The following is a 114476-nucleotide window of genomic DNA, read 5'->3' on the forward strand; positions in this document are numbered from 1 at the left end:
TTTCTGCCAAATATTCTTCCTTAGTGAGGACATAATGAACTCTCGTCACCATTCGCCCTTCTTCATGCAAGTCTAGCATCGCGTAGGGCTCCTCGTGAGAATATTTCATCCCTGCTTTGGCCATCACCCGTCCAGAAGCTGGGTTGTCCTTATCATGAACAGCAATGAGCTTGTTCATCCCTAACTCTTCAAAAGCCAGGCCAATGACTGCCTTGGTAGCCTCTGTCGCTAGTCCCTGGTTCCAATAATTTTTATTCAGAACATAGCCGATACTCCCCTTTTTCAGACAAAGATCTAAATTTAGTAAATCAATCGTCCCGATAAATTTTCTATTCTCTTTCAGCTCGATCCCCCATCTTCCAAGTGGGCTCGCTAGGTAAAAGAGGGCAATGTTATTACGCGTTTCTTCCAGACTTTGATTGGTTGGAAACGTATAGCGCGTAACGGTTTCATCAGAAGCGTACTCAAACATAGCCGGTGCATCTTCAAGAGTGACCGGACGCAAGCGCAAACGCTCCGTCTCTGTTTCACGATAAGCTGCTAACTTCACATATAGATTTTCCATTTGACTCTCCTTCTTTAGGGTTTAGTTTAGCAGATAACATAAAAGAAGGCAAGCTCAAATTTTTCTTGCATTTTTACCCACTTTTCTATACAATAAAATCAATTAAAACAATCGGATAAGGAGTAAAAAGGTCATTGAGTCAAGAGAGCCATCTCACACCAATGGCCTTTTTACACCTAAATCCAAGCAAGGAGAAATAATCATGTTAATTGGTATTCCAAAAGAAATTAAAAACAACGAAAATCGGGTCGGTTTGACACCTGCAGGCGTACAAAGCTTGGTGAAGAAAGGACATCAAGTGTTGGTGGAAACAAATGCTGGACTTGGTTCTGGCTTTGTCGATGAAGATTACGCCAAACAAGGAGCGACTATTGTAGCAACTGCTGCAGAAGCTTGGGCCGCTGAGATGGTGGTCAAAGTCAAAGAACCTCTCGCTGAAGAATACGGCTTCCTTCGCGAAGACCTCTTGCTCTTCACTTACTTGCATATGGCTGCTGCTCCAGAATTAGCGGACGCTATGGTCTCAGCTAAAACAACAGGGGTGGCCTACGAAACGGTGCGTGACCTTGATGGACAATTGCCTCTCTTGGTGCCAATGAGTGAGGTTGCTGGACGGATGGCCGTGCAAATCGGTGCTCACTTCCTGACCAAACAAGAAGGTGGATCAGGCGTCCTCCTAGGTGGGGTGCCAGGTGTTCCCAAAGGGAAAGTCACCATCATCGGAGGCGGGGTCGTTGGAACCCACGCAGCTCGTATCGCCCTTGGACTCGGTGCCCAAGTGACCATCTTAGATATCAGCGCCAAACGTCTGGCTGTTCTGGAAGATGTCTTTGGTCATCAAATCCAAACCCTTATGTCCAACCCATTTAATATTGAGGCCAGCGTCCGTGATGCCGATGTTGTCATCGGTGCTGTCTTGATTCCTGGTGCTAAAGCTCCTAAATTAGTGACAGACGATATGGTTAAACAAATGCGTCCCGGTTCAGTCATCGTCGATGTGGCCGTTGACCAAGGTGGGGTTATCGAAACAGCAGACCGTGTCACAACGCATACGGAGCCAGTTTACGAAAAACATGGCGTGCTCCATTATGCCGTTGCCAATATCCCAGGGGCTGTCGCTCGTACCTCTACTATCGCCCTTACCAATGTGACCCTTCCTTATGTCGAATCCCTAGCTGACAATGGCTTCCACAAGGCAATTGCCCTCGACGAAGGCCTGCGCCAAGGGGTCACCACTTACCAAGGCCATATCACAAGCCAACCTGTTGCTACTGGTTTAGAGCGCGACTTCACCCCAATCGATGAATTGGTTTAATTTCTAACATAAAAAAGGCAAAGATCTGATGATCTTTGCCTTTTCTTTTATTCTTCTTCTTCCACATCCGGTTTTTCTTTGAGGACTGGATTTGGAATGGGCTCATAGGCCCGAATAATCTCTGCTACTACTGGATGGCGAACGACATCCTTGGCAGAGAAATGCACAAAGTCAATTTGAGAAATGTTCTTCAATTTCTCCTGAGCATCAATCAAGCCTGATTTGACATTTCGAGGAAGGTCAATCTGGCTAGTATCCCCATTGACAATCATCTTAGAGTTAAAACCAAGACGGGTCAAAAACATCTTCATCTGCATGATGGTGGTATTTTGCGCTTCATCGAGGATGACAAAGGCATCGTCCAAGGTCCGCCCCCGCATATAAGCCAAAGGCGCAATCTCGATAATCTCCCGCTCCATCATCCGAGTTGTTTGGTCTTTCCCTAAAATCTGGTAAAGAGCATCATAGACCGGACGTAGATAAGGGTCTACTTTTTCTTTAAGATCCCCTGGTAGGAAACCAAGGCTCTCTCCAGCTTCTACAGCAGGACGCGTCAAAATGATCCGCTTGACCTGACCACGCTTGAGGGCAGTCACTGCCAAGGTCACGGCTAGGAAGGTTTTCCCAGTCCCCGCTGGTCCAATCCCAAAGGTGACATCATGGTTCTTGACACTATCGACATAGATCTTTTGACCAAGCGTTTTAACCCGAATGGGCTTGCCGTAACTATCCTTGATAATCTCTTCTTCATAAAGAGCGATGAACTTATCCAATTCCCCATTTCTCACCATGGTAATGGCGGTCACCACATCTGGCGTTCCGATGGTCATGCCGCGGTTGACGAGGACCAAGAGAGCCTGAATGACCTGACGAACCTGCTCGCAGCTTTCTTCTTCCCCAATGATTTGGACGATTTCTGTCCGGGCATGAATGGTCACCCCAAATTCTTGCTCCATCAAACGGAGATGGCGTTCGTTGGATCCAAACAAATGAAAGAGATCGTCTGGATGCGTTAATGTAATTTCAACTGAATGTTCTTGCAAATAAAGAACCTCTCTACCTGTGTTTTTCTATTATTATAACAAAGAGGCCGAGAAAAAACCATCCTCGACCTGTCCTTTTCTAGTGGGCTTGGTATTCTTCCCAAATCGCATCAAAATCGCCAAGATTAAAGGAAAAGCTGGCATGCTCTTCTAAATAGCGACTGACCTCGTCGAAGTCATCTGTATGCTTGGGAAAAGCAGACTCGTGAAAAGCAAGATCTGCTAGAATGGCCTTAGGAGCATTGCTTTTAGGATTGCGCTCCGTCATCAGCCAAGTATAAAATGATTTTCGCATAAGCCTCCTCTTAGATCAACTCTGTTCCAAACTGGTCTTGCTTGATTTTTTTGGCCTTCATCAAACCACCCAAAGATTTTTTGAACTGGCCTTTTGAAATCCCAAAAGTTGCCTTGATCTCTTCTGGAGATGACTTATCATTCAAGGTCATAAAGCCTCCATTAGCTTCCAAATAGGTCAAAATCATTTGGGCATCGTTTTCCAACATTTCAAAAGAGCGTGGCTTCAAAGATAGATTCAAGGTCCGGTCCACCTCCCGAAATCCGATGACGCGAGCATTTACGACCTCTCCCAAACGAGGTTCTGCATAGCGCTCACTTGGGTGGATAAAGCCCAGCATATTGTTCTCTGGAAGGTAAACAAAGGTTCCAGACAATTTCAAGCGGTAGACAATGGCTGGCCAGTTTTGGTTTTGCATATTGTTGTAGGCTGGACGAGCCAAACGCTGGAAATCTTCCTGGTAGGCTAAGATCCCCCAAATCCGATCTTTCTTATCGACTTCTAAACGAATATAGAGACGATCGCCCTTTTTAGGCCATAGATCTTTGATCTCCGGTAGGATATCTAGTGAGACAACAATCTGCTTATCTGGAAGCCCTGTGTCCACAAAGACTCCCAAATCCTTGCGCACTTCCGTGACCGTTCCCCAGCCAAAGCTTTCTTGAGTTGCAGTGACTTCAAGTGTCGTGAGTCGGAGCTTTTGCTTCATATCCGTATAGGCAAAGCCCTTGACACTTTCTCCGACTTTGTGTGGGCCTTCTGCTTTATCAAGCGCGTAGGTCTGGCCATCTTTTTGAACAAAATAGAAGTGATCATTTTCATCGATGACCATTCCCATGATGTAGCTTGCTAGATTCGTATTCATGTTTCCTTCTTTCCTCTTGCCTCTTCACAAGAATAATGGAAATAAAACCCAGCCAGCAGTGCCAACTGAGTCTTTCTTTCCTGTAATGGTTGGGATGGATTAAACTTCCATCAATTCTTTTTCTTTGTGCGCTGTCATTTCATCTACATGCTTAACAGCATCATCCGTAACTTTTTGGATCTCTTTTTCAAGACCTTTCAATTCATCTTCTGTGATCTCTTTTGCTTTTTCTTGTTTCTTCGCTTCATCCATAGCATCACGACGGATGTTACGGATCGCTACTTTAGCATTTTCACCCACTTTTTTCACTTCTTTTGCCAATTCACGACGAGTTTCTTCAGTCAAAGCTGGGATAACCAAGCGGATAACAGATCCATCGTTGGCTGGAGTGATACCAAGGTCAGAAGCATTGATGCTGTGCTCGATGTCTTTCAAAGATGATTTATCAAATGGTGTGATCAACAAGACACGCGCTTCTGGAATGGTGATAGATGCCAATTGGTTCAATGGTGTCTCTACTCCGTAGTATTCTACGAAAATACGATCCAAAAGACTTGCATTTGCACGTCCAGCACGGATGCTACCAAATTCACGTCCCAAACTTTGGTGAGACTGGGTCATTCTTTCTTTTGCTTTTTCTACGATTGGGTTTGCCATAATCTTCCTCTATTTTCTATTATTTTTCTACGTTATTTGATACGGTTGTACCGATATTTTCACCAAAGACAACGCGTTTGATATTGCCTGGTTCATTCATATTAAAGACAACCAAATCAATGTCGTTGTCCATGGAGAGAGTAGAGGCTGTTGAGTCCATGATGCGAAGACCTTTGTTGATCACATCACGGTGAGTCAATTCCTCAAATTTCACAGCTGAAGCATCTTTTTTCGGATCGGCATTGTAAACACCATCGACCCCATTTTTGGCCATGAGAATGGCATCTGCTTCAATCTCAGCTGCACGAAGGGCTGCGGTCGTATCTGTTGAGAAGTAAGGAGAACCGATCCCTGCACCAAAGATCACGATCCGATCTTTTTCAAGGTGACGAAGGGCACGACCACGGATATATGGTTCTGCAACTTGTTGCATAGCAATCGCAGTTTGAACACGGGTATCCACGCCAACTTGTTGAAGCGAATCAGCCATCACAAGGGCGTTCATGACAGTCCCAAGCATCCCTGTGTAGTCTGCTTGGACACGATCCATCCCTGCTTCTGCAGCAGGTTCTCCACGCCAAAGGTTTCCCCCTCCAATCACCAAGGCAATTTCAATTCCAAGTTCGTGAACTTCCTTGATTTCTTGAGCCATATTTTGGACAGTTTTGATATCGATTCCGACACCACGTTCGCCAGCAAGGGCTTCACCAGATAGCTTGATTAAGATACGTTTATACTTAGGTTCTACCATTTTCTCTCTCCTTTTTTGATCTGTATTATTTTACCATAAATTACGTTTTTTATATAGTCATATCCATCAAAATTTTCTTTTTTCCATCCGATTAGTTTTACCAACTGTAGCAAATAAAAATGGAGTACAAAAAAAGCTACCCGAAGGCAGCTTTTTATATCAATTAAAGTGAGTTAACGTCCACTTTGATACCAGGACCTTGAGTTGTAGTCAAAGTCAAGCTAGTTACGTAAGTACCTTTAGCTGTAGCTGGTTTTGCTTTTTGGATTGTGTCGTTGAAAGCTTTAAAGTTTTCAACCAATTTAGTATCATCGAATGAAACTTTACCGATGATCGCTTGAACAATACCTGCTTTATCAGCACGGTAAGTGATTTTACCACCTTTAGACTCTTCAACTGCTTTCGCAACATCCATTGTTACTGTACCAGTTTTAGGGTTTGGCATCAAGTTACGTGGTCCAAGGACACGTCCAAGACGTCCAACAAGAGCCATCATATCAGGTGTAGCGATAACAACGTCGAAGTCCAACCAACCATCGTTGATTTTCGCAACAAGGTCATCTTCACCTACGAAGTCTGCACCAGCAGCTTTTGCTTCTTCAGCTTTTGCACCACGTGCAAATACAAGTACGCGAGCTGTTTTACCAGTTCCGTTTGGCAATACCATTGCACCACGGATTTGTTGGTCAGCTTTTTTCACGTCGATGTTCAAGTTGTAAGCAACTTCTACAGTTGCGTCAAATTTTGCAAAGTTAGTTTCTTTTGCAAGAGCTACAGCTTCTTCTACGCTGTATACTTTTGTGCTGTCGATTTTTTCAAGAGCAGCACGAAGTTGTTTGCTTTTTTTAGCCATTTTATCTTTCTCCTTGTAATGTGGTCATATCGATTTTCATCTCCCACGTCACTCGTCATTTGATCAAGTGTATTGCGGGCAAATAGGATTGTTACAATTAGTCAGTAACAGTGAATCCCATAGAACGAGCAGTACCTTCGATCATACGCATTGCAGACTCAATGTTTGCAGCGTTCAAATCTGGCATCTTAGTTTCAGCGATTTGTTGTACTTGTGCACGAGTTACAGTTGCAACTTTCGTTTTGTTCGGTGTACCTGAACCTTTTTCAACACCTGCAGCTTTTTTCAAAAGAACAGCAGCTGGTGGTGTTTTTGTAACGAAATCGAATGATTTATCTTCATAAACAGTGATAACAACTGGGATGATCATACCAGCTTGATCAGCTGTACGAGCGTTAAACTCTTTAGTGAATCCCATGATGTTGATACCTGCTTGACCAAGCGCTGGACCAACCGGTGGAGCTGGAGTAGCTTTACCAGCAGGGATTTGCAATTTTACAAGTTTTTCGACTTTTTTAGCCATTTCTTAAATCCTCCTTTGTGGTTTTGGCGGTAATTACAGATTTTTACCTCCCACAAGTATGCTTTGTGCATACCTTTCTATTATACACGATTTCTCTTTTTTTGCAAGAAAAAATTAAAATATAGTAAACTTTTTTTTCGTTTTATGATAGAATGAAGCTATGTTAATCAAAGTTGCTTCTGTATTATTTATTTTTTTAACGCTGATTCTGAGCGGCATCATTGTTCACCTCTTTAAACTCCAAAAAAGAGGATGGCGATCCACCGATATTGCCTTTCCTTTATTTGCTTTGGAGTACTACCTGATTTCAGACAGCGCCTTTTACCACAGCCTCTTACCACTGCTGGCCTTGAGTCTTTCGCTTTTGGCCTTGGGGCTAACGGTTTATTTCTTAAAAAAGAAAAAGTGTTTTTATTATCCGAAATTTATCAAATACTTCTGGCGCGCTGGATTTCTAGTTACCTTCTTGCTCTATCTGATCTTAACCGCTAGTTTGTTTATCTAATGCCAAAAGGAGGCTGGGACAAAAGTCCTAGCCTCTTAATTGTTTTTGGATTATCGATCAAGACGCAGTGGTTGAGTTGTCTCTACCACGCTGATTTCATCAGCTTTTACAGCCCTACTCAACTGTGCGGAGGTGGGACGACGAAATCGAATTCTAACGAATTACCGATTTCTGTCCTACTCTCTTTTTTTTATTTCTTCCGATAAAAGAACCATCCCACTAGTTTCTTGAAGACTTGAATCAAGATGAGAGCAAGAACCGCCATGATGGCGCAGATAACCAGTGTTTGAAGTCTCAAGGGGCTCATGTTAAAGAATCTACCTAGGATACTACTTGAAACCAGGAAGGCTAGGATATTTCCTAGAAGAACCAGTCTCTTGTAGTGATTGAGAGGCTGGGATTCTTGGTAGATGATGGTAAAGCCTACGAAGGCCATCAAGCAGATGGCTGCACTCGAGAGTTCTTCCGACCTCATGCCAAATGTAGAAGACAGCAAGACCAGACTGAAGATCAGTATAAAATCCGTCAAGGCCGCAGGTAGCGCATTTTTAAAGACCGTTTCGATAAAGCGTCCTTTGATGCGCTCGCTATTGGGCTCAAGCGCTAGAAAGAATCCTGGAATCCCAATCGTAAAACCACTGATCAAAGACATCTGAGACGGCATGATGGGATAGGTAAAAGCTAAGAGCGTCACTGAGATAGCCAACAAAATAGAAAAGATATTCTTGATCAAAAAGAGACTGGCTGATCGTTGAATATTATTGACCACCCGCCGACCTTCTGCCACGATGGACGGCATCTTTCCAAAGTCGGAATCCAGTAAAACCACTTGCGCCATCTTTTTGGTTGCATCATTTCCAGATTCCATCGCAATACTACAATCCGCTGTTTTGAGGGCCAGAATATCGTTAACGCCATCTCCGGTCATGGCGACTTTATGCCCCTTTGCCTGCAAGCTTTCTACAAGGCTTTTCTTTTGCTCTGGTGTCACTCGTCCAAAGACCGTATATTGGCTCGCCGCTTGGTGCAAGTCTTCTTCCGTCAATAAGGTTCTAGCATCGATTAGACCCTCTGCTCCTTCAATGCCTGCTTTTTGTGCAATAGCTGAGACTGTTGCTGGGTTGTCCCCTGAAATGACCTTAATGGTCACTCCTTGTTGTTTGAAGTAGGCGAAGGTTTCTTTGGCATTTTTTCTCAAAGGATTGGAGAGAACAATCCAGGCCACCAAGTCTACAGGAGCCTCTAAAGTCTCTCCCAGTTGTTCTCCCCGATATTTCCCAAAGGCCAAGACCCGATTACCTGCCTGCGTAGCTTGGGCGATCTCTTTTTCAACCTCAGAGAAGCCTTCTCTTAAGACAAATTCTGGAGCGCCTAATACATAGATACCCGATTCAAAGGCAATGGCCCCATACTTTTTTTTAGACGTAAAGGGTAGTATTTCAAGACTCTTCCAAGGCTGGCTGACTGGCGTCTTGTGAAATTTTCGGATCGCATCCATGGTATCGTTTTGATCCATACTAGCTTCTACATACTGAGCTAGAGCTTCCAAGTCGTGAACGTCTTTAACTGGACGAATCTCTGTCACTTCCATACCAGGCTCTGTAATGGTCCCTGTCTTATCGACACAAAGGACATCCACGCGCGATAGGGTCTCAATCCCCTTCATGCTATTGAGCAGGACCTTTTCCTTGGCCAATCTGACAGCACCCAGAGCCAGCGCCAAGGTCATCAAGAGATACAAGCCTTCCGGAATCATCCCGATCAAGGCCCCGACTGTTGAAGTCACACTGAGCTTGAGGCTATCACCTAAGCTGATATAGCTGCGAAGAAAAAGGAGCGAACCTAGCGGAATGATAAGGAGACCAATGATCCCCACAATACGATTAACCGCATGGACCATGTCAGACTCCTCATGAGACTTGACTTGCTTAGCTTCCAGGCTCAATTGGTTGATGTAGGAGTCATTCCCAACTTTTTCCAGTCTCGCTAAACCTTGACCAGCGATCACAAAACTTCCTGACATGAGTGCGTCTTGCGCTCCTTTTTTGACCTCATCGGCTTCACCGGTCAATTGCGACTCATCGACTTTTAGCTCGCCCTCCAGCAAGACCCCATCCGCATAGATCTGATCTCCAGCTTGAAAGCGAACCAGATCGCCCTCCACCAGCTGATCGATAGGTAGGGCAAATTCATTTCCTTCGCGAAGAACGATCGCCTCACTCATATGTAGAAATTGCATCTGACGCAAGATCCGTCTAGAGCGGACTTCCTGCACAATTCCTACCAGGGAGTTGACCACGACGACCGGGACAAACAAGAGATTGTTCCAAGACTTCACTGCTACCAGCAAGACCGCTAAGACCAGGAAAATCAGATTAAAGTAAGTAAAGACATTGTCTCGAATGATCTGCCCAATACTTTTTTCTGTCTTAATCGTGACCTTATTATGCTTGCCCTCTTGGATCTTTTTTGCTACTTCTTCCTGACTGAGTCCTTCTAATCTAACCATTACTTTCCTCACTCATGTATTTCCAAGGGCAATCCTTCTGGATCGAAGAAAAATGCCATCTTCTTGCCATCAAAATCATCATAGCGAAGGCCTGTATTCTCAATACCTAGCTGATCCAATCTAGCTAGATACGCCTCTACATCTTCCACTTTAAAGGCCAGATGTCGTAGTCCCGCATGCTCGGGCAAGGGGAGCTTTGGCCGTTCTGGGGCCGTCGGTTTGATAAAGAGTTCTAACGTCAGCTCACCCTGGCGGAGATTGATCAAGATATCTCCGCGTTCAGGACGGTCATATTCACTGACAATCGCAAAGCCCAACTGGTCCACATAGAAATGCAACATGGCATCGCGATCCCGTCCAATGATAGCAATATGATGAATCATGTCTAACTTCATCTGGTCCTACTTTCTATTTCCTATAAAAAGAAAAGGGAGTGGGACAAGCGCCCTTTTTCCCTATCCTTATGATTGTTGCAATACTTTCCGAGGCTTGGTTCCTTCAGCAGGTCCAATCACACCGGCTGCTTCCAACTCTTCCATGAGGCGAGTCGCTCGGTTAAAGCCAACTGACAAGCGGCGCTGAATCATCGAAGCACTGGCTTTTTGAGTTTCAACCACGAGCGCCTTGGCCTCTTCAAAGAGAGGATCGCCTTCATCAGAGCCACCCATGCTTCCGTCAAAGTCCGACTCCGATACTTCGCCTGGATCAAAAGCATCATCATAATCGGCTTCTGCCTGATCCTTGACAAAGTTGACAATCCGCTCCACATCGTCATCTGAGATAAAGGAGCCTTGTAGACGAATCGGGTGGTTTTCATCGATTGGTTTAAAGAGCATGTCTCCGCGACCGAGTAGTTTCTCTGCCCCATTTTCATCCAAGATGGTCCGTGAGTCGGTCCCAGATGATACCGCAAAAGCGACACGGGAAGGCACATTGGCCTTGATCAAACCTGAGATAACGTCAACCGATGGCCGTTGGGTCGCAAGGATCATGTGGATCCCAGCCGCACGCGCCTTTTGTCCAAGGCGAATAATGGCATCTTCCACTTCTTTACTTGCGACCATCATCAAGTCTGCCAACTCATCGACAATGACCACGATCAATGGAAGGGGCACTTGCTTCATCTCAGACTGGGCATTGTACTCAGCCACCTTGGCATTAAAGCCAGCAATATTTCTAGCGCCTACTTTTGAGAAGAGCTCGTAGCGATTTTCCATCTCATCAACGACCTTCTGCAGAGCTCGACTGGCCTTGCGTGGATTGGTTACCACTGGAATCAAGAGATGAGGAATATCATTGTAGACAGAAAGCTCCACCATCTTAGGATCGACCATCATAAATTTGACTTCGTCTGGACGAGCCTTCATCAAGATACTCGAAATAATCCCATTGACCGCTACTGACTTACCAGATCCGGTAGACCCCGCTACCAAGAGATGGGGCATCCGAGCCAAATCAAAGGTCCGAGCTGAGCCATCAACAGCCTTCCCAAGAGGAATCTCAAGGAGTTTGGCAGGATCAGTTTTGGACTGCTCCCACAATTCACGGAAGGAAACGGTCGCAATCTCTGAGTTGGGCACTTCAATCCCGACCAGAGACTTCCCTGGAATCGGCGCTTCAATCCGCACATCCTTGGCTGCTAGGGCCAAGGCTAAATCATCTGCTAGGTTGGAGATGCGGTTGACCCGCACACCGACAGCTGGCTTGACTTCATACTTGGTAACAGAAGGACCAATTTCCGCCCGTTCCACTGTCGCCTTGATATTAAAGCTTGCAAAGGTTTCTTCCAAAATGCGGATATTTTGGCGAACGATATTTTTCTCTTTGGATTGATTTTTGGGCTTATCAGGCGCAAAGAGATCAATCGTTGGGAGTTTGTACTGAAGGAGTTCCTTAGGTGTGAAGTCCACCTGAACTTCCTCCCCATCGTCTTCGAATTCTTCGGCTACCGGAAGCTCTTCGTATGCTTCAGGCTCTTCCGGCCATTCTTCATCTGGCAGGTATATTTCTGGTGTTGCTGGTGCAACAATCTCAGCTTCTGGAAAGGGCTCTGTGAACGGCTCTTCCGCCAATACCTCTCCTGTTTCAGGATCTACAGGGTGCCCTTCCATTGAAAGGGGAGTTGGAAGAACAGCTCTTGCTTCTTCTTGCTCTCTTTCAGCTGCAGCAGCTTCCTCGGCAGCTCTTGCTTCTTTTTCAAGGAATTTCTGTTCGCGACGCTCTTTACGTTTTTCCATAGAAGCATGGAAGGCTTCGGACCCCTTTTCAAACAAATCATAGATGGAGTAAGGGCTCATCAAGAGGATCCCCAACCCAATAAAGAGCAGACCGATAAAATAAGAGCCAATATTTGAAAACAGGAAGGAAATCGGAGCATAAAGAAGGGCACCGATCATACCACCACCAGCAAAACTCTCCACCCGCAGATGAATCAAGTCTGCCATGATTCTTGAAAAAGTGACCTTGATTCCATTATTGTCTAAATGAAGGGAGGATACAAAGAAGGCCTGAAATATCAAGAGAACCCCAGCAAAGAAGCTTAGGAATCCTGAGATCACCCCTTCGTGTTTGTCCAACCATTTAAAGGCATAAAGGTAGAAAAAGGTCGCTAAAATAGCCAAATAGGCTAAACTTCCAACAAAGAGTCGGATCAAGTTGTAGGCCAAAACCCCTACTGCTCCCAACTTCAAGGCCGCAAAGACTGAAACCAGACTAATCAGTATGGTCACAATCATGCGGTGAATCGCTTTTTTTCTTTCTAATTCTGCTTTGGACAGTCGTCTTGTCGACCGTGTTTTTTTTGATTGATTATTGTTTGCCATAACCTTTATTATATCACATTTCCAAGCTAGTTCTCTAGTAAAATCACTTTCACAAATTTGTAGCAGAAAGCAGAAAAACAGCACCGAGTGGGCACTGTTCTTTAGAGCTGTTTAGAACGATATTCAATGATGTTCAAATTCCAAAATGGATCTTACTCAGATTTTTTATCCTCCGGTGTGATGGTATCTAGAACTTGGTCGACTTTTTGCTCTCTTTCCAATTCGTTATCCATTTGAATGATATCAATTTGATCTTGTACATTTGTTTGTTGGACTTGTGGTTTGAATGACGAAGCAAATCCTACTCCAATCACCAATAGACTCGCTCCAAGGACGCAAAGCCTTTTGACATGCCAAGCCATCGGCAAGGGAATGTTTGCTCGAATCCCTGATTTCTTAACCCAATCCGGATGGTCTCGCATCACACGATTTGCTGCCATCAGAGGCATAAGGTAGCCAAAGAGCGCAACGACCGTGGTCAAACCAATAACTCGAAAACGATTCTGATTGGAAGGAGAAACATGGTTCACTTCCATCAGGACCATCCCCGTAATCACCAAAATAATGACCAACAATAGTCCCAAAGATCTCCAAAGACCTTCTCTACGGTAGCATTTCAATTCATCAAACGACATCTCGTTAAAATTCTTATTCATTATTTAATAACTCCTTGTGTTTTTTCAGGTATTTAATTCCATACCATTCTTCCAGCGATTTTCCTTCGAACTCTCGATACTCTTCTGAATACTTGTTTCGGTAATAACCATACAGTGAATATGGTAACATCATCACTACTATCATACCCAGCATAATAATATTTCCAAAAAATATCATTCCTATAAATGATATGGTTCCTAAAAAATCAGCTTTCACTTCTCCAACTTGGGGGAAAAGAAATTTTAGAGCTAACCAACCTACTATAATTATCCCACCTAGTCCAGTAATGACTTCTATAAACTTTTTCTGTCTAGCAGTTACACTAGGATCCTGCACTCCATAAAGACGAGTTTTTAGCGATTTCATTCTAGATTGGATAATCATAAACAATATGATTCCGGTAAGAACATAGAATAAAACCAACCCCAAAATCGTAAGGTATCTACCTATGATGGTGATAAAAAACAAATTCAGAGCAAGCACCATCCAAATCAGATACAGATTCGAATTCAAGATACTAGTATAAGGAATCTTTGCATCATATTTTCTACGCAGATTTTTTCTGCAAGCAAGAAACCACAAAAACCAGCACAAGAAAAACAGCCAAAGTGGATAGAAATTGATCCCCCAGGTTTCAAATGGTGTATCAGGATCAGGATGGTGAATTTCCGACTCCATTAATGCAGAAAATCCAAACATGAACAGCATCCCCATAAATGAAAATAGTTTCCTCGCAATACTAAATGGCTTTGTGTAGATTTTGCGACTATTTGTGTCCTTGACCATATAATCGATAAAGCCATCGTGACGCAAACGACGGCTTTCATAAAAATTAGCCTTAAAGATTGATTTCTTCATTCTTACCTTCCAAAAACTCCTTGTGTTTGTTCAGGCTCTTTCAATTAATCTCTATTTCGATTAGAGGATTTACAGATGACTGCCCTCATCCTCCAAGTATTGTTTAGCCTTTCGAACGATATAGAGTGACTCATCTTCTGAAATCAACTTACGAAAAAGCTCTTTCGCTCTATCCTTATCACCTTTAAGAGTAGCATTCAAGGCTTGGTAGTAGATAATTTCCAACTGTTGATACTTGAAGTCATTGCTTAAGTCTTCGAAATAGTCATTGCTTTGGTGGGCAATGGTTAAATCATAAAAAGCGAGACAGACCTTTTTAGTTTTTTCAGCTAAAGTCGGGTCTGTGATGGTCAATCCATTTAACTGAGCCTCTAGCTCTTCTCTAGTCAAATCAGGATCTGTGAGAACAGTAGATCGCATGAGATAACTCTCAAAAAAGTTCTTATATTTCTGCGGATAATCCGTCTGACTGATTGCTTCTCTAGCTTCCTTTATAACAGTATCAAAATCTCCCATCATAAACGAATAGGCAACCGATGTCAGCTTAATATCTATCTGTAAAATGGGCTTTTTCACATTCTTGTTCAACTGAAGGTATTGCTGCCAAAAAGCTAAATCTAAGTCTACATGGAGCAAGGTGTTGCACTTGTTGGTATAGCTCTTCTTGAGCAATTGGATGAATAAAAACAAGCCTGCAAGGACCAATAAGAGCGCAGCAGTCTGAAGAAGAGTATCTCTGACCACGAACCCAATACAAATAATGAGAAGCATTGCCAACAAGCCAGCAGATCTAATATAGAGTCTATAGTTTTTTCGTAGAGTTTTATAATCCAATTTGTAGCCTCCTATTCATGATACGGTTTTTGAGGGAATTCGTTCATTTTCCAACAAATTAACATATCTCCCATCATACCGAATTTTCCATCTATACGCAACTTCCTTCTTAATTAGTGATTTAGTCCAAAAAGAAAACACCCTCAAGGGTGACGAATGCTAAAAAATTAAGGAAAATATTTCTTTTCCAAAATTTTTAAATAGTGTGTTTTCTTGAATTGGCCAGATAATGTTAACACAACAAAGAGATACCACATCAAAAAACTTATAAACAATAACAGAAAGCTTCCGAAGGTAAGATATAAGATGGATAATCCTAAGGTGATGAGTCCAAAAACAAGAATCAGCAAATAGGTTTTCAATCCATTCGACTTCTGTACTTGAAAATAATGCTCAGGTATTTCATAAGGAATGACATTCACTGTATACGTCTGCCTTCTGCGTTTCAATTGCCATATAGCGATGACAAGCATCAATCCAAACGATAGCACTAGTGGGATGAGTCCATGAAAGGATACTCGATCTGTTAACAGATAAATGCCATAAAAAAGAACGCTACTCGGGGTAAAGATAATGGGAAATGGAACACTTTTTCCGACATATAGTTTATTTTCTTTAGGATGATAAAATACTGTTTTTTTGAGATTCCCTTGATCTACTCCGAATTCGACCAAATCGCGTAAAGGGAATTGTTGTCGATCCTTCGACGCTAACACAATCTGTTCAAAATCCACTTCCGTAGTTTCCTGCTCAAGAGTCTTATTTGCTTCTACCTGGGCTTGAAGATGCTCTTGGTAATACTTCAGTAATTCCTTATTTCTCTGTTTGGTACCAAGGAATTTAAGTGTAACTGAACAATCAGAAGTCCCGTGCCCTATGACGTTTCCTTCCACATAAATTGGATAATTGGTGATTCCTCGAGACGTATTCTTTTCTCCCATACGGACCACAATGGTGAATGGGTCTAGGCGATAGCGCTTGAAATTGCGATCGACCACTATTTCTGAGTTCCTAATCTCTATTCTTCCCATCGATGAAAAAGCAATCCAGCCAACTGTCACTAGAAGAAAACAAGCAGCCAATAAGGCTGTTAGGTTTTCAAAAAAATTATCTTCAATCAGTAATTGTATGACAGCGATGAGCATCGACACTGCCAAAAAGGTCAAAAAATACAGTGAACTTCTCGAGTAAATATAAAATTTACGTGGTTGTTTCATTTATGATATTCTTCCTCTATAAAAAATCTATTTCACAACTCTAAAAGCACTTTCCATCATACCGAATTATCTATCTATATGCAAACTCCTTCTTAATTAGTGATTTATCAAATGTTATCAATCTTGAAACAACCTTAGAAAATAGAGAATCCCGTCCAGATTTGAAAGTATCGCAAAATTAAGGTACAATAGAGAAAGACAACTATGTTGGAAAGGAAGAATATGAAAAAATTAATCGCACTACTATTATTTTCCGGCTTGGCTTTGACAGCTTGTTCGTCCAATAAGACAGACGCTAGCTCTTCAAGTGCAAGCAAAGAAAAGACAGAGCAGACAGCAACTTCTAGCTCTAGTGAAAAAGATCAAAAGAAAATTGAAGAAGAACAAAAGAAATTAGAACAACTGCGCAAAGATTTTAACGATGCCATGACCAATGAAAATGCCGTCTTCCCACAACTCTCAAATGAAGTGGCTGAAGACGAAGCAGAGGTTAAAATCACTACGACTGAAGGCGATATCACTGTGAAGCTTTTCCCTAAATATGCGCCCCTTGCAGTTGAAAACTTCTTGACCCACGCAAAAGAAGGCTACTACAATGGCTTGCTTTTCCACCGTGTTATTAACAACTTTATGATCCAAACTGGGGATCCTAAGGGAGATGGTACTGGTGGCGAATCCATCTGGAAGGGCAAAGACAAATCCAAAGATTCAGGTACTGGTTTTGAGAATGAGTATTCTCCATACCTTTACAACCTTCGTGGAGCCCTTGCCATGGCCAATTCTGGTCCAAATACCAATGGTAGTCAATTCTATATCAACCAAAATAAGGATGATATTTCAAGTAAACTCCCAACTGACCGCTTCCCAGCTAAGATCATCGATGCTTATAAAAATGGTGGAAATCCAACCCTCGATGGTGGTAACTACACTGTCTTTGGCCAAGTGATCGATGGCATGGATGTGGTCGATAAAATCGCCTCTGCCGAAACCGATGATAAGGACAAACCAAAAACAGATATCAAGATCGAGAAAATCGAGATCTTAAAAGACTACAATTTCAAGAAATAATGAAAAGAGAACCAAACGGTTCTCTTTTTCTATCAAATGTAAATTTTTCTTAGAAACTTTCCTTAGGTGAGTACGGACGTCAGCGAACTTCTGCGAAGTTCCATGACTAATTATTGAGCCTAAGGTCTCAATAATTCCGTGTGCCTGAAACAAATCTGTTTCAGGCACTTTTCTCACTGCGGAATGTTTCGGTCATTACTTGACTAAATTTAAAAATAGAATCATTTAGATTTTTTGAATTACTTGTGCCGCCTTATGTAAACAACAAAATTTCTTCATTCTAAAAAGCGAGACAAGTTTCTCTTTTTGTCTTTAAGTCAATTCATTAAAGTCCCAGATTTGGTCCATCCAGCCTTCATAGAAGTCTGGCTCGTGGCAAACCATGAGAATCGATCCCTTGTATTCTTTCAGAGCCCGTTTCAATTCATCTTTGGCATCCACATCCAAGTGGTTGGTCGGCTCGTCTAGTACCAAGACATTGTTTTCACGATTCATCAAGAGACAGAAGCGTACCTTGGCTTGCTCCCCACCGGATAACACCTGAATTTGGCTCTCGATATGCTTGGTGGTCAAGCCACAGCGGGCAAGAGCTGCACGGACTTCTGCTTGGTTGAGAGCCGGAAAGGCATTCCAAACTGCTTCAAGCGGTGTCTGGCGATTGCCACCTTCGACCTCTTGCTCGAAGTAACCAAGCTCTAGGTAATCTCCCCGCTCGACTTCTCCAGCGATTGGTGGGATGATTCCTAACAAGCTCTTCAAGAGAGTGGTTTTTCCGATCCCGTTGGCCCCGATGATGGCCACCTTTTGATTGCGTTCAAAGGTTAAGTTCAAAGGCTTGGTCAAAGGACGGTCATAGCCAATCTGAAGATCCTTGGCCTGGAAGATAAAGCGGCCAGGAGTCCGGGCATTTTTAAATTCAAAGGATGGCTTTGGTTTCTCACTTTGCAACTCAATGAGTTCCATTTTGTCCAGCTTCTTCTGACGAGACATGGCCATATTCCGTGTAGCCACACGCGCCTTATTACGGGCTACGAAATCTTTCAAATCAGCAATCTCTTTTTGCTGGCGCTCATAAGCCGCTTCCAATTGCGATTTCTTCATTTCATAGACTTCAAGGAATTGGTAGTAGTCTCCTGAATAGCGGGTTAACTGCTGATTTTCCACATGGTAGACGATATTGATCACATCATTCAAGAAAGGAATGTCGTGGGAAATGAGGACAAAGGCATTTTCATAATTCTGCAAATAGCGTTTGAGCCAATCGATGTGCTCTGCATCCAAGTAGTTGGTCGGCTCGTCCAAGAGAAGGATATCTGGTTTTTCAAGGAGCAATTTAGCCAAAAGGACCTTGGTCCGTTGCCCACCTGACAAGGAGGTCACATCCGTCTCCATCCCAAAATCCATGACCCCAAGAGCACGCGCCACTTCATCGATCTTGGCATCCAAGGTATAAAAATCACGACTTTCTAGACGCTCTTGGAGTTCCCCAACCTCTTCCATCAAAGCATCAACATCAGCTCCCTCTTCTGCCATGGCCATATATAGGTCATTGATCCGAGCTTCAGCTGTGAACAACTCATCAAAAGCCGTCCGCAAGACATCGCGCACCGTTTGTCCTTCTTTTAGGACAGCGTGTTGGTCCAGGTAACCAGCAGTCACATACTTAGACCACTCGACCATTCCTTCGTCTGGCTGCATCTTACCGGTCACGATGCTCATGAAGGTCGATTTCCCCTCACCATTGGCCCCGACAAGACCAATATGCTCTCCCTTTAGCAAACGGAAAGACACATCCTCAAAAATCGCCCGGTCCCCAAAACCGTGGCTTAAATTTTTCACTTCTAAAATACTCATGCTTGACTCTCTTTCATTGATTTCACTCGTATGATTATATCATCTTCACTGCAAAATGAAAAGGGAGCCCAACTCCCTTTAGAATATATATAAATAAATTATAAGTAAGATAGGTTACGCGATTTTGTCAAGAAATCAAAATAAGTTCTAACTTATGAATTTCATAAAGAATATACCGAAACTTTCCGCCGTGAGAAAAGCGCTTGAACTATTAAATTTCAAGCGCTCGGGAGTTTTGAGACCTCAGGCTCAAAACTAAGTCATGGAACTTCGTAGAAGTTCGCTGACGTCCGTACTCACCTAAGGAAAGCTTCTGGCATACTTTTATTATAGATCTGAAGAAAATCCAACTCCCTTTTCATTTACAAATCTAAGTCTGCGTATGGTTTCCGGTAGCCCACTTGAACCACTTTTCCGTCTTTGACAAGTAGGGGGCGCTTGATCAGCATACCGTCGCTAGCCAAAAGATCCGCTGCTTCTTCTATTGTCAGTTGATCTACCTTATCTTTCAAGCCGAGTTCCCGGTATTTCATCCCGCTGGTATTAAAGAAAGATTTGATCGGTAGGCCAGATGCTGCTATCCAGTCCTGTAATTCTTGACTAGTCGGTGTTTCGGTTACAATATTTTGGCTCTGAAACTCACATTGGAGACCGTCCAATTCTGATTTAGCCTTTCGACAAGTCGAACATTTTGGGTATTCAATAAAGGTATACATCGATTTTATTTCTCCTTCCAGGTAATTCCTTCGTGTTGTAAGAGCCAGCGTTTGCGATCGAGTCCAGACGCATAGCCCGTCAGTTGTCCATCTTTTCCCATCACGCGGTGGCAAGGGACTAAGATCGTCAAGGGATTGCGTCCAACAGCCTGTCCCACGGCCTGGGCTGAACCACAAGAAAGATCCTGGGCAAGCTGGCCATAGGTCTTGGTCTCACCATATGGGATCTCTCGCAATAACCGCCACACCCGCTCTTGAAAGGCTGTCCCTTGCGGTGCTAGTGGAAAGCTGATAGCGATTGGATCCCCAGCAAAATAGTGGTCCAACCACTCCGTCACCTTCTCATGGTAGGGATGGATCTGTTCCAGCGCCCCATAGGGATCAGGCGCCTCCTCTTTCGGATCATAAAAATCAAGCTCTACAAGGCCTTCTTCACTGACAATGATCGAAAGAAGCCCCATAGGGCTTTCATAAAATTGTTTAAGATAGAGAATCATTATAGGCTGCTTCTGCTCTTTGGTCCCAGCGGTCCTCTTCTGAGACAACTTGGAATAGACTCGTTTCTGCTTTTCGTTTGATCTTTTGATAAGCCAGACGGACGCCATCAATAGGGACCTTCCCACAATAATGGTAGCCCAATTTTTCAAGCAAATGTTGCATGACTAGATTATCCGGGTGCGTATCGCAACGGAAATCCGGCCCTTTTTCTCCTTCGATTAAACCTTGAAGGAAGGTCTGAGCCACCCCTTTGCCAGCAGCTTCTTTGGCTACAGCGACGCGGTGAAAAGTGACATACATATAGTTGTCATGCTCCCACTTGCCATCGTAAATCTCATTATAGGCCGCTTCATTTCCCTTGTAGACAGCTGCATAGGCGACGACTTCCTGATCTTCAACGGCCACATAGCCACGACTTTCTAGAATATCCTCAAAAATGATCTCTTCATCTGGATAGCCATCCTGCCACTGGTCGACCTGTCTTTGAGCCAGGCTTTCCTTGGCATCTTGGATGATTTCCATAATTCGCTTGATCTCGTTGGGATAAGCCATTCTAATTTCCATCCTGCTTCCAACCTTTCCTAGTCTTGATGGTAACGAGCATAGAGCTCACTCTTTTGCAGGCCGTATTGTTTGGCGACCTGTTTAATTGCTTGATTTTTCTTCATGCCCTCTTGGACCAAGGTATCGATCTCTTGGATCAAGTCGACCTCTTCTAGGTCTAGCTCTTCTTCCTTGGCTCCTTCGACAATCAAGAGGCACTCCCCTTTGAGAGGATTTTCTTCAAGAAATGCGACTAACTCAGAAATACTGCCGCGAGTATATTCCTCATAGATCTTGGTTAATTCACGAACCAATACGACAGGACGATCCCCATAGACAGCCAACATATTCTCTAGGGTTGCCTTCACTCGATGGGGAGACTCATAAAAGATCTGTGTCTCCGGATAGGCCACTTTTTCTTGGAAAAAGGCCTTTTGTTGCCCCTCTTTGCGAGGCAGAAATCCATAAAAAATATGAGGTTGAGGGGCTAGGCCACTGGCAATCAAACCCGTAATCCCTGCACTCGGACCAGGAACAGCTACGACAGGAATCTCGCGTTCAATCGCTGCCTTGACCAAATCATGACCAGGATCAGAAATACTAGGAAGTCCTGCATCTGAGACTTGCGCCACATCCTTTCCGGATTCTAAATGGGCGATCAGATCTGGAATTTTCTCCATGGCATTATGCTCATGAAAGCTAGTCTGGGGTGTCGCAATCTCAAAATGCTTGAGCAAGAGGCCTGTATTTCTAGTATCCTCAGCTGCGATCAAGTCCACATCCTTTAGGGTCTGGACCATGCGGTAACTCATATCCTCCCGGTTACCGATCGGTGTTGGGACCAAGTAAAGCACCCCAGTTTTCTTTTCCCCTTTAAAACTTCGTTGGATCTGCATGCTTACTCCCTAAATAACAACTCGTCACAAAACATACACTCTTCATCGTTCTCACGGCGTTGACCATAGGAATAAGTGCAGATATGAAAACCATCGTTGTAAATACGTTGCAAATTTTCACGGCCGTGGTGTTGGGACTTTGCAGATGAGGTCTTCTCAACTTCCCCCAAACGCTCTCTCAATTTATCATTTTCTAAGCGAAGAGCTGTATTTTCTTCGATGACTTGTTTCAAATTTTTCTTGATGGCTTCGACTTCAGCCAAGGTGACCAACAAATTCTGAGAAAAGCCGTCTAAAGCATCAAATAATTCTTTTTTATTCATTCTGACTCCTTAACTTTCTAAGCTCAAAACCATATATTCTAGAGCATTTTGAAAAGAAACATTGGCCTTCCACATCCTGCGAGCAAGACCCAATTTCTCAAGCAACTGCTGGGATCTACTCAAGCGCAACTGCTCTTCTAAAGCCAACTCCATCAAACGAAAGGCCTGGCTTTGTTTTTCCTTATCATCTGCTAGGCTCACTAAGCGGGTCACTTCCAAATAAGCACGATTCAAATTAGATTGACAACGTTCGATGAACTGATCACAAACTTTTGCCAGTTCAAAAAACGTAGCATTCTTTTTTTGCTGCTCTGCCTCTTCGAGACTAAAACTAAAACGAGCTACTAGACTTGCTTGCGATTTAATCAAGCCTTCTTTTTCTAGCAGTTCGGTTAGGTAGGCTTGCTTTTTAGGAAAATGGACCTGCTGGGCCCGACTCTTGATAGTCGGTAAGATCAAGTTTTCATCAGATGTCAACAAGAAGAGATAGATCTCACTCTGGGGCTCTTCCATGACTTTTAAGAGAGAGTTGGCCGCATTGGTATGCATCTTATCCGCATCTTGGACGATAAAGACCTGCCGACTGCCTTCAAATCCTGATTGAGAAAAGTCTTGAACGAGCGAGCGAATGCGGTCAGTCTTAATGATTTGGTTGACTGGACGCACGATCTTTACGTCTGAGAATTCTTCTTCTTCAATCAAGCGGCAGGAACGGCATTTGCCACAAGGCCAGACTCCCTGCAAATCTTCGCAAAATTGACTTTGAGCTAGCAAGAGGGCCATCTCAAAACTGGCAAAAGAACCCGTAAAGAGATAAGCATGACTGAGCTGTTTGTGTTCCAAGATCTGGGTGAAGCGCTCCACCAATTCTGGCTGGAGCTGTTGGATCTCTTCTAGCTTCATTTCAATATCCCCAAGCGATTTTCTAAAACAGCCAAGACATCCGCAAAGACTGCTTCAAAGGATTGACTGGCATCGATTTTCACAATGCGCTCTGGTTCCTTTTCGTACAAGGCCAAATAACCTTGTCTGACTTTTTGGTGAAGCTCCAAACCTTCCAAATCCAAACGATTGACTTCCCGCTCTTGGTTTTTGGCAATTCGGGCGAGCCCTTCTTCAACATCCAGATCAAAGTAAAGGGTGAGATCTGGTTTAAGACCATCTGTCGCGAATTGATTGAGCCACTCGATATCTTCCACACTCAGACCGCGACCATACCCTTGATAAGCGACCGAGCTATCAATAAAGCGGTCCATCAAGACAATCTTCCCAGCTGCAAGGGCTGGCAAGACACGTTCCACCAAATGCTGCCGGCGACTAGCAATATAAAGCAACAACTCGGTCTTGGCATCCATACGAGTATGGTCTGGATCTAAAATGACTTGGCGGATCTTTTCTGCAATGTCTACACCGCCTGGTTCACGGGTTGTAATAAAAGGAATTCCTTTTTCTTCAAGTAGAGGCAAAACGGCTTCTAGGACCGATGATTTCCCCGCTCCTTCTGGACCTTCAAATGAAATTAATGTACCGTTTACCATAGTATCCTCTTTCTAGTTTTCTTCTTTTTATTTTACCAAAAATAAGGGTAAAAATCTTGTATTTTAGGAGAGAAAATTTTTCAAAGTCATTTTCATTTTTTCACTTTTTTGTTACAATGTTCTTATAAAGTTTTAGGAGACAACCTATCATGTTTAAATTTAAAGATATTCTGGCTATCATCTTGGGGGCCGGCATTTTTTCGTTTGGGATCTATTTTTTAGTCATTCCTTTTCACTTCTATGAAGGAGGAGCGACAGGGATTACCTTGATCACCTATTACCTCTTCAAAATCCCCGTATCCATCATGAACTTGCTAATCAATATCCCTCTTTTCATTCTGGCTTGGAAACTGCTGGGCAAGAAATCTCTTTACCTGAGCTTACTGGGGACTTTCTCGGTTTCCGCTTGGATGGCGATTTTTGAAGCCATACCCCTCAGCCACCGCTACCATCACTTTATCTTTACAGCCTTTAAAGGAGATATTCTGCTTGCCTGTATCGCCTCAGGGGTTGTCCTTGGTTTAGGTCTAGGGATTATCTTCAATGCCGGTGGAACTACTGGAGGAACAGATATCCTCGCTCGCATCTTTAACAAATACACTTCCCTCAGTATGGGAAAACTCATGTTGATTGTAGATGCCATTGTTCTGATAACTGTTGTCGTTGTCTTCCAAGATGTCCGTACGGCTATGTATACCCTCTTCTTTATCCTGATTGACACCCTTGTGATCGACTTGATTGGAGAAGGTGGTTTTGCTGGAAAAGGCTTCCTTATCGTCACCTCTAAACCAGAAGAAATTGCCCAAAAAGTATCCGACGATCTGGGTCGCGGGATTACCTTTATCCGCGGGATGGGCTATTACAGCCGTAAGGACTTAGATATCGTCTACTGTGTCGTTTCACGGAATGAGATGAAACAAATGAAAGACATCATCAATCAGATCGATCCATTCGCCTTCATCACCATTTCTGAAGCCCATGAAATTCTCGGCGAAGGCTTCACTTTAGATAAAGAAAAACAACCCATTAACCGTTAATAGAAAAATCAGACTGGATTGTCATCCAGCCTGATTTTTTATTAAATTGCTTTTGCGGTTGTTCGAGTGATTTCATCAACTTTCAAACCGTTGGCTTCAAATTTACTACGGATTCCTTCTAGATCTGTCACCCCATCAATTTGAACTTCGATAACGACACGATCGTCTTTGGTTGGGATATTGACTGTATTGGCGATGTTATACCCCTCTTCTACAATCAAGTGAATGATTTGTTCTAAAACGCCAACCTTATCTTCAGTCACAAAGCGAACACGAACTCCTTCTTCTCCATAGCCCGATACTTCAAGGAAGGCACGGAAAATATCACGGTCTGTGATGACACCGGATACTTGGTCATTGTCCACGACTGGAAGAATTCCCACCTTGTTCTTATACATGAGGTAGGTCGCATCTTCTAAGCTCGCAAATTTAGAGACGGTAATGACATCGCGAAGCATGACATCTTTAACCTTGGTCTTGTTCAACAGATAGTTCATCTCGAAAATAGACAAGCTTGTTGCTTTAGATGGACTTGCTTCTGCAATCGTACCTTCTGTCACCAAACCAACCAATTTATCATTTTCAATGACTGGCAAACGGTGCAAACCTTGTTCGCGCATCAAATCTGCCGCGTGGGCAATTGTAGTATCTGGACTAATGTAAACCACTTTACGTGTCATAAAATCTTTAACAGCCATAACAAGTTCTCCTATGCTTTTATTAGTTTTATTATACTTGATTTTAAGAATGATTTCAAACGCTTTCAGCAGTTTTCTCTTGTTTTCAAAATTTAGAAAAATCAAACACACCTACCTTTTTATTCAACATTTAAATCTTGCAAACTAATCTTAGTCACTAGTAGCCGATTTATTAGAAAATAAGGAAAGTACAAATACCACAATGGATAATAATAAGAATACACCCCAAGCAAACTGAGAGTTCCACATGGATAAACTTGTAAACAAAATAGTTGCTAATGGCATTGATAATACTGATATAACCTTAAAAAAACTACTAGTTTGTGCAAGAATATCCGGTGGAAGTTTTGCCATTAAGAGACTATTTAATTTGGGATTTACCTTACTACTAAGATACATTATGAATGCCAACACACTAAAAGAAATTATTTCCAAACCATTTATCCAACCACATATTCCTATTACTATTAATAATCCACTATCTATTTGAAGTATTTTAATAAGTGAAAGTTTAGAAAAATAATCATTAGGGGTCATTCCACCAATTAGGGCTGAAACAAATAATATTGTTTGAAGTAAAAACACCGACTGAGCAAAAGATAAACCAAAGGGAGTTATTTCTGTAAATTTCAAATTGTACATTATTAAAATAGCACTGCCTAGCGAATTTAATCCTAAAATTGAAAAAATCATTAGACCAAAACGTACTTTCTGTTGATATTTAAATATACTTTTACTATTTTTGTAAAGGTTCTTAAGTTGTGAGATAAACCCATTTTCTGGTGAATAATTAACTTCTGGATGTGTCAATTGTCTTTGGATTTTAAGCAATACCATCGACGATAATAAGAAACTTATAGCATTTATCGTAGCTAAAAAGAAGAAATTATTATGAGAAATCGTTAGTAACCAAACTCCCAAAGTTTGACCAGAAATCAAAGTTATTTGACTAATTACTTGATCAAAAGAGTACGCTTCCATCAGGTCTTCTTCGGGAATGTGTGACTGAAACATAGGTAATACTAGGCCTCTTCTGTACTCTGCAATACAATCTGATAGGATGTTAATGAAACATACAATTGAGAAAACTAGCCATGAATTTTCTTTCGATAAGAACGCAACCATAATAAATAATACTGCTTGTATATATCCTAATAATAGCAACCACAATTTCTTATTCTTTGTTTTATCAGCTTGCATTGCAATAAAAAGAGCAAGAATCGTTGGAATATATTGTATAAAACTCGCTACACCAACCGCCAATTTACTATTCGCCATACTTGCTGCAAAAACTACAAAAACAAGATTATAAATAGTTGATCCTAAATCATCGAAGAAACTAGACAAGACCAGATTCCTAAAAAAAATATTTCTTAAAAAAACTTTCATCTGCTATACCTTTCTAGTAGAAACTTGATAGACATAACTTCATTCAAATAAAAAATATTTTTAAGTTTTTCAGAATTACTTTTTCTTTTATATGAATTAACAAAATATCGAAGTATTTAATTGTTATATCTAAATATAGTTTACTACTAAATTTTAAATATTTAACAGAGTTTCAAATATGAAATATCCTGTCTCATACATCTGATCTTTTGCCTAATTTATATGTATCCCAAACTGGTCCAATTTTACCTCTAAAATATTAATCAGTTGACTATCACCAACAACTCGAAGAGACTCTATAAATTGTTTAATTTCCTTTTTAGAATTTTTTGACTTTAAGTAACCATTTACTAATTTTAAAAATTTTAACAACATGATTTCTAGCATATCATATGGGAAAAGAAGCTTTTCTAGCTCGAGTATAAACAATGGAACTTGAGTATCAATTTTTCTTAAAATTAATTCGCCAATTAAATTTATGTACGTTAATTTTAAAGAACTTAAATTGTGTTTAAGAAAATTATAGTCTTTAGTCCTTTCCGCAAGCTGTTCTCCAAAAAATATTAGATCTTCATCTGAAATTAAAGTCATTGTATTTCCAAATACATATAATTCAAACCATGTCCAAGATTCAATTGAAAATAGATAATCTACCAATACTTTTCTATCTTCTATATTTATTTCATAGTTTTGATCTAATGAATGAATCGCATTTTCAATAATAAATGACTGAATTCTTTGATATTGATCCGTCTCTTCACTCTGTAATACTTCAGTTAATAGATACTCTAATCCTTTAATATCCTGTTTCAAAAATAAAGTGGATATCTTCTTACCTAAAATAATATCTTTAGGTAATTCATAATTATTTAATTTATGGCCAAACTCTTCAAAAGTCATGTGGATTGATTCTATCGCTATTAATAATTTATCAGCACTTAACATCGTTTGCCCATTTTCAAATTTAGACAATTGTGCTATGCTTAATCCTTTTCTAGCAACATCCTTTTGTTTTAATCCTCTGGCAATTCTTAGTTCCTTATATAATTCACCCAATTGAATTTTTCGATCTATATGCATAACTTATAATCCATTTCAGTCATTAGTAATTACGTTTATTTTACCAAATTAATAAAGGAAATTATATATTTTAAATTATTTTACTAAGAAAAAATCTTAGCCAGTAAAAATGAAAAAAGAAAGGTCTTCAGGACCTTTCTTTCGAACATATTCAAACTGTTTTTCCTATAAAATGAGATTAATGTTTCTTCATAATAGAAATTATGCTATTTTTTGAATCATTTGGGAGTATAATGAAACTTTCCGCCGTGAGAAAAGTGCTTGAAACAAGATTGTTTCAAGCACTCGGGAGTTTTGAGACCTTAGGCTCAAAACTAAGTCATGGAACTTCTTCGAAGTTCGCTGACGTCCGTACTCACCTAAGGAAAGTTTCTAAATTTTCTTTATCATCAATCCAAAGAAAGGTTTAGCTAACTTTTCTTTTCAAACAAACTTTAGAAATCTTATCCACCAAGGTAGGCCTTGCGGACTTCTTCTGAGGCTAAGAGTTCTTTTCCTGTTCCGGTAAGAACGACTTTCCCTGTTTCCAAAACATAACCGCGGTCTGCGATGGCAAGGGCCTTATTGGCATTTTGCTCGATCAAGAGAACAGTTGTCCCTTGTTTTTGGATATCTTGGATGATATCAAAGATTTCTTGGATAAAGATTGGAGCCAATCCCATAGAAGGTTCATCCAGAAGCAAGAGTTTTGGCGTCGACATAAGTGCACGACCCATTGCAAGCATTTGTTGTTCCCCACCAGATAGGGTGGCTGCATCTTGGTTCTTCCGTTCTTCCAAACGTGGGAAACGGGAGAAGACTTTCTTCAAGTTAGCTTGATTTTCTTCTCGATCTTTCTTCAAGAAAGCTCCCATCTCCAAGTTTTCCATAACAGTTAAGCCCGGAAAGACGTGGCGGCCTTCTGGAACTTGAGAAAGTCCTGCTGCTACAATCTTTTGAGCCGGAACCTTTTGAATCTCCTGACCCAAAAATTCGATTTTCCCAGCACTTGGACGCACCAAACCGGAAATGGTACGAAGAATAGATGTTTTCCCAGCACCGTTAGCACCGATAAGAGAAACAACTTCTCCTTCATTGACCTCGAAACTGACATCACGGACAGCCTGGATCATGCCATAGTGTACAGAAAGATTTTCAACTTTTAACATAGACATTAGGCTTCACCTCCTAGATAGGCTTCGATTACGCGTTTGTTGGTCTTGATTTCATCTGGCGTACCATGGGCAATCAAGCGACCATATTCCAATACATAAATCCGTTCCGTTACTTCCATAACCAAACTCATATCGTGCTCGATCAGCATGATCGTAATATTAAATTCTTTTTGAATGCGACGGATCAATTGGGTTAATTCTGCTGTTTCTTGAGGGTTCATCCCTGCAGCAGGTTCATCCAAGAAGAGGATTTTTGGCTCTGTCGCAAGGGCACGAACGATCTCCAAGTGACGTTGTTGTCCGTAAGCTAAATTTTTGGCCAAGGTATCTGCTTCTTTTTCCAAACCAAAAATCGCTAACAATTCAAGGGCTTTCTCTTTCAAAGCTTCTTCATTCTTGTAATAGCTTGGCAAGCGGAAAAGACTCGCAAAGACATGTGGTTTGTGGTGATTGGCAAAGGCAATCAAAACATTGTCCAAAACGCTCAAATCTTTAAAGAGACGAATATTTTGGAAAGTCCGTCCCAGACCACCTGCAGCGATTTTATAAGGTGCTTTACCATTTAGTAGCTGACCATCTAAGGTAATGGTCCCTTCACTTGGTTCATATACCCCTGTTAGGAGGTTGAAGAGGGTTGTTTTCCCGGCACCGTTGGGTCCGATCAAACCAACCAATTCCCCTTCATTGAGTTCCATGGTCACATCCCCAACGGCTGTCAAACCACCAAAGTTTTTTGTTAAATCTTTTACTTCAAGAAGTGCCATTAGTTAGCCTCCTTTTTTGAGAGTAGTTTTTTCAAGCTGAATTCCCATGTTCCAAGAAGACCACCTGGACGGAAGATCATCACGAGAATCAAAGCCAATGAGTAAATGATCATACGGACACTTGAGAAGTCTTGAAGCACCATGTTCAAGATACCCAGGACGATGGCTGCCACAACTGTTCCTGACATTGATCCCAAACCACCAAACACGACAATGATCAAGACATTAATGGTATTGGTGAAAGAGTAATCTTTAGGAACAACAGAGCCGATAAAGCCGGCTTGGAGAGATCCAGCAATCGCCGCTGTGATCGCGCCAAATACAAAGGCGATGACTTTGACTTTGGTCGTATTGATCCCAACAGATTCTGCTGCGATTTCATCTTCACGAACAGAAAGGGTAGAGCGTCCAATTGGACTACGTAAGAAGTTAATCGTAAAGATCGTTGTAATGACAACAAAGAGGTAAACCAATTGCCAAGTTGTAAAGGCTGGCAAACCAAGGATCCCAGCAGCACCATTGGTGAGGGTACCACCATTGACGATCAAGATCCGGATGATTTCAGAAACCCCAAGTGTCGCAATCGCGAGGTAGTCCCCTTTCAAACGAAGGGTTGGAACCCCAACGATCAAGGCAACGACACCAGCAATCAAAGCACCTAAAACCATCGCGCCAAAGAAAGCACCATAGGTTGGTGATTTGGAACCGAGAATAGCTGCAGAGTAGGCACCAATCGCCATAAATCCGGCATGGCCGAGTGAGAATTGACCTGAGAAACCAACGATGAGGTTCAAGCCAACTGCAAGGATAATATTAATTCCGATTTGTTCTAAAATTTGGATATAGAAGAGGTTGAGCACACCCGCTGCAACCAAGACTTGGATCAAGGCAAAACCTGCGACCAAAAGACCAAGCCAGACTAAATTCACTTTTAAATTTTGTTTCATGGCTTACACCTTCTCTTTCACATTTTTACCGAGGATACCTGCTGGACGGATGAGCAAGATTACAATCAAGATGGCATACACAATGGCATCACGGAAGTCTGAAAGACCGATCGCTGTAGCGAAGGTTTCCAACAAACCGATAACAAATCCACCTAGGGCAGCACCTGGAATGATTCCGATTCCTCCAAGAACGGCTGCGACAAAGGCTTTGATCCCTGGTGTCATCCCCATCAAAGGCTCGATCGAGTTGTAATACAAACCAATCAAGACACCACCAGCACCTGCCAAGGCTGATCCCAAAGCAAAGGTAAAGCTGATCGTACGGTTTACGTTAATCCCCATCAATTGAGCGGCATCACTATCCACAGATACAGCCCGCATGGCTTTCCCCATCTTTGTTTTTTGAATAATAAATTGAAGAGCGACCATCAAGAAAACAGACACTCCCAAGATCATCAACTGAATGTTGGAGATTGAAATAGGACCGAAGTTGTAACGAACCGTTTTAATCACTTGCGGGAAAGAACGGGTATTGGCCCCTACAAAGAAGACCATCCCATATTCGAGCAAGAAGGAAACCCCGATGGCTGTGATCAAGGCTGCAATCCGAGTCGAATGACGAAGCGGACGATAAGCCAGGTATTCAATTACAACCCCTAAAATAGCCGTCCCAACCATGGCTAGGAGCAAGGCTACAAAGAAGTTCACTTTCCACGAGTTCAATAAGAAATATCCCATAAAGGCACCTACCATGTAGATATCTCCATGGGCAAAGTTGATCAATTTGATAATTCCATACACCATGGTATAACCAAGGGCCAAGAGTGCATAGACGCTTCCCAAGATTAGACCGTTCACTAATTGCTGGAGCATTTGAACCATCCTTTCTAACAATAAAGAGCGAGGCCAGGAATTTTCATTCTCCCAGCCTCTTGTACAAACAACAAATGATAATTATGGTTTAACAGACTCAACTGATTTGACTTTACCATCTTTCAAGCCAATCATAAGAGCTGATTTAACCGGGTTGTGGTTCTTGTCAATTGACATTGTACCAGTCACACCTTCCAAGTCTTTCAACTTCGCAAGGTTATCTTTCAATTCGACAGAGTTCTTAGCACCTTTAGATGCTTCTGCAACCATGTAAACTGAATCATAAGCCAAAGCTGCGAACATTGAAGGTTCTTCATTGTATTTCGCTTTGTAAGCTTCTACGAATTTCTTGGCTTTATCAGTCATTTCACCTTCAGTAGAGAATCCAGCTACGTAGTAGATGTCTGTAGCTGCAGCAGGTGTTGCTTGTTCAACGAACTTAGCATCGCTAAATCCATCCCCACCAATGATTGGTTGTTTGATTCCCATACCACGCGCTTGGTTTACGATCTTACCAGTTTCTGTGTAGTAACCTGGAAGAACAATCGCATCGAAGTCTTTATCTTTGATTTTTGTAAGAGCAGCTTGGAAGTCTGTATCCTTAGATTGGAAGGTTTCTGTTGCTACGATTTCACCTTTGTAAGATTTCTTGAAGGCTTCAGCAATCCCTTTCGCATAGTCAGATGAGTTATCGTAGTAAAGAACGACTTTCTTCGCTTTCAAGTTATCCGTTGTGTATTTGGCAATGATTTTTCCTTGGAAGCTATCGATGAAGGTTGCACGGAAAAGGTAATCTTGACCTTTTGTCAAATCATCTTGAGTTGCAGATGGTGTAACCAATGGAACACCTGCTTTACCAGCATTGGCAACCGCTGCTGCAGTAGCACCTGAAGTTGCAGGTCCTACAAGAGCGTTCACTTTTGATTGAGTGACAAGGTTTGTAGTGACTGTAGCTGCTTCAGCTGTTTCAGATTTGTTATCTTTATCTGTGACAACGATCTTCTTACCGTCAGCTCCACCCTTAGCGTTGATTTCATCAACGGCCAATTGAGCACCTTTTTGTTCAGCGCTACCGTAGGCTGCTACTTCACCAGTTTTTTCAAAGTTAAAACCGACTTTTAGTTCTTTGCCGATTTCGTTACCAGTTGTGTTTGAACCTGAAGTAGAAACTTCACCACAAGCAGCAAGAAGAGCGACACTTGCAATGGTTAAAAATGAAAGAGCAAATTTTTTCTTCATTTGTAATGATCTCCTTAAATGAATCTTAAAATAAATACATTAAGAATATACCGAATTATCTGACAATTGTCAATAAAAAAAACGCAATCCATCAAATGATTGCGTTTTCTAAACTTCTGTTACCACAGATGGGGTCTCCAATCGTTGCAAACTCCCCACAAAATCTGTATCTAAATCTTTGAGATGGCAAGGCAAGACTTTTTTGACATAACGTTCTTTCTTTAAGTCTTCCATGACTTGATCCGCCTTGTCACTGTCCACATACAATTGGACATAACGGCATTTCTTAGAATGGTACAAGACATCTCCGACTGATTGTAATTTTTTCCCGTCGCGATTGTAATACAATTTAACAATTAAGCCTGTTCTTTCTTGTTTCTCAAACATGGTCAATCCCTTTCTCGTTCTGTTACTAGTATATCAAATTTCAAGAAAAAGAACTACTCTTTTATGAGAGCAAAAAAGAGAGTGGGACAGAAATCGGTAATTCGTTAGAATTCGATTTCGTCGTCCCACCTCCGCACAGTTGAGTAGGGCTGTAAAAGCTGATGAAATCAGCGAAGTAGAGCCCACTCAACCACTGCGTTTTGCTCGACAATCCAAAAATAATTGAGAGGCTAGGACTTTTGTCCCAGCCTCTTGACGGGCCTTCCCACAGGATGGTTTAGCCCAATTTATTATTGGCCATGATTTCATCAATAAAGCCATATTCAAGTGTTTCTTGTGCGCTCATCCAATTATCACGTTCCGCATCAGCATGCACTTTTTCAATGGATTGACCTGAATTTTCCGCAAGGATTTTTTCCAAGTTATTCCGTGTTTTGAGCAAGTGTTCTGCTGCAATCGCCATATCGGTTTGTTGGGTACCACCACCAGTACCACCCATTGGTTGGTGAATCATGTACTCGGCGTTTGGCAACATGAAGCGTTTGCCCTTCGCACCGCTTGAAGCGATAATTGTTCCCATAGAAGCTGCCATCCCCATGACAATGGTTTGGACATCTGACTTGATAAAGTTCATGGTATCTACGATGGCAAGACCTGCAGAGACAGAGCCTCCTGGTGTATTGATATACATATAGATATCTTTTGTATTATCTTGGGCATCCAAGAAGAGCAATTGAGCGATAATGGAGTTAGCCATTTGGTCCTCAACGGGTCCTGTTACCATGATAATTCGATCTTTCAACAGACGGGAATAAATATCGTAAGAACGTTCTCCACGACTGGTTTGTTCAATAACTACTGGAATCATCTATTCTTCTCCTTTAGTATCCATTCATTCTCACGATTCGTGAGGTTCAAAGTATATGTGCTATTATAAACCAATGGTCAAAAAAGGTCAAATCTTAAGCACCTTTCGGACGAATCATGAATGGTTTCTTATTTGGTACCGAATAAACGGTCACCCGCATCTCCAAGACCAGGAACAATGTAGCCATGTTCATTCAAATGATCATCGAGGGCTGCTGTAAAGATATCAACATCTGGGTGAGCTTCTTGAAGAGCTTTCACCCCTTCTGGCGCTGATACCAAGCAGACAAATTTGATATGGCTAGCGCCACGTTTTTTCAAGGAATCAATCGCTAGAATAGCGGATCCACCCGTAGCAAGCATCGGGTCTACTACAAAGATACGACGTTGATCAATATCTTCTGGCAATTTCACCAAGTATTCAACTGGTTTCAAGGTTTCTTCATCACGGTACATCCCGATATGGCCAACCTTAGCAGCTGGTACCAAACTCAAGAGACCATCAACCATCCCAATCCCTGCACGAAGAATTGGGACAATAGCCAATTTCTTACCTGCGATTTGTTTTTGAACGGTTTTGGTAATAGGAGTTTCAATTTCAACATCCTCAAGAGGCAATTCACGCAACACTTCGTAGCCCATCAACATAGCAATCTCATCTACCAATTCACGAAAGGCCTTCGTAGAGGTATCTGTACGACGAAGAATAGACAATTTGTGTTGAATCAGTGGATGTGTAATAACTTCTAATTTTCCCATTTTGAGATCCTTCTTTCTAAGCTGTTATTATTCAAAAAAGAGCTATGATAAAAGTGGAGTCAAGCTCTACTCTTTCTTTCAGTCCCTCTTTGATACTCACAGCACATGGAAATCTTCATTTCCAACTTTACATTCTTCTTATTATACCAAATTTTACAAAAAAAAGAGAGCCCTTACACTTAATTTTTTAAGTTCGGACTCACTCTTTCTATCAATCAATTACAACCATTCTTTGTATTTCTTAATATAGATACGTTTGACAACCGTCACACTCAGCATATAGAGGACGATAATCGCAAACAATAGAACAAAGTACAATCCATTTAGTTGGCTCAACTTCAAGATAGAAGCCAAAGGACTATATGGAAGGGAGGTTACAAAGAAGGCTGCTGCTAAGGTCGTCACCACGACTGAGAAGGCTGGACGACTTTGGATAAATGGCAGTTTTGGTGAACGCAACATATGAATAACCATGGTTTGAGACCACATAGATTCGATAAACCATCCGGTTTGAAACACCATGATAAAGGCTGCTGCATCTGTTGCTCCATGGTTGTAGCCATGACCTAAAATCATAGGAACAACAAGGAAGTAAAGAAGCATGTAGGTAATAATATCAAATACAGATGAAATTGGACCAATCCAGGCCATAAAGCGCATGATAGAGTTTGCTTCCCAGATACGAGGTTTCTTGAGGAATTCCTTGTCGACATTGTCAAAAGGAAGGGCGATACAAGAAAGATCATAGATAAGATTGAGCACAATCAAATGAACAGGAGCCATTGGAAGGAAAGGCAAAAAGATGCTGGCGAAGAGCAGAGAGAAGATGTTCCCGAAGTTAGAAGAGACCGTCATCTTGATGTACTTGGTCATATTGGCATAGACCTTGCGGCCTTCAACCAAACCTTTTTCAAGGACCATCAAATCCTTATCCAGAAGGATGACATCTGCCGTTTCCTTGGCGATATCCACAGCGGTATCCACGGAGATCCCAACGTCTGAGACCTTCATGGATGGAGCATCGTTGATCCCATCTCCCATGTAACCAACCTTGTGGCCATTATTCTTGAGGCAGAGGATGATCCGCGCTTTTTGATCTGGTGATAGTTTGGCAAAGACCGTTGTTGTTTCCACAACTTCTGCTAACTCTTGGTCTGTCATCGTATCGATTTCGCTTCCCAAAAGAATCCGCTCGACATCTAGTCCTACTTTTTCACAGACAGCTTGGGTGACCTTTTCATTGTCCCCAGTTAAGATCTTGGTGGTTACCCCATATTCTGCAAGAGCTTTGATTGCTGGAGCTGCAGAAGGTTTTGGTGGATCAAGAAAGGCAAGGTAACCGGTTAGGATCATGTCTCGTTCATCTTCAACACTAAAGATGTCATTTTCGTCCAAGTCGGTTTTGTAGCTGACGCCCAAAACACGAAGACCTTGTTCATTTAATTGAGCAACTTCAGCGAGGACCTCTTGACGGACTTCATCTGTCAGGCGTTTAATCTCCCCCTTGTACTCAACATAAGTCGATACAGAAAGCATTTCTTCCAAGGCACCCTTGGTCACCATGCTGACCACACCGTCTTCGTCTTTGACAATGACACTCATGCGACGACGTTCAAAATCAAAGGGCAATTCATCAATCTTATGGAAGGTTTGATCCAGATCGCGAACAATCTCATGTTTCTTGGCTTCTTTCTGGGTCCGATTGATAATCGCTCGGTCCATCAAATTTTTTAGCCCGGTTTGGAAATAGGAATTCAAGTAAGCTCGGCGAAGGACTGATAGATCCAATTCGCCATGGATATCAAGCGGATACTCCAAAACGATTTCATCTTGGGTCAAGGTACCTGTCTTATCAGTACACAAAATATCAATAGCCCCAAGGTCTTGGATGGCATTGAGTTTTTTGATAACGACTTTTTCCTTGGCCATGATGATGGAGCCCTTAGCAAGACTCGCCGTAATAATCATCGGCAGCATTTCCGGAGTCAAACCAACCCCAACGCTGAGGGCAAAGACACCCGCTTCTAACCAGTCACCATCTGTGAGACCATTGATCACAAAGACAACGGGCACCATCACTAACATGAGCCGAATCAAGAGCCAAGAGATGGTATTCATTTCTCTCTCAAATGAGGTTGGTTCGTCATAGGTGTTGATGGTTTGCTCAATAGCTCCCATCATGGTTTCATCCCCCACGACCAGGACCAAGGCTGTTGCCCGTCCGGAGATGACATTGGTTCCCATGAAGGCCAAGCTTTCACTCGCCAAGAGACTATCTAAATTTTGACTCTCAGCCTTGCTGAGACAAATCTTTTCAACAGCATCACTTTCCCCTGTAAGACCAGATTGTTGGACAAAGAAGTCACGGGAATCGATCAAGACCACATCTGCTGGAATCATATCGCCGGCACTCAGTTTGATCACATCTCCTACGACGATTTCATCGATCGGAATTTCTTGTTCTGATCCATCACGAAGAACGGTCGCTGTATTGACAATCATACGTGATAAGTTGCTAGCTGCTTTGTCGCTCCGCAATTCTTGAATGAAGCGGATACCACCAGAGATCAGGACCAAGGTCACAATGATGATGGAGGTCGTTGGATCCTGTTCACCTGGTTTTGCTAGCCAGACATTAGTAATGAAGGAAACCAGCGCAATGACTAACAAAATCACTGTAAAAGGATTGATGATGGATTCGTAGATCTTTTTGATCATGGAATCTTCTTGACCTTTTGTGATGACATTTTCGCCATAGGCATCGCGGTTTTCTTCTACTTGATCGTCAACTAAACCAAGGGCACTGGTTTTGTAGTTGGCAAAGGTGCTTTCAAGTGGTTCTTGAAGAGCAGCAATGAGTCTTTCTTTATTTGTTTGCATTGGTATCTCCTTTTTCAATCAGGAGCCAATCACTTTTGGAGTCCCTACGACACAAATCAGCGATTGGCTGGTTCGGTGCGGTTCGGGATGATCGTCGATTTGTATCATAGCTCTCTCCTTTCTCTTTTCTTGGTAAGGCATAAAAAAGAGTCCTACCCTCGATCGGTAGGACTCATGAAACTCGTCATTTATTTTTCAATCAAAACTCTCAAAAAACTGACCGTCCAAGCTTTAGCTCCACAAGGCAATGAAATGAGCTTAGTCTTGACCTTTGCGATCAGGACTGTTAACCAACGAGTAGTGTCTCCACTGCTTTGCGGTAGTCATCCGTATCCTTGTGGTAGCCTCACCTACCGTATTTCGAGTTTATTTTACTCCTTCACTCACAGAAAGTCAACACTTATTTGTGAAAAGTTTCCACCAAGCGTTTGGTGATTTCTTCAATGAGGGTGAAAGGGGCTGCTACATTGAGGCGAGCATGCAAGTTTCCTTCTTTTCCAAAATCTGTTCCACGGTTCAAAATCAATTTGGCTTGGTCATGAATTTTAGCATGCAGCTCATCATCGGTATAAGGATAGGCTGAAAAGTCCAACCAAAGAAGATAGGTGCCTTGGGGTTTCATGACACGGATTTTGGTCTTTTCATGCAATTCATCTACCACATAGTCGATGTGTTTTTCAAAAACTTGCTTGAGCTCTGTCAACCAAGGCTTGCCATGACGATAAGCCGCTTCTGTAGCAATATACCCTAAGCCTGAGATTTCATGTTGATTATTAGTCAATTGCCGTTGTTTAAAAGCCGTACGAAGCTTTGGATTTTCAATGACCACATAGGAATTTTTTGTTCCTGCAATATTGAAAGTCTTGGTTGCACTGGTTAAGATCAAACTGAAGTCTTTAAAGATTGGATCAACCGTGTTAAAGCTGGTATGACGGTGGCCAAACAAGGCCAAATCTTGGTGGATCTCATCTGAAACGAGAAGGACACCATGTTTTTGACAGAGGTGGCCGATTTTTTCCAAGACTTCACGATCCCATACACGGCCTCCAGGATTGTGCGGATTACACAAAACATAGAGTTTAACTTCTTGCTCCACAATGTCTTTTTCGAGCTGATCAAAATCAATTTGGAAAAGACCATCCTTTTCAACTAATGAATTTTCGATCAATTTTCGACGATTGAGTTTGACACTTCTGGCAAATGGAGGATAGACCGGCGTATTGATTAAGACAGCATCCCCTTCCTTAGTAAAGGCTTGAATAGCTGTTGAAATGGCTGGAACAACACCTTCGATAAAGACGACAGCTTCCTTGTCAAAGGAATAGCCGTGCTCTTCTTTTTCCCAATCAAGGATAGACTGGTAGAGGGTATCCGATGCGTAGGTGTAGCCATAGACCATTTGGTCCGCATAACCGATCACCGCTTCTCGTACTTCTGGAATGACATTAAAATCCATGTCCGCGATCCAAGCCGGAATGATTTCTGGATCTGTCTCTGTTTCTTTCCACTTGTAGGTATGGTGGGTCAAGCGATTCGGTAAAGTCGTGAAATCATATTTGGTCATCTTAAGCCTCCAATGCTTGTTTCAAATCTTCAATCAAATCATCCGCATCTTCAATTCCGATGGACAAACGAAGCAGATCATCTGTCAAACCGTATGAATGGCGAACTTCTGCAGGAATGTCCGCATGGGTTTGAGTGGTAGGATAAGTGATCAAGCTTTCAACTCCGCCAAGACTTTCTGCAAAGGTAAAGACTTGAAGGGAATTCAACAAGTTAGGAATTTTTTTCTCATCTTGAATTTTAAAAGAGACCATTCCACCTTTTCCAGTGTAGAGGACTTCTTTGACCTGAGGGGAGGTTTTCAAAAACTCGACCACCTTGCGAGCATTCTCTGTAGAGCGCTCCATCCGGATAGAGAGCGTCTTGAGACCACGGATCAGCAGATAGCTGTCAAATGGGGAAAGAACAGCACCTGTCGTGTTCAAGTTGTAAAAGAGTTTGTCATACAAGTCCGCATCATTAGTCACGACAACACCAGACAAGACATCGTTGTGACCAGCTAGGTACTTGGTTGCTGAATGAAGAACAATATCTGCTCCCTCTTCAATTGGGCGTTGATAGATTGGGCTATAGAAAGTATTGTCCACCACGACTTTGGCACCTTTTGCATGGGCCAATTTAGTTAAATGAGCAATATCAAATTCCAACATCAATGGATTGGTTGGTGTTTCAATATAGAGGACATCCACCGGATCATGAACTAGATGGTGGATCAGTTCTTCTTCCGTATTGGCATAGGTGAAAGAGAAACGACCTTCTTGCTCTTGTTGGTTAAACCAGCGGAAAGAGCCTCCATAAAGGTCACGAACGGCTAAGACTTTTGAACCAACAGGGAAAATGCTAAAAGCAAGTACAATAGCTGACATTCCAGAGCTTGTCGCCAAAGCATAATCTGCACTTTCTATAGCTGCCAAAGTCTTTTCAGCTGTTGCGCGTGTTGGATTTTTCGTACGGGTATAGTCAAAACCTGTAGACTGACCAAATTCTGGGTGTTGGTAAGTCGTAGAGAAATGCAAAGGAGTCGTCAAAGCTCCCGTTGCTTTATCCGACTTGATTCCTGCCTGTGCCAAAATCGTATTGATATTGCGTTTTTTACTCATATTGCCCTCCGATAAACATTCAATCTAACTGATTACTATTTTATCACTATTATGAGGAGAGCGGTTTTCCCATTTTCAAGACCTAGCTATAGTTTCAAACTATAAGAAAAGGCTGGGCACTTTTTACCCAACCTCTGATTTATTTAATCCGGAATTTTTGTCTGAGACGTGCAGCTTGACCTCCAATAAAGCGGTCAAAATACCGTAGCCATAATCCTAAGGCTCCATAAATAGCAACTCCTAATCCGCCTATGACGATGATATAAATCATGCTCGATACACGGCCATTTGGTGGGAAAATCCAGCCCAAAATCAAGCCTGCGATCAAGACTCCAAGTAGCATCACTACAGTCAGGATAGAACCAAGCAAGGTCCGCTTGAAGATGATGGTTCGATTAAACTGAGTAATGGTTTGGATCTCCCGATACATGAGAACGATTGGCACCATTAAGGCAATGGTCGTTGACAAAAGCGGCCCATAAGAACGAAAGACCAAAATAAATGGAATTTGTAGGACCAATTTCACCACTACACCATAAAAGAAGTAGCGGATGGCCTTGCGATTTTGAAAGAGGGCTTGAATCATTGGCGATAAGACCGTGTAAAGACCGAGAATTACCGTCTGCAACATCGCTACGATGAAGAGTCCTAAGGCCAAGCTATCTGGTTGCCCATAGAAAACCGTATAAAGTGGTTTTGCGACTGCTACTGCACCAAAGGTGGCTGGGAGCAAGAAAGCTAGCAACATGGTCAAGTTATCCTGTACGAGCTTCCCAGCTGCTTTTAGGTCCCCCTTCACATAATTCTCTGTCAAGAGAGGAATCCCAACTCCCCCAATCGAAGTCGCTACTGCTATCAAGATCATGGTAATTTTGTTTGGATTAGCAGAGAAATAACTAAACATGACCATGAGCTGCTTTTGACTATAGTCTGTGAACCAAGACATGACATTGATAAAGGTCATCTGGTCAACAATTTGGAAGAGCTGAATCGCAGAACCAGTAATGATAAAAGGAATAGCTTCCCGAATCGTATCGATCAAGAGAGCCCGAGTGTCAATCCCTTCACTTCCCTCTTGCTTTCTAAAAATAGAAGAGAGCAAGCCTGTCTTTGCAAGGTAATAAAAGAGCACCAGAAGGCTCGCTCCCATACCGATAAAGGCCGCAAAGGTCGACTGCGTCACAGCCTGCACATAGTCTCCTGAGCCAATCTTCATAATGAAGAAGGTCGTGAGCAACATCCAGATGACCCGGATCACTTGTTCAGCGATCTGGCTAATGGCGTAAGGCTTCATGTTGTTAAAACCTTGGAAAAATCCCCGGATGACACTCATGGAAGGAAAGATCAAGACAGCCCAAGAAAGGCTCTGCATGATCGGAATCAACTCTTTTCCCCCACCTGAAAGACTAGCAAAGACAGGAGACAAAAGATACATGAGAATGGCAAATCCAAGGCCTAGAATTCCCATGAACTTCAAGAAACCCCGAATCAAAGCAAAGCTATGATCGGCTTGGTCCCGGGTATTGTATTTGGCTACTTGCTTGGCAACAGCTACGGGCACTCCAGCTGTCGAAATCAAGAGAAACCAAGCATAGATATTGTAGCCCATTGTAAAAAGACCATTGGCTTGTGGCCCATATTTCCCCATCCAAATATACCAAGGAATAATATAAGCGGCTCCTAGCAAACGGCTGATAAAGTTGCTGGCTGTCATCCAGGCAGTCCCGCGTAGCATCTGGGCTTGCTGGTCATTTTGTTCGTGACTCATTGGTATCCTCTTTCGTTTCTTCTTCTCTTCATTATAAACTTTTCCATGACACTTGTAAAATAGGGACTTTAGGTTTACAATAGTTTTATGATTACAATTGAACAAACCCTCAACATTTTAAAACATGACCAAAATTTCCGAGAAATTCTAGTAAATGGTGAATACTACTACCATCTAGAAGGAACAAGTTTTGATGCTATTAGCTATGATAGCCGGAAGGTTTCTGCTAGCACCCTCTTTTTTGTCAAAGGGGCCAACTTCAAAAAAGAATACCTGGAACAGGCTATTTCTAATGGACTCGGCTTTTATGTCTCTGAAAAAGATTATGAAGTTGGTATTCCTGCTATCCTCGTCAATGATATCAAACAGGCCATGAGCTTAATTGCCATGGAGTTTTATGGGCACCCTGAGAAACAATTAAAACTATTGGCCTTCACAGGGACTAAGGGAAAGACAACCGCGGCCTATTTTGCTTACCATATTTTGGAACAAAGTCACCGACCAGCTATGCTGTCTACCATGAATACGACACTGGATGGTAAAAACTTCTTTAAATCGACCCTGACAACGCCAGAGAGTTTGGATCTTTTTGCCATGATGGCTGAGGCAGTAGCCAATGATCGGACCCACCTGATTATGGAAGTTTCCAGTCAAGCTTATCTGGTGAAACGGGTTTACGGTCTGACTTTTGACGTTGGTGTTTTTCTCAACATCAGTCCTGACCATATTGGCCCGATTGAACACCCAACTTTTGAGGATTATTTCTACCACAAACGTCTCCTCATGAAGAACAGCCAAGCCGTTGTCATCAATAGTGATATGGATCATTTCCAAGTTTTAGCGGACCAAGTCGCGAACCAAGACCACGATTTTTATGGAAGCCAGTCTGAGAATCAAATTGAAAACTCTAAGGCCTTCAGCTTCTCAGCCACTGGTAAATTAGCTGGAAACTATGAAATCCAACTGATTGGACATTTCAACCAAGAAAATGCTGTAGCAGCAGGTCTTGCCTGCCTTCGCCTAGGTGCGAGCCTCGAGGATATCCAAAAAGGGATTGCTAAGACGCGCGTTCCAGGCCGAATGGAAGTCTTGACTCAGAAAAACGGCGCTAAGGTCTTCATCGACTACGCCCATAATGGAGATAGCTTGAAAAAACTGCTCTCAGTTGTCGAAACCCATCAAACAGGGACGATTTCACTGGTCCTTGGATCAACTGGTAATAAAGGAGAGAGCCGCCGCAAAGACTTTGGCTTACTCTTAGAAGACCATCCTGAGATCCAAGTCTTCCTCACAGCGGATGATCCCAACTATGAAGATCCTTTGGCTATCGCTGAAGAGATTAGTAGTTTTATCACGCGCCCTGTCGAGAAAATCGCAGATCGCGAAGAAGCCATTCAAGTGGCTATGGCAACAACCAGCAAGCCTGAAGATGCCGTCATTATCGCCGGAAAAGGAGCGGATTGCTACCAAATCGTCAATGGCGTAAAAGAAGAGTATCCAGGTGACGCCGCCATTGCTGAACGTTATCTATAATCAAACGAAACAAGGCTAGGAAATTTTCCTAGCCTTGTTTATTATTTGATAAACATCAGTCTTTCCTTGTCCAAGTCCACTGCTAATTCATATTTGCCTTCAGCATTTTTGCGGATATAGCCTAAGACTTCTAAACTATCGACAAAGATGTCCTTGCGCTTTTGCTGGACTACTTCTTTTTTGAGGAACTTGAGCAAAAAGCTGGTCATATACTTGAGAGCATACTCAGGATTGACATCTCCCAAGATAGCATAGAGCTTTTCTTGCTCCTCCGTCAATGGATATTGGTGTTTCACCTTGTAGAAGTAATTGGAAAGGGTCTGTGCATTTCGCGCAAAGTCCGTCTCCTCCACCAAAATCGCTTCATTGGTACTATTGCGAAGTTCCGTTTGGAAGATCCTGGCTTTTAATTCTTGATAAACTGCACTGTCCTCTCGGACAAAGACCTCCTGATCCAAGTCAACAAGATCAGCTGACTCCAAGAAGGGCAGGTTGAGGGTGTAGCGTTTATTTTCTCGAAGTATGAAGCCCGCTTTGATATATTCCTCCATCAGCTTATCCACTGGTTGATCCGGAAATTGGGCCTTAATTTGCCGCAGGATCACATCGTCATGCTGATCCAAATAGTTGATCAAGTCCTTGAAAAATGGCTGACGTGTCAAACGTGTGGGATTAATGATTGTAATCATAAATAGGTCTCGTTTACTGTTTTATCGGTTCGTTCTTATTGTAACATAAAAATTAGTTTAAGCGAAATCAATACCAAAGGACAAAATCTTCAATTTATGGATAGGCAGACAAGAGGGGAAAATAAGGCAATAAAAGAACTTAGTCTTTTCAATCCAAGTTTACTGTAGAAGCCCCATAAGTTATTCCAACTCATTTCATTTCTATTATTTTAAAAGAAATAAAATCAGTCAGTAGTTGCTTAATGCGTTCTGGACATTCTTCATTGTCCCTACTGTAGATACTCACTAAGCCATGTAAAAAAATAAAGATTCCACTACGAATATTTAGCGCTTCTGCATCAGATAAGTCTTTCGGTAAAAAGACATCAATAGCTTCTTCCAATAAACGATAACTTTTCATTCTCAATTGCATCAACGGTTGCGAACAATCGCCTGAATCTTCATGCTCTCCACGGTAAAAAATCAATAATTCATAAAAATTACGTTCTCTAAACCCAAAATCCACGTATGTTTGACAGATTTGAAGCAGACGTTCCTTATCATTCTGCTTGGAATGACTGATTTCTAAGCAAGTATGATAGAGGTGAGTTAACGGTTTTTCCACTACTGCATATAATATATCCTCTTTCTTTTTAAAATACTGATAAATAGCTGTATGTGAACATCCTGCAGCTTGAGCAATCTGCCTAATTCCCACCTTCTGGTAAGGTTCTTTTCGGAAAATTTCCTCTGCTACTCTGATAATTCTGGACCTTGTATCCTTTGCCATTACAAACTCCCTTTAAACCCATCCGATGCCTCAAAATCTCGTACTGCATCTTTTACCTCACTACCATGACAAACACTAACAAGTGCCTGTGAATAATCCTTGAGAATTCTTTCACCACTAGCTAAAGCCTGTCTCATATCTGCTGTATATCCTTTCATTGGTGGACGCAACTTTCCATTTCTCGTAGCTGTAAAAAGATCTCCAGCAATTAAAACTTGATCCTCTTCATGGTAATAAACAACATGACCAGGGGAATGACCAGGAGAAAATAGTGGTTTTAGTCCTGCACTACTTATCAAGTCTTGACCTTCTTGACTTTCAACAGTTATAAAAGTAGCCGGATCAAAAATCACTTTTTCCGTCTCTTTTCTATTAGGAAAAGGTTCTTTGCCTGAAATATAGGGGAATTCCTTCTCACTGATTAAAGTCGGGATGTTCCCAAAGTGCTGTCTAAGATAGGGCAAACCTTTGATATGATCTGGATGTCCATGGGTCAGAAAAATTGCTTCAATTTTTTGTGGGAGTAAAAACTGGGCAGCGTACTTCTCCATTCCTCGCATTCCCGTATCAATCACATAAAAGCGACCAGATGATTCAACTAGCCATATGCTGACAACAAAAACACCCAATTCGAACTCAAACTTTCTTATATGTGGACTGATTTGTTTTGTACGTGTTAATAAACGATACAAGAAAGACATATTTACTTCCTCCTTTGATTTCCATCAAAAACTAACCAGTGGTTAGTTTTTTTGTGAAGTATATCATATTTTATCTGTCTAAACAAGAAACATCCAGAGGATATTAGAAAAAAATACAACTTTTACAAGTTGTATTCGAAGGTAGAACATATTTTTAAAATATTATTTTTCTTTAGTTTGATGTAACTCTTATAAACTGTATCAAAGATTCAGATTGTTGTTTCATGAATCCAAATCATCCAAATACCTTTCTTTAAACTGTAGCTGTGGTGATTGGGCTAACTGACTCGGATTGGTCCCGGGCTGATCTAGGGGAACGGCTAGGCCAAGTTCCTTGTAGTAATCCAGCCAGAACGGACTAATCTCCTCTTCCTCATCTCCAAACTTCATGGGAATGGTCTCAAAAATAGGAAGTAATTCAGCGATGAACTGGGAACAATAGAAACCATCTCCATCTGGATAAAAGGACGCATTGTAGGGAGCCCCTAAAAGGCTCTCTGCCCGCTTCTTGACTTCTTTGAGATCGATTTTCGGGTAGCGATAAAGGTCATATACTTTCCCGTCTTCAAAGAAATTTTCAGGGGATTGGGCAAGGACGCCACCTTCCACCGTGGCATGATAAATGGAACCGTCCAAAAAGATAACCACATGGCTGTAGTTACCTGTCGAAGTCTGAATGGCCTGCCCCATTTCCGTATCTTCTCTAACAAAAATCAAATCACCATTTTCTAACATACTTCTCTCCTAGCAAAAAAGGAGCCGAAACTCCTTTTTAACGATGGTTTTCCCACCTATCATTATGCATTAAAGCTTTCAGTCAATTGAGGAACCACTTGTTTCTTACGTGAAACGGCACCTGGAAGGAAGGCATGATTGTTTTCAAGTTTGAAGTTGAAAGCTGCTTCTACCTTGTCCATATTAGCACCAAGGGCAAGAATTTCTGAGTTTGAGTTGACGATGTCTGTAATCATCAAAACAAAGTCAGAGTAGCCGTTAGCTGCATTGGCAGCTTGGATAGCTGCTTCGATTTCAGCTTGGCGTTCCAAAACTTCCGCAATATCAACTGTATTCACTTGAGCCACACGAACGTTGTTTCCGTTCAATTCAAAAGTCTTGGCATCGATGTCGATCAATTCTTCTGCTGATTTGCTTGCCAAGTTGGTACCAGCTTTAAGCATGGCAAGACCGTATTCTTCCAAGTTGACACCAGCCAATTCTGCCAATTCTGGTGCAATCACTTTATCAGATGGGTGTGTAGTTGGAGATTTCAAAAGAAGGGTATCTGAAATCAAACCTGAAAGCATCAAACCTGCCAATTCTTTTGGCACTGCTACACCGTGTTCTTTGAACATGCGGTAAACGATAGAAGATGCTGATCCTACTGGTTCCAAACGCATGTAAAGTGGGCTAGCAGTTTCGAAGTTAGCCACACGGTGGTGATCCACTACACCATAAACTTCTACTTCAGCAATATCTGAAACAGATTGTTGGAATTCATTGTGGTCCGTCAAGATGACTTGCTCTGCACCTTCTGCTTTAGCGGATGTGATGACGCGTGGTGCTTCCACACCAAAATAGTCCAATACGAAAGCTGTTTCTTCATTTGGAGTTCCAAGAGCCACTGCTTCTGTATCCAAACCATAAGCTTCTTTTGCAAGATAAGCAAAAGCTACAGATGAGCCGATAGCATCTGAGTCAGGATTTTGGTGACCAAAAACGAGAATTTTTGACATGTTTCTACCTCTTTATTTCATTTATAGATTCACTCTATTTTAGCACGTTTTGCCATTTAAAGAAAGGGAATAGTTGTGCATTTCATCAGAAAAAGACAGCTGGAAGGCCCAGCTGTCTATAGTTTTTATCCTTTGACCCGTTTCAGGTAATCTTGGTAACTTTCTGTTTCCATCAAATCTTTTGCATTTTGAACCCGTTCTTTTGTCGGTGGTTTCACACCCTCCAATTTGTACGGAATGCCCAATTCACGCCATTTGAATTCCCCCATAGTATGGTAAGGCAGGATCTCAAATTTATCGACATTTTTTAGGGTTTTAACAAATTTTCCAAGCTCGATCAAATCGTCATCTCGGTCTGTCAAACCTGGCACCAAAACGTGACGAATCCAGACTGGTTTTCCAATATCAGATAAGTACTTGGCACAAGCTAAAATCGTTTTATTGGTATGGCTGGTCACAATTTTGTGTCGTTCATCATTGATTTCCTTGATATCAAGAAGCACCAAGTCTGTCACTGCCATCAAGCGGTCAAATTTTTCCAAATAACGAGGCGTATTCCGGAAAGGAAGAGCACAGGTGTCCAAGGTACAATGAATGCCCAACTCTTGAGCCTTGGTGAAAAGAGCAATCAAGAAGTCAATCTGCAAGAGGGCTTCTCCACCACTGACAGTGATTCCCCCTTTTTCGCCCCAAAAGCCACGATAACGGAGGGCTTCTTCTAGGACATCATCCACTGTCCGTTCACGGGACTTGTTGGTTTCCATTGCCCAAGTATCTGGATTGTGGCAGTATTGACACCGCATTTGACACCCTTGAAGGAAGACAATAAAGCGGATCCCAGGCCCGTCTACTGCCCCAAAACTTTCTGTTGAGTGTACCATTCCTGTTACTTTTCCATAGTCAACTGTTTCATTTTCCATTGAGGAACCTCTTCTCTTGAAAACGTTTTATGATTTTATTATATCACAATATAGATAATATGGTTAATTTAAAGTCTGAAAGCCTGTAAAATAGGCGTTTTTAGGACTCTATCACTCTATTAAACCGACTTAAACAGTTCACAAAGTTCCTAAAAAGTTCTTAAAAAAAGTTCACAAAAAAATACCCCTTGGGGTATCTATCAATTTACGAGTTCAGCAGGCAAGATCTAGCACCCTCACACGGTGCTTTTTTTATCTTCAAAAATGGTAGGCGTCCGCGTACCAATGGGTACTCGAAAACCTACCACCTAATTAGATTATAACATATCTTGACCGCTTTTTCATGTAAAACAGGGTTTATATTATTGCCAATGATCTATAAACTCAAGTAAGGCTCTCGCCTTGCGCCTGTGATAGTTACTGCTTGAAATAGAAAGTATATCCATTTGTTCATAAACAGATACCTTTTTTTGCCCAATAAAGCTCATTTCTAGGATACGTTTATCTATTGCTGATGAAATACCCTCAATAGCTTTTCTAATTCGATTTACCTCGGTTAAAGCCATGTTTTGGCGCTGATTTTGTTGATCTATGCAACTATCAAGTAAATCGCCTGTCAGATAATCAACCCCAGCTATTCTACATAAAGAACGATATTGACACAGTACATTTCTAGCAAGCTCTTTCTTACTCCTTTTTTCTTCCTGCCCTATATTCATGCTTTGCCTCCTTTACAAATACATTTACAAATAGGGTTCAGGGGCTTGTATTTTTGTAAGAGTCAAGCCACTCTTTTCTTGATATCGTATGGTATGGATCAGATTCATCATGATAAAGGGGGTTGATCCCCTTATTTACACGAATATAATCCATTCTATCTTCCACAGTTGGAAAGAATATCATCTCTTTAAAATCATCTGAAATAGTTCTACGTTCCCAGCTATCATCTATATTATCGAATATGATGATACTATCATCTGAAAATGTTCTTAATACTGCCAAGGCTTCATAGTCTAGATAGTCCTTACCGTTTACATTGATATACTCAATCCCTTTATCTGATTCAGTTATCAAGACAAAACCACCCGTTTTCATCTTGTGTATCTGTTTTAGCTCATCAATTTTCTTTAAAAGCTCTCTTTTATTCAACTCTAAATATCCTTATTGTCTATACTGATAACTGTTTCCAACTCTTCCAGCTTTTCTATAATTGCTTCATTTTCGTATGCTTTATAAGCAAACTCAAGAATAGTCCTTGCTGATTGTTGCCGTGCATACGGGCTTATAGTTGGATCATTCATGATAGCTGTTAAGACTTCCACAGCGTCCACAGCCACACTATTCAGCCTGCTTGTAGCCTGCTCCATTGCTTGGTTTCTCATCTTGCGGTATGCACTTCTTACCGTGGTTTTAGCCATGTAACGCTGTGCCGTGCGTCTAGAGATCCCCACTTTTTCGCAAGCCTTGCCCATATTTGGGGCAAGCATTAAAGCCGTCAGGAACTTTTCTTCTTTTAACGTTAATTCTTCCATACCTACCCCTACCCCCTCTCTATCGGACATTCTGAGGCAATTTCAGACAATTTTAAAGCCCATTCTCTTCAAAGAAACGTCCTATAGCCGTTTCATTAATTTCTAAACTCAATTCCGCTGTGACAAGTAACATATTATCGCCATTAATTAAAAATTCGCTGTGATAAGTTTTAGCTTGTTTCTTTAAGTACTCAGCTAACTTCTCGGTACGATCTTTAATATTGTATTTCTCATAGTCAAAGAATGATAAATCTGTATGAGATTGGGCGATCTCTCCCAGCTTTTTAATTGCTAGCGGTTTGTTCTTGTATTTCTCCAGGTATTCTTCAAACTCTTCCCATGAAATATCCTTTGTGCTTTCAAGTAACATCAATTCAGCCACATCATCAGCAGTCACGCTATTCTTTTCTGACTTGAGTTCTTCAAGTTGTTTGGTGCGCTCTTGCTCGATATCAGACATGATCTTATCATAGGTTTTCTGTGAGTACGTTTCTCCCTCACTCTTGAGGTCAGCTAGTTCGATTTGTGCTTGTTTGCTCCCTTTCATACCCTCAGCAACCTCTTTTTTTAGTTTCTCTTGTAACTCAATGTATGAGCGCATATAGTCTACTTTCTTGTTTGCAAATGTTTTAAGTTCGCTCTTAATAGTTGTGAATGTCATCTTTTTCCTCTTTCTGTACCTAATCAAAAAACCGAGAATGAACCCTCATGAAGCCTATGCAATCTTCACGAAATGTTTCACCCTCGGTTGTTCCGATAGATCTATTTTATTGTTTCAGTCTTTTCGACATAGCACACCTTGCCATGTTGATAGACTAGTGTAAGTTTCCCGTACGCTGGAACTTTTACACTCTCTATTATACCATTTTTTAAATAAAATAGGTAGCCATCTTCCATTTTTTCGATCAAAATTTTTTCATGCATTCTTGTTTTCTCCATTGGTAGGATCTGTTTGTTTGGGAGGATAAGGGTAGGAGTTGTATCCTACCAATCCCAGCCCATTATATCAACGATTTAAGTACTTGGTAGGAAAGTAGGAAAAAATTCAGCAACAAAAATATTATATAAACAACAATACCTATTTAATTCATTAATAAATATTATTATTAAAAATATTATTATTTTCCTACCGAGTACCTTTTATCCTTAGAGTCTCAAGGGGTTAGGGTGGTAGAATTTTTTCTAAACAATTCCTCCCATACGAACGATAACTGTTCGAAACTCTTACTCTCTCATGGGGTTAGGGCGGTAGGAACATTATATTTAATTTTTCTACTCTCATTCTGATTCTCCTACTTTCTGAAAACCTGAGGTCGGAGTTCTTCCAAACTTGATATTTCTCTTGTACTCCCATGCATGCTTACCACGCATTGCAAGCCGTATCTTTGCATTCTGTTGCGGTGTAGGCTTATCGATCAGAAAAACCTCTTTAAAAAATAGTGCGATTGACATTTTTTCACGGGGAACTAACTCCCCATATTTTGCTGTATCTATTTTGGCTTCTTCCCCGTTACCATTTAAGTAAGCTCCATTGTTCATCATCTCATAGATATAAGTTCTTCTCAGACTGTCATTGATTGGAGCAAAGTACATTCTTTCAGGGTAAGGAGTTGATAAATACCTTTCAAGTGCCTCTAGTTCATCATCTATAACCTTATAGCGCTCTCTTACGGTGTTTATAAGGTGTTCTTGACTGTCTGATAAGGTTAATGTTTGGTTTGCTCTCCACGCTGTCACCATAGCGCCCCAGAATGCCCTGCGATCCTGTTCAGACCACTTCCTACCTCGGTAAGAGTTATCTTTGAATACCTCAGCAACTAAAAACCTACGTTCTCCTGTCAGATCATTCAGATAATCAGGTTGATTAGTAGCCCGTACAAATACAAAGTTTTTCATCAATCTTCTATCTGAACTTGCGTAAGGTGGGCGAAATTCAATTTTTCTATCAGTCACAAACCTTTTTAACACTTGGAAACTCGCTTTTCTAGTTGCGATCATCTCATCATCAAAAACGCACCAATTCCGCACCATTCGGGCTTTATCGTCTTTTTCTGTGAGTGTATCCACGGTTGTAAAGTATTGATCTGTAAATAACTGCTCAAAAAACTGTGTCTTTCCTACTCCCTGCTCGCCTGTTAAATCTAATACAAAGTCAAACTTAATACTTGGATCAAATACTTTGGCAACTGCTCCACGAAAGAACAGATCAAAGATAATTCGATTGTATTGATTATCTTTTACGTTTAAATAATATCGTAGGATATCAAATGGATCTTTCTGATCTGCTAAATGGGAGTACTCTTGTTCACAGTCAAGTAAGAATGATCTCAATGGGTTGTATTGGTTCGATCTAGCTACAACCTCCATTACATCAGCTATATCAGACTTTTTAAAATCGATCTTATACTTTTGGGCAATATATAAGCGAATTTCTTTTATTAGAGCGTCATCAGCAACCCCGTCTAAACGAGTAGCACCGTTCAAATTAATAGAGTTTGAAATATCAATTTCATTGGTAAACTCATTGTATTTTAGCTTACCAGCTAACCGAGTATCACGCTCAAGAATTTTTCTGAGATTGTTTAGAACAGGAGCGTAGCCGTCACCCTTTGCTTTTTGGTCAAGGTTTAAACTATTCTGTTCTGTTTCTCTAATCGCTGTAAGATCAGTTAACTCTTGAGTTAGTGCTTGACTGTATCCAGCGTTTGTATATGGTTGTGCTTTATTGTTGCCATTGTTCAAATACTCACCCCCTTATAAATTATTTTCATTTCTTCTAGAAAGCACTTTGCAAGTGCCACACGCTTCACAATTGAAGAGAATAGCTGTGTAACCTGCTCGAAGCTATAACCATGCAGGAATAGCAACCGAATAAAAAGCGCTGTATCTTCTTTGGTATAGATTCCATTAGTGATAATATCGAATAACCAGCCATTTAATTCTATTGCTTGATTCTCTCTTGCTTCACTCAACTTACCAGCCTCTAACTTCTGCAATACTGCCAATGGTTCAGGCTTCATAAATTTTGGATAGATCTTTCTCGCAACTTTCCAATGAGAATTTTTCTGTTGATTATCACAAAGTCTTATCGTTATCCCTTTAGTGCGAAAGTCTGTCAATCCTGCTCCAATTGGTTCAAAATAAACAAATTTATAATAGTTTCCATTTTGCAGTACTAAAGTTGGATTGTCCTTGAGAAAATCTAATGCTGTTAATTTATCAGAGTGAACAGTAACTTCTATTGTTCTCATTTATCAGCCCCCAAAAAGATCAAGATATCACTTACTTTATAATAGGCTTTTCGTGTATCTTCTAGCGGTGGTTGATAGCGTTTCAAGCCGTTTTCTTCCCACCGTTTTAGTGTGTTGTCCTTTATATCTAACTCATCTTTCAATTGTTTTGCTGTCATAAGCCCCAAAGATTTTTGAAAAACTTTATCTTGTGACTTTAAAAACGTATCAATCAAAGTCAAAACTCCTTGACTGAGTTCTTGTTCACTTTCTTTACTTAAACTAAACATTCATTTTCCTTTCTAAAATCGTTTTCCCTGCGGTTGCACGTTTGGGAGGTATAATCATACCCCTGTTATATTTCAAGTTGAATTTCACCGATTAAAGGGCTAGTTTCAAGCCCTAAAATCGATTCTGTGCGTGAATTAAATTGTTAGTTTGTCCTTTGCGTTTGTTTCTGACAAATGGACTTACTGAAAAATTGTCAAGATCTGAAAGTTTGGCACGAATAGAAACAACTCGCCCAGCTTCCTTTTCCTCATGCAATTCTTCAAATGCCTTTGCCATTTTCAAAAACTTTGAAATATGCCGTCTTACGTTTGATTCAAAGTACCAAGCGTTATCCTGCTCATCATATCTTACAACTGTTTCCCGTTCCTCTTGCTGGTATGCCATTATCTAGCCTCCATAATTTCAAGCCATTTCTTCATACGTTTTAGCTGTCTTTTGCTGATATATCCCCTTTTCTTGTAAGCTACAGCCCACTCATGGAAACACTCAGCAAGGAAGAATATACTCACGAATGATAGAAAGAAAATTCCAACGCCTAATAAATCATCAATCATTTTTGATCTCCTTATCTAGCTTGGTAGCTGTCTATATATGCCCGCCGTGCTTCACCCTCCAATGAAAGAAAGTCATTCAATTCATCAAGAGAGAGTTTCTTATGTAGAAAATCAAATAGGATCTGATAAAGATTAGGATCATTCTCTTTCATCTCTTGAACAATTTTGTTAAATCTTAATTGTGCTTGAACCTTTTCCACCTCTTCTAAAAATTCCTCTAATTCTAATTCTGTTAGTTCTAATTCTGTTTTTTCTGTTTCCATTTTATGTACCTCCTGTACAACTTTTTGCGCTCTATACCAAGATATGGTATAATTTAAGTAAATAATATTGCTAAAACCTATAACACGGCTTGCCTGCTTTGTGTTGTGTTTTAGTTCATCATTGAAAAAGGCTTGATAGTTTGGCGACTGTGAGCCTTTTTTGTTGTGTTCAAAGTACGGTTTTTTTCGTACTTTTCCCTAAAAAAATAGATTCAATTGGAGTATCGTATAGGTTAAGGAGTTTCATTAGTAAGTCAGCAGGAATTTTAGTACTATCTTTTTCGTACTTTGAGATAGTTTGAAAATTTCTATCTACTTTCTTAGCGACTTCACGTAACGTTAAACCTTGTGATACACGTACACCTCTTAATGTTAGTTTATCCATATTCTCACCCCCCTTTCTTTTAGCTTATACCAATGATACTATATTTCTCGCACTGTGTCAACAATTTTAAAACAAAATATTATTTTTTTCGTATTTGGCAAAAGTTGTGGTATAATCTATAATGGAGATAAAAAAATTTGGAGATTTAGAATGGCGAAAAATAGTCCACAAGATGTTGAGAATAGAGAGTATTTCTCAAATCAATTAAATAAAATTATGAAATCAAAAGGAATAAGACAGATCGATATTAGCAATGCTCTTGATATTCCTAAAAGCACTTTAACAGGATATGTTAAAGGTAGAACGTTACCTAATGAAGAAAACTCAAAAAATATTGCTGATTTACTTGGTGTACCAATTTTTGCAATAGACAAACGTTTTCAGCCTATTCCCTCTGTTGAATTACAAGACTACTATTATACTGTTTTAGATATCAATCAAGATATTTCAGAAACATTAAACGAAATTTCTAGGTTAAAGTATTGTGTCATTAAACTAATTAAAGAGAATGAAGATCCTTTATTTACTGGTTTCCGTGCCATAATTACAGATCATGATAGAGAAATTGTTATTGATCCGATAACTGTAGAAACATTTTTTAATGCTTTTGGTCGTACAGACATTCTAATAAAACATGGATATCAATCAGGATCATCAGAACAGTTTAGAGATTTTGATAGATATATATGGAGTCGTAGAAAGGAAGATAAAGAGATACTAGAGAATGTTATAAGTGATTGGCTTGCTATCCTGAACATTGATAAACAACACGTCAATATCTCTTACTTTGATAAAGCAATTGCCACCCCAAACAAGGTAAAACTAAAAAAATAAATTATTAAAGGTCTCAAAATATGACTGCTTAATTAGAAAAGAGGTTAGATATTGAAAAACAGTGAACTATTTGACTGGTTTTTGTTTGCTTGTACGCTCCTTGCCTTTAGTGCTATGATATTTGCATTTCATATACTAGACAAAGAGGGGAAAAAAGCACTCGAAAAGATAAAGAAAAAATCATCTGATAAATAACTAATTCAGATACACGAAAACTTTCTAAAACCTATAACACGGCTTGCCTGCTGATGAATTAGAAAGGTTTTCGATCATGAATATTACAGAATACAAAAAGAAAGACGGTACAATAGTGTACCGCACCAGCTTATATCTTGGTGTCGATTCAATCACGGGAAAGAAGATTAAGACAACCATTTCAGCCCGCACCAAAAAAGAAATTAAGAACAAGGCTCTACAAGCAAAATTCGAATTTGAAAAGAATGGTGCAACTCGCACCGCTTTTACTCAATTTGAAACATACAGCGAATTAATGGATAGTTGGTGGGAAATATACTCTCCCACGATCAAACCAAATTCAAAAATTTCTATTAAATCGCAAATAGAAAAGTACTTGCGCCCTGCTTTTGGGGATATCAAACTAGAAAAGTTGACCCCTGCCATCATTCAGCAACAAGTGAACAAATGGGCTAATGATTACAACAAAAACAACAATGGTTTTAAACAATATGCCCAGCTTCATTCATATAATAAAAGCATTTTACAGTATGGGGCTTCATTACAAGCAATTCCGTTCAATCCTGCAAAAGATATAATAGTTCCCAAAGTCAAAATAGAGAAAGCAAAAATCAAGCATTTCACAGATTCAGAATTAAAACAGTTCTTTGAATACCTGGATAGCTTGGATCAAACAAGATTTAAAAATCTCTTTTGTGTCACTCTTTACAAGTTCCTACTTGCTACGGGTTGCCGTATCAATGAAGCATTGGCGCTGGAATGGTCTGATATTGATCTTGATAATGCCGTGGTGCATATCACAAAGACATTGAACTTAAGAAAAGTTCCGAATAGTCCAAAGTCTAAAAGCGGTATTAGAGATATTGATATTGACGTTCAGACGGTTACAATGCTCAAACAATACAAGCGCCAACAAATTAAAGAGGCTTGGAAGATTGGAAAAAATGAAACAGTTGTTTTCTCAAGTCTAGTCAGAAAATATTCTGATTATAGAACACTAGGGAATAGATTAAAAAAGCATTTCATAGAGGCAAACGTTCCTAGTATTGGTTTCCATGGTTTCCGACACACTCACGCTAGCTTGTTATTAAATGCTGGAATACCTTACAAAGAACTCCAGCACCGACTAGGACACGCTACTTTATCTATGACTATGGACACATACAGTCACCTTTCAAAAGATAGCGCAAAAAAAGCTGTCTCAATTTTTGAAACAGCACTAAATAATGTCAAAAGTTCCTAAAAAGGAGAACATTTTTTACATTGTGATACGTTAATCCCTTATGTATCAAGGGTTTAGCGTATCTTTGCGTTATAGGATTTTATTATAACACGATTCCATCTATTTTAAAGAGTTTTAGCTTCTTTTTGAAAAGAAACTGTTCTTTTCAGTAGTTTTCATTGTCCTAGTACAGTTTCCAATATGGGACTATCTGTCCTGTATGTTGCAATAAAAAAGGAGCCAGCGACTCCTTTTTTAGATCTTTCTTTTGAAACCGTTAGTGAGTCGTCCTTTTCTTCTTATACAAGACAAGACTCATCGTAGCTATTGCCACTCCAAAAAGAGCTAGATAGCTTGTTTCTTGTCCAGTAGATGGAAGGATTTTCCGTTTACCTGGTGTCTTGGTTTCTGTTGTGGCCTCTTCCTTGTCGTCTTGCTTCTCATCTTCGTTCTTGCCCTTCTCTTTGCTTTCAGCTGTTGAACTCTTTTGTTCATTGGCTTGAGTCTGATGAGGGACTAGTTGAGATCCTGTATTCGATGAAGAAGGGCTGGTTTGATCCGTTGGTTGTCCTGTATTTCCTTGTTGATCATCTGTCGGTGTTCCTGGAGTTTGTGCTCCATTAAAGTCGATTTGGACCAAGACAGGATCATGGTCTGATGCACGACCGTGTTCCTTCATAAAGGAAGCATTGATATGGACTGGTTCAAACCTTGCTTTGGCTGCCATGTTGTTTGAGATAAAAATGTTATCCAAAACTTGATTGCTTCCACGGTAGAAATAAGAATAGCGATCGCCTACATCATGTTGAGCCATTAAGTTGGTTAGTTCGTTACCCGCAAGGATCTGGGCCGTGGTTGAGAAATCGTAATCATTAAAATCACCCGTCAATACAAAGGTGGTCTTCGGATTTTGCTTCAAGCCTTCTTGGACGAATTGATGGATGACACTGGCTTGTGCTTCACGAGTTGGCAAGGTATGTTCCACTGCTGGTTGGCTTGCCCCATAAATAGCATCATCTCCGATTTTTGATTTCAAGTGATTAGCAATCACCACAACTGGTTGACCTTTGAATTCAAACTCAACAGCTAAAGACTTGCGAGTATGATTAAACGATGGGTCATTAGGGGCAATCCGAGCTGGATTTTTAACCAGGTGTCCCTTGTCAAATTGTGCTGCTTCGTTGCTAGTCGCTACCTCTTTCTTGGCTAAGGTCACACGTTCTGGATTGTAGAGAATTCCTAAGCGAATATTGGAACCTGGCTTTCCTCCGTCAGCGCCATCTACTGGAGCAACCTCCGTATACTCATAGCTCTTGCCACCCAATTCCTTGATCCGATTGGCTAGTTTGCGTCCACTTTCAAGACCACTGGTCGTCCCGTCATCCACACTACCATTATTGTCCTGCACTTCGATCAAAGTGATAATATCCGGATTGTGAATTTCATGGATAAAGGAATTGGCAATCAGCGTCACCTTATCCTCTGGCGTTTCATTTTTGTCATTGTTAGCCGAGAAATTTTCAATATTATAGGAAGCGATGGTCAGCTTGTCCTCACTTGGTTGGGTTTGAGCTGCTTGACGCTGCAAGCCACCATCTTGAACTGTCAACTGTTGAGTGGGCTCTACCTTATAAAAGCTATTCCGATAAGTCACCACTCCTGTCACATCTTCTGCAAAGTAATCTTTGGCTTTTGCGACAAACTGATTACCAACATAAATCGGGATCGTCGCTGTATTTTGCGCATGTGGCCGTAGATTCAGACCTCCAATATTGTTTAAAGGAAGGCCTGTAAAATCTTCTCCCAATACATAGATATCTCCTTTGTACTGGGGACCAAGGACATGCGGTTTCTTCACCACCGTGAGCATTCCTTCCAGGCTTTCCCAATAATCGAGGGCATCGGTTTCTGGAGCATAAGCAGTCGGATTAGGCTTCACATCTGCTGGCATGCCCGCAGTGATATTCACAGCTTCTGGAAGAGGGGCTGTCCCGTCTTTGGTGATCCAAGTATCGACCAGCATGGTCACCGTTAAACTATTCGTTGGTTCCTTAAAGGTCTTCCCAGCTCCCAAGGTGACTTCTTCCATATAGCCTTCCTTGACAGTACCTGTTATTTTAACTTTGTCGCCGACCTTGACCTTGTATTTGGAAACTACATAAATCCCATCTGAAGTCCGACTATTCCCATCCGATTCAATATCTTGGGCATAAAAACCATAGCGGTCTGTCTTGGTCACCACTACATTTTTGATGGCTACCTTTTGGCCTTCCAGTGGAGAGCGTTGCGATTCCCCTTGAATGTCCCCGATCTTAACCGTTTTCTCCTCAGTAGCGTCTGAGGAACTGCTAGATGTCTCTTCTTTATCACTCGAAGCTCTCGTCGTAGCGTCTGTAGTTGTTGTTGTAGCGAAAGTCGAATGATTTGTCGAGCTTTCCTCGCTGCTAGTATTCGTCACAAGCGCTGGCTCTGAAGTCGAAGCTGTGGTCTCGTCTGCAACTACCGTGAGGGCACTGCTAAAGACCCCCAACTGACTAGCCAATAAGGTGGCTACTCCCAGTAGGCGAATCTTTTTACCGTTTTTTCTCATGCGTTTCTCCATCCCTAAAAAGTTTTCCTCTTTTATTATAAGGGAATGACTTTGCATTTTCAAGCGCTTTCAAAAATATTTTTCAAAAAGAAAAACACTTCGACCCAAAAAGATCGAAGTGTCAAGAACTTAAGCTAAAATTGCCAGTGTCTGATACGGTTTCAGAATTACTTTTTCAGAAAGCTTTACATTCTCATAGTTGGACAAGAGCACGCGCCATGCTTGGTAGTCTTCTGGAATCGCTACTTCAACTTCACTTCCATAGAAATGATTGAGTACCAAGAGTTTTTGACCGTCTAAGTGGCGTTCAAAAGCATAGACTTCTTGACTATCTTCCAGTGCTGGCTGGTAGCTTCCTTCTGAAATGATCCGCATTTCTTTGCGCAAGCGAATCAATTCTTTATAGAAGGTAAAGATTGGTCCATCCATCTCCTTTTCAACGTTGAAGTCTTTATAGGACTTCCCAACTTTCAACCATGGCGTGCCTGTTGAAAAACCGGCATTTAGAGAAGCATCCCATTGCATGGGCGTACGTGAATTATCACGTGACTTAGCTTGGATAATCTTGAAGGCTTGCTCAGGTGACTTGCCTTGGTCCAAGTGCATTTGGTAAGCATTGATGGACTCCACATCCACGTAATCTGCCATCGAATCATAGTCTGGATCAATCATGCCGATTTCTTCCCCCATATAGATATAAGGGGTCCCACGTGACAAGTGAATGCTAGCTGCGAGCATGGTCGCTCCTTCATTGCGGAAGTTCTTGATATCTACAAAGCGATTCAAAGCACGAGGTTGGTCATGGTTATTCCAGAAAAGGGCACTCCAACCACCACGTTCACTCATTTCCTTGCCCCAAGTATGATAGAGACGTTTGAGCTCTTGCAGGAAGAAGGCTTTATCGAGACTGTTCAAGGGATGGGGTCGCAAATTTGTAGGCAAGCACACTTTGACTTCCCCGTTTCCCAATTAACCAGCTATCAAGAAATCGTCAAAGCTTCTGGTCTTCGCTCAGAAACCAATGTCATTCGTTTGGAACAAATCAGTATCGATGAAAAAGGAGCTAAAAAGACAGGTTTCCCTCTTCACCGTTTGGTTTGGAAAGTAACCCGGCAACGGGTGGTGGATGGTGTCGCTTCTGTCTTAGATATTGATTACCTAGACAGAGAGCTGATCCCTGGCCTGACCAAGGAAATTGCCCAGCACTCTATCTACCAATATATAGAAGAAGACTTGAAATTGCAGATTGGCTATGCCAAAAAAGAAATCTTGATTTCACCAATCGATAATCGTGACAAAGTCTTACTGGATCTTGGAAAAGACAAACACGTGGAAACTGTCCGTTCCCAAGTTCACCTAGCAGACGGACGCCAATTCCAATTCACCGAAAGCCGACACAAATTAGACAAGTTTCATTTTGTCGACTATGCAGAACGGAGGAAATAAAGGAGGCTGGGACAAAAGTCCTAGCCTCTCAATTATTTTTGGATTGTCGAGCAAGACGCAGTGGTTGAGTGGGCTCTCTACGCTGATTTCATCAGCTTTTACAGCCCTACTCAACTGTGCGAAGGTGGGACGACGAAATCGAATTCTAACGAATAACCGATTTCTGTCCCACTCTCATTTTATCCTAATACCAATTCATCACTTACCAGGGTTTCACCACTGTTTTGTTGGAAGAGGCGCATCAAATCTTCAACCGTTAGGTTTTTCTTTTCTTCTCCTTTGACGTCGACAACGATCTTGCCTTGGTAGAGCATGATCAAGCGGTTGCCGTATTCAATGGCATGGTTCATATCATGCGTAATCATCAAAGTTGTCAAATCATGGCTTTCCACAATCTTTTGTGTCAATTCCATGACCATTTCACTGGTCTTGGGATCGAGCGCTGCGGTGTGTTCATCCAGAAGCAAGAGTTTGGGTTTGACCAAGGCTGCCATGACCAAGGTCAAAGCTTGACGTTGCCCACCAGACAAATATTGGGTATCGACTTTGAGGCGGTTCTCTAAACCGATATTCAGTTCCTTCAAGGCTTCACGGAATAATTCGCGATCTTTCTCCCGAACTCCCCAGCCCAAACCACGAGATTTCCCCCGACGTTGGGCAATGGCCATATTTTCTTCAATGGTCAAACGAGAAGCTGTCCCCATCTTGGGATCTTGGAAGACACGCGCAATATCTTTCGCACGCCTACGAACACTCGCATTTTTGATGGAGTTACCTTCTAGCAAGATATCCCCTTCATCCACGACTAGATTTCCTGCCAAGATGTTCATCAAGGTTGATTTCCCAGCTCCATTTCCACCGATAACCGAAATGAAATCTCCTTCTTCCACTTGGAGATCCAAGCCTTTTAAGACATGGTTTTCATTAACTGTTCCTGCTTCAAATGTCTTATGAATACCTTCAATTGATAATAATGTTGCCATACTATTCTCCTACTTATTTCCTAACTTCAATCCGCGAACACGAAGACGTTTTTGCGCCTCAGGAGCGAACAAGACAATCGCGAGCAAGATTGCATTGAAGAGACGGACCATATTTTGATCGAGATTTGGGATCTCGTAAATATTTAAGATAATCAAACGGTACACAATGGCTCCAACCCCGATGGAAAGCAAGCGCCAACCAATGGTCAATTCGTGGATCAAAACTTCAGCGATAATCACCGCACTCAAGCCGACTACGATCGTCCCTGTACCAGAAGTCACATCTGAGAAACCATCATTTTGTGCAAACATGGCTCCACAAAGGGCAATCAAGCCATTGGAAATCATGTAGCCCAACATCTTCATGTTATCTACATTGACCCCATTGGCCTCACTCATTGGAATGTTATCACCAGTCGAGCGCAAAACCAAGCCAAGTTGCGTCTTCATTAAGAGGGTCAATAAGATACAGACGATGATCAAGCAAGAAACACTAATCAAAAAGACAGCTTCTTCATTGGACAAGCCCAATTTCATGACACTTTTGAAAATGGTACTGGCATCGCCAATAGAGAGGTTGGGTACTCCCCCCATGATTTTAATATTGATAGAGTAGAGACCGGTCAAAGTGACAATCCCTGTCAAGAGGGCTGGAATTTTCATTTTTGTATGGAGAATTCCAGAGACCAATCCTGCGATCATTCCGGCTAGGAAGCCTAAAAAGGTTGCAAGCCAAGGATTTCTTCCGGCTTGAATTTGGGATGCTACAACTGCTGCCCCAAGTGGAAAGGCTCCTTCTGCCGTCATATCAGCAATATCTAAAATTCGAAATGTTAAGTAAACACCGATCGCCATGATCGACCACAATAAACCTTCTGATAAACTTGATAAAACAAAATTCATCTCAAACCTCCTATTTTTCTACCTTCAACGAGCTAATATCAATTCCAAGCTCTTTAGCCATCTCTTTATTGGTATGCAATTCTAATTTTTCAGGTGTTTCAACTGCGACTTTTCCAGGTTTCTCACCCTTCATGATGCGAACAGCCATCCGAGCAGCTTGTCTTCCCAATTCCTCATAATCGGTACCGAAGTTGTACAAACCACCAGTAGCCACCATCTCAGCAGACCCACCAAAAACTGGCACCTTATGGCTGATAGAAACCTGTTTGACAGTGTCCATTGTAGAAGAGATAATATTGTCCGTCGGAACAAAGACGATATCTGCCTCTGACATGATACTGTCTGCTGCAGCTTTCACATTGTTACTATCAAGAATTGTTTTTTCAACCACTTGATAGCCCTTAGCTTCTAGGATCTTCTTCGCATTGTCTTTTTGGACGACGGAGTTAGGCTCACTTTGCGTATAGAGAATCCCAACTGTTTTCGCCGTTGGAAGCACTTGCTTAATCATGTCTACCTGTGTAGCGATCGCATCTTCTGACTGGTCACTTGTCCCTGTGATATTGCCACCTGGTTCTTTCAAGTTTTTCACCAATTTCGCTACCAAAGGATCTGTGACAGCTGAGAAGACAATAGGTGTTGATTTAGTGGTATTAGCCAAACTTTGTGCAGAAGGGGTTGCAATCGCAAAGACTAGATCACTTTCTTCTGCCAATTGTTTAGAAATATTTTTCAGATTTCGTTGCTCCCCTTGAGCATTTTGGAAATCGATCTGAATATTTTTCCCATCTACATAGCCCTCTTTCTTCAACTCCTCGATAAAGCCTTTTCGTGTCGCATCGAGCGACTTATGGGTGATGTACTGGGAAATCCCAATTCGAAAGACATTGTCTTTTTTAGTATCCTTTAGATTGTGTAAGGTCACCAATGATGTTAACAGAAGTCCTACAACCAGGACAGGTGCTAGCAATTTTTTCACTACTTTCATTTATTGACTCCTTTTCTGCAAAATAAACAAAAAATCCGCTTAGATGATACTCTAAACGGATGCTTGAAATTCTCCAACAAGTTACAAAACCTCGGTCCATTTAGATACTAGCTCTATGGACCATCATCAAAAATCTTAGCCACATAGATACAAACAAATTGCTTGGGTTGTTTGCATCCATGAGATCATGTCTACAAACACTATCTAAAGTAGCTAAAGTAAAATTTTTGAGTTGAAATGGCTTGTTGCTTCATGTTTATTTTCTGCTTTCTTTATTTATGGGTATTATCTTACCTTAATTTTTTTTGGCTGTCAAGACTATTTCAGAAATTTTTCAAATTTTTTGAAAATTCAACTAACCCTGACAAGAAAAAAATAGAGGCTGGAACACGTCCATGCCTCTATTATCTAATCTTCTTTTGATTTGGTTTCTTCATCATCTTCGACGATTTCAGAAATTTCAACTTTTACCTTGGTCACACGACCATTTTTCACCTTGTCATTCGTCAAGATCAAGTGTTTCTTTTGACTATCGACTTCACAGCTGAGTCGCTCTTTCAAGGTTGGAATTCGCCCAACCTCTGTCAGGTAATACCCCGCAATGGTATCCACATCATCACTTTCCAACTCAACGTCAAAATATTCGTTAAAGTCATTTAGAGACATGGCTCCTTGTACGACATAGGTATTGTCCGCAATTTCAAAGACATCAATTTCCGCTTTGTCAGTCTCATCGTCAATTTCACCGACGATTTCTTCCAAGAGGTCTTCAAGAGTGACCAGCCCAGACATCCCACCATATTCATCGAGTAGAATGGCCATTTGATTTTGCGTATTGCGCAATTCCTTCAAAAGATCATCCACAAAAATGGTTTCTGGAACAAACAAAGGTTCTTGCAAAATCTTTCTTAAGACAATATTATCAAAGCCATTGATAAATCCTTCGTTCAAGAGACGTTTGGTATGGATGAGGCCGATGACATTGTCCTTGTCATCATCATAGACAGGAATCCGTGAAAAGTTTTGCTTAAGGATACTTTCAATAATTTCTTTGGTATCATCATTGATATCAACCATGAAGGCATCTGTCCGTGGCACCATGACTTCACGCGCTACCATTTCATCTAATGAAAAGATCCCTTGGAGCATCTCAATCTCATCCGCATCCAGTGTTGCTTCACTATTGGTCAGCATATACTCGATTTCATCCCGCGTCATCTTTTCATCCGGATCATCGAATTCCATTGGCGTGATACGGCTCAAAAGGTTGGTCGATGCTGAAAGCAACCAAACAAAGGGGCTGACAATTTTTCCTAATAGAATCACAATCGGAGCTGTTCGAACAGCCAACTCATCTTTCAAGTTCATGGCGATTCGTTTCGGATAGAGTTCACCAAATACGATCGAAATATAAGTCAAAAATGCTAGAGATAAAAAGCTTCCAGCTGCAAGAGCTGTTTTGGTATTGCCCATCCATCCAGCAATGACATGACCGAGACTTTCTGCAAGACTCGCCCCAGATAAGATGTTAATCAAGGTGATCCCCACCTGAATAGTGGATAAGAAATGGTTCGGTTGTTCCAATACGCTAAGAAGACGAATGTATTTTTTATCTCCTTCTTCAGCCTTTTGCTCTACACGAGAGCGATTCAACGATACCATTGACATTTCAGCCGCCGAGAAAAAGGCGTTCAATAATGTCAAAACAATCAATAAAATAAATTCCAGTAAAATTTCCTGACTGCCAGGGTCTTCCATGGATAAATTCCTCCAGTATATAATATCGTATATTATACCACAAAATAGGAGAGCCTGCATTCTTCTATAAAATTTTCTTTTTTTACCATCAAAAAATCAGGACCAGGTCCTGATTTTAGAATGTGAACATTTTGTTTTTCACATAAAATAACCTAAGTGACGCTGAAAACTTAAAACAAAATATATAATCGTTTCATTCAAACCTACACTGAAACTTTCCGCCGTGAGAAAAGTGCTAGAAACACGATTGTTTCTAGCACTCGGGAGTTTTGGAACCCCAGTTCCAAAACTAAGTCATGGAACTTCTTCGAAGTTCGCTGACGTCCGTACTCACCTAAGGAAAGTTTCTAAGAAGACTTTGTCTTTAGTGTTCTGCACTGGTAAAATCATAAAAGAAGGCATTGAGTTTTTCAACCAGCTCAAGCGATGAGAGACTACTTGTACAGATAAAAGGTTTTTTCTTTAATTCAGGCATCATAAAGTTGGCCACCACCACATCTGCATCCGAAGTTTCAATATCATCCACTGTTAGATTGTACTTGATCATCTGCGTAAATTCAAAGTTATCCGTACAGTAGAAATCTAGAAAATCGATCATGGATTTGGCATGGTGATCGTCAAAACGACTGATAATCAAGACCTTAATAGACTTCCGACGGCGCAATAACTGCGGCAAGAGACGTTCCCAGTGAGTGTAGACCGTGTAGATCATGTGCTTGATGATCTCTTCATTCAGATCATGCTTCATGGTCTTCATATAAGTGATGATATGCTCCTTCAAATCATCATAGAAGGCTGGGAAGATGCTCATGAAATCTTCGTTGGTATTGGTCTTGGTATCAAATAAAAGAAACTCAGAGAATAATTCCTTCCGATCGAGATGAGACGTGTTATGGACATGCATCAACATCTCATCCAGATTTTCAATGTCTAAATCATAGGTATAGCATAGATCCTTGAACATATCTCTGATGAGCGTCGTTGATTCTTTGGCATAAGGATCTGTTTCTGCAGCTTCGATCAAGCTTTCTGGGCTGAAATAGAAATTCTCTTGAATGAAGATGATGAAGAATTGCTCCAGCACTTTTTCATTCAACTCGACACCCAACTGCAAGCTAAAGTAGCGCAACATCTCCTCGACATTGGTCACCCCTTGATACTGGTCCTTATACACATCATAGTTCGTTGGCATGTCGATGAAGTAACCTTGCTTAATCCGTGATAAGTAGACTGTCAAGAGAACTTTATAAGACCTGAGTACAGAGAAGGTCAATGGATAGCCATAAAGCTTGAAGAAGAAGGTGATCAAATCGGTCACCGCCTCTTCCTTAAATTCTGGGAAAGGCCACTCCATGTAGTAATAACGTTCCGCAAAATATTGGGCATAAAAGAAACGAACGTCAATCTCATCTCCGACAAGGTTCAAGGGTTTCAAATCAATCTTTACATTGTATTTGGTTTGAAGCTTCTGATTAATCGTCCGAATCAAGCGGTAGAAAGATTGGTAACTCAAATCAAACTTTCTGCAAATATATTCATTGGAAACATCCTTGTTGAAAAAGAGATATTCAATCAAAGCAAACGCTTGTGATTCTTTAAAAAAGTGATGGTAAATCACCTCAAGCCCAACCGAATCCTCATAACTGATCTTGATCCCATTGGTAGATGATTCAATTAAAAAGTCATCAAATGTACTACGAAGATTAGACAAATCTTCTTTTAACGAACGTTCTGTACAATCCAAACGCTTGGCCAACTCTTTCAAGTGGAACCATCTTTTTTCCTTGATCAAGATTTCTAGCAATTGGAGTTGACGTCTTTGTTTTTTGGATAAGAGCAGTCTCATCTTTCCCTACCTAATTTCATATTTTCTTTCAAAATCACTTATATTTTAACACATTTCATAGCACTTGTTGACTTTTTTCCAGCATTTTTCAAAAAAATGTACAAAAAAGACTCCAAGGCCCATATAGGCGCTAGAGTCTAAGATTTATTAATGATGCCAAATTCTTCTTTTTTCTTCTGTTCCTTAGCAGCACGATGGTTATCATAAAGATTCACCAAGAATTTTACAATTTCTTTTCCAATCGAATAAACTGGAATTGCGACGACCATCCCGATAATGCCATAGATATTACTTGAGAGCAATAAGAGAACCATAATGGTAATCGGGTGAACCTTCATCACGCCTCCAACGATACGCGGATAAAGAATATTCCCATCGATCTGCTGGATAATCAACATGTAAATGACTGCTTTGATCATCATATCCACATCTGTAAAGGCATAGGTGATAATCATCGGAATCAAACCAATGGTTGGTCCTACATATGGAATGAGGTTGGCCAATCCAGAAAAGATGGCAAAGACCAAAGCGTACTTCAATCCAATAAAACTATAGCCAATGTAGGCTAGGGTTCCAATGATCAAAGCATCGATCGAAATACCACTAATATAGCGAGAGACCGTTTCATTCAAACTAACCAAGAGGCTTGAAATGTGGAGTTTGTCATTGCGTAAAATGGTCCGTTCTAACATCGGCAACAACTTCTTGCCATCAATCAAGAAATAAACCAAGAAGACAGGGGTCATGATTAAGATAAAGACCGTATTGACAACGGTGTTAACCACACTTCCTAAACTGTTGGTCACACTATTCAAGAGATTTTGTAGGATATCCATATAAGAGAGATTCAACTGCTGAATCGTCGACTGGATATTTACATTCTGGAACAAAGGATTGGTTGAGAGTTTTCGAACCAAACTTTGGACTTCCCAGTAGAGCCCTTGAGTCGAATTGATCAAGCTGGTTAACTGATTGATCAAGATGGGGAGCAGATAAAAGATCCCTAAGCCAATGATCCCAAACAAGAGTACTAGGGTGATCAAAATGCCAAACACACGCTTGATTTTTAAGTGTTTTTCCAACAATTCAACAATCGGATTGGTAATGTAATATAAAAAACCTGCAATTAAAAATGGTAAGAGGATGGTATTCAGAACAGAGACAAATGGAGAAATTAAAGTCCCCATTGATTTCCAAATATAGAAAATCACCGTCAATAATAAAATTTCACATGTCCAGAATAACAATTTACTATTTCGAAACATTCCTTACCTCCTGTTTTCTATTCTACCATATTTTATGATAGAATAGAGGGGATTTTAATCAAAAGGATGAAGTTATGAATAATTTGATTGAACTACAAGACGTCAATTTGATCCGCAATGGAAAAGCCCTTTTAAAAGAGGTTAACTGGCAGGTGAAAGAAAATGAATGCTGGGCGATTTTAGGCCTCAATGGAGCAGGAAAATCAACCCTCCTCAAACTGTTGATGTCAGAATACTGGGCTAGCTCCGGTCAGATAACCGTCCTTGGGACTCGTTTTGGAGAAGGGGGAATTCCTGAATTACGGAAGCGTATTGGAATCGTTAGCTCCTTTATTTCAGAAAGATTACCAGAGCATCTCCTAACCGAGCAAATTGTCCTCACTGGTCAATACAAGAGTAGTATTTTATATGCTGCATACGGGGAGGAGGAACTGAACTGGGCACGGGATATGCTGACTTCGATTGGAGCTAGCTCTTTGATCGGTCGCAAATACCGGGAGCTCTCCCAGGGAGAAAAGCAGACCGTCCTCATTGCACGAAGCCTCATGGACCAGCCAGATCTGATCATTTTTGACGAAGCTTCAAGTGGATTGGATCTCTTTGCCAGAGAAAAGCTCCTCCGTCAGATCCATCATATCAAACAACTGGATCACGCGCCAACCATGATCTACGTCACCCACCATGCAGAAGAAATTACAAAAGATATGACCCATGTGCTCCTGCTCAAACATGGTCAAGTGGTCGAAGAAGGGCCAAAGGAAAACATCCTAACTCCTCATGTACTTAGCCAGTTTTACGAAGCACCAGTATCCCTTATTGATCTGGGTGACGAGCGACTCTTTGTCAAACCAGAAATCGCACACTGAAAAGAAAATGAATAAAGCAAAAAGAGAGTGGGACAGAAATCGGTAATTCGTTAGAATTCGATTTCGTCGTCCACCTCCGCACAGTTGAGTAGGGCTGTAAAAGCTGATGAAATCAGCGTAGTAGAGTCCACTCAACCACTGCGTCTTGCTCGACAATCCAAAAATAATTGAGAGGCTAGGACTTTTGTCCCAGCCTCTTTTACTCTTATTCTCAACGATTCCGTGCATACTCGATCATATCATATGGAAGCGTATTGGCACTTTCTCTTAGGGAATAACTTTCTAATTCATTGACATTTTGGCGCATACGGCGCGCTTGCTTGGCGGTAATCAGGTGTTGCGCTTCATATTCAAAAATAATCTTACGCTCCAAATAATAGCCTCTCAACATTTCATCGATATTATTTGGTTTCACGCGATTAATAACCCGCTCCACAAAGGCCCCACTGGTAATAATAGCTGTCTCTCTCAGACGAGATTCTTGTAGGAAAGAGATCAAACTGCTCCGATAAATCCCCTTGAGGTCTTCCAAACTTTCGATGATGATTTCCGTATTGGCCAGATAAAGGGCCGCAATCTGGTCATAATCAATGGCCTCTAACTTACTGTCTTCTCGGGTCCACCAGTTTCGCAAGCCAGACCCAAAGGTTAAGATCTCATGAACTAATAAACGCAAGAGACGGAAAGACACCAAGAGGTAATAGGTTAAACGAGACGAAAGATTGCGATTGACACGTTGCTCCATATTGCGAAGATAGCGTTGGTAGACGCGGTAGCCCCGCTCTCGAATCTTTCCTTCTTCATAAGCCTGTTCCAAGCCATCACTTTCAATACTCAAAATCAGGAGCTTCAACTGTTCCCAGTCCCTTTGAATGAGCCTGTTTTCTTGGCCTAGAATCAAGTTTTCTATGCGACCATGGTAGTTATCAATCGCCGCATACAAGGGACCCTTGTGCTTGCTATTCTTTAGGTCTGCTTCTAATTCCATGACGACATCATTTAAAATCGCGATCTGCATCAGGTAGTCATTGGTTTCTTCCTTGTCTTCTGATAATTTTGGAAGTACCACTAAGCCAGCAATAAAGCTGACAAGGGTAACTCCTGCCACTAAAAAGAGTAGGACGGGGTATTCTTTTTCGATTTTGGTTGGAATCAAAAGAATCGTCGCAATCGAAACCGTTCCCTTCACACCCGAAAAGGTCAGCAATAAGGCATCTTTCAGATAATTTCTCAATGATTTTTTTAGTCGAACCGTTCGGAACCAATAAAAAAGGTAAACCATGACAAAACGAATCAAAAAGAGCAAGGCTGTCAACAGAAAGACAGAAACAACTAAAAGAAGATTGTTGTAAATGGGACTACTTAAGATGGGCTTGGCGATCATTTCTAGTTCCATTCCCAAAATCACAAAGACCGACCCATTTAAGATAAAGTTGACCGTATTCCAGACAGTATGACTCACAGTATCCACCCGGGCTTCAAGAAGGGTAATGTGCTTAAAGCGACTGGCTTTTAGGATCCCTGACACGACCACAGCGATGATACCAGACACATGGAGTTCTTCCGCTAAGAAAAAAGTCAATAACGGGAGACTCAATTCTAATAACAATTCACTGGCAATATCACTAGCGCGAACACTCAAGAGTAAGGTTTGCAGCCACCGGTTCACAAAAGCCGTCAAGATCCCCACCGCAAATCCTCCAATGATGGAGATTCCTAAGGAAACCCCTGCCTCTCCAAGGGAGAAACTTCCGGTCGCAAGGGCTGCCAAGGCCACTCGAAAGGCAACTAGACCTGAGGCATCATTTAGTAATCCTTCGCCTTTTAAGATATTCGAAACCCGCTTTGGAAAGCTAAAGCGCTCAGACAGAGAAGCAAAGGCTACTAAGTCGGTAGGCCCAAGAGCTGCCCCAACTGCCATACAGGCTGCTAAAGGAAGACTCAGCCACAAGGAGTGGGCTGCCCAGCCCAAACTAATGGTGGAGATAAAAATCACTGGGAAAATCAAATAGAGGATGACCCGCCAGTGCTTTAAGACGGAAGTAATATCTGCTTCTTCTGCTTCTCGAAATAAGAGAGGGCCAATGACCAAGGCCAGAAAAAGCTCAGTATCCAGATGAAAATTTTCTTCTGGCACAAAGAGAGCCCAACCAATCCCTAGTAAAATTTGAATCAAGGGCAGAGGAAGGCTCGGCACAAGTTTATTCGTGGCATTTGAGACGATCAAAATCATCGAAAAGATCACTGCATAAAGGAGTAGTTCCATATCACTCCCTCCTTAGCGTTCTTGGCAACAGGTCTCAAATTGCTGTTTTAACTCCGCAATCTTTTGGTCTGTCTTGGTAACATCCTTGTGCTCAATCTTCTTTTGGCACCGTTCCATCTCAAGCGAAACCAATTTCTTTTTTATTTTGAGCATCTTTTTGGTCATATGAGCTTCATCATAAAAACCTATTGCACGCTCGTGGATGGTTGATTCGACAAAATGATGTCTCAATCCTTCGATTTTATTCTTTAAATATTCTTTATCCATGACGGTAGCTTTCTAATTTTTCGATCATGACCAAAAACGGTGGCTGATTCACTTGATTCAGTGTCCGGTAGATGGTCGCTGTATAGTCTTTTTGAGGAAGCTGACTAACAAAATCCAGCACCGCATCACGCTCGATGTCTCCTCCTTCATGACCATAATAGATCATAATAGCCATTCGCCCACCTTTTTCTAGGCGAGCACAGATTTTTTCCATCGCTTCAATCGTGGTAGCTGGAAGAGTAATGACCGATTTATCTGCAGACGGCAGATACCCCAGATTAAAAATAGCTGCTTTAAGGGTCTCCACATATTGGTCCACATGCTGGTGGCCATCCAAAATCAACCGGACATGTTGAAGTCCCAACTTTTCCAATCTTTCTTGAGTATTTACAAGTGCCTGCTCTTGAATATCAAAGGCATAGACCTGGCCTGCAAGTTGGGCTAAAAAGGCCGTATCATGTCCATTTCCCATGGTCGCATCCACCACCACATCTTCTTTGGTGATGACTTCTGCTAAAAATTGATGGGCCATTTCAAGTGGTCGAAGCATCAGCAGTCTCCTTTTCTTCTAGCTTACATCCTTGGGTACTTCCACGCCGACGCATTTCAGTTTCAATGGCGTTTAGGACTTCCCATTTGTTGAGGCTCCACATAGGGCCAATCAACATATCCCGTGGCGCGTCCCCTGTAATCCGGTGGATGACAATGTGTTTGGGGATGATCTCCAACTGGTCACAGATGACCTTGACATACTCCTCCTGGCTCATGAGTTGAAGTCGTCCTTCATGATAGTCCCGTTGCATCCGTGTATTGGTCATCAAATGCAAGAGGTGTAACTTGATGCCATCAATTTCATTATCGGTCACACAACGGCGAACATTTTCCACCATCATCTCATGCGTCTCCCCAGGAAGGCCATTGATCAAATGGGATACGATCTCTGCCTTGGGCACCTGTTTGCGAATACGCTTGACTGTTTCAACATAGAGATCATAACTATGGGCCCGATTGATCAATTCAGAAGTCGCTTCATAAGTCGTCTGAAGCCCCAACTCGATCGTCACATGCATGCGCTCTGTCAGCTCTGCTAGGTAGGCCAAGGTCTCATCTGGTAAACAGTCCGGACGCGTACCAATGTTGATTCCTACCACTCCTGGTTCATTGATGGCCTGTTCATACCGCTCTCGAATGACTTCCACTTTATCGTGGGTATTGGTGAAATTTTGAAAATAGACCAGGTACTTCTTCACATCTGGCCATTTCCGATGCATAAAATCAATCTCTTTGTAAAACTGTTCTCGAATCGGAGCTTCTGGGGCCACAATGGCATCTCCTGAACCCGAGACCGTACAAAAAGTACAGCCACCGTGGGCGACTGTTCCGTCTCGATTGGGACAATCAAAGCCTGCATCAATAGGGACTTTAAAGGTCTTTTCTCCAAATAAGGTTCGATAATAATCATTCAAGGTATTGTAGGATTTCATACCCTTCATTATAGCAAAAAAAGAGTCGAACTCAAAACGCGAGTTCAACTCCTATTTGTTAGTTATTTTTGCTTGCCTGTAAAGCGCCATTGAAACCGCAAGCGATCATACAAGGGATACTCAAACTGTAAGACAGCAAGACCCAAAATCATACTGCCAAGAACGTCTGATGGATAGTGGACCCCGACATAGACGCGGGAAACCACAATGGTCACGATTCCCAGAACCAGCAAGCCTTGAAGGCAATAGCGGGCTGTTTTATGTTTTACATGTTGGCTGATGATGATGATCAAACTTCCCAAAACAAGGGTAGACGCCAGTGAATGACCACTCGGGAAAGAAAAGCCTTTTTCCTCTACTAGATGAAGAATACTTGGTCTCGGTCTCTGGTAGATATTCTTTAGAAGAAGAACCAAAAGACCAGTCAATACCAGATTGCTCCCAAGGAAGAGGGCCTCACTGTACCACTTCTTATAGGCAAAAACCGCTAGCAGAAGCCCCACCCAGATGACAATGATCTTGGTATCCATGACATGGGTCACCTTGGTAAAGAAGGCCGTCAGTGTTGCAGGCAGATCGCCTCGAATAGCAGATTGAATCGTGCTATCAAAGCCTGTTAATTGTTGCGGGTAAAAGCGAATCACATACCCAAGAATGACAAAAATGAGAAGGGCGAAGCTTGCCTTCGCCCAATGTTGTTGTTTATTTTTCATATTTTTTCAAAATCGGTTGCAATAAGGTATAGATCAACCCAAATGCGATGGCCCAAATCACCCCTTCGATCAGGTTAAACGGTGCAACCATTGCAGCTAAATAGTGGACAAGCCCTAGTGTTTTCGAAATATCATAGTTCATAAAACGAGCATACAAAGGGATTGCATAGACATAGTTCACCAATACCATCGTGATACTCAAGCTGATCGTTCCAACAATCGTTGCCAGGACAAATCGACCATGGGTCCGTTCCTTGTTCCAAATCCATGCAAAAGCAAGGACAAAAACAAGAACTCCAATGATATTGATTGGCAATCCGATCAAGGTTTCAAGCCCCTTATTATTAAGGGCTAACTTAAGAACAGATCGGATCAAGGTTACCCAAACGGCACTTTTAAAATCCAATAGGACCAAAGCCAACAAAATGGCGATGATACTCAAATCAATTTTGAAGAAATCTATCAAGAAAGAAAATTGATAGAACATCAAAATAAAAGATAAAGCGGATAAAACAGCCACTAGGGTCAGTTTACGTGTATTTGTCATAACAGGTTCCTCCAATTTTTTAAAAAATTAGAGAAGCTGGAAAGACGTCTACTCCATCATTCTACTCTAAACTATTTAAACAAAGCTTAAACTAGAAACTATTCTAGTTACTTTAGCTGATCTCCATCGAAACATGCCGTTAGTCAGTCCCAGCCACTAACGTTTTATTCCCATGCATCAGCTCTAAACAGATCAGAATAGCTGTCAGTCTATTCGTCTCTCGTCTTCTCCCATCCAGACTATACTGTCGGTTGTGGAGTCACACCACATCAGCTTGCGCTCGCGGACTTCTTTTAGAGTATGGAAAAGAACATTTCCTAGTAAAAGTCACCGCCGGTCGGGAATTACACCCTGCCCTGAAGACCCTTTTATGATAACAAAAAAAACTTGCCTAGGCAAGTTTTTGTAACGTCATGGATTACATCGTTCGGGTTTTAAATTTTCGTTCTTACTTGAGCTTGTCGTGCTCATAATGATGGCTCAACTCCAGCCCCTTAAAACCTTGCTGGCGGAGTGCCTCATAGACAATCATGCAGACGGTATTAGAGACATTTAAACTACGGACATGCTCATCATTCATCGGAATGCGAATAGCCTTCTCTTCGTGCTGGCGCATAAAATCTTCCGGCAATCCTTTATCCTCGCGTCCAAACAAGAAATAATGGGACTTCCCATCCTGATAAGAAACGTCCGAATAGGTCTGATTTGCAAACTTGGACACTAGGTGTACCTGACCATCGCTCGCTGCTTCCATAAACTCTTCTAGACTATCATAAAAACGGACATCCAGCTTGTCCCAATAATCGAGTCCTGCTCGCTTCATTTTGCGATCATCGATCGGAAAAGCCATGGGTCGTATGATATGCAAGGGGGAATTGGTCGCCGCACAAGTCCGTGCAATATTTCCCGTATTTTGTGGAATCTGAGGTTGGAACAAGACGATGTGGTTTTGAGCAGCTGACTCTTGGTAGTCCAGTTCTTCAATATTCATACTCGATCTCTTTCTGATAAAAAAATAGCCACACTGCCCGGAGTCAAGCTCAGCAAACAGCGTGGTTACAGCTTCATTAACTTAACTCACAACAGGTTTGAGGTAAATCAACGAAGGTACTTTCTAAGTATAACACTTTTGAAGCTCCTGTCAATAGTTTTTTTAGATTTTTTTAAGAAACTTTACCAAAGTTTTCAATCCCTCCTCGTTCTACTCTTTTGACGATTTTTCCTACTTGTTCTTAGCTTCTCAAAATTCCACCAGAAAATCCTTAAAAAAGATGAATTTTTCTTGAAAATAGAGTATGATAGAAGCATACTCTGGAGGTATTCTATGAAAATTATTGTTGTTGGTGGAGGAAAGGTCGGAACGGCCCTTTGTCGTTCTCTCGTTGCTGAAAACCACGATGTTATTTTGATCGAAAAAGACGAATCCGTTCTTAATCATATTACCAAACGGTTTGATATCATTGGAATTTTAGGGAATGGGGCGAACTTCAAGATCTTGGAACAAGCAGATGTTGAAGACTGCGACATCTTCATTTCCATGACCGAGTACGACGAAGTGAATATGGTTTCTGCTGTTTTAGCTAAAAAAATGGGAGCCAAAGAAACCATCGTTCGGGTGCGGAATCCGGAATATTCCAATTCCTACTTCAAGGAAAAAAATATCTTGGGCTTCTCCTTGGTTGTCAATCCGGAATTGCTGACAGCTCGTTATATTGCTAATATCATTGACTTCCCAAATGCCCTTTCTGTGGAGCATTTTGCAAACGGCCGTGTTGCCTTGATGGAATTTAAGATCAAGCCAGATAGCAATCTCTGCGATATGAGCCTATCCCAATTCCGAAAGAAATACGGAAACGTCATTGTTTGTGCGATCGAGCGTTGCAATGAACTCACCATTCCAAACGGAGACTTTGTCTTACAACCTCAAGACAAGATTTTCGTAACAGGTAATCGGATCGAGGTCGTTCTCTTCCACAACAATGTTCGCCCTCAGGTCATTAAGAGCATGATGATCATTGGTGCTGGGAAAATTGCCTATTACCTACTCAATATTCTTCAAGATGTGCGCCGCAAGATCGATCTCAAGGTTTTAGAAGTCAATCGTGAACGAGCGGAATTCTTTAGCCAGGAATTTCCTGATCTCTATGTCGTCCATGGAGACGGAACTGCTAAAGACATTCTTTTAGAAGAGAGTGCCAATAACTTCGATGCTGTGGCTACTTTGACAGGGGTCGATGAAGAAAACATCATCACCTCCATGTTCTTAAATTCTGTCGGAGTCAAAAAGAACATTACCAAGGTCAACCGAACTAGTCTGCTGGAGATCATTGGCGATCAAGATATGACCAGTATCGTTACGCCAAAACGCATCGCTGTAGATACCATTATGCACTTTATTCGTGGACGCTACAATGCACAGTTCTCAAACCTAGAAGCCTTGCACCATGTCGCAAACGGCCGGATTGAAACCTTGCAGTTCCAAATTAAGGAAGACAATAAACTAACCCAATATCCCCTCTCTGAATTGAAATTGAAAAAAGGCGTCTTGATCGCTGCCATTATTCGAGACGGCAAGGCTATTTTCCCAAATGGAGATGACCGTTTGATGGTAGGAGATCGGATTATCGTAACTACCTTGATTCAAAATGTCACAAAAATCTACGATCTACTTGAGAGGTAAGCCTGATGAATAGAATCATGATTCGTTACCTCTTGTCCAAGCTCCTCTTAATCGAGGCAGCTCTCCTGATCGTTCCCTTAGTCGTCGCTACGATCTATCAGGAACCTGCCAAGGTCTTTGTCTCTATTGGGGCAACCATGGCCATCTTACTTGGGCTGGGGCTACTTGGTAGTTTTCACAAACCAAAGGACTTTCACATTTATGCTAAAGAAGGAGTCCTGATTGTAGCCCTCTGTTGGATCCTCTGGTCCTTCTTTGGCGCCCTTCCCTTTGTCTTTTCGGGACAAATTCCCAACATTATCGATGCCTTCTTTGAAGTCAGCTCTGGCTTTACAACAACAGGGGCAACGATATTAGATGATGTGGGTGTCCTCACCCATTCTCTCCTCTTTTGGCGCAGTTTTACCCACTTGATTGGGGGGATGGGAGTATTGGTCTTCGCCCTTGCCATTATGGACAATAACAAGAACAGCCACCTTGAAGTCATGAAGGCAGAAGTTCCTGGTCCAGTTTTTGGCAAGGTCGTTTCCAAATTAAAAAACACAGCTCAAATCCTCTACTTCTTGTACTTGGGCTTGTTCTTCCTCTTTGTAGTTCTTTATTTCCTTGCTGGCATGCCCCTTTATGATAGTTTTGTCATCGCCATGGGGACGGCTGGAACCGGGGGCTTTACCGTTTTTAACGACGGAATTGCCCACTACAATAGTAGTTTAATCACCTATTTGGTCAGTATCGGGGTTTTAGTCTTCGGGGTTAACTTTAACCTCTACTACTTCCTCATGATCCGAAAATTCAAGGCCTTCTTTAAAGATGAGGAATTGCGGACCTATATCACCATCGTCCTCGTGTCCAGTGTCTTGATCGCTTACAATGTCCTTCATCTCTATGCCAATGTCGCTAAGAGTTTTGAAATTTCTTTCTTCCAAGTTTCCAATATCATCACCACTACCGGTTTTGGTTATGGAACGACGGAAAAATGGCCTCTCTTTTCTCAGTTCATCCTCTTGATGCTGATGGTTGTCGGTGGTTCTGCTGGATCGACCGCCGGGGGGCTAAAAGTCATTCGGTGCTTGACCTTATGGCGAATCGCAAAAAATCAGGTTCTTTCGACCTTGTCTCCGAATCGCGTTCTGACCTTGCATGTCAATGATACGGTATTGGATAAGGATACACAGCATCAGATCCTCAAGTACTTTACAATATACAGTTTTATCACGATCGGCCTACTCTTTGTAGTCAGTCTAGACAATAATAACTTCATGACGGTTGTCAGCGCTGTCTTTAGTTGTTTCAACAACATTGGACCTATGATTGGAACAGGTCAAACCTTCTCCATCTTTAGTCCGATTTCAAAACTGTTACTTTCCTTAGCCATGATTGCCGGACGGCTTGAAATCTATCCAATGATTCTACTCTTCCTCCCTAAAACATGGTCTAAACGCTGATAGACAACTCTTTTACAAAATCAACACCCTTAGAAAAATAATTTCTAAGGGTGTTTCTGTTTATTTGCGATCGTCCTATTTTGATTCTTCATTTCGCTTCAGACTAAAATGGTCTGGCAAGGGGTCTGGTCCTACTTTGGTTCCAGGATGGCAACGTAGAATCCTTGCAATACCCATCAAGACACCTTTCACACCAAAACGTTCAATCGCTTGGATCATATAATTGGAACAGGTCGGTTGAAAGCGACAAGAAGGCGGAAATAGGGGAGAGATCCATTTTTGATAGCCTCTGACCAGCGCAATCAGGATTGTTTTCATGCTTTTTTAGATTTAGTCACTGCTAGATTGTGCAACTGGCTAATTTCTTTTTTGTTCAAGCGACGGTATTCACCCGGACGTAGTCCTGAGACGTCCAAATTCCCAAACTGGGTCCGGGAGAGTTTATCCACTAAAAGTCCCACAGCTTCAAACATCTTCTTGACCTGGTGGTTACGCCCTTCATGAATGGTCAACTGAACCACTGAACGGTTCTTTTCAACATCCACTTTTAAGATCTCGTAAGTCGCTGGCTTGGTTTTCTTTCCATCAATGGTCACCCCTCGCGTCAAGGGACGTAAGTTTTCCTTATTGGCAATCCCTTTGACACGCGCCACATAGACCTTATCAATTTCATTTCGCGGGTGAATCACCTCATCTGTAAAATCGCCATCATTGGTCAAAATCAAGACACCAGATGTATCCCAGTCCAAACGTCCCACTGGATAGATGCGCTCTGGTACTTGAGATAAAAGGTCAACGACTGTTGTCCGTCCTTTATCATCCGATACACTAGAGATGACGCCACGTGGCTTGTTTAAAAGATAGTAGACCTTTTCTTCGTTATAGATTGGAGTCCCTTCTACTTCAACCTGATCACCGGTTTTAATGATAGTCGCTAATTCACGCACAACTTGGCCATTGACCGTCACCAAGCCTTGCTTGATCAGTTCTTCGGCCTTGCGACGACTAGCCACGCCTGCATGGGCAATATATTTGTTAATTCTCATCTAGTTCCTCTGTTCTCTCTGAAAATAATTGACCTTCCTCTGGATCGATGTCCACTTCCTCAACCTTTGGCAATTCCTCCAAATGATTGATCCCCATATAATCCAAAAAATACTCCGTCGTGACATACAAATTAGGACGCCCGATGACTTCTTTTTTTCCATCTTCACGGATCAGATCAAATGACAGTAGTTTGGTAATAGCACCACTGGAATTGACGCCTCGAATGTCATCGACCTCCACGCGGGTGATCGGTTGCTTATAAGCAATGATTGACAAGGTTTCAAGGGCAGCCCGAGACAAACTTTGGTTCATAGGCGTTCTAGAATAGTCTCGTAAAACCGAAGCGTAGTCTGCCTTTGTCACCAATTTATAACGGGAAGCTGTCTCCATCAAACACAGACTGGTATCTGAGTCCTCCTGGTATTTTTGGGCCAATTTTTCTAAACTTTGCACCACACCTGTTGGGGGTAAAGAGAGAAGGTCTGCGATTTGTCTGGCAGTAATTCCTTCTTCACCCGCTACAAATAAGAGTGCTTCAATTTCAGCTAATTTGCTCATGTTCAATCCTATTTAAGTAAATTTCTCCAAAAGCCCTATCCTGTACCACTGTGACCTCTTGAATCTTGATCAATTCAAGGGTTGCAAGAAATAGAGTAATGACCTCTTGGAGATCCGTTGCTTCTAGAAACAAGTCCTGCAAGAGAACTTGTGAGCGATCGTGGAATCGGTGACGCAGCTGGTCCATCAGATCCTCAATCTTGTATTCATCCTTTACAATGGTTGTATGGTTCTGGCGGAATTCTTCTTTTTTCTTGGTCAATAGTTTTGAGAAAGCCAAGAAGAGATCCACCGTGGTGCGATCATGGAGTAATTCGGTATCGTCATAAATCAATTCCATCTTTGGTTTTGAATAATAGAGGGCGCGCTCCTCATGCTGTGAGGCCATCAACTCTCCTAATTGCTTGTAAGTACGGTACTCTTCCAATTGAGAAAGGAGGTCCTGCTCGAGATCCTCTGCTTCATCCATCTCCTCTGCAACCTTAGGAAGAAGTCTTCGACTCTTGATCAAGGTTAGTTGACTAGCCATCAGCATGTATTCTCCTGCTACCTCTAGTTTCATAGCCTGGAGGGTCGCCAGATAAGCCAGATACTGTTCGATCACCTCAATCAAGGGGACCTCATAAATATCCATCTGGTATTTAGAGACCAAGTGGAGCAAGAGGTCCAAAGGCCCTTCAAAATCTTTAATTTTAATATCCATTATTTATATTTTTCTAATGTCACCATGGTTTTTAGGCCCAATTCACGCGCAATACTAAAAAGATCCACACCGAGTTCTCGTTGTTTCAAAATATACTGCTCACGAATCGATTGTGCCGAAAGGTCTTGATTCCCTTTTTCGATCAAGAAGGCTTCTAATTGTCGAAATCCCCACTGACGGGAGTAGGATTTTCCTTTATTATCAAAGAGATAAATACCATCTAGGAAGAGTTGCAACTCATCCAGTAAAGGCTCTGGAACTTTTAAAACCCGTTTTTGGCCATCTTTGCCCACTCGAATGACATGAAAGTCCAGCTGAATATCTTCGACTTTGACTTGGAGGATCTCACTTGGCAATAAGCCCATCTCCAGAATCAACAAGGCCATCAAGCGTCCCTGTGGATTGGTTGATTCTTCCCAAAAATGGGTCAGATCCAACAATTCACGATCATGGGTTTTGGCCGGTTGAATTTTAGGCAAGACCAAACGATGGTATTCAGAAATAAAGCGTTCTTGATACAAATAATATAAAAATTGGTTAACAGCGGATAATTTTCGTTTTTGAACCGCCGGTTTAAAATCTTTAATCGAAGCTTGGTAAATTCTCAAATTCGTCGGCGTCACTTTTCCATGAATTGATTCAATAAATTGGTCCAAATCATAGAAATAGGCTGACTGAGAATTTTCACTTAGTTCTTTTTGATCAATAAAACTTGCAATAAATTCTTTCATTTTGGAATCATCTCGTATTCATTTGAAAAATTATGCATTAGCGAATTGATGGCTTTGAGGATCGATTTCCGCGTAATAATCCCTTGGAAATAACCTTCTTCATCCACCACTGATAAGAAGGAGTCATCCACCAACTTGTGAAGGACTTCTGTCAAATTGAAGTCTAAGCCGATGACCCCGACCTCCTTCTTTGCAACGTCTACGATATCCATCGAAGCAAAAGTCTCCTCAGGAATCTCGTGTTTCAATTGATAAGATAGAATATCCGTTAGGGAGATCGTTCCCACAAACTTGCGTTCATCCGTCACTACCGGGATGCGACTATAGCTAATCTGGCTCAACAGCAAGACTGCATGGTCTACATTGTGGGTATCAATCAAGACCGCTAAATTTTTGGCAGGAGTTAAGAACGTCTCTTCCTGCGCCAGCAAGAAACGTTCAAATTCCTTTGCTATCATCTGCTAAACTCCTTTGTCAATTCAGGGTACAATTCATGATCTCGCGTATAATACTCTACCTTGAAGTTCGAATCGGTAATCTCTATCTTGGCATACAAACACTCGCGAATCAGACCACGAGGTTGACTAACGGATCCAGGATTCACAAAGAGGGTTCTTCCTTCCTTCCAAGCATCTGGGATATGAAGGTGGCCGTAAAGACAGATATCTGCTTCCTCCTCTTGGGCCCACAGATCCAATTTTTGAAAACTAAAATTGATCTGGAAGAGATGCCCATGGGTCTGGATGATCCGTGTCGGCCCTAGTTGGGTCACCAAGCGTTCCGGATAGCCATCATAAAAATCCATATTTCCTTGGACAACGTGGATCCCTTCCCAGACAGGATCGTCACTTTTTAATTCAGAATCCCCATTGTGAAAGATCCCATCGACCTGACCTAGGTATTTTTCTTTAATAGCTTCAACAATGGAGCGGTCTCCATGCGAGTCACTCATAACGATGATTGTTTGCTTTGCCATGATGGAAATACCTCCAATAACTTTTTAACAGCTAAAGCACGATGTGATTGTGTATTTTTTTCTTCTAGCGTTAATTCAGCAGCAGCACGGCCCGTTTCCCCAACCAAGAAGAGAGGGTCATATCCAAAGCCATGTTCCCCTTTGGGCTCAAAATTAATATACCCTGGCCAATCTGCTTCCACCACTAGGCTTTCCTTGCCTGGTCTTGCAACCACCAAGGTCGTATGGAACTGGGCCAAACGATCTTTCAAGTCAAAAACCATGGCCAATTCGTGCAACAATTTCGCATTGTTTTCCGCATCTGTCGCACCAACTCCCGCAAAGCGAGCTGACCAAACTCCTGGTAAGCCTCCCAAGATATCCACCTTCAAACCTGAATCATCCGCTAAGACTGTTTTCCCAGTTAGCTCTGCAATCGTTTCAGCTTTTAGGCGGGCATTCTCTTCAAAGGTCATCCCTGTCTCTTCGACTTCTGGAAGCTCTGGGTATTGATTGAGATTTTCCACTTCAAAGCCCAGCTTTTCAAACATATTACGGAATTCTTTGGTTTTTCCTTCATTTCGAGTCGCAATAAGAATCGTATCTTTGACCTTGTCTTGACCCAAGAATGCTTCCACATCCACCCCATCACTTGGCAAATGCAAGTAAAGCAGTTTCCCTTTTTCAACCAAGAGCAAGGCTCCTTGACGCTGTACGATCTCAAAAGCTTTTCCCTTGACTTCATTCAAGATTTCAGTCAAAAAGGTCAGAAAACGAAAGGCTGAACCATAGCGCATCACCGATAGATTGAGAGGGAATCCTTCAGGATCCTTGGCAAAGAGAAGTTCCAGCTGATCTAACAGAGTGGAAGCTTCCGCAGGCACTTGACTAAATTGGTTGTAGTCTGCATCTTCTCCCCATTGGGCAATATACCAATCTTGGGGATCTTTGTATTCAAATAGTTTGTCACTCATAAATTTACATGCTCCACATTCACTGAACGTTCTAGCCATTTTTCGGCAATCGCTGCAAAGCTATTGGCATTTGCAGTGGTATAAAAGCGGTGGGTCTGCTCTAAGAGTTCCCGACTCTTATTGAGCTCAAAATAGTTTAATAAAACGGAAATATCCCGAACACACTCTGCCCCACTATCAATCAATTTGACATCCGGTCCCATCACATTTTGAATAATCGGTTTTAATAGGGGATAATGGGTACATCCCAAGACTAAGGTATCAACCTTTCCAACTAGTGGTTTTAGGGTTTCGTAAACCACCTTTTTGGTCACACTGGATGCCAACTCGTTTGATTCCACTAAAGGAACAAACTTGGGACAAGCTAAACTGCTGACTTCCATGTCTGGTGCTAGACTTTGAATCTTCTCTTTATAAATTCCAGAAGAAACCGTCATCGGTGTCCCAATGACCCCAATTTTTTGATGGGTCGTCGATTTAATGGCTGCAGAAGCTCCGGGCAAAATCACTCCTAAAACAGGAATATCAAGTTTCTCCTTGACTTCTTCCCAAACCACTGCCGTCGCTGTATTACAGGCTAAGACAATCATCTTGACATTTTTGGTCAGAAGGAAGTTCACCATCTGCCAAGTATACTCGCGAATTTGGTCTGCTGGTCTAGGACCATAAGGTGCACGCGCTGAATCTCCAATATAGACGACATCTTCGTGAGGAAGCTGACGGAGCAATTCGCGGACAACAGTTAGGCCCCCTACTCCAGAATCTAAAAAACCAATCGGTCGGTTATCCATATCTCTTCCTTCCAAAAGGAGGGACTAAGAAATTCCTCCAAGCCCCTCTCATTTATTATTGTGAGATTGCCCCACTCTTATTTTTTCTTGTTTTTCGCCATTGCTGATTTTTGTTGGTTCACAATTTGGCGATAGACTTGTTGAACTTTTGCTTCGCTTGGACGTTGGCCGCTCGCACCTAAAAGCGTACGAACTGCTTCAACATTCAAACGTGGGTTTGATGCAAATTCTTTTTCAAATTGACGACGAAGCAAGAACATTCCTGCAACCATCCCACCAAAGAAAGCTAAAATAATCAACAAAATTCCTAAAAAGAGATTCATACAATTTTCTCCGATCCATTATTTTTACATAACTATCATTATATCAGACAATCGCTTATTTTTCAATGTCAAAGCCGTAGAGTGTCGCAAGATAATCTTCTGGTTTTTCTGCTCGACGAATCAAACGGGCCTGCCCATCTTCTTGAAGCAAAACTTCTGCCGAACGCAACTTGGCATTGTACTGATAGCCCATTGAAAATCCATGGGCTCCAGTGTCATGGATCACGAGTAAATCTCCAATCTCCGTCACGGGTAATTCTCTTTGTTTGGCAAATTTATCGTTGTTTTCACAGAGACTTCCCACGACATCGACCACTTCAGTTGGTTCATCTGAACGATCCATATTGGTAATATGGTGATAAGCACCGTACATAGCCGGTCTAAGAAGATTCACAGCTGAAGCATCGACACCCACATAGGTCCGGTAGGTTTTCTTTTTATGCGTCACTCTGGTTACCAAGAGGCCGTGTGAAGCTAGCATAAAGCGACCAAGCTCCGTATAGATTTTCACATGACCAAGTCCTGCCGGTTTGAGAATCGCATCAAAGACGCGGTGTACGCCCTCCCCAATAATGGCAATATCATTTGGTTCCTGCTCTGGCTTGTAATTGACCCCAACTCCACCAGAGAGGTTGATGAAGCCCAAGTGAACACCTGTTTTCTCGACGACTTCCACTGCCAATTCAAAAAGTTGACGCGCCAGCTCTGGATAGTAGTCGTTGGATACTGTATTAGAAGCCAATAAAGCGTGAATTCCAAGCTCTTCCACACCTAGTTCTTTCAACTCGATAAAAGCTTGGATCAATTGTTCCTTGGTCATGCCAAACTTAGCTTCTTCAGGATTGTCCATAATATCGGTTCCCAGTTCAAAAACCCCTCCAGGATTATAGCGGCAAGAAATAACCTTGGGGATGCTAGTCACAGACTTCAAGAAAGCAATGTCTTCATAGGCATCCAGATTGATAGTTGCCCCTAATTCTCTAGCATAGACAAATTCATCAGCTGGCGTGTTGTTAGAAGAAAACATGATCTCTTCTCCACTAAATCCCAGTTTATCCGCCATCAACAATTCGACATAGCTGGCCGTGTCAACTCCACAGCCCTCTTCTTGCAAAATTTTTAGGATCGATGGGTTAGGAGTCGCCTTGATGGCAAAATATTCCTTAAATCCTTCATTCCAAGCAAAAGCTTGATGGAGGGCACGCGCTGTTTCACGAATTCCTGCTTCGTCATAGAGATGGAAAGGGGTCGGAAATTTTTGGGTCAGGCTTTCTAATTGTTCACGGGTTACAAAAGGTGTTTTCATAAGCGCTCATTTCTATACTTTAGTCACTATTAGTATAGCACAAGTCGGAAGACAAAAAAAGCCGAGGCAACTGCCCCAGCTCAATTGCTCTTTGATTAGTCGTTTCTTCCGAAGATACGAAGAAGGCTGATAAAGAGGTTGATAAAGTCAAGATAAAGTTCCAAAGCCATCGCTACTGCCCAACCTGTAGCAGGTTGACCATTTGTTTGATCATAGACATAGCGAATCTTTTGGTTATCCCAAGCTGTCAATCCTGCAAAGAGGAAGACAGAGATAATACTCAAGATATAGTCCATTCCAGAACTTCTCAAGAACATGTTCACAACAGAAGCGATGATCACACCGATCAAGACTCCCATCAAGGCACGTCCCATACCAGACAGGTCTTTTTTCACGACGCGTCCGATAGCTCCCATGACAATAAACATCAAGGCACTGACCAAGAAAGCCTTATAGACAGTTGCTTGCATGTAGCGAGCAATGATAAAGCTCAAGGTAAAGCCATTCAAAGCTGAGTAGATCAAGAAGATCGGAAGAGCAGACGGGCTATTTTTAACAGCCTTCCCACTTGCAACAAAGACCAAGATCAATTCTACAACCACTGCTGCATAGTAAACCATTGGTGCTGTTGTCAAGATTTGAACGAAGAAATCTTGAAAGACTGTCATCATAAGACCAGACACAAGGGCTGAAATCCCAACACCGATCCCAACTAATGAGTAGATTTTGTTATAAAAAGCATTCAATCCACTTTGTTCTTGGATTACTGAATCATTATACATATAAACAAGTTCCTTTCAAATTTGTTTACTATGATTTTAACATTTTTCGATGAAAAAATCTCCTTTTGGCCATCTTTTTACGCCAAGGTTCTGAAGCTTCCTTAACAGCCCAGTATTTATCCACCATCGTCACTACGAAGGATTCTTTGTAGCGAGGCGGGGCAAGGGTAGCTCCCCACATGTGTTTAATAATGATGTCTTCTTCCTTGGCATTGAGATCTGTGATCTTTCGTGCATTTCTCACGGCAATGCGGGGATGGATCCAGGCGTGACTTTTCGTAAACTTGGTCTCGCGCCAATCATAGTAAAAGAGGTCATGCAGGAGGCCACCCCGAGCCGTACTTTTGGCATCCCAACCAAATTTTTTAGCCAGTTTATAACTGGTATAGCTAACATGAATGGAATGCTCCAAACGATTGGAATGAATATGGTGGGGAATGTCAGCTAATTTTTGAACCTTAGGATGCTGGATCAGATGGCCTACATAGGTCATGTATTCTTTGTCACGATGATATTGCATAAGATAACCACCTTTCGTTGATAAGCTCTCCCAATAAGATCTCCATCAACTTCTTCTTACAGGTTAAGTATACTTCTTTTTCTCAAAATTTCCTTAAAGAAAACATCAAAATTCCTGCTGCCACTGCAACATTCAAACTCTCGGCCCGACCTGGCATAGGAATATGAACCAGCTGGTCTGCTTGTGCCGCCATTTCCTGGCTGATGCCATTTCCTTCATTCCCCATAACCAGAATAAACTGATCGGTCTGAGGAAGCTGACGGTAGTCAATGGAAGCTTCTGAAAGCGTCGTTGCGAGAACTGCTAGATGAGAGTGCGCAGCTCGTTCCAATAGTTCTTCTCGATCCAGTTTCCAGATAGGAATATGGAAATGACTGCCCTGCATGGATCGAAGGGTCTTGAGACTGTATAGATCTGCGGAGGCTTTCGAAAGCATGACGCCATCAAAACCTGCTGCATCTGCTGTTCGAATCATAGTCCCAACATTGCCAGGATCCTGTACATCCTCCAAATAGAGGAATCGCCCTTGTAGCTGATCCGGAAGCTCTGGCTGCTCTAGAAGAATCTCTGCGACAATCCCTTGAGGAGTCTTCGAATCTGCCAAGAGGCTTAAAATCTCCGGAGTCACGATAGTGACTTTTTGGATGTCCTCTACCCGGTCTAAATAGGCTTCTAAAACAAAGACCTGCCGAATCTTCGCATGATTTTCTACTGCCTCTTCAAACAGATGCCAGCCTTCAATGAGATAAGAATCTGTCCGGTATTTTTTTTGATGTAATTTTTTAGCATTTTTGATTACATTATTGGATTTAGACGTTATAATATTCATAGAACTATTATAGCACAAAGAAAAAGAAGAAATCATACCTCAGATAGATTTCTTCGAGTCAAGGAGGTCGCACATGCAAAAGGTAAAAATGATTGCCCAAGGACGGGTTCAAGGGGTTGGCTTTCGCTGGGGAGTCTACAGTCTTGCTTTAGAGATCGGTGGGATTACTGGCCGTGTCTGGAATAATGACGACGGAACGGTTGGCATTCTGGCCCAGGCAGAGTCTAGTAGCCAAATGGCCAAATTCATTCAAGAAATTCGCAAAGGTCCTACACCTTTTGCACATGTAACTTATTTAGATGTTACGCTCGCAAACTTTGAAAACTATACAGACTTTAAAATTGCAAATTAAGACTAGAGAACTATTGTGTATTTTAAAAAAAAACAGTAGAATAGAAAGGTAACATTTTAAAAAAGAAGGAACTATTTGTGAAAAAAAATAAACTTGCATTACTTGCATCGATGGGACTAGCTTCGCTTGTCTTCTTATCAGGATGCGTGAGTGTCGATCGGAAAACTGGAAATCCGACTGGATTGATCTGGAATCTTCTTGGCCGTCCAATGGGCGAAGCCATCAAATTCTTTGCCAACAACCTTGGCTTGGGCTTTGGGATAGGGATTATTATCGTCACCTTGATCGTGCGGTTGATCATCTTGCCACTTGGTTTGTACCAATCATGGAAGGCAACCTACCAATCTGAAAAGATGAACTACTTAAAACCTATCCTTGGGCCAATCCAAGAGCGCATGAAGAACGCTAGCACACAAGAAGAAAAGCTATTGGCGCAACAGGAATTAATGGCTGCTCAACGTGAAAATGGAGTTAGCATGTTTGGTGGAGTTGGGTGTTTGCCACTCTTGATCCAAATGCCATTCTTCTCAGCTCTCTTCTTTGCAGCTCAGCACACCAAAGGGGTAGCAGATAGTAGCTTCCTTGGCATTGCTCTCGGCAAACCAAGCTTGCTCTTGACAGCGATCGTAGCAGTTCTTTACTATATCCAAAGTATGCTTTCTCTTCATGGAATTGAAGATGAAACCCAAAAGGAAAGCATGCGCAAAGCATCACTGATGAGTCCGATTATGATCGGTGTCTTCTCATTGATCTCCTCAGCCGGAGTGACTCTTTACTGGGTAGTCGGTGGGGTGATCCAAATTATCCAACAATTTGTCATCAACTACTTGATTCGTCCAAATCTTCGCAAACGAGTCGCTGAGGAATACAAAAACAATCCTCCTAAAGCGACTAGTCACCGCGTGAAAAAAGATGTCACACCTACTGCAACGACACAAATCCAACACAAACCAAAAAACAACCGCAATGCAGGAAAACAACGCAATAGAAAGTAGTACAAACCACTAATTCTAGCGGTATACAGTAGCACTTGAACCCAAGGTTCAAGTGCTTTTTTTGATATCGTTCAGTCAGCAAAGAATTTTCACTCTCACAAAAAGATTAAGAGCACAAAAAAACAAGCCCTCTTGGAGGGCTTGCGTTTTATAGTTACGCTGTTTTTTCTACGTTCAAAATTTTCACTTGGTAGCTTCCAGCTGGTGTCTCAACAGTGACAACGTCACCTGTCTTCTTACCAATCAAAGCGTGACCGATTGGGCTTTCGTTAGAAATCTTTCCTGCAAAGGCATCTGCCCCTGCTGAACCAACGATGCTGTATACTTCTTCATCTGTTTCGCCAACTTCTTGAACTGTAACGGTTTTTCCGATCGCTACTTCGTCTACTGCAACAGCGTCACTATCGACGATTTCTGCATAACGGATTTTTGTTTCCAAGCTAGAGATTTGACCTTCCACAAAAGCTTGTTCATCTTTTGCCGCTTCATACTCAGAGTTTTCTGAGAGGTCACCATATGAACGAGCGATCTTAATCCGTTCCACCACTTCAGGTCGACGGACCAATTTCAATTCTTCTAATTCTTGTTCCAATTTTTCTTTTTCTGCTAGGGTCATTGGGTATGTTTTTTCTGCCATTATTCTTCTCTTTCTATTATTTGAATGAAAAAGCTGTGGACGCGCCACATGCTTTTTCTAGTTTGAACTTGCTTGTGTCAATTTACTATTGACGTGTTCTTCAACATTTTTATTGTGTTCTTCGTATGTCTTAGCGAAGAAAACTTCACCATTTTCGACATTTGCGACAAAATACAAGTAATCGGTCTTACTTGGGTTCACCGCCGCTTCGATCGCTGATACTCCAGGGTTATCCACTGGGCCAGGCATCAAGCCGGTATTCTTATAAATATTATAAGGTGAATCCAGCTCTGTATTGATCGTTGCATCTTCTTTTAAGGTCGTCTTTTGACCAAGTTTCCCTTCTGCATAAAGAATTGCAATATTACTTTGCAAAGGCATGTCTTGGTTCAAGCGGTTATAGAAGACACTCGCGATATCTTTGCGGTCCTGATCCGTCGCCCCTTCTTTTTCAACCAAGGAAGCAAGAGTCAATACTTCGTTTACATTGATGTTCTTGCTCTCAAGTGTTTCATAGTATGGGCTTAAGTTTTGATCCATTGCCGCAAGCATCTGATCGATCATCTCTTTCACTGTGGTATCTTTCCCATAGTTATAAGTTGCTGGGAAGAGATAACCTTCTAAACGGTAGCGAACACCAGAATCCTTACTTGGCAGATTCGCCAAGAGCTTAGGATATTTGGCCACCATCTTCTCAATAAAGGCATCGTCTTGGACAGCCTTCAAGAAATCTTCTTTCTTAAATGGAGTCTTGCCTGCCTTCTTAGTGGAGACATTGGTGGTGATAGCCGTCGCAATCTGATCGATCGTATAACCTTCTGGAATCGTGACCTTTCCAAGAACTGGAGCCTGAGGAGTTTTGGTTCCCTCTTCTTGCAGTTTTTGGATGATGGTTTCTAGATCCATGCTCTTTTGCAAATTGAAATAACCAGATTTGAAATTGCTATAGTTCTTGAACTTGGTATAGTAGTTAAAGAACTGACCATTTTTCACGAGTCCTTTTTTCTCAAGGATCGCGCCAATCTCACGATTACTTGAACCTGCTGGAATCTCAACCGTTACGAATTCTGTTGCATTTTTATCCATCGGCTTGACAGCTGAATGGATATAGGTCACAGCAAAGATCCCTGTAGCCACGATCACAATCAGCAAAAGGCTGACTACTGTCCGCACAATTCGTTTAGCGATTTTATTTTGTTTCTTTTGTTTTTGTTGGCGCTGGTTACGAGAAGAGCGCGATAAGCTTTCCTCTACCGGTTCCTGACTTGGTTCTTTTTTAGCAGGCTTTGTAAGCTCACTCTTTTCTTCCACAGCAGGAGTCGCCTTTACCGGCTCCACTGGTTCTTCTTTGGGAGCCAACGCAGATTCTTCTACTTTTGGAGGTAGTGTTGCTTCTTCCTCCTCTTTCAGTGAAGAAGGGGTTTCAATACTTCGATCAGGTAGATCATACTCTTTTTCGATTTTTAGAAGTTGCTCATTAGCCTCTTCTAAGTCTCTGAGGATCTGCTCTTTGAAGCTTAATAACTTCTCACTGTCTTGTGATTTATCAGTCAAATAATTGACCTCCCTCATCATAATCCTTAATATTATATCTTAAAAGATTTAGAAAAGCAATACAAATCGCTCTTCTTCTTTAAAATACCTATTTAATCAAGTTTTTCATTTTCCCAGACCAGATTGTACCAAACTTCACCCGCATATTGGGATTCTGAGAGACCCTCATTGGTAAATCCTTGCTTTTCATAATAAGGAATCAAATAATCATGACAGGTCAAATTGATCCCTTGGCGATTATCTTTCAACGCAATCTCTTTCATCGCTTCAAGCAAAAGGGTTCCCACTCCAAGTCCTTGAGCTTCTTTAGCAATGGATAGACTCGTAATGGAAATAAAGCCCTTTTCTAACTGACTTAGATCTTCAACCTCTGAAAAAGAGGAATCGATCAAATAGCGCTCCGGTCTAACAGGTCCTTCTAAATAGCCTAAAATCTGACCTTGGCACTCTGCTACAAGAAATGTCGTTTGAATCTTTTCGATGTGATCTTTTAAAATCTCACGCGCAATCGCTTCTTCTTCTGAGAAATTCTCAAGCTCAATACGCTCGATGGCATCCAAATCCTGCAGCTCTGCCTGTCTAATGTGAATCTTTTCTTTCATCATTTACCCCTTCTATCGTTCCCAAACCATATGGACACCTCGATCAGACTCAGCTTCATCTCGAAATCCTTGCTGGGAAAAATAAGATAGTAAGTCTTCTGGGCAATCGATCCAAATGGCTTCCTTTTCCTTTTGAACAGCTAGATCCTTTAAAGCAGCGATCAAAATAGAGCCATAGCCTTGACCTTGAAAGGCTGGTCTCACTGCTAGTCGCAATACAATTAGGTATCCTTTTAAAGGCTGGTCTTCTGTCGCCAACAAGTAAGCCACAGCATCCCCCGCCTGCTCTGCAAGCAAAGAAATGGCTCCCTTCGAACCTAGCGCTTCCTCAAGAGTGGCCTTGTGCTTCTTTTCTTCATTGTCATGAAGTTCTTCTTCTAGCAACAGCAACTGTTCTTGATCAGCTGGGGTGATTGATCGAATCATCATCCTGCTTTCCTCATCTCATACTCCTTCAGTGGACAGATAAATTTGAGTCTGGAACCAATCGATTCCAGACTCAATCATCTCTTATTGTACACTATGTGTCAAACTAGATAATAAACGCTCAAATGAGTATTCATAGGTTTGAATATCTCCTGCTCCCATAAAGACATAGACCGCATTTTCATGGTCAAGAAGAGGAGAAACATTCTCAGCTGTAATAATCGCTGAACGTTTGACAATTTTTGCTTCCAAGTCTTCAACTTTCACATCGCCGTGATCGACTTCCCGTGCAGAACCATAGATCTGTGCCAAGTAAACAGCATCTGCTTGATTCAAGGCTTCAGCAAATTCATCCAACAAGGCAATGGTCCGTGTAAAGGTATGTGGTTGGAAAATCGCCACAATCTCTTTACTTGGGTATTTTTGACGGGCTGCATCCAAGGTTGCAATAATTTCCGTTGGATGGTGCGCAAAGTCATCGATGATCACTGTTCCATTGACTACTTTTTCAGTAAAGCGACGTTTCACTCCAGCAAAGGTCTTCAAATGCTCGCGGACTAAATCTAAATCAAATCCTGCAATGTAAAGCAAACCAATGACTGCTGTGGCATTCATGATGTTGTGGCGACCAAAAGTTGGGATATGGAATTGCCCCAAATCTTCTCCACGGAAATGAACGTTGAAGGTTGAACCAGTCGTTGAACGAAGCAAGTTGCTTGCCACAAAATCGTTCGTCTCCTTATCAAAACCATAGTAATAAATTGGTGCTGATGAGGTAATCCGACGCAATTCTTTGTCTTCTCCGTAGATGAAGAGGCCTTTGCTGATTTGTTTGGCATAATCGTTAAAAGCATTAAAGACATCTTCCAAGCTCGTGAAATAGTCTGGATGGTCGAAGTCAATATTGGTGATGATGCTGTATTCAGGATGGTAAGGCATAAAGTGGCGTTCATACTCATCTGATTCAAAGACAAAGTATTTGGCTGCTGCAGAGCCACGACCTGTCCCGTCACCAATCAAATAACTGGTGTCAGTGATATTTGATAAGACGTGAGAAAGCATCCCTGTTGTCGAGGTTTTTCCGTGTGCTCCGGCAACCCCCATGCTGACGAAGTCACGCATAAATTCACCAAGGAATTCATGGTAGCGTTTATAAGTTAGGCCATGCTCATCTGCATAAGCAATTTCCACATTGTTATCTGGACGGAAAGCATTCCCGGCAATGAGGATCTTGTCGCCTTCCAAATTTTTCACATCAAATGGATAAATTTGAATTCCTGCTTGTTCCAAGCCACGTTGCGTAAAGTAATACTTCTCAACATCTGACCCTTGAACCGTATGTCCCATTTGGTGAAGCATGAGGGCTAAAGCACTCATCCCTGCTCCTTTAATTCCAATAAAATGGTATGTATTAGACATGTTTTCTCCTTATTCTTGATCTAGATGGGTTAAATCCAATTCTTGTTTGATTGGCTGTGGTTTCAACTTGTGCTGATCTTTATTGTATATTTGGCTAGTCTTTAAGAAATCATAATTGTTTTTCTTTTCAGTCGGTTCTGCCACTTCTGGTTCTCCTGCAGATTCGAACTCTGCAAGGATCAACTGATCTTGTCGTAATCGTTTGCTATATTTCAATAATTCACCCGGATTTTCCTTTTGGAAGGGAGCCGTTGGCTGACCAGGTTTTCGTTCAGAAATAAATGGTTTTTTCCGTTTACTTGTAGTAGCTGCTGGATCCGTTGTCAGATAGGGAGCTGTGCGTTTCTTTTTCAGATCTTCACGAGCGCGCTCTCTCGCTTCCTCTGCATAACGATTGGCTGGGCTTTTTTTATCAATCGGCTCTTTAAAATCAGGTTTTCTTACTGGCCGTCTTTTCGGTAGGGGCTCTTCTAATGGTTGGTGGTAAGGATGCTTAGGTTTGGTATTTTCAGCAATCGGTTGCCATTCCAAATAATTTTTATCCACATAGTCGCCTGTAATGTTACTAATCAAGTCTGTTTCATCATACAGGTTCATGTGGGGCATCTCTGTTAACATCAACTCATTATCCCCTACTTGAGGAAAATATTTTTCTGTCATGCTTTCTTCCTTTCGACACTCCATTAATTATAAACTATTCACAGAATTTTTCAAGCTATTCTGACTGAATTCCAAGAATCTCACGAATTTCCTCAACCGATAAACTAGATCGTGTTTCCGTTCCGTCTAAAATCGTTGAGACCAAGTGTCTTTTGGAAGCTTGTAGTTCTTGGATTTTTTCTTCGATCGTACCACGAGTAATCATACGATAAACTTCGACATTTTGTTCCTGTCCCATTCGATGGGCACGTCCAATAGCCTGGTCTTCCACTGCAGGATTCCACCACAAATCGACTAAGATGACCGTATCGGCACCAGTGAGGTTCAATCCAACCCCTCCAGCCTTCAGAGAAATGAGAAAAGCATGGCGCTCACCTGCATTAAAAGCATTGGTCATTTCTTGTCGATCTTTAGCGGGAGTAGAACCTGTGATTTTAAAGGAGGTCATGCCAAGCTGGTCAATCTCCTGCTCTAGGATATCCAGCATGCCTCTAAATTGAGAGAAGATCAAAACCCGGTGTTCGCCATCCTTGATTTGACCCAAAAGATCTCGAAGGCTCTCCAATTTCCCACTATCTCCCTGATAGTCTTCCATAAAGAGGGCGGGGGTATCACAGATTTGGCGAAGACGCATGAGTCCAGAGAGAATCTCCACCTTGCTTCGATTTAGTTCTTCCTCACTAGAGGTTCGAACTCGATCTTGAATTTGTTTTAATTGAGCCAAATAGATCGTTTTTTGACTTTCATCCAACTCATTGTGATAGGTTGTTTCAATTAAGTCCGGTAATTCTTGGAGCACTTCATCTTTTTTCCGTCTCATGACGAAAGGTTTGACAAAGCGCGCAATGGTCTCAGGACTCAATTTTTGAAATTCTCTTTTAGCTGGGAAGAGCCCTGGAAGGACAATTTGGAAAATAGACCAGAGTTCACCCACATGGTTTTCAATCGGTGTCCCAGATAAGGCAAACACATGCGGAACCTCAAAGCCACGTAAATGTTGGGCAATCTTGGTTTGGGCATTTTTCATGACCTGGGCTTCATCTAGAATCAAGTACTCATACTGATTCTTCTGGTATTCCTCCACATCTTGACGGAAAGACGCGTAACTAGTGATAACTACCTGTGGATTGGTTGCGATGAGTTCATCTCGGTGCTGCTTGAGACCATAGACGACTACCACTTCCATCTGAGGAGCGAATTTTGAAAATTCTTGTTTCCAATTGTAGATGAGACTAGATGGAGCTAGAATCAAGATTTTAGTTTCTTTTTTTGCGACACTGGTCAAGAAGGAAATAGTCTGCAGGGTTTTCCCAAGCCCCATATCATCCGCTAAAATACCACCAAAACCATAATGATTTAACATGGAGAACCATTTAACCCCTGTTTCTTGGTAATCCCTTAGGGTCGCTTGGATTGTCATCTGAGGGAGTTGGAAGTCTTCTGGATGAGTCAAATCATGAGCTAAATTTCGAAAGTCTTCTGAAAAATGAACATTGTCTTGATCTGCCAACAAATCAGATAGCTGATAAGCGGCAATCCGGCGGGCTTGTAGTTTCCCACCCTTGCTCATTTTCGCCCGCAGATCTGCTAAGGCTCGACTGATCTTCTTGGTTTCTTCATCAAAGACAAGAACTTTCCCTGTATGGCTGACAAAATAGTCTTTTTGCCCTACTAGAGCTTTGAGGACCTGGTCCACTTCGGCTGGATCCACACTTTCAAAGTCAAAACCGATCTCCAGTAGACTGCCATTGGTTTTAACATCAATTTTTGGACGCTCCACTTGATAAAGATCTAAAAGGCTATCAGAGAGGGTAACCTCTCCTAAGGCTTCAAAAGTCGGGATCTGTTGGTGAAAGAATGGATAGATTTGCTCACTTGATAAAGGACTTCTTTGGGAAGAAAAATCATCCGTAAAACCTGCTGCTAGCATGGTTGAAAAGACTTCTTGCTCCTTATCGAAATCACTAGAATAAGGAAGATTGAGAAGTTCCTCACGCGTGGTCACCACACGATCCTGGTATTGAAAGACAACATCCAGTAATACAGTCTGATCCTGTGCTAGATCAAAATGAAATTCCGGAGTGAAATCGTGGATTAAAAAGCTGGTCGGGGCTGTTATTTGTCCCAGTTTTTTGAACTCTTTTAAACTATAGGAAAGCTTTGTTTGGTCCGTTGGATCAAAATGCAGGCGTTTTTTGCGATCCTGATCCATTGGAAGATCTTGGATCGCCTTCCATAAGGTCCGCTGTTGGGGCGTCAGGTGATAGAAGACACCATTTCGAAACAGGTAAACAGCAGACTCGACAACCTTCACTTGTGGCTCAGTAATGATCAATTCGTAAAAATCACCATGGTCTTCCACCTGAAAATGAAAGAGATCTTCCTCCCCATGGACATCCTGAAAATAGACTTCAGAAAAATCATACAAGCTATATTGCAAGAGGAAGGAATCCAAATTCATTAGTAATTCTACAGCTTCTTCAAATAGAGTCGGTGGAAAATAAAGATGGCGCCCAGCATTGGGAAAGAAATCTTGCTCTTTTGATCCACTATCTGTGACCAAGCCTTGTAGGAAATTGATCACATCCTGACTAGGTCCATCAAATTCTAAGTAAGAAATAGGTTCATAGTAACTTTTGCCAATTGCAAAGTGGCCTTCTTTCTGAAGGGTCTGCAAAAAAGCTAGCACATCTCTGATCACATAAGAACGCTCGTCTGGCAAGCGACGAATGCGAAGGGTCCACAAGAATTGACCAGAGTATTCATCCTCCTGCCCAACTGTCGATAAGACATAGCGTGTTTCTTTTTTTTCGATTTTTGGAAGGACCTGGTCTAAAAACAAACTTCCAAAAGAAACCTTCTCCTGCGTTTCTTCAGTCGCCGTGGCGTCTTCTTCAAGACTTGCAAGAGCTGCTTTCCCACTGTCATCATTCTTCAAGAAAGCTTCTACAGCTGCCAGATGCGTACAGAATTTTTTCTTTTGAAAGAAAGCACAGCTACAAAAAACAGCATCGTCGTCTAAACTGTACCGCAAGCTTTCTTCTTCCACCCGAAAATACAGGTATTTTTCTTTTACTTCCTGAAGGGAAACTTTCCCAGCTTCATAGAGAAGGCTCCCTTGTGAACGAACCTTCCCAGGAATTAATTTTGCCATGTTTACCACCTTAGATTAATCCCTTTATTATACCATATTTAAGATAAAATTAGAAAAAATAGTTATCATCTTGAAAGGATTTTAGCCCGTTTTTTACCTGATTTCGTAACACTCTCAGTTCAAACAGCTATCCCTAATATCTATCTGTTAACTGTTTGATCAAATAGCTAAACAAAGGGAATAGCAAAATCCCGATTGCTCATAGAGAAAAGAAAAAATACGACCTATTTTTTAATAAATCCCCAACAATAGGATCAAGAGCTCCAAGCTTACGATCGAACCGAGAAACAAGAGATACAGATAGATTTTAAATAATAAGTACACAAACCTAAAGCTCTCATGATCTTCATGAGTTTACTCTTCTCAACCTTAAAAAAAGCTAAGGAATAAAGCATATCCGGACTATGATACTACGCATCTGACTATCCTCCACTTCATTTTACCAGCTTATTAAAAAAAGCAACGCTTATGCGCTACTTTTAGTTGTTTTCATAGTTGGAAGAATGAGCATTTTATCATTTGAAATATCCTTCTCCACTTTGATCCATTTGTCTCGTATTCCCTACTTCCGTTTTCGCGCAATCAAATGGATTGGAGTTCCTTCAAAAACAAAGGCCTTGCGAATTTGGTTCTCCAAGAAACGGAGGTATGAGAAGTGCATCAGTTCTTCTTCGTTAACAAAGACCACAAAAGTTGGCGGCTTGGTTGCCACTTGTGTCGCATAGAAGATCTTGAGGCGTTTTCCTTTGTCGGTCGGCGTTGGATTAATGGCAATGGCATCCATAATCACATCGTTCAAGACAGCTGAAGGAATCCGCGTATTTTGACTCTCACTGATCTGTTTAATCATCTCTGGCAACTTGTGCAAGCGTTGTTTAGTTAGGGCAGAAACAAAGACAATCGGCGCATAAGAAAGGTATTGGAATTGATCGCGAATGTCATCTTCCCACTGCTTCATGGTATGGTTGTCTTTTTCAATAGTATCCCATTTGTTGACAACAATGATCATACCTTTACCAGCTTCGTGAGCAAAGCCAGCGATCCGCTTGTCATACTCCCGAATTCCTTCTTCGGCATTAATGACCATCAAAACCACATCTGAACGGTCGATGGCACGCATGGCACGCATGACAGAATATTTCTCAGTGTTTTCATAGATTTTACCAGATTTGCGCATACCAGCTGTATCGATCATGGTAAATTCTTGGCCATCTGCATCGGTAAAATGGGTATCGATGGCATCCCGTGTAGTTCCAGCAACAGGGCTTGCGATGACCCGGTCTTCTCCAAGGATCGCATTGATCAAGCTTGATTTCCCAACATTTGGGCGACCAATCAAGCTAAATTTGATGATATCTGGATTTTCTTCTTCTGTTTCATTCGGAAGATTTTCAATAATGGCATCGAGCACATCCCCAGTTCCGATCCCGTGGACAGAGGATACCGGTAGTGGCTCACCCAGTCCTAAGGCATAAAAGTCATAGATATCATTGCGCATCTCTGGGTTATCCACCTTGTTGACTGCAAGAATCACCGGTTTATGGGTCTTATACAAGATACGAGTGACATATTCATCCGCATCGGTGATCCCTTCTTTTCCAGAAACAACAAAGACGATCACATCTGCTTCGTCCATGGCAATTTCTGCCTGATGCTTAATTTGCTCCATAAATGGGGCATCTACGTCATCAATTCCCCCCGTATCGATGATACTAAATTTTCGATTCAACCACTCAGCTGTTGCATAAATGCGGTCACGAGTGACTCCTTCTACATCCTCAACGATGGAAATCCGCTCACCGGCAATCCGGTTAAAGAGCGTCGATTTTCCGACATTGGGACGGCCTACAATCGCAATAGTTGGTAGGGCCATGATTTCCTCTTTTCTAATGAAAGGCGAGACTTCGGTTCAAGAACGCCTCTCTTCATTTCATAATAGTTTGTGTTTTTCTAGTAGTTTTTTGGTCTCTTCTTGTTCAGGTTGACCAAATTGAGCTGCAAGGCGCTCGCTCCAGCTATCGGTTGCACGCGCTCCAGCGTAATCTGCCTGAACCTTGTCATAGGCAGTCACAACTGATAGGTCTTGTTCTTGGTATTCTTCTTCAAAAGCAACCTGTTCCAATGGCAAACGTGGTTTCACTGCATGCTGCTGATTAGGTACTCCGAGAGCAATCCCAAAAACAGGATAGGTATAGTCTGGCAGACGGAAGAGTTCTGCGACTTCTTCTGAACAGTAGCGCAACATGCCGATAATCACTCCACCATAGCCGAGACTTTCAGCTGCCAATAGCGTATTTTGAGCTGCTAGAGCCGCATCCACTGAGGTGATCAGTAAGTTGTCCACCCCTTCAGGATGGAAATCCTGCTCATGAAGTTTGACAGCTTTTTCAGCACGGTTTAAATCCCCAACAAAGAGGAGAAAGACGGCTGATTGGCGAATTGCTTCTTGAGGAAGAAAGTCGTAAAGAGCTTCTTTCTTTTCCTTGCTTTTGACCACAATCACAGAATAAGACTGAAAGTTTTTCCAACTTGATGCCATCTGCCCAGCTGATAAAATTTCCTTGAGGTCAGCTTCTTTGATGGCTTCTTCCTTAAAACGGCGAACAGAAAAATGAGATTTCATTAAACGGATGGTTTCATTCATCGGCGATTGACTCCTTCCAGATGGATTTCCTTGGCTAAAAATTTTACGCGCTCCATAACACGTTTGGCCTGCCAGGTTTCATCTCCATTACGCGAAGCTGCAAAATGACGTTCCAACTCTTCAAAATTAAAGTTAGAAGTAAAGAAGGTTGGGAGATTTTCCTGCATTCGGTGCTGCAAAATCACCTGTAAGATTTCATCTCGCACCCAGGCTGACATCTGTTCCGCACCGATATCATCGAGAATTAAAATTTCGGCTTTTTTCACCTGATCGACGGTTTCTTTGACCAAGCCTGAACTGATGGCATTTTTGACATCGATCGCAAAACTTGGGAAATGTAGTAGAGTGGTAGAGGCCTGACGTTTTTCGGATAAATCATGAGCCAAGGCTGCCATCATGTAGCTCTTTCCTACTCCAAAATCACCATAGAGGTAGATCCCCTTTTGATATTCCGGATAGTTGGCCACAAAATTAGCTAATTCCTCAAAGGCCACAAATCTTCCCTTATCGTCGAGCTCTACCTTGGCTAGACTCGCTTCTTTCAAGGTTGAAGGGAGATTGATCAAGTTGAGACGTTGGTTGATCGCAGCTCGTTTTTGGGCTTCGACTAACTCTGGCGTTTCCTCATAAGCGACATCCGCATAGCCTTCATTCATGGTGAGGATGGGCTTATAACCTTTGGCTATATAATCCGGATCTCCCAATAAGAAACGGTTGCGTTCACTAATGTATTGATTAAATTTTGAAATACTCCGTCGAATTTCTTGTTCAGACAAAGACTGGTCCTTGATAAAGGCAGCCACTTCTTGGTCTGCCAAGATCTGTGCGACCAAATCCTCATAGTTAAATTGACGCACACGGTTCATGTGAGACATGGTTTGACCTACACTTTCCATCTACTCACCTCCTTGATTCAGTTTTTCTAACAGGCGTTGTTTCTCTTTAGCAAGATCCACCTTTTCTGCTTGACTGGTTTGATTTTGATAGTTTGGTTGGCTCCACTTGGGAACATTGCTGTGCTTGCTCTTGGCTGATGTAGGACTCGTTCCCTTGTTTCCTTGAGCCTTAGCTTGTTCCTGGCGTTCTCGAACTTTTAAAATCGCTAGTTCTGCACTGTTGACCCCTTGATAAGAAAAATCATTTCCTACCTTCAAAGCATACTTTTCATTGAGATTAGCAGACTGGGTCTTATTAAAGGTCAACAATAAGATGATATTGATCACCTCATCTAATAAGCCTAGATCAGCTAACTTGGATAAAGTCTTGCGTTCGCTCTGCGTAATGGTCGCATTGCGCGCCTTCTTAATCTCCGCTAGAAATTGTAGGCTGGATTTTGCCTTAGCTTCCCTCAGAATGGTTTCTTCCTGACGGCTATAGGACATGCGGGGTTGCTCCTGGCTCGCCTGAGCCAACTTTTGCTTCATTCTCTTTGGAGAGACAATCCGGTCTACTGCTGTTTCTTTCGCCAGGAGATAGGTTTCATACCAGGTCCATTGTTGCTCTTCTGCGATGGCAAAGAGGGCTAGGGTTGCTTCTCCTTCATCCGCAAAACGAAGTCCATCACGCCCCATCATTCGCTTAAACATCTCCATATCAAACTGCTGTTTCTTACTTGGAAGAACAGTCACCTCACCAGCATCTAGTCCAAATACTTGAGAGAAGGACACTTGCCGTCTAGTTCCTAAAGAGCGTGCTGGAAGCAGATCCTCCACCGCCTTTTCCCCAATCTTTTTTTCCAGTAAGCGTTTAAAAACAGCATTTGAAAAAAAGGATTCTGCCTCAAGAGGGGCATGTAATTGAATGGTGATCCCAACTTCTTCCTCATAGAGATCGATCAAACCCATGGCAATTAAACGATCAAAGGCAAGTAGCAATTGTGGAAATCCTATATTCAAATGATTGAGGATTTGCGCAAGTAAATATTGGTTTTCACCCTGATCATAAGAGGCGAGCAGATAACGATAAACTGCTACTGTTTCCGTCTCTAAAATAGGCAGGTAATACTGCTCCAATGCAGCCCCTGCCGGTGGAAGAAGATTATTTTTTAAAAATGCGAAAGGCGTATTGGGCTTCATCTATTTTTCCTTTTTCTTCTTGGTTCCCTTCGTGATTTGTTTCAAGAGGGTCTCTAATTCACCGACATCCTTGAAACTCCGGTAAACACTAGCAAAACGGACATAGGTGATCTCATCCAAATCCGCTAACTCATCCATAACCAAAGAACCAATATACTCACTGTTGATTTCATTATCACTTTGGCTGCGAACCTTTTGCTCGATCCGATTCACAATTTCTTCGATTTCATCACTAGAAACAGGCCGTTTTTGAGCTGAGCGAATAATACCATTAAAGATTTTATCACGAGAAAATTGCTCGCGTGTCCCATCCTTTTTGACAACCACTAGGGTCCGCTCTTCCACTCGCTCGTAGGTAGTAAAGCGATAATGGCACTCTTCGCATTCCCTGCGACGACGGATGGTGTTCCCATCTTCAGCTTGTCGACTATCCACCACACTAGACTTACTTCCACCACATTTTGGACAACGCATTTGCTACCTCCTTAAACTGTTTTAACACTTCATTTTACCATAAATTGAATCGTAAAGAAAGCAGAAGAACAGGAGAATCCCCTATGCTTGCCCCTCATTGATCCATAAAAAAGAGTCGAAGGACGATTGAATAAAATCGTTTTCCTTTCGACTCTCCATTTATATTAAAGTGATAATTCAGCTTCTAAGCCATAGTGATCACTGACATGGGGTTTGTTTTGATCATCAAAAATGACATGTAGACGCTGGATGTCCCATTCTGGACTTGCAAAGACGTAATCGATTCGCAATGGAACTTGATTATCCGTCCAGCCATCGATTCCAGGACCTACAGTATAAGTCCCCTTTGTTTCTTTGGCTTCGATAAAACTATCTTGAAGTTTTAGCGAACTGGATAGAATCGTTTCATACCCTTCTTGACCAGCAGGATTATTGAAATCACCAGCTAGAATAAAAGGTTTGCCTACTTGGCTGAAGTAGTTCTCAATGCGTGGCCACTCAAATTGGAAACCTTTGTCCCACCAAGAAAGATGGACGCTGGCAACAGCAATCTCTTTGCCATCTACACTTGTATGGGCAACGGCTACTCGACGAGTATGGTAGTCCGTTGGATCATCCATATTGGATACCAAAATCTCATCCGCCTTCAAGGGTTGACGCGAAAGAACGGCCACACCCTCATTGAGGTGATCATATCCAATATGGTTGTAGACCCAAGTCCAATAATAGTGGAGTCCATGAGCAGCTAACTCTTCTACCAATACGCGAACAAAGTGATCCTTGTGAATCGCTACAGATGATGGCAAAGCTTGATAATACTCATCTGTTTCGACTGTTTCTGAGGCCATTTCTTGATTGACCTCTTGGAAACAGATCACATCATATTGCGCTTCTAAAATTTGTTCCTTGAGGGTTTCAAATTTTTGCTGAGCATTCTCTTCCATCCAACTATGGGAATTTAATGTTAAAAATTTCATCCCCTGATTTCTCCTTCTCTCCAAATCAAGAAACGGCAAGAGGCCGGGTGCACTGCCCCAACCTCATTTTCTTTGCCGATGTCTTTTATAATTCTACTGTTGCAACTGGCGCATTTGCTGCCAATTTACCAGTATGTTCGACATTAACGGATTTAATCGCATCTGCATTTGTAAAGACAACAATTGTTGAAGTTTCACGACCAGCTTCACGGATCGCATCAAGGTCTGCTTCTACCAAGAGGTCTCCAGCAGCCACTGTTTGACCTTCAGAAACTTTAACCTCAAATGGTTTTCCTTCAAGACTAACAGTATCTAGACCGATGTGAACCAAGACTTCCAAACCATTATCTGTTACCAAACCAAGGGCATGTTTGGTTGGGAAGACGCTGGTCACTTTACCAGCAACTGGTGAAACGATGTGGCCATTTTCAGGCTCAACCGCAAATCCGTCACCCATCATTTTTTGTGAGAATACAGGATCTTTCACATCTTCGATGTTGATCACTTCACCATCTGCAACAGAGTGCACTTCATCAGTTACCCCTTTAAAGGTTGCTTCAGCCTTTTGAACTGCTGTCATTTGGCTAGGAAGTGTTTCAGGAATAACTTCACCTGAATCAAGAACGTCTTGGATATCAGATTTCAATACGTCAGCTTTAGGTCCGTAGATCGCTTGGACACCTTGTCCTTTCATGACAAGACCCATAGCGCCTTCAGCTTTCCATTGTTCTTCTGTTCCGACTTTTTCAGCGTCCTTAACGGTTACACGAAGACGAGTCATACATGCGTCAACGTCTACGATATTGGCACGTCCACCAAGAAGGTTGATAATGTTAATGACTTGTGAGCTTGCTGAGCTTGTAGCTGCACCTGCTGCTGCACCATCTCCTGCAGGGGCATCATCATTTTGTTCATAGTTACCGTTACGTCCTGGAGTTGCATAATGGAATTTCTTAATCATGAAGTTAGCAATGAAGTACATGATAAAGGCAAAGAGGACTGTTACCCATACAAAGTTAAAGATATCTAATGCCAAACCAGCATTGATGGCCATTGGGGTACGTGTCAAGAATTCGATTGAACCGAATGAGTGAACACGAAGGTGAACCAAGTCAGCCATTGCAAAGGCAGCCCCTTGAACAAGAGCATAGATGATGTACAATGGTGTAGCAATAAACATGAACATGTATTCAATTGGTTCTGTTACACCTGTCAAGAATGTTGCAAGGGCAGTTGCAAAAAGCATCCCTTTGTATTTTTCTTTTTTATCTGGATCCACATTGCGGTAGATAGCCACCACAATCCCCATCAAAATACCAAATGATCCGATCATTTGACCAACTTTGAAACGAGCTGGTGTGTATGCATGAAGCAAGTGTTGGTATTGGCTAGGATCAGCTTTCTTCAAGTTAACAAGGTCTGTTACCCAAGCCAACCAAAGTGGATCTTGTCCAAATACAGTTGTTCCTTTGGCAGCACCTGTAAGAACTTGGTAGCTACCACCCAATTGAGTATAGTTGATTGGAATGGTCAACATGTGGTGAAGACCAAATGGCAAGAGAAGACGTTCCAAGGTACCAAACAAGAATGGTGCCAATACTGGAGCTGTTGATTGTGAGTTGGCGATCCAAACACCAAATCCATTAATTCCTGATTGAACTACTGGCCACAAGGCTGACAGAACCAAGGCTGTTAGAGCTGAACGAACGATAACAACGAATGGTACAAAGCGTTTCCCGTTGAAGAAAGAAAGGGCTTCTGGGAGTTTACGGTAGTTGTAGTATTTATTGAAGGCAGTTGCTCCAACGAAACCTGAGATAATCCCTACAAATACCCCCATATTAAGAGCTGGAGCTTCAAGAACACTGATAAAGTAGTCCGCAACTTTAATTGATCCACCGAAGATTGTGTGAACCGTAGCAGCCTTATCAGCTAACATTGCAGATGTCACTCCGAAAACTGCACCGGTAATACGGTTAATCAAGATGAAAGAGAGACCAGCTGCAAAGGCACCCCCTGCACGTTCTTTGGCCCAGCTACCACCGATAGCAAGGGCAAAGAGGATGTGAAGGTTTCCGATAACCCCCCAACCGATTTGTTCGAGAATTCCACCTGTAATAACAAGTGGAGATAAATTCGGGTTGATCATAGGGATAGATTTCCCGATTGAAATCATCAACCCAGCCGCTGGCATGACAGCGATAACGACCATCAAGGCCTTACCGAACTTCTGCCAGAATTCAAAGCTAAATAAACTTTTGAATGATCCTTTGTTCATCATTCAACCTCCTTATATTGTTTAAGGCTTTGTTTTAAGAAAACGTTTGCGCTTAATTTGTTTCTAGTATACCATATTTTAAAAATTTGTAAAGCCTTACATTCATTTTTTTCTCCAAATTTTATCTTTTTTTATCTTTTTTAAGCCATATTCTTTTTAAAACTCATTCTTTTTCGATGCAAACGTTTCCCTTGAAGTATAAAAACATTCGAACCCTCTAAGGGTTCGAATGTTTTATTCTAATGCGTCTTGCATGGCATAGCCAATCCCACGAACGGTCTTAATATAGCTTTTTTGACCTGGTAGATCAATTTTCCCACGAAGATACCGGATATAGACGTCCACAATATTAGTCTCACCTGTACTCTCGTACTTCCAGACACTTTCCAATAACTGATCTCGTGTCACCACTCCCTTGCTCCCCATCAGAGTCGCTAAGAGATCATATTCTCTGCGGGTTAAACTAATCATGTCTTTCCCACGATAGACGGTATGGTGTTCCACATCAATGCGCAAATTGCGGTATGATGTTGGGATTTTCATCTGACTACAATGTTGGTCAATATAATCACGTCCTCTAAAAATGGCTGTGATCTTATCTACCAAATCGCTGATAATAAAGGGTTTGACCATATAGGAAACGGCAAAGCGCTGAATACTCTCTTTGTGCTCAGCAATTTTTTCGCGGCTATCCAAAACAATCAAAACAGAAGCTGGGCGAATCCGACTGATTTCCTCTGCGAATGTTTCACCAGACATATCTGACAGATCGTAATTAAACAAGATCAGATCATATTTGGTCGCAGCAATCAAAGCCAGACCCGCTTTTCCATCCTCGACCACATCAACTTGATACCCCTCTTTTTGAAGTTCCAAATCAATGAAGCGAGCGATTTGCTTCTCATTTTCTACTAGTAGAACTCGTTTGACCATAGAGCAAGATTATTTTTCGTCGTACCAAGAATAGTGGAAGGTACCTTCTTTGTCTTTACGTTGGTATGTGTGAGCACCAAAGTAGTCACGTTGTGCTTGGATCAAGTTCGCTGGAAGATCCGCTGAACGGTAGCTATCGAAGTAAGTGATGGCTGCTGAGAAGGTTGGTACAGGTACACCTGCTTGAACAGCAAGAGCTACGATATCCCGAACTGATTGTTGGTACTTAGCAGTGACATCTAAGAAGTACTCATCCAAAAGAAGGTTAGCAAGGTCTGCATCACGGTTGTATGCATCTGTGATCTTTTGCAAGAAACGAGAACGGATGATACAGCCATCGCGCCAGATAGATGCGATGTCCGCAAATGGCAAGTTCCAGTTGTTTTCTTTAGAAGCTACACGCAATTGCGCAAATCCTTGTGCGTATGAGATGATTTTTGAGAAGTAAAGGGCTTGACGGATTTTTTCAATCAATTCAGCCTTATCTCCTTCAAATTTGAAAGCAGCTGGTTTTGGAAGCACCTTGCTAGCGTGTACACGTTCTTCTTTATATGTAGAGATGTAACGTGCAAATACTGACTCAGTGATGAGTGACAATGGCACACCAAGGTCAAGAGCTGATTGGCTCGTCCATTTACCAGTTCCCTTGTTTCCTGCAGCATCCAAGATGTAGTCTACGATAGGTCCATCTTGACCTTCGTCGTCTTTGCGTCCAAGGATATCCGCAGTGATTTCGATCAAGTAGCTGTCCAATTCACCCTTGTTCCATTCAGTGAAGATTTCAGCCATGTCTTCTGCAGAAAGTCCAAGCAAGTGTTGCATGAGGTCATAGCTTTCCGCGATCAATTGCATATCGCCATACTCGATCCCGTTGTGGACCATTTTTACATAGTGACCAGCTCCATCAGGACCGATGTAAGTGACACATGGTTTTCCATCTTCAGGCGCTTTTGCAGAGATTTCTTCAAGAACATCTGCTACCAATTCATAAGCTTCTTTTTGTCCACCAGGCATGATAGAAGGACCTTCAAGGGCACCTTTTTCACCACCAGAAACTCCTGTACCGATAAAGTTGATACCAGAGTTTGCCAACTCTTCGTTCCGACGGATGGTATCTTTGTAGAAAGTATTTCCTCCGTCAATCAAAATATCGCCTTTATCCAAATGTGGAAGAAGGGCTTGGATGGTTGCATCTGTACCAGGTCCTGCTTGAACCATGAGCATGATACGGCGTGGTTTTTCGATAGAGTTTACGAAGCTTTCGATATCATAGCTTGGCACAAAGTTCTTATCAGGATGGCAAGCAACAACATCTTCTGTTTTTTCTTTACTACGGTTAAAAATGGCAACTGTATAGCCACGAGATTCAATATTAAGGGCAAGGTTACGACCCATTACGGCCATACCGACAACACCAAAGTTTGCTTTAGTCATGTGACACTCCTCTTTATAGTTTGCCTATATTCTATCATTTTTTGACATCAAATGAAAGCAGAAAATAGCTTCCCACTTCTCCAAGAGCGAGAAGAGCATGCAAGTCATTTGATCTTAAAAACAAAAGTGCCCGAGAAACAGTTCTCAGACACTTTCTGTTGATCGTATTAATCTTCTTTTGAAGCTAATTCATCCGCTTCAATGACCGGTTGTTCTCCTTCTTTGAGTTTGTTGACCGTCATATTGACCCCAAGAGCTCCTGCTAGCAATTGACGAATATCAAATCCAGCTCCTTGAGAGACTTGGTCGATACTTTGCATAATATCGCCCACCATCTTAGAAGCATTGCCTTCGCCATACATGGTGATTTTATCCACCTTGGTCAATGGCTCAGCGACAGCACGCGCAATTTCAGGCAATTTGTCGACCACCATTTCAGTAATGGCTGCTTCTTGCATTTTCTTCATCGCTTCGGCCTTTTGGTCCAAACCTTTGGCTTCAGCTTCCAGTTTCAAGCGAATGGCTTCAGCCTCAGCACGACCTTTGGCTTCAATAGCTTCGGCCTCTTGCAATTGGGCAAATTTCTCAGCTTCGGCTTGAGCTTTTCGAGCTTCGGCTTCTTTTTGTGTTTCGAAGAGTTCTGCTTCCGCCTTGCGTTGGCGTTCGATCAATTCTGCTTCTGCAGCTTGTTGACGCGCATATTTTTCAGCTTCAGCTTGTTTGCGGATGTTGGCATCCAATTCTTGCTCACGAACCTTAACTTCGCGCTCTTTGACTTCCGCTTCTTTTTCCTGTTTCATGATATTGGCTTCGGCTGCCACGCGCTCTTGTTCACGACGTTGCACTTCTGCCTCAATCCCTTTAGCGGCATCTGCTTTTGCTTGGGCAATATCTGCTTCTTGCTTGAGGGCTGCTTGTTTGAGTTTTAATTCGTTTTGTTTTTGCGCAATTTCAAGATCGGCAGCGACGCGTTTGTCGTTGGCCAATTTATCTTGTTCTGCTTCAACTTCCTTGCGTTCGCGTTCTGCTTTGGCTTTGGCAATCAAGGCATCTTTCTTAATGGTTTCAACATTTTCAATCCCGAGGTTATCGATGACTCCCCCTTCATCAGAGAAGGATTGAACCGTAAAGGCGATGACTTCTAGACCCATTTTAGCCAAGTCTGGCGCTACGTTGTCTTGCACTTTTGAGGCAAACTCTTGACGGTCATTGACCATCTTACGGAGTTCCATCTGACCGATCACTTCCCGCAGGTTTCCTTCCAAGACATCTTGGACAGAGTTGGAAATATCTGTCGTATTCCAGTTCAAGAAGTTTTCTGCAGCCCGGGCAATCATTTCATCGGTTGTACCAATTTTTAATTTAACAGCTGCATCGGCACGGACGTTAATGAAGTCCAATGTTGGGACTGCTTCTGACGTCCGAACATCTGTCGAGAATTGCTCAATATCAAGATAAGAGCGTTGTTCGACAAAGGGAATCATAAAGCCAGCTTTCCCACGCAAGTGACGTTGTTTCCGAAGACCGGTAATGACCACGACTTCGTTGGGTTTAGCATTGACATACCCTTTGACCAACAAGATCAATACAAGAATGGCTACGATTACAACAGTAATCAACCAACCTGGAATAAATAAAGTATCCATACTTTTTCTCCTTTTTTAGAGGTCTCCCCTCTGTTATTTATTAATCCTAGTATATCAAAAGAAGGCCTTTCCTCAAAGAAAAGACCTGTATTTATGTCTAAATTTATCAAATGCAATCTCTAGCTTATTCTTCGTCAAACAAGCCATTTAGACCAGCGAAAGGACTGTTTTCTTCTTTCTTGATCGCTTGAGCGGCTTGGTATTCTTCTTCGGACAGGATTTTCCAATCATTGCCTTCGATAAAACCTTGTCCAGCCTCTTCTTCTGGAGTGAGAACCTTGAGAGGAATATTGAGCAGAATATTATCCGCTACACTCTCACTCAGGTCAATCTTCCCACCTTCGATTGGAAGGATCAAGTCTTCCTCTAGGGCCTCGATATCTGCGTCAGACTGTACATCCTCCGCAAACACCTCTGTTACAGGATAGCTCTCTTGAAGCTCAACAGGCTCCATGCTTCGGCTAGATGCCAAAACGATGGTGTAGGTCAACTGGTAATCCAAGACATAGAGGCCTGTATCATAGGCTACTCGTCCTGCCGCTGTCACATTCTTTAAATCAAGAATTTCTGGATTACGCTTTTGCAATTCCTTGAGCAAATCCAACTCTTGATCAAAAGCTAGTCCTTCAGGATTTTTACGGATTTCTTGTGTAAATAGGTTCATTCTTTTGTCCTCAAATCTTCTAGATACTACTAGTATATCATGAAGCTGCCCCTCAACCAAGAAGTCTCCTCAAAAATTTGTTATAATCATGAAAAAAGATACAGAAACTAGGCAATTGGTGTTGTACACAAGGTCCCACCATCTCTTGGACAAAAGAGAGTCACTTGCTAGGGCATTGTTAGATAGAGGAGAATTCATGAAAGATATCGGAGCAGTTTTTCGGCAAATACGTGAAAGTCGCCACATCTCTTTAGAGGAGGCTACGGGTGGCGAATTTTCACGCTCCATGCTATCTCGATTTGAAAGAGGGGAAAATGACCTGACCACGCAACGTTTTTTTCAGGCCCTTCAACAGATCAAAACCAGCCTCAGTGAGTTTTCCCATCTAGCTGGAATCGATCAGCACTCTTTTATTCCCAAATTGTTGAAAGAGCACTATGAAAACATGAGCTTGGAACACGACCAAGCCTTGTACCAAACTTACCAGCTAGCCTATCAGAAACATCAGAAAAAAGAAGACCTCTTAGCCAGCATTATTCTCAAAGTCCAAATGCTTGGCTTCTATCCTGAGGTGGAGCTCACCGCTAGCCAAGAGGAACTGGATTTCCTCCATGATTATCTCTTCTCTGTCACAATCTGGGGAAATTTTGAATTAAACCTGTTTTCTCTGACCTCTCCACTTTTCTCTAGTCGCCTCTATCGCCAATACACAGAGGAGTTGGTCCAAAGGGAGGATTTCAAGCTTCTCCTAGACTCTTCTCGTTCTGCCCTTAACTCTATTTTTCTTAATGGCTTCTTTCTCGCCATTAGTTCAAATGAATTTGAAGATGCATCTTTTTTTGATCACCTAATTAACGACCACTTTTACTCTGAGAACGAAGCCTACCTTCGGACGGTTTATCTCTACGCCAAAGGAGAATTTCTCTATCGAAAGGGAGAAAAAGAAATCGGTCTTGAAAAGATGGAACAGGCCATCCAGGTTCTCTCTATTCTGGATTGTAAGGACAGTGCCAACTACTACAAACAGGGCCTGCAAGAACTGATCAATAAATCCTAAAAACTCACAGATCTACTCTGTGAGTTTTTGTTGAAAATATGCAACATTAATTTTTTCTTGCTTTTTAGGTTTACAATAGGATCATCAAGTAAAGAAAGAAGGTTCTTCCCATGATGACCAAACTAAAAAACCACTTCCTCCGCTTTCTTCTCTCACATACCAGCGTCTATCTGAAGGATCAGGAACTAGCTCTCTCTGAAAAGGAGAAGTTGGATCTCTTCAAACAGATCTTTCGATCCATCAAACAAGTCCTAGCAACTGATCACGTGAAGGAGGAAGGCTTATGAAACTCTTAGTCCGTAATAAGATTTTTGCCTTACTTAGTCTTTCACGCTTTTTAAATACCCTTGGCGCTGCCATCTACAATCTGGTCTTTGTGGTCTTTGCTGCCAGCATGCCACAGCCGAGCCTAGCAGTTGGCATTGCTAATCTCATTGTATTTATTCCTAGCCTCTTTACCGTTTTTGTCGGGATGAAGGCTGACCGCACGAAAAAAAAAGCTAACTGGTTGATCCGCATTGGCTATCTTCAAGCCATCCTCTTCATCCTTATTGCTCTCATGACCAAGATTCCGGGTTACCTAGCCTTTTCGATTGTTTGCTTCTTAAACATTGTTTCAGATTGTTTAAGTGATTATCGCGGTGGCTTGCAACTCCCTATCATGAAAAAGAACATCCCTGACGAGGATTTGATGGAGGCCTATTCCTTCAACCAACTACTTAGTATGGTCTGCTCGATTTCTGGACAAGCCCTGGGAGTTTGGCTGTTAGCCATCAGCCATCAAAATTTTGCCCTGGTCGCTTCGATCAATGCAGTGACTTTTCTCCTGTCTTCTACCTGTCTCCTGATCAGAAAAAAACAGCTGATACATGATCCCGTCGTTGATCCCAAAAGTAAGAATTCGTTGATACACGAATGCCAAGAGATGTACCAGAACGCCAAAAGTATTTTTGCAGATGAGGAGGTTCACCACTTTGGCAAGTTGCTCTTCTCATTGGTTCTCATCAATGCCCTAGGGGGATCCATCTCTGGTATCTACAATTTGCAACTGCTTCACTCCCCCTTCTTTCAGTTGAGTTTTAGCCAATCCCTCTTGATCTTAGAGGCTGTGACTATTTTAAGCATGGTCTGGGCTAGCTTGACACCCCATGACTATTTTTCCAAACAATCGCTCCATCATATCCTCCTGTGGATCGCAGGTGGGCTGACCATGCTTGGGCTCACAAATATCCTGGTACACTGGGACATTCTTTCTCTTCTACTCATCACTTTCCTTGGTTATCTTGTAGCAAAAATCAACCCAAAAGTTTCCAGTCTTTTAATGAGCAAATTGCCTGCTGAAAAATTAGCTTCTACCTCTAGCTTTTTGGGACTGATGGTCAGCTTTGCCATGCCACTTGGGACAGCTCTCTTTTCTAGTCTAGCTATCTGGAGCCTTCCCCTAGCTTGGGGGACCTTTGCCATCCTTGGTTTCACTACCCTCCTCTTAACAACCAAATAAAAAGTCCACCGTTTGGTGGATTTTTTTTACATTTTTCTTAGGCGAGCCACCCGTTCAGCAATGGGTGGGTGGGTATAAAAGAGTTTTTGCAATCCGGATTCTTTTTTTGGATCGTTGATAAAAAGAGCACTGCTCGCATCATCGACATGTCGTTGCATGGGTTCGCTATTGTCTAGTTTTAACAAAGCATTGATCATCCCTTGAGGATTCCGTGTCAATTCGACACTTGAAGCGTCTGCTAGGAACTCCCGTTGACGAGAAATGGCTAACTGGACCAGGGTCGCTGCTAATGGCGCTAAAACGATGGCAAGCAAGGAAAGGATCAGAATAATAATTTCTAAACCACCGCTACCTTCTCGATCATCGT

The 114476-nt window shown here is 41.8% G+C and carries 116 protein-coding genes, 4 pseudogenes and 2 riboswitches (2 of these 122 running past the window's edge); of the genes and pseudogenes, 16 read left to right on the forward strand and 104 right to left on the reverse strand.

Annotated elements, in window-relative coordinates:
* Positions 1-565, reverse strand: the 5' portion of a protein-coding gene (locus HMPREF1195_RS04740; protein ID WP_023918762.1) for a GNAT family N-acetyltransferase. 5 nt of this gene lie to the left of the window's left edge; 565 of the gene's 570 nt are visible here — the first part of the coding sequence; the start codon lies at positions 563-565; its stop codon lies off the left edge, out of view.
* A 202-nt stretch (positions 566-767) separates the two neighbouring features.
* Between HMPREF1195_RS04740 and ald the strand changes: the two genes are divergently transcribed.
* A complete protein-coding gene (gene ald, locus HMPREF1195_RS04745) occupies positions 768-1880 on the forward strand; it encodes an alanine dehydrogenase (protein ID WP_023918764.1) in 1113 nt (370 codons plus the stop codon).
* Positions 1881-1927: 47 nt separating this feature from the next.
* On the opposite strand, the gene HMPREF1195_RS04750 is transcribed toward ald, so the two are convergent.
* From HMPREF1195_RS04750 to rplK, 7 genes are all read right to left on the reverse strand, one after another.
* Positions 1928-2923 carry a PhoH family protein gene (locus HMPREF1195_RS04750; protein WP_023918766.1) on the reverse strand — a complete coding sequence of 332 codons (996 nt, stop codon included), beginning with the start codon at positions 2921-2923 and terminating at the stop codon, positions 1928-1930.
* A 79-nt stretch (positions 2924-3002) separates the two neighbouring features.
* Entirely contained in the window at positions 3003-3218 is a 216-nt protein-coding gene (locus HMPREF1195_RS04755; RefSeq protein ID WP_003005127.1) for a YozE family protein, read from the reverse strand.
* Between the two features lie 10 nt (positions 3219-3228).
* Entirely contained in the window at positions 3229-4083 is an 855-nt protein-coding gene (cvfB, locus tag HMPREF1195_RS04760) for an RNA-binding virulence regulatory protein CvfB (RefSeq protein ID WP_023918768.1), read from the reverse strand.
* A gap of 99 nt (positions 4084-4182) precedes the next feature.
* Complete coding sequence (gene frr / locus HMPREF1195_RS04765) at positions 4183-4740, reverse strand: ribosome recycling factor (protein ID WP_023918770.1); 558 nt, start codon at positions 4738-4740, stop codon at positions 4183-4185.
* A gap of 19 nt (positions 4741-4759) precedes the next feature.
* Positions 4760-5491: a UMP kinase gene (gene pyrH, locus HMPREF1195_RS04770; RefSeq protein ID WP_003005706.1), complete on the reverse strand. Its 732-nt coding sequence runs from the start codon at positions 5489-5491 to the stop codon at positions 4760-4762.
* A 163-nt stretch (positions 5492-5654) separates the two neighbouring features.
* The gene (rplA, locus tag HMPREF1195_RS04775) at positions 5655-6344 is read right to left on the reverse strand and encodes a 50S ribosomal protein L1 (protein WP_003005355.1); all 690 of its coding nucleotides are present in this window, start codon (positions 6342-6344) and stop codon (positions 5655-5657) included.
* A 97-nt stretch (positions 6345-6441) separates the two neighbouring features.
* Positions 6442-6867 carry a 50S ribosomal protein L11 gene (rplK, locus tag HMPREF1195_RS04780; RefSeq protein ID WP_003005369.1) on the reverse strand — a complete coding sequence of 142 codons (426 nt, stop codon included), beginning with the start codon at positions 6865-6867 and terminating at the stop codon, positions 6442-6444.
* 160 nt (positions 6868-7027) lie between these two features.
* Here rplK and HMPREF1195_RS04785 point away from each other — a divergent pair, with 160 nt between their 5' ends.
* The gene (locus HMPREF1195_RS04785) at positions 7028-7372 is read left to right on the forward strand and encodes a DUF3397 family protein (protein ID WP_023918773.1); all 345 of its coding nucleotides are present in this window, start codon (positions 7028-7030) and stop codon (positions 7370-7372) included.
* Positions 7373-7562: 190 nt separating this feature from the next.
* Here HMPREF1195_RS04785 and HMPREF1195_RS04790 read toward each other — a convergent pair whose 3' ends face one another.
* The 8 genes and pseudogenes from HMPREF1195_RS04790 to HMPREF1195_RS04820 all read right to left on the reverse strand — a co-directional run bounded on the left by HMPREF1195_RS04790 (position 7563) and on the right by HMPREF1195_RS04820 (position 16269).
* Positions 7563-9881, reverse strand: coding sequence for an HAD-IC family P-type ATPase (locus HMPREF1195_RS04790; RefSeq protein ID WP_023918775.1), 2319 nt, complete (start codon positions 9879-9881; stop codon positions 7563-7565).
* A gap of 8 nt (positions 9882-9889) precedes the next feature.
* Entirely contained in the window at positions 9890-10276 is a 387-nt protein-coding gene (gene gloA2 / locus HMPREF1195_RS04795; protein ID WP_023918777.1) for an SMU1112c/YaeR family gloxylase I-like metalloprotein, read from the reverse strand.
* A 66-nt stretch (positions 10277-10342) separates the two neighbouring features.
* A pseudogene (locus tag HMPREF1195_RS11425) lies at positions 10343-11797 on the reverse strand (DNA translocase FtsK); the annotation flags it as partial.
* A 563-nt stretch (positions 11798-12360) separates the two neighbouring features.
* A pseudogene (locus tag HMPREF1195_RS11450) lies at positions 12361-12703 on the reverse strand (DNA translocase FtsK); the annotation flags it as partial.
* A gap of 152 nt (positions 12704-12855) precedes the next feature.
* Positions 12856-13359 carry a hypothetical protein gene (locus HMPREF1195_RS04805; RefSeq protein WP_023918781.1) on the reverse strand — a complete coding sequence of 168 codons (504 nt, stop codon included), beginning with the start codon at positions 13357-13359 and terminating at the stop codon, positions 12856-12858.
* Positions 13352-14218 carry a hypothetical protein gene (locus tag HMPREF1195_RS04810; protein WP_023918783.1) on the reverse strand — a complete coding sequence of 289 codons (867 nt, stop codon included), beginning with the start codon at positions 14216-14218 and terminating at the stop codon, positions 13352-13354. Before HMPREF1195_RS04810 ends, HMPREF1195_RS04805 begins: the two co-directional genes overlap by 8 nt.
* Positions 14219-14287: 69 nt before the next feature.
* Complete coding sequence (locus tag HMPREF1195_RS04815) at positions 14288-15052, reverse strand: hypothetical protein (RefSeq protein ID WP_023918785.1); 765 nt, start codon at positions 15050-15052, stop codon at positions 14288-14290.
* Between the two features lie 167 nt (positions 15053-15219).
* Positions 15220-16269 (reverse strand): hypothetical protein, encoded by a 1050-nt coding sequence (locus tag HMPREF1195_RS04820; RefSeq protein ID WP_023918787.1) that lies wholly within the window; start codon positions 16267-16269, stop codon positions 15220-15222.
* Positions 16270-16491: 222 nt separating this feature from the next.
* Here HMPREF1195_RS04820 and HMPREF1195_RS04825 point away from each other — a divergent pair, with 222 nt between their 5' ends.
* Positions 16492-17337: a peptidylprolyl isomerase gene (locus tag HMPREF1195_RS04825; RefSeq protein ID WP_023918789.1), complete on the forward strand. Its 846-nt coding sequence runs from the start codon at positions 16492-16494 to the stop codon at positions 17335-17337.
* A gap of 312 nt (positions 17338-17649) precedes the next feature.
* Here HMPREF1195_RS04825 and HMPREF1195_RS04830 read toward each other — a convergent pair whose 3' ends face one another.
* The 8 genes from HMPREF1195_RS04830 to tmk all read right to left on the reverse strand — a co-directional run bounded on the left by HMPREF1195_RS04830 (position 17650) and on the right by tmk (position 23705).
* Positions 17650-19191 (reverse strand): ABC-F family ATP-binding cassette domain-containing protein, encoded by a 1542-nt coding sequence (locus HMPREF1195_RS04830; RefSeq protein WP_023918790.1) that lies wholly within the window; start codon positions 19189-19191, stop codon positions 17650-17652.
* Between the two features lie 362 nt (positions 19192-19553).
* Entirely contained in the window at positions 19554-19907 is a 354-nt protein-coding gene (locus HMPREF1195_RS04835; RefSeq protein WP_023918792.1) for an arsenate reductase family protein, read from the reverse strand.
* 5 nt (positions 19908-19912) lie between these two features.
* Positions 19913-20404 carry a methylated-DNA--[protein]-cysteine S-methyltransferase gene (locus tag HMPREF1195_RS04840; protein WP_023918794.1) on the reverse strand — a complete coding sequence of 164 codons (492 nt, stop codon included), beginning with the start codon at positions 20402-20404 and terminating at the stop codon, positions 19913-19915.
* The gene (locus tag HMPREF1195_RS04845) at positions 20388-20969 is read right to left on the reverse strand and encodes a GNAT family N-acetyltransferase (RefSeq protein ID WP_003008260.1); all 582 of its coding nucleotides are present in this window, start codon (positions 20967-20969) and stop codon (positions 20388-20390) included. The genes HMPREF1195_RS04840 and HMPREF1195_RS04845 overlap by 17 nt, the downstream gene beginning before the upstream one ends.
* Before the next feature lie 17 nt (positions 20970-20986).
* Positions 20987-21844 (reverse strand): 16S rRNA (cytidine(1402)-2'-O)-methyltransferase, encoded by an 858-nt coding sequence (rsmI, locus tag HMPREF1195_RS04850; RefSeq protein WP_003005580.1) that lies wholly within the window; start codon positions 21842-21844, stop codon positions 20987-20989.
* 2 nt (positions 21845-21846) lie between these two features.
* A complete protein-coding gene (yabA, locus tag HMPREF1195_RS04855) occupies positions 21847-22167 on the reverse strand; it encodes a DNA replication initiation control protein YabA (protein WP_003005416.1) in 321 nt (106 codons plus the stop codon).
* A 9-nt stretch (positions 22168-22176) separates the two neighbouring features.
* Positions 22177-23070: a DNA polymerase III subunit delta' gene (locus HMPREF1195_RS04860; RefSeq protein WP_023918796.1), complete on the reverse strand. Its 894-nt coding sequence runs from the start codon at positions 23068-23070 to the stop codon at positions 22177-22179.
* Positions 23067-23705, reverse strand: coding sequence for a dTMP kinase (gene tmk / locus HMPREF1195_RS04865; RefSeq protein WP_021153665.1), 639 nt, complete (start codon positions 23703-23705; stop codon positions 23067-23069). Before tmk ends, HMPREF1195_RS04860 begins: the two co-directional genes overlap by 4 nt.
* Positions 23706-23854: 149 nt before the next feature.
* On the opposite strand from tmk, the gene HMPREF1195_RS04870 reads away from it, so the two are divergent.
* Positions 23855-24742 (forward strand): YitT family protein, encoded by an 888-nt coding sequence (locus tag HMPREF1195_RS04870; protein WP_023918800.1) that lies wholly within the window; start codon positions 23855-23857, stop codon positions 24740-24742.
* Positions 24743-24783: 41 nt separating this feature from the next.
* On the opposite strand, the gene HMPREF1195_RS04875 is transcribed toward HMPREF1195_RS04870, so the two are convergent.
* From HMPREF1195_RS04875 to HMPREF1195_RS04945, 15 genes are all read right to left on the reverse strand, one after another.
* Positions 24784-25440, reverse strand: a complete 657-nt coding sequence (locus HMPREF1195_RS04875; RefSeq protein WP_003005183.1) for a CBS domain-containing protein — start codon at positions 25438-25440, stop codon at positions 24784-24786.
* A gap of 150 nt (positions 25441-25590) precedes the next feature.
* Positions 25591-26829, reverse strand: coding sequence for an MFS transporter (locus HMPREF1195_RS04880; protein ID WP_023918802.1), 1239 nt, complete (start codon positions 26827-26829; stop codon positions 25591-25593).
* Between the two features lie 213 nt (positions 26830-27042).
* On the reverse strand, positions 27043-27909 hold the full coding sequence (locus HMPREF1195_RS04885; protein ID WP_023918804.1) for an Rgg/GadR/MutR family transcriptional regulator: 867 nt from the start codon (positions 27907-27909) through the stop codon (positions 27043-27045).
* Between the two features lie 443 nt (positions 27910-28352).
* Complete coding sequence (locus HMPREF1195_RS04890; protein ID WP_003005434.1) at positions 28353-29063, reverse strand: ABC transporter ATP-binding protein; 711 nt, start codon at positions 29061-29063, stop codon at positions 28353-28355.
* Positions 29063-29827: an ABC transporter ATP-binding protein gene (locus tag HMPREF1195_RS04895; RefSeq protein WP_023918806.1), complete on the reverse strand. Its 765-nt coding sequence runs from the start codon at positions 29825-29827 to the stop codon at positions 29063-29065. Before HMPREF1195_RS04895 ends, HMPREF1195_RS04890 begins: the two co-directional genes overlap by 1 nt.
* Complete coding sequence (locus HMPREF1195_RS04900) at positions 29827-30774, reverse strand: branched-chain amino acid ABC transporter permease (RefSeq protein WP_003008278.1); 948 nt, start codon at positions 30772-30774, stop codon at positions 29827-29829. The genes HMPREF1195_RS04895 and HMPREF1195_RS04900 overlap by 1 nt, the downstream gene beginning before the upstream one ends.
* 3 nt (positions 30775-30777) lie before the next feature.
* A complete protein-coding gene (locus HMPREF1195_RS04905; protein ID WP_021153669.1) occupies positions 30778-31647 on the reverse strand; it encodes a branched-chain amino acid ABC transporter permease in 870 nt (289 codons plus the stop codon).
* 81 nt (positions 31648-31728) lie between these two features.
* Positions 31729-32886 carry an ABC transporter substrate-binding protein gene (locus tag HMPREF1195_RS04910; protein ID WP_023918808.1) on the reverse strand — a complete coding sequence of 386 codons (1158 nt, stop codon included), beginning with the start codon at positions 32884-32886 and terminating at the stop codon, positions 31729-31731.
* A 108-nt stretch (positions 32887-32994) separates the two neighbouring features.
* Positions 32995-33273: a DUF2129 domain-containing protein gene (locus HMPREF1195_RS04915; protein ID WP_023918810.1), complete on the reverse strand. Its 279-nt coding sequence runs from the start codon at positions 33271-33273 to the stop codon at positions 32995-32997.
* 277 nt (positions 33274-33550) lie between these two features.
* Positions 33551-34141: an ATP-dependent Clp protease proteolytic subunit ClpP gene (clpP, locus tag HMPREF1195_RS04920; protein ID WP_021153673.1), complete on the reverse strand. Its 591-nt coding sequence runs from the start codon at positions 34139-34141 to the stop codon at positions 33551-33553.
* A 128-nt stretch (positions 34142-34269) separates the two neighbouring features.
* On the reverse strand, positions 34270-34899 hold the full coding sequence (upp, locus tag HMPREF1195_RS04925; RefSeq protein ID WP_003005574.1) for a uracil phosphoribosyltransferase: 630 nt from the start codon (positions 34897-34899) through the stop codon (positions 34270-34272).
* A gap of 219 nt (positions 34900-35118) precedes the next feature.
* Positions 35119-37779 (reverse strand): magnesium-translocating P-type ATPase, encoded by a 2661-nt coding sequence (mgtA, locus tag HMPREF1195_RS04930; RefSeq protein ID WP_023918811.1) that lies wholly within the window; start codon positions 37777-37779, stop codon positions 35119-35121.
* A 207-nt stretch (positions 37780-37986) separates the two neighbouring features.
* Positions 37987-38144, reverse strand: a riboswitch (M-box (ykoK) riboswitch).
* A gap of 35 nt (positions 38145-38179) precedes the next feature.
* Positions 38180-39343, reverse strand: coding sequence for a MalY/PatB family protein (locus tag HMPREF1195_RS04935; RefSeq protein WP_023918813.1), 1164 nt, complete (start codon positions 39341-39343; stop codon positions 38180-38182).
* A gap of 1 nt (position 39344) precedes the next feature.
* Positions 39345-40442 carry a cystathionine gamma-synthase gene (locus tag HMPREF1195_RS04940; RefSeq protein ID WP_023918815.1) on the reverse strand — a complete coding sequence of 366 codons (1098 nt, stop codon included), beginning with the start codon at positions 40440-40442 and terminating at the stop codon, positions 39345-39347.
* 139 nt (positions 40443-40581) lie between these two features.
* A complete protein-coding gene (locus HMPREF1195_RS04945; protein WP_003005489.1) occupies positions 40582-42210 on the reverse strand; it encodes a putative polysaccharide biosynthesis protein in 1629 nt (542 codons plus the stop codon).
* 87 nt (positions 42211-42297) lie between these two features.
* Between HMPREF1195_RS04945 and HMPREF1195_RS04950 the strand changes: the two genes are divergently transcribed.
* Positions 42298-43743, forward strand: a complete 1446-nt coding sequence (locus HMPREF1195_RS04950) for a UDP-N-acetylmuramoyl-L-alanyl-D-glutamate--L-lysine ligase (RefSeq protein ID WP_023918818.1) — start codon at positions 42298-42300, stop codon at positions 43741-43743.
* 41 nt (positions 43744-43784) lie between these two features.
* Here the strand turns inward: HMPREF1195_RS04950 and HMPREF1195_RS04955 are convergent, their stop codons facing one another.
* From HMPREF1195_RS04955 to HMPREF1195_RS05030, 17 genes are all read right to left on the reverse strand, one after another.
* Positions 43785-44432, reverse strand: a complete 648-nt coding sequence (locus HMPREF1195_RS04955; RefSeq protein ID WP_023918819.1) for a DUF1803 domain-containing protein — start codon at positions 44430-44432, stop codon at positions 43785-43787.
* A gap of 190 nt (positions 44433-44622) precedes the next feature.
* Positions 44623-45201: a TetR/AcrR family transcriptional regulator gene (locus HMPREF1195_RS04960; protein ID WP_023918821.1), complete on the reverse strand. Its 579-nt coding sequence runs from the start codon at positions 45199-45201 to the stop codon at positions 44623-44625.
* Complete coding sequence (locus HMPREF1195_RS04965) at positions 45201-45902, reverse strand: MBL fold metallo-hydrolase (RefSeq protein ID WP_023918823.1); 702 nt, start codon at positions 45900-45902, stop codon at positions 45201-45203. Before HMPREF1195_RS04965 ends, HMPREF1195_RS04960 begins: the two co-directional genes overlap by 1 nt.
* A gap of 222 nt (positions 45903-46124) precedes the next feature.
* Positions 46125-46637 (reverse strand): YiiX/YebB-like N1pC/P60 family cysteine hydrolase, encoded by a 513-nt coding sequence (locus HMPREF1195_RS04970; RefSeq protein ID WP_023918825.1) that lies wholly within the window; start codon positions 46635-46637, stop codon positions 46125-46127.
* 62 nt (positions 46638-46699) lie between these two features.
* Positions 46700-47635 carry a manganese-dependent inorganic pyrophosphatase gene (locus HMPREF1195_RS04975; RefSeq protein WP_003005572.1) on the reverse strand — a complete coding sequence of 312 codons (936 nt, stop codon included), beginning with the start codon at positions 47633-47635 and terminating at the stop codon, positions 46700-46702.
* Between the two features lie 125 nt (positions 47636-47760).
* A complete protein-coding gene (gene pflA, locus HMPREF1195_RS04980; protein ID WP_003005017.1) occupies positions 47761-48555 on the reverse strand; it encodes a pyruvate formate-lyase-activating protein in 795 nt (264 codons plus the stop codon).
* Between the two features lie 362 nt (positions 48556-48917).
* Entirely contained in the window at positions 48918-49274 is a 357-nt protein-coding gene (locus HMPREF1195_RS04985) for an ArpU family phage packaging/lysis transcriptional regulator (protein ID WP_023918827.1), read from the reverse strand.
* A 37-nt stretch (positions 49275-49311) separates the two neighbouring features.
* On the reverse strand, positions 49312-49704 hold the full coding sequence (locus tag HMPREF1195_RS04990; RefSeq protein WP_023918829.1) for a hypothetical protein: 393 nt from the start codon (positions 49702-49704) through the stop codon (positions 49312-49314).
* A gap of 2 nt (positions 49705-49706) precedes the next feature.
* Entirely contained in the window at positions 49707-50087 is a 381-nt protein-coding gene (locus HMPREF1195_RS04995) for a hypothetical protein (RefSeq protein ID WP_023918831.1), read from the reverse strand.
* A gap of 52 nt (positions 50088-50139) precedes the next feature.
* Complete coding sequence (locus tag HMPREF1195_RS05000) at positions 50140-50748, reverse strand: hypothetical protein (protein ID WP_023918833.1); 609 nt, start codon at positions 50746-50748, stop codon at positions 50140-50142.
* A gap of 617 nt (positions 50749-51365) precedes the next feature.
* Positions 51366-52829, reverse strand: coding sequence for a VapE domain-containing protein (locus tag HMPREF1195_RS05005; protein WP_023918837.1), 1464 nt, complete (start codon positions 52827-52829; stop codon positions 51366-51368).
* The gene (locus tag HMPREF1195_RS05010; protein ID WP_023918839.1) at positions 52826-53338 is read right to left on the reverse strand and encodes a hypothetical protein; all 513 of its coding nucleotides are present in this window, start codon (positions 53336-53338) and stop codon (positions 52826-52828) included. Before HMPREF1195_RS05010 ends, HMPREF1195_RS05005 begins: the two co-directional genes overlap by 4 nt.
* Complete coding sequence (locus tag HMPREF1195_RS05015; protein WP_003013252.1) at positions 53335-53607, reverse strand: hypothetical protein; 273 nt, start codon at positions 53605-53607, stop codon at positions 53335-53337. The genes HMPREF1195_RS05010 and HMPREF1195_RS05015 overlap by 4 nt, the downstream gene beginning before the upstream one ends.
* Positions 53608-53719: 112 nt before the next feature.
* Entirely contained in the window at positions 53720-53992 is a 273-nt protein-coding gene (locus HMPREF1195_RS05020; RefSeq protein ID WP_023918842.1) for a hypothetical protein, read from the reverse strand.
* Positions 53992-54162 carry a hypothetical protein gene (locus HMPREF1195_RS11015; RefSeq protein WP_023918844.1) on the reverse strand — a complete coding sequence of 57 codons (171 nt, stop codon included), beginning with the start codon at positions 54160-54162 and terminating at the stop codon, positions 53992-53994. The genes HMPREF1195_RS05020 and HMPREF1195_RS11015 overlap by 1 nt, the downstream gene beginning before the upstream one ends.
* Positions 54163-54173: 11 nt before the next feature.
* Entirely contained in the window at positions 54174-54425 is a 252-nt protein-coding gene (locus HMPREF1195_RS05025; RefSeq protein WP_023918846.1) for a hypothetical protein, read from the reverse strand.
* 169 nt (positions 54426-54594) lie between these two features.
* Positions 54595-54810, reverse strand: a complete 216-nt coding sequence (locus HMPREF1195_RS05030; RefSeq protein WP_023918847.1) for a helix-turn-helix domain-containing protein — start codon at positions 54808-54810, stop codon at positions 54595-54597.
* Between the two features lie 150 nt (positions 54811-54960).
* On the opposite strand from HMPREF1195_RS05030, the gene HMPREF1195_RS10505 reads away from it, so the two are divergent.
* Positions 54961-55644: a helix-turn-helix domain-containing protein gene (locus tag HMPREF1195_RS10505; protein ID WP_023918849.1), complete on the forward strand. Its 684-nt coding sequence runs from the start codon at positions 54961-54963 to the stop codon at positions 55642-55644.
* Positions 55645-55915: 271 nt separating this feature from the next.
* Positions 55916-57082 (forward strand): tyrosine-type recombinase/integrase, encoded by a 1167-nt coding sequence (locus HMPREF1195_RS05040; RefSeq protein WP_023918851.1) that lies wholly within the window; start codon positions 55916-55918, stop codon positions 57080-57082.
* Positions 57083-57338: 256 nt separating this feature from the next.
* On the opposite strand, the gene HMPREF1195_RS05045 is transcribed toward HMPREF1195_RS05040, so the two are convergent.
* Positions 57339-59651: an endonuclease/exonuclease/phosphatase family protein gene (locus tag HMPREF1195_RS05045; protein WP_023918853.1), complete on the reverse strand. Its 2313-nt coding sequence runs from the start codon at positions 59649-59651 to the stop codon at positions 57339-57341.
* 129 nt (positions 59652-59780) lie between these two features.
* A pseudogene (locus HMPREF1195_RS05050) lies at positions 59781-60545 on the reverse strand (alpha-amylase family glycosyl hydrolase); the annotation flags it as partial.
* On the opposite strand from HMPREF1195_RS05050, the pseudogene treR reads away from it, so the two are divergent.
* Positions 60519-61097, forward strand: a pseudogene (gene treR / locus HMPREF1195_RS05055) (trehalose operon repressor); the annotation flags it as partial. The pseudogenes HMPREF1195_RS05050 and treR sit on opposite strands and share 27 nt — an antisense overlap.
* Before the next feature lie 179 nt (positions 61098-61276).
* Here the strand turns inward: treR and HMPREF1195_RS05060 are convergent.
* From HMPREF1195_RS05060 to HMPREF1195_RS05085, 6 genes are all read right to left on the reverse strand, one after another.
* The gene (locus HMPREF1195_RS05060; protein WP_023918859.1) at positions 61277-62080 is read right to left on the reverse strand and encodes an ABC transporter ATP-binding protein; all 804 of its coding nucleotides are present in this window, start codon (positions 62078-62080) and stop codon (positions 61277-61279) included.
* 9 nt (positions 62081-62089) lie between these two features.
* A complete protein-coding gene (locus tag HMPREF1195_RS05065; RefSeq protein WP_023918861.1) occupies positions 62090-62983 on the reverse strand; it encodes an ABC transporter permease in 894 nt (297 codons plus the stop codon).
* 10 nt (positions 62984-62993) lie between these two features.
* On the reverse strand, positions 62994-63971 hold the full coding sequence (locus tag HMPREF1195_RS05070; protein ID WP_023918863.1) for an ABC transporter substrate-binding protein: 978 nt from the start codon (positions 63969-63971) through the stop codon (positions 62994-62996).
* Between the two features lie 408 nt (positions 63972-64379).
* Positions 64380-65729, reverse strand: a complete 1350-nt coding sequence (locus HMPREF1195_RS05075) for a hemolysin family protein (protein WP_023918865.1) — start codon at positions 65727-65729, stop codon at positions 64380-64382.
* Positions 65730-66093: 364 nt separating this feature from the next.
* Positions 66094-67575, reverse strand: a complete 1482-nt coding sequence (locus HMPREF1195_RS05080) for an AcpB/EbpR/MafR family transcriptional regulator (RefSeq protein ID WP_023918867.1) — start codon at positions 67573-67575, stop codon at positions 66094-66096.
* Between the two features lie 137 nt (positions 67576-67712).
* Complete coding sequence (locus HMPREF1195_RS05085; RefSeq protein ID WP_023918868.1) at positions 67713-68840, reverse strand: AI-2E family transporter; 1128 nt, start codon at positions 68838-68840, stop codon at positions 67713-67715.
* A gap of 74 nt (positions 68841-68914) precedes the next feature.
* Here HMPREF1195_RS05085 and HMPREF1195_RS05090 point away from each other — a divergent pair, with 74 nt between their 5' ends.
* On the forward strand, positions 68915-69706 hold the full coding sequence (locus HMPREF1195_RS05090) for an ABC transporter ATP-binding protein (RefSeq protein ID WP_023918870.1): 792 nt from the start codon (positions 68915-68917) through the stop codon (positions 69704-69706).
* Between the two features lie 211 nt (positions 69707-69917).
* On the opposite strand, the gene HMPREF1195_RS05095 is transcribed toward HMPREF1195_RS05090, so the two are convergent.
* From HMPREF1195_RS05095 to HMPREF1195_RS05125, 7 genes are all read right to left on the reverse strand, one after another.
* The gene (locus HMPREF1195_RS05095) at positions 69918-71972 is read right to left on the reverse strand and encodes a cation:proton antiporter (RefSeq protein WP_023918872.1); all 2055 of its coding nucleotides are present in this window, start codon (positions 71970-71972) and stop codon (positions 69918-69920) included.
* 12 nt (positions 71973-71984) lie between these two features.
* Positions 71985-72239 carry a hypothetical protein gene (locus HMPREF1195_RS05100; protein ID WP_023918874.1) on the reverse strand — a complete coding sequence of 85 codons (255 nt, stop codon included), beginning with the start codon at positions 72237-72239 and terminating at the stop codon, positions 71985-71987.
* Positions 72232-72789 carry a tRNA 5-(aminomethyl)-2-thiouridylate-methyltransferase MnmM gene (gene mnmM / locus HMPREF1195_RS05105; protein ID WP_003013293.1) on the reverse strand — a complete coding sequence of 186 codons (558 nt, stop codon included), beginning with the start codon at positions 72787-72789 and terminating at the stop codon, positions 72232-72234. The genes HMPREF1195_RS05100 and mnmM overlap by 8 nt, the downstream gene beginning before the upstream one ends.
* The gene (mnmL, locus tag HMPREF1195_RS05110; protein ID WP_023918876.1) at positions 72773-73732 is read right to left on the reverse strand and encodes a tRNA modification radical SAM protein MnmL/YtqA; all 960 of its coding nucleotides are present in this window, start codon (positions 73730-73732) and stop codon (positions 72773-72775) included. The genes mnmM and mnmL overlap by 17 nt, the downstream gene beginning before the upstream one ends.
* Before the next feature lie 53 nt (positions 73733-73785).
* Positions 73786-74436 (reverse strand): phosphatase PAP2 family protein, encoded by a 651-nt coding sequence (locus tag HMPREF1195_RS05115; RefSeq protein WP_023918877.1) that lies wholly within the window; start codon positions 74434-74436, stop codon positions 73786-73788.
* On the reverse strand, positions 74426-74983 hold the full coding sequence (locus tag HMPREF1195_RS05120) for an ECF transporter S component (RefSeq protein ID WP_003005658.1): 558 nt from the start codon (positions 74981-74983) through the stop codon (positions 74426-74428). Before HMPREF1195_RS05120 ends, HMPREF1195_RS05115 begins: the two co-directional genes overlap by 11 nt.
* A 218-nt stretch (positions 74984-75201) precedes the next feature.
* Positions 75202-75351: riboswitch (FMN riboswitch) on the reverse strand.
* Positions 75352-75431: 80 nt separating this feature from the next.
* The gene (locus HMPREF1195_RS05125) at positions 75432-75974 is read right to left on the reverse strand and encodes a tRNA (cytidine(34)-2'-O)-methyltransferase (protein ID WP_023918879.1); all 543 of its coding nucleotides are present in this window, start codon (positions 75972-75974) and stop codon (positions 75432-75434) included.
* 333 nt (positions 75975-76307) lie between these two features.
* Here HMPREF1195_RS05125 and trkA point away from each other — a divergent pair, with 333 nt between their 5' ends.
* Together trkA and HMPREF1195_RS05135 are read left to right on the forward strand one after the other, a co-directional pair.
* Positions 76308-77663 carry a Trk system potassium transporter TrkA gene (gene trkA / locus HMPREF1195_RS05130; protein ID WP_023918881.1) on the forward strand — a complete coding sequence of 452 codons (1356 nt, stop codon included), beginning with the start codon at positions 76308-76310 and terminating at the stop codon, positions 77661-77663.
* 5 nt (positions 77664-77668) lie between these two features.
* A complete protein-coding gene (locus HMPREF1195_RS05135; protein WP_023918883.1) occupies positions 77669-79108 on the forward strand; it encodes a TrkH family potassium uptake protein in 1440 nt (479 codons plus the stop codon).
* Positions 79109-79183: 75 nt separating this feature from the next.
* Here the strand turns inward: HMPREF1195_RS05135 and yidD are convergent, their stop codons facing one another.
* From yidD to HMPREF1195_RS05205, 14 genes are all read right to left on the reverse strand, one after another.
* Complete coding sequence (gene yidD, locus HMPREF1195_RS05140) at positions 79184-79426, reverse strand: membrane protein insertion efficiency factor YidD (protein WP_023918885.1); 243 nt, start codon at positions 79424-79426, stop codon at positions 79184-79186.
* The gene (locus tag HMPREF1195_RS05145; RefSeq protein ID WP_023918887.1) at positions 79423-80154 is read right to left on the reverse strand and encodes a pseudouridine synthase; all 732 of its coding nucleotides are present in this window, start codon (positions 80152-80154) and stop codon (positions 79423-79425) included. The genes yidD and HMPREF1195_RS05145 overlap by 4 nt, the downstream gene beginning before the upstream one ends.
* On the reverse strand, positions 80144-80713 hold the full coding sequence (gene scpB, locus HMPREF1195_RS05150; RefSeq protein ID WP_023918890.1) for an SMC-Scp complex subunit ScpB: 570 nt from the start codon (positions 80711-80713) through the stop codon (positions 80144-80146). The genes HMPREF1195_RS05145 and scpB overlap by 11 nt, the downstream gene beginning before the upstream one ends.
* On the reverse strand, positions 80697-81416 hold the full coding sequence (locus HMPREF1195_RS05155) for a segregation/condensation protein A (RefSeq protein WP_023918892.1): 720 nt from the start codon (positions 81414-81416) through the stop codon (positions 80697-80699). The genes scpB and HMPREF1195_RS05155 overlap by 17 nt, the downstream gene beginning before the upstream one ends.
* A complete protein-coding gene (xerD, locus tag HMPREF1195_RS05160; RefSeq protein WP_009731506.1) occupies positions 81416-82147 on the reverse strand; it encodes a site-specific tyrosine recombinase XerD in 732 nt (243 codons plus the stop codon). The genes HMPREF1195_RS05155 and xerD overlap by 1 nt, the downstream gene beginning before the upstream one ends.
* Positions 82144-82605 carry a cyclic-di-AMP-binding protein CbpB gene (cbpB, locus tag HMPREF1195_RS05165; RefSeq protein ID WP_003008353.1) on the reverse strand — a complete coding sequence of 154 codons (462 nt, stop codon included), beginning with the start codon at positions 82603-82605 and terminating at the stop codon, positions 82144-82146. The genes xerD and cbpB overlap by 4 nt, the downstream gene beginning before the upstream one ends.
* Positions 82602-83123: a metallophosphoesterase gene (locus HMPREF1195_RS05170; RefSeq protein WP_003008356.1), complete on the reverse strand. Its 522-nt coding sequence runs from the start codon at positions 83121-83123 to the stop codon at positions 82602-82604. Before HMPREF1195_RS05170 ends, cbpB begins: the two co-directional genes overlap by 4 nt.
* Complete coding sequence (locus HMPREF1195_RS05175; protein ID WP_023918894.1) at positions 83096-84076, reverse strand: nucleoside-triphosphate diphosphatase; 981 nt, start codon at positions 84074-84076, stop codon at positions 83096-83098. Before HMPREF1195_RS05175 ends, HMPREF1195_RS05170 begins: the two co-directional genes overlap by 28 nt.
* Positions 84073-84867, reverse strand: coding sequence for a glutamate racemase (gene racE / locus HMPREF1195_RS05180; protein ID WP_003008361.1), 795 nt, complete (start codon positions 84865-84867; stop codon positions 84073-84075). The genes HMPREF1195_RS05175 and racE overlap by 4 nt, the downstream gene beginning before the upstream one ends.
* A 77-nt stretch (positions 84868-84944) precedes the next feature.
* A complete protein-coding gene (locus HMPREF1195_RS05185) occupies positions 84945-85190 on the reverse strand; it encodes a YneF family protein (protein ID WP_003005109.1) in 246 nt (81 codons plus the stop codon).
* Positions 85191-85245: 55 nt separating this feature from the next.
* Positions 85246-86496 carry a diaminopimelate decarboxylase gene (locus HMPREF1195_RS05190; RefSeq protein WP_023918896.1) on the reverse strand — a complete coding sequence of 417 codons (1251 nt, stop codon included), beginning with the start codon at positions 86494-86496 and terminating at the stop codon, positions 85246-85248.
* 95 nt (positions 86497-86591) lie between these two features.
* Positions 86592-87278: a Bax inhibitor-1/YccA family protein gene (locus HMPREF1195_RS05195; protein WP_003008369.1), complete on the reverse strand. Its 687-nt coding sequence runs from the start codon at positions 87276-87278 to the stop codon at positions 86592-86594.
* Positions 87279-87306: 28 nt separating this feature from the next.
* Entirely contained in the window at positions 87307-87798 is a 492-nt protein-coding gene (locus HMPREF1195_RS05200; protein WP_003005617.1) for an HDIG domain-containing metalloprotein, read from the reverse strand.
* Between the two features lie 82 nt (positions 87799-87880).
* On the reverse strand, positions 87881-88627 hold the full coding sequence (locus HMPREF1195_RS05205; protein WP_023918898.1) for a TrmH family RNA methyltransferase: 747 nt from the start codon (positions 88625-88627) through the stop codon (positions 87881-87883).
* Between the two features lie 73 nt (positions 88628-88700).
* On the opposite strand from HMPREF1195_RS05205, the gene HMPREF1195_RS05210 reads away from it, so the two are divergent.
* Both HMPREF1195_RS05210 and yidC read left to right on the forward strand, forming a co-directional pair.
* A complete protein-coding gene (locus HMPREF1195_RS05210; RefSeq protein WP_023918900.1) occupies positions 88701-88979 on the forward strand; it encodes an acylphosphatase in 279 nt (92 codons plus the stop codon).
* Positions 88980-89056: 77 nt separating this feature from the next.
* Positions 89057-89974: a membrane protein insertase YidC gene (yidC, locus tag HMPREF1195_RS05215; RefSeq protein WP_003008377.1), complete on the forward strand. Its 918-nt coding sequence runs from the start codon at positions 89057-89059 to the stop codon at positions 89972-89974.
* Positions 89975-90128: 154 nt separating this feature from the next.
* Here the strand turns inward: yidC and greA are convergent, their stop codons facing one another.
* The 18 genes from greA to HMPREF1195_RS05305 form a co-directional block, all read right to left on the reverse strand.
* A complete protein-coding gene (greA, locus tag HMPREF1195_RS05220; protein ID WP_003005389.1) occupies positions 90129-90611 on the reverse strand; it encodes a transcription elongation factor GreA in 483 nt (160 codons plus the stop codon).
* Positions 90612-90668: 57 nt separating this feature from the next.
* Positions 90669-92198, reverse strand: coding sequence for an endolytic transglycosylase MltG (gene mltG / locus HMPREF1195_RS05225; RefSeq protein WP_457853204.1), 1530 nt, complete (start codon positions 92196-92198; stop codon positions 90669-90671).
* Between the two features lie 59 nt (positions 92199-92257).
* Positions 92258-92767 (reverse strand): GNAT family N-acetyltransferase, encoded by a 510-nt coding sequence (locus HMPREF1195_RS05230; protein WP_023918903.1) that lies wholly within the window; start codon positions 92765-92767, stop codon positions 92258-92260.
* A gap of 12 nt (positions 92768-92779) precedes the next feature.
* Positions 92780-93196 carry a GNAT family N-acetyltransferase gene (locus HMPREF1195_RS05235; protein WP_023918905.1) on the reverse strand — a complete coding sequence of 139 codons (417 nt, stop codon included), beginning with the start codon at positions 93194-93196 and terminating at the stop codon, positions 92780-92782.
* An 81-nt stretch (positions 93197-93277) separates the two neighbouring features.
* The gene (gene murC, locus HMPREF1195_RS05240; protein ID WP_023918907.1) at positions 93278-94612 is read right to left on the reverse strand and encodes a UDP-N-acetylmuramate--L-alanine ligase; all 1335 of its coding nucleotides are present in this window, start codon (positions 94610-94612) and stop codon (positions 93278-93280) included.
* Between the two features lie 9 nt (positions 94613-94621).
* Entirely contained in the window at positions 94622-95272 is a 651-nt protein-coding gene (locus HMPREF1195_RS05245; RefSeq protein WP_003017389.1) for a divisome accessory protein ZapJ, read from the reverse strand.
* A 55-nt stretch (positions 95273-95327) separates the two neighbouring features.
* Positions 95328-98426 carry a pilus expression-regulating Snf2 family helicase gene (locus HMPREF1195_RS05250; protein ID WP_023918909.1) on the reverse strand — a complete coding sequence of 1033 codons (3099 nt, stop codon included), beginning with the start codon at positions 98424-98426 and terminating at the stop codon, positions 95328-95330.
* Positions 98427-98988: 562 nt separating this feature from the next.
* Positions 98989-100299 (reverse strand): ribosome biogenesis GTPase Der, encoded by a 1311-nt coding sequence (gene der, locus HMPREF1195_RS05255; RefSeq protein ID WP_003005632.1) that lies wholly within the window; start codon positions 100297-100299, stop codon positions 98989-98991.
* A gap of 57 nt (positions 100300-100356) precedes the next feature.
* A complete protein-coding gene (locus HMPREF1195_RS05260) occupies positions 100357-101070 on the reverse strand; it encodes a nitroreductase family protein (protein WP_023918910.1) in 714 nt (237 codons plus the stop codon).
* The gene (dnaI, locus tag HMPREF1195_RS05265; RefSeq protein ID WP_023918912.1) at positions 101067-101966 is read right to left on the reverse strand and encodes a primosomal protein DnaI; all 900 of its coding nucleotides are present in this window, start codon (positions 101964-101966) and stop codon (positions 101067-101069) included. The genes HMPREF1195_RS05260 and dnaI overlap by 4 nt, the downstream gene beginning before the upstream one ends.
* A complete protein-coding gene (locus HMPREF1195_RS05270; protein ID WP_023918914.1) occupies positions 101967-103145 on the reverse strand; it encodes a replication initiation and membrane attachment family protein in 1179 nt (392 codons plus the stop codon).
* On the reverse strand, positions 103146-103619 hold the full coding sequence (gene nrdR, locus HMPREF1195_RS05275) for a transcriptional regulator NrdR (RefSeq protein ID WP_003005476.1): 474 nt from the start codon (positions 103617-103619) through the stop codon (positions 103146-103148).
* A 164-nt stretch (positions 103620-103783) separates the two neighbouring features.
* Complete coding sequence (locus tag HMPREF1195_RS05280; RefSeq protein WP_023918916.1) at positions 103784-104596, reverse strand: endonuclease/exonuclease/phosphatase family protein; 813 nt, start codon at positions 104594-104596, stop codon at positions 103784-103786.
* Positions 104597-104681: 85 nt separating this feature from the next.
* On the reverse strand, positions 104682-106877 hold the full coding sequence (locus HMPREF1195_RS05285) for a PTS transporter subunit IIBC (protein WP_413470481.1): 2196 nt from the start codon (positions 106875-106877) through the stop codon (positions 104682-104684).
* A 231-nt stretch (positions 106878-107108) separates the two neighbouring features.
* Entirely contained in the window at positions 107109-107807 is a 699-nt protein-coding gene (locus HMPREF1195_RS05290) for a response regulator transcription factor (RefSeq protein ID WP_021153723.1), read from the reverse strand.
* A 9-nt stretch (positions 107808-107816) separates the two neighbouring features.
* Positions 107817-109241, reverse strand: a complete 1425-nt coding sequence (gene gndA / locus HMPREF1195_RS05295; RefSeq protein ID WP_023918919.1) for an NADP-dependent phosphogluconate dehydrogenase — start codon at positions 109239-109241, stop codon at positions 107817-107819.
* A gap of 167 nt (positions 109242-109408) precedes the next feature.
* Entirely contained in the window at positions 109409-110887 is a 1479-nt protein-coding gene (locus HMPREF1195_RS05300; RefSeq protein WP_023918921.1) for a flotillin family protein, read from the reverse strand.
* 124 nt (positions 110888-111011) lie between these two features.
* Complete coding sequence (locus HMPREF1195_RS05305) at positions 111012-111551, reverse strand: YceD family protein (RefSeq protein WP_023918923.1); 540 nt, start codon at positions 111549-111551, stop codon at positions 111012-111014.
* Positions 111552-111747: 196 nt separating this feature from the next.
* Here HMPREF1195_RS05305 and HMPREF1195_RS05310 point away from each other — a divergent pair, with 196 nt between their 5' ends.
* The 3 genes from HMPREF1195_RS05310 (at position 111748) to HMPREF1195_RS05315 (ending at position 114109) form a co-directional block, all read left to right on the forward strand.
* Complete coding sequence (locus HMPREF1195_RS05310) at positions 111748-112608, forward strand: helix-turn-helix domain-containing protein (RefSeq protein ID WP_023918925.1); 861 nt, start codon at positions 111748-111750, stop codon at positions 112606-112608.
* Between the two features lie 110 nt (positions 112609-112718).
* Positions 112719-112895 (forward strand): hypothetical protein, encoded by a 177-nt coding sequence (locus HMPREF1195_RS11225; protein ID WP_023918927.1) that lies wholly within the window; start codon positions 112719-112721, stop codon positions 112893-112895.
* Positions 112892-114109 (forward strand): MFS transporter, encoded by a 1218-nt coding sequence (locus tag HMPREF1195_RS05315; protein WP_023918929.1) that lies wholly within the window; start codon positions 112892-112894, stop codon positions 114107-114109. Before HMPREF1195_RS11225 ends, HMPREF1195_RS05315 begins: the two co-directional genes overlap by 4 nt.
* Positions 114110-114135: 26 nt before the next feature.
* Here the strand turns inward: HMPREF1195_RS05315 and htpX are convergent, their stop codons facing one another.
* Positions 114136-114476, reverse strand: the final stretch of a protein-coding gene (htpX, locus tag HMPREF1195_RS05320) for a zinc metalloprotease HtpX (protein ID WP_023918930.1). The gene runs 556 nt beyond the window's last position; the window shows 341 of its 897 coding nt (coding positions 557-897); its start codon lies off the right edge, out of view — the gene reads right to left on this strand; the stop codon is at positions 114136-114138.

This window comes from Streptococcus parasanguinis CC87K, assembly GCF_000507765.1.
Classification (GTDB): domain Bacteria; phylum Bacillota; class Bacilli; order Lactobacillales; family Streptococcaceae; genus Streptococcus; species Streptococcus parasanguinis_J.

Excerpts from the sequence above, each read along its gene's own strand:
- HMPREF1195_RS05200 (WP_003005617.1), bottom strand. The coding sequence starts at position 87,798 with ATGCAATATCATCGTGACAAAGAATACATGACCTATGTAGGCCATCTG.
- HMPREF1195_RS04950 (WP_023918818.1), top strand. The coding sequence starts at position 42,298 with ATGATTACAATTGAACAAACCCTCAACATTTTAAAACATGACCAAAAT.
- dnaI (WP_023918912.1), bottom strand. The coding sequence starts at position 101,966 with ATGGAAAGTGTAGGTCAAACCATGTCTCACATGAACCGTGTGCGTCAA.
- HMPREF1195_RS04790 (WP_023918775.1), bottom strand. The coding sequence starts at position 9,881 with ATGGTTAGATTAGAAGGACTCAGTCAGGAAGAAGTAGCAAAAAAGATC.
- greA (WP_003005389.1), bottom strand. The coding sequence starts at position 90,611 with ATGGCAGAAAAAACATACCCAATGACCCTAGCAGAAAAAGAAAAATTG.
- HMPREF1195_RS05175 (WP_023918894.1), bottom strand. The coding sequence starts at position 84,076 with ATGAGTGACAAACTATTTGAATACAAAGATCCCCAAGATTGGTATATT.
- HMPREF1195_RS05310 (WP_023918925.1), top strand. The coding sequence starts at position 111,748 with ATGAAAGATATCGGAGCAGTTTTTCGGCAAATACGTGAAAGTCGCCAC.
- HMPREF1195_RS04965 (WP_023918823.1), bottom strand. The coding sequence starts at position 45,902 with ATGTCTTTCTTGTATCGTTTATTAACACGTACAAAACAAATCAGTCCA.
- mgtA (WP_023918811.1), bottom strand. The coding sequence starts at position 37,779 with ATGCAAACAAATAAAGAAAGACTCATTGCTGCTCTTCAAGAACCACTT.
- HMPREF1195_RS05070 (WP_023918863.1), bottom strand. The coding sequence starts at position 63,971 with ATGAAAGTAGTGAAAAAATTGCTAGCACCTGTCCTGGTTGTAGGACTT.
- upp (WP_003005574.1), bottom strand. The coding sequence starts at position 34,899 with ATGGGAAAATTAGAAGTTATTACACATCCACTGATTCAACACAAATTG.
- HMPREF1195_RS04985 (WP_023918827.1), bottom strand. The coding sequence starts at position 49,274 with ATGAATATAGGGCAGGAAGAAAAAAGGAGTAAGAAAGAGCTTGCTAGA.
- HMPREF1195_RS05125 (WP_023918879.1), bottom strand. The coding sequence starts at position 75,974 with ATGAATATTGAAGAACTGGACTACCAAGAGTCAGCTGCTCAAAACCAC.
- HMPREF1195_RS05000 (WP_023918833.1), bottom strand. The coding sequence starts at position 50,748 with ATGACATTCACAACTATTAAGAGCGAACTTAAAACATTTGCAAACAAG.
- HMPREF1195_RS04955 (WP_023918819.1), bottom strand. The coding sequence starts at position 44,432 with ATGATTACAATCATTAATCCCACACGTTTGACACGTCAGCCATTTTTC.
- HMPREF1195_RS05040 (WP_023918851.1), top strand. The coding sequence starts at position 55,916 with ATGAATATTACAGAATACAAAAAGAAAGACGGTACAATAGTGTACCGC.
- nrdR (WP_003005476.1), bottom strand. The coding sequence starts at position 103,619 with ATGCGTTGTCCAAAATGTGGTGGAAGTAAGTCTAGTGTGGTGGATAGT.
- rplK (WP_003005369.1), bottom strand. The coding sequence starts at position 6,867 with ATGGCTAAAAAAGTCGAAAAACTTGTAAAATTGCAAATCCCTGCTGGT.
- HMPREF1195_RS05100 (WP_023918874.1), bottom strand. The coding sequence starts at position 72,239 with ATGGATAAAGAATATTTAAAGAATAAAATCGAAGGATTGAGACATCAT.
- gndA (WP_023918919.1), bottom strand. The coding sequence starts at position 109,241 with ATGACTAAAGCAAACTTTGGTGTTGTCGGTATGGCCGTAATGGGTCGT.
- HMPREF1195_RS05290 (WP_021153723.1), bottom strand. The coding sequence starts at position 107,807 with ATGGTCAAACGAGTTCTACTAGTAGAAAATGAGAAGCAAATCGCTCGC.
- cvfB (WP_023918768.1), bottom strand. The coding sequence starts at position 4,083 with ATGAATACGAATCTAGCAAGCTACATCATGGGAATGGTCATCGATGAA.
- HMPREF1195_RS10505 (WP_023918849.1), top strand. The coding sequence starts at position 54,961 with ATGGCGAAAAATAGTCCACAAGATGTTGAGAATAGAGAGTATTTCTCA.
- HMPREF1195_RS05245 (WP_003017389.1), bottom strand. The coding sequence starts at position 95,272 with ATGACAGAAAAATATTTTCCTCAAGTAGGGGATAATGAGTTGATGTTA.
- HMPREF1195_RS05135 (WP_023918883.1), top strand. The coding sequence starts at position 77,669 with ATGAATAGAATCATGATTCGTTACCTCTTGTCCAAGCTCCTCTTAATC.
- HMPREF1195_RS04875 (WP_003005183.1), bottom strand. The coding sequence starts at position 25,440 with ATGGCTGTTAAAGATTTTATGACACGTAAAGTGGTTTACATTAGTCCA.
- HMPREF1195_RS05075 (WP_023918865.1), bottom strand. The coding sequence starts at position 65,729 with ATGGAAGACCCTGGCAGTCAGGAAATTTTACTGGAATTTATTTTATTG.
- HMPREF1195_RS05060 (WP_023918859.1), bottom strand. The coding sequence starts at position 62,080 with ATGGCAACATTATTATCAATTGAAGGTATTCATAAGACATTTGAAGCA.
- HMPREF1195_RS05300 (WP_023918921.1), bottom strand. The coding sequence starts at position 110,887 with ATGGATACTTTATTTATTCCAGGTTGGTTGATTACTGTTGTAATCGTA.
- yidD (WP_023918885.1), bottom strand. The coding sequence starts at position 79,426 with ATGAAAACAATCCTGATTGCGCTGGTCAGAGGCTATCAAAAATGGATC.
- HMPREF1195_RS04960 (WP_023918821.1), bottom strand. The coding sequence starts at position 45,201 with ATGGCAAAGGATACAAGGTCCAGAATTATCAGAGTAGCAGAGGAAATT.
- HMPREF1195_RS04805 (WP_023918781.1), bottom strand. The coding sequence starts at position 13,359 with ATGAATAAGAATTTTAACGAGATGTCGTTTGATGAATTGAAATGCTAC.
- xerD (WP_009731506.1), bottom strand. The coding sequence starts at position 82,147 with ATGAAAGAATTTATTGCAAGTTTTATTGATCAAAAAGAACTAAGTGAA.
- pyrH (WP_003005706.1), bottom strand. The coding sequence starts at position 5,491 with ATGGTAGAACCTAAGTATAAACGTATCTTAATCAAGCTATCTGGTGAA.
- rsmI (WP_003005580.1), bottom strand. The coding sequence starts at position 21,844 with ATGCAGATCCAACGAAGTTTTAAAGGGGAAAAGAAAACTGGGGTGCTT.
- clpP (WP_021153673.1), bottom strand. The coding sequence starts at position 34,141 with ATGATTCCAGTAGTTATTGAACAAACCAGTCGTGGAGAACGTTCTTAC.
- HMPREF1195_RS04900 (WP_003008278.1), bottom strand. The coding sequence starts at position 30,774 with ATGAAACAAAATTTAAAAGTGAATTTAGTCTGGCTTGGTCTTTTGGTC.
- HMPREF1195_RS05120 (WP_003005658.1), bottom strand. The coding sequence starts at position 74,983 with ATGACAAATACACGTAAACTGACCCTAGTGGCTGTTTTATCCGCTTTA.
- HMPREF1195_RS11015 (WP_023918844.1), bottom strand. The coding sequence starts at position 54,162 with ATGATTGATGATTTATTAGGCGTTGGAATTTTCTTTCTATCATTCGTG.
- HMPREF1195_RS05270 (WP_023918914.1), bottom strand. The coding sequence starts at position 103,145 with ATGAAGCCCAATACGCCTTTCGCATTTTTAAAAAATAATCTTCTTCCA.
- murC (WP_023918907.1), bottom strand. The coding sequence starts at position 94,612 with ATGTCTAATACATACCATTTTATTGGAATTAAAGGAGCAGGGATGAGT.
- HMPREF1195_RS05090 (WP_023918870.1), top strand. The coding sequence starts at position 68,915 with ATGAATAATTTGATTGAACTACAAGACGTCAATTTGATCCGCAATGGA.
- HMPREF1195_RS05080 (WP_023918867.1), bottom strand. The coding sequence starts at position 67,575 with ATGAGACTGCTCTTATCCAAAAAACAAAGACGTCAACTCCAATTGCTA.
- HMPREF1195_RS04845 (WP_003008260.1), bottom strand. The coding sequence starts at position 20,969 with ATGGAAATTAGAATGGCTTATCCCAACGAGATCAAGCGAATTATGGAA.
- HMPREF1195_RS05250 (WP_023918909.1), bottom strand. The coding sequence starts at position 98,426 with ATGGCAAAATTAATTCCTGGGAAGGTTCGTTCACAAGGGAGCCTTCTC.
- HMPREF1195_RS05045 (WP_023918853.1), bottom strand. The coding sequence starts at position 59,651 with ATGAGAAAAAACGGTAAAAAGATTCGCCTACTGGGAGTAGCCACCTTA.
- cbpB (WP_003008353.1), bottom strand. The coding sequence starts at position 82,605 with ATGATAGCAAAGGAATTTGAACGTTTCTTGCTGGCGCAGGAAGAGACG.
- HMPREF1195_RS04880 (WP_023918802.1), bottom strand. The coding sequence starts at position 26,829 with ATGAAAGTTTTTTTAAGAAATATTTTTTTTAGGAATCTGGTCTTGTCT.
- HMPREF1195_RS04820 (WP_023918787.1), bottom strand. The coding sequence starts at position 16,269 with ATGAAACAACCACGTAAATTTTATATTTACTCGAGAAGTTCACTGTAT.
- HMPREF1195_RS05115 (WP_023918877.1), bottom strand. The coding sequence starts at position 74,436 with ATGAAAAATAAACAACAACATTGGGCGAAGGCAAGCTTCGCCCTTCTC.
- HMPREF1195_RS05195 (WP_003008369.1), bottom strand. The coding sequence starts at position 87,278 with ATGTATAATGATTCAGTAATCCAAGAACAAAGTGGATTGAATGCTTTT.
- HMPREF1195_RS04890 (WP_003005434.1), bottom strand. The coding sequence starts at position 29,063 with ATGTCTATGTTAAAAGTTGAAAATCTTTCTGTACACTATGGCATGATC.
- HMPREF1195_RS11225 (WP_023918927.1), top strand. The coding sequence starts at position 112,719 with ATGATGACCAAACTAAAAAACCACTTCCTCCGCTTTCTTCTCTCACAT.
- HMPREF1195_RS04895 (WP_023918806.1), bottom strand. The coding sequence starts at position 29,827 with ATGGCACTTCTTGAAGTAAAAGATTTAACAAAAAACTTTGGTGGTTTG.
- racE (WP_003008361.1), bottom strand. The coding sequence starts at position 84,867 with ATGGATAACCGACCGATTGGTTTTTTAGATTCTGGAGTAGGGGGCCTA.
- HMPREF1195_RS05085 (WP_023918868.1), bottom strand. The coding sequence starts at position 68,840 with ATGTTTCGAAATAGTAAATTGTTATTCTGGACATGTGAAATTTTATTA.
- HMPREF1195_RS04870 (WP_023918800.1), top strand. The coding sequence starts at position 23,855 with ATGTTTAAATTTAAAGATATTCTGGCTATCATCTTGGGGGCCGGCATT.
- HMPREF1195_RS04785 (WP_023918773.1), top strand. The coding sequence starts at position 7,028 with ATGTTAATCAAAGTTGCTTCTGTATTATTTATTTTTTTAACGCTGATT.
- HMPREF1195_RS05030 (WP_023918847.1), bottom strand. The coding sequence starts at position 54,810 with ATGGATAAACTAACATTAAGAGGTGTACGTGTATCACAAGGTTTAACG.
- HMPREF1195_RS04810 (WP_023918783.1), bottom strand. The coding sequence starts at position 14,218 with ATGAAGAAATCAATCTTTAAGGCTAATTTTTATGAAAGCCGTCGTTTG.
- HMPREF1195_RS05095 (WP_023918872.1), bottom strand. The coding sequence starts at position 71,972 with ATGGAACTACTCCTTTATGCAGTGATCTTTTCGATGATTTTGATCGTC.
- HMPREF1195_RS05315 (WP_023918929.1), top strand. The coding sequence starts at position 112,892 with ATGAAACTCTTAGTCCGTAATAAGATTTTTGCCTTACTTAGTCTTTCA.
- pflA (WP_003005017.1), bottom strand. The coding sequence starts at position 48,555 with ATGGAAAATGAAACAGTTGACTATGGAAAAGTAACAGGAATGGTACAC.
- frr (WP_023918770.1), bottom strand. The coding sequence starts at position 4,740 with ATGGCAAACCCAATCGTAGAAAAAGCAAAAGAAAGAATGACCCAGTCT.
- HMPREF1195_RS04940 (WP_023918815.1), bottom strand. The coding sequence starts at position 40,442 with ATGAGTAAAAAACGCAATATCAATACGATTTTGGCACAGGCAGGAATC.
- HMPREF1195_RS04945 (WP_003005489.1), bottom strand. The coding sequence starts at position 42,210 with ATGAGTCACGAACAAAATGACCAGCAAGCCCAGATGCTACGCGGGACT.
- HMPREF1195_RS05010 (WP_023918839.1), bottom strand. The coding sequence starts at position 53,338 with ATGAGAACAATAGAAGTTACTGTTCACTCTGATAAATTAACAGCATTA.
- HMPREF1195_RS04860 (WP_023918796.1), bottom strand. The coding sequence starts at position 23,070 with ATGAAGCTAGAAGAGATCCAACAGCTCCAGCCAGAATTGGTGGAGCGC.
- HMPREF1195_RS04935 (WP_023918813.1), bottom strand. The coding sequence starts at position 39,343 with ATGACCAAATATGATTTCACGACTTTACCGAATCGCTTGACCCACCAT.
- HMPREF1195_RS04995 (WP_023918831.1), bottom strand. The coding sequence starts at position 50,087 with ATGGAAGAATTAACGTTAAAAGAAGAAAAGTTCCTGACGGCTTTAATG.
- HMPREF1195_RS05210 (WP_023918900.1), top strand. The coding sequence starts at position 88,701 with ATGCAAAAGGTAAAAATGATTGCCCAAGGACGGGTTCAAGGGGTTGGC.
- HMPREF1195_RS05185 (WP_003005109.1), bottom strand. The coding sequence starts at position 85,190 with ATGAATCTCTTTTTAGGAATTTTGTTGATTATTTTAGCTTTCTTTGGT.
- HMPREF1195_RS04840 (WP_023918794.1), bottom strand. The coding sequence starts at position 20,404 with ATGATTCTCTATCTTAAACAATTTTATGAAAGCCCTATGGGGCTTCTT.
- HMPREF1195_RS05155 (WP_023918892.1), bottom strand. The coding sequence starts at position 81,416 with ATGGATATTAAAATTAAAGATTTTGAAGGGCCTTTGGACCTCTTGCTC.
- ald (WP_023918764.1), top strand. The coding sequence starts at position 768 with ATGTTAATTGGTATTCCAAAAGAAATTAAAAACAACGAAAATCGGGTC.
- der (WP_003005632.1), bottom strand. The coding sequence starts at position 100,299 with ATGGCCCTACCAACTATTGCGATTGTAGGCCGTCCCAATGTCGGAAAA.
- trkA (WP_023918881.1), top strand. The coding sequence starts at position 76,308 with ATGAAAATTATTGTTGTTGGTGGAGGAAAGGTCGGAACGGCCCTTTGT.
- yabA (WP_003005416.1), bottom strand. The coding sequence starts at position 22,167 with ATGAATAAAAAAGAATTATTTGATGCTTTAGACGGCTTTTCTCAGAAT.
- HMPREF1195_RS05020 (WP_023918842.1), bottom strand. The coding sequence starts at position 53,992 with ATGGCATACCAGCAAGAGGAACGGGAAACAGTTGTAAGATATGATGAG.
- HMPREF1195_RS05235 (WP_023918905.1), bottom strand. The coding sequence starts at position 93,196 with ATGATGATTCGATCAATCACCCCAGCTGATCAAGAACAGTTGCTGTTG.
- mnmM (WP_003013293.1), bottom strand. The coding sequence starts at position 72,789 with ATGCTTCGACCACTTGAAATGGCCCATCAATTTTTAGCAGAAGTCATC.
- HMPREF1195_RS04755 (WP_003005127.1), bottom strand. The coding sequence starts at position 3,218 with ATGCGAAAATCATTTTATACTTGGCTGATGACGGAGCGCAATCCTAAA.
- HMPREF1195_RS04905 (WP_021153669.1), bottom strand. The coding sequence starts at position 31,647 with ATGCTCCAGCAATTAGTGAACGGTCTAATCTTGGGAAGCGTCTATGCA.
- HMPREF1195_RS04910 (WP_023918808.1), bottom strand. The coding sequence starts at position 32,886 with ATGAAGAAAAAATTTGCTCTTTCATTTTTAACCATTGCAAGTGTCGCT.
- HMPREF1195_RS05260 (WP_023918910.1), bottom strand. The coding sequence starts at position 101,070 with ATGAATGAAACCATCCGTTTAATGAAATCTCATTTTTCTGTTCGCCGT.
- HMPREF1195_RS04885 (WP_023918804.1), bottom strand. The coding sequence starts at position 27,909 with ATGCATATAGATCGAAAAATTCAATTGGGTGAATTATATAAGGAACTA.
- HMPREF1195_RS05205 (WP_023918898.1), bottom strand. The coding sequence starts at position 88,627 with ATGAATATTATAACGTCTAAATCCAATAATGTAATCAAAAATGCTAAA.
- HMPREF1195_RS05025 (WP_023918846.1), bottom strand. The coding sequence starts at position 54,425 with ATGGAAACAGAAAAAACAGAATTAGAACTAACAGAATTAGAATTAGAG.
- rplA (WP_003005355.1), bottom strand. The coding sequence starts at position 6,344 with ATGGCTAAAAAAAGCAAACAACTTCGTGCTGCTCTTGAAAAAATCGAC.
- mnmL (WP_023918876.1), bottom strand. The coding sequence starts at position 73,732 with ATGAAGGGTATGAAATCCTACAATACCTTGAATGATTATTATCGAACC.
- HMPREF1195_RS05065 (WP_023918861.1), bottom strand. The coding sequence starts at position 62,983 with ATGAATTTTGTTTTATCAAGTTTATCAGAAGGTTTATTGTGGTCGATC.
- HMPREF1195_RS04915 (WP_023918810.1), bottom strand. The coding sequence starts at position 33,273 with ATGTTTGAGAAACAAGAAAGAACAGGCTTAATTGTTAAATTGTATTAC.
- HMPREF1195_RS04835 (WP_023918792.1), bottom strand. The coding sequence starts at position 19,907 with ATGTATACCTTTATTGAATACCCAAAATGTTCGACTTGTCGAAAGGCT.
- HMPREF1195_RS05230 (WP_023918903.1), bottom strand. The coding sequence starts at position 92,767 with ATGAAAGAAAAGATTCACATTAGACAGGCAGAGCTGCAGGATTTGGAT.
- HMPREF1195_RS05285 (WP_413470481.1), bottom strand. The coding sequence starts at position 106,877 with ATGATGAACAAAGGATCATTCAAAAGTTTATTTAGCTTTGAATTCTGG.
- HMPREF1195_RS04825 (WP_023918789.1), top strand. The coding sequence starts at position 16,492 with ATGAAAAAATTAATCGCACTACTATTATTTTCCGGCTTGGCTTTGACA.
- HMPREF1195_RS05170 (WP_003008356.1), bottom strand. The coding sequence starts at position 83,123 with ATGGCAAAGCAAACAATCATCGTTATGAGTGACTCGCATGGAGACCGC.
- HMPREF1195_RS05280 (WP_023918916.1), bottom strand. The coding sequence starts at position 104,596 with ATGAAATTTTTAACATTAAATTCCCATAGTTGGATGGAAGAGAATGCT.
- HMPREF1195_RS04830 (WP_023918790.1), bottom strand. The coding sequence starts at position 19,191 with ATGAGTATTTTAGAAGTGAAAAATTTAAGCCACGGTTTTGGGGACCGG.
- HMPREF1195_RS05145 (WP_023918887.1), bottom strand. The coding sequence starts at position 80,154 with ATGAGAATTAACAAATATATTGCCCATGCAGGCGTGGCTAGTCGTCGC.
- HMPREF1195_RS05190 (WP_023918896.1), bottom strand. The coding sequence starts at position 86,496 with ATGAAAACACCTTTTGTAACCCGTGAACAATTAGAAAGCCTGACCCAA.
- HMPREF1195_RS04975 (WP_003005572.1), bottom strand. The coding sequence starts at position 47,635 with ATGTCAAAAATTCTCGTTTTTGGTCACCAAAATCCTGACTCAGATGCT.
- gloA2 (WP_023918777.1), bottom strand. The coding sequence starts at position 10,276 with ATGAAGTTAGACATGATTCATCATATTGCTATCATTGGACGGGATCGC.
- HMPREF1195_RS05305 (WP_023918923.1), bottom strand. The coding sequence starts at position 111,551 with ATGAACCTATTTACACAAGAAATCCGTAAAAATCCTGAAGGACTAGCT.
- HMPREF1195_RS04970 (WP_023918825.1), bottom strand. The coding sequence starts at position 46,637 with ATGTTAGAAAATGGTGATTTGATTTTTGTTAGAGAAGATACGGAAATG.
- tmk (WP_021153665.1), bottom strand. The coding sequence starts at position 23,705 with ATGGTAAACGGTACATTAATTTCATTTGAAGGTCCAGAAGGAGCGGGG.
- HMPREF1195_RS05015 (WP_003013252.1), bottom strand. The coding sequence starts at position 53,607 with ATGTTTAGTTTAAGTAAAGAAAGTGAACAAGAACTCAGTCAAGGAGTT.
- scpB (WP_023918890.1), bottom strand. The coding sequence starts at position 80,713 with ATGAGCAAATTAGCTGAAATTGAAGCACTCTTATTTGTAGCGGGTGAA.